At 71.8% G+C, this 114,140-nt stretch carries 98 protein-coding genes, 3 tRNA genes and 1 pseudogene (2 of these 102 cut by a window edge); 52 read left to right on the top strand and 50 right to left on the bottom strand.

Going from position 1 to position 114,140, the window contains the following annotated elements; translation table 11 throughout:
- Positions 1 to 940: the 3' portion of an MATE family efflux transporter gene (locus tag BMX65_RS06040; RefSeq protein ID WP_074999079.1), read on the top strand. It extends 404 nt beyond the left edge of the window; only the last 940 of its 1,344 coding nucleotides appear in the window; the start codon falls outside the window, past its left edge; it ends in the stop codon at positions 938 to 940.
- 176 nt (positions 941 to 1,116) lie between these two features.
- Here BMX65_RS06040 and rplI read toward each other — a convergent pair whose 3' ends face one another.
- The 4 genes from rplI to rpsF all read right to left on the bottom strand — a co-directional run bounded on the left by rplI (position 1,117) and on the right by rpsF (position 2,815).
- Positions 1,117 to 1,563 (bottom strand): 50S ribosomal protein L9, encoded by a 447-nt coding sequence (gene rplI / locus BMX65_RS06035; protein ID WP_074999078.1) that lies wholly within the window; start codon positions 1,561 to 1,563, stop codon positions 1,117 to 1,119.
- A gap of 18 nt (positions 1,564 to 1,581) precedes the next feature.
- Positions 1,582 to 1,818, bottom strand: a complete 237-nt coding sequence (gene rpsR, locus BMX65_RS06030; RefSeq protein ID WP_003978893.1) for a 30S ribosomal protein S18 — start codon at positions 1,816 to 1,818, stop codon at positions 1,582 to 1,584.
- 23 nt (positions 1,819 to 1,841) lie between these two features.
- Positions 1,842 to 2,435 carry a single-stranded DNA-binding protein gene (locus BMX65_RS06025; protein ID WP_074999077.1) on the bottom strand — a complete coding sequence of 198 codons (594 nt, stop codon included), beginning with the start codon at positions 2,433 to 2,435 and terminating at the stop codon, positions 1,842 to 1,844.
- Positions 2,436 to 2,524: 89 nt separating this feature from the next.
- Positions 2,525 to 2,815 (bottom strand): 30S ribosomal protein S6, encoded by a 291-nt coding sequence (gene rpsF, locus BMX65_RS06020; protein WP_019356728.1) that lies wholly within the window; start codon positions 2,813 to 2,815, stop codon positions 2,525 to 2,527.
- Positions 2,816 to 3,095: 280 nt separating this feature from the next.
- Between rpsF and BMX65_RS06015 the strand changes: the two genes are divergently transcribed.
- The 3 genes from BMX65_RS06015 (at position 3,096) to BMX65_RS06005 (ending at position 5,882) form a co-directional block, all read left to right on the top strand.
- Complete coding sequence (locus tag BMX65_RS06015) at positions 3,096 to 3,398, top strand: hypothetical protein (protein WP_019356729.1); 303 nt, start codon at positions 3,096 to 3,098, stop codon at positions 3,396 to 3,398.
- A 214-nt stretch (positions 3,399 to 3,612) separates the two neighbouring features.
- Positions 3,613 to 4,743 carry a lipid II:glycine glycyltransferase FemX gene (locus tag BMX65_RS06010; protein WP_019356730.1) on the top strand — a complete coding sequence of 377 codons (1,131 nt, stop codon included), beginning with the start codon at positions 3,613 to 3,615 and terminating at the stop codon, positions 4,741 to 4,743.
- A 107-nt stretch (positions 4,744 to 4,850) separates the two neighbouring features.
- Complete coding sequence (locus tag BMX65_RS06005) at positions 4,851 to 5,882, top strand: alanine racemase (protein ID WP_019356731.1); 1,032 nt, start codon at positions 4,851 to 4,853, stop codon at positions 5,880 to 5,882.
- A gap of 215 nt (positions 5,883 to 6,097) precedes the next feature.
- Here the strand turns inward: BMX65_RS06005 and BMX65_RS06000 are convergent, their stop codons facing one another.
- A complete protein-coding gene (locus BMX65_RS06000) occupies positions 6,098 to 7,180 on the bottom strand; it encodes an inositol-3-phosphate synthase (RefSeq protein WP_074999076.1) in 1,083 nt (360 codons plus the stop codon).
- Positions 7,181 to 7,230: 50 nt separating this feature from the next.
- Complete coding sequence (locus BMX65_RS05995; protein WP_074999075.1) at positions 7,231 to 7,869, bottom strand: PadR family transcriptional regulator; 639 nt, start codon at positions 7,867 to 7,869, stop codon at positions 7,231 to 7,233.
- 380 nt (positions 7,870 to 8,249) lie between these two features.
- On the opposite strand from BMX65_RS05995, the gene BMX65_RS05990 reads away from it, so the two are divergent.
- The 3 genes from BMX65_RS05990 to BMX65_RS05980 all read left to right on the top strand — a co-directional run bounded on the left by BMX65_RS05990 (position 8,250) and on the right by BMX65_RS05980 (position 14,212).
- Complete coding sequence (locus BMX65_RS05990; RefSeq protein ID WP_074999074.1) at positions 8,250 to 10,952, top strand: transglycosylase domain-containing protein; 2,703 nt, start codon at positions 8,250 to 8,252, stop codon at positions 10,950 to 10,952.
- A gap of 132 nt (positions 10,953 to 11,084) precedes the next feature.
- Positions 11,085 to 12,608 carry a glycosyltransferase family 87 protein gene (locus BMX65_RS05985; protein WP_074999073.1) on the top strand — a complete coding sequence of 508 codons (1,524 nt, stop codon included), beginning with the start codon at positions 11,085 to 11,087 and terminating at the stop codon, positions 12,606 to 12,608.
- Positions 12,609 to 12,880: 272 nt separating this feature from the next.
- A complete protein-coding gene (locus tag BMX65_RS05980; protein WP_074999072.1) occupies positions 12,881 to 14,212 on the top strand; it encodes an MFS transporter in 1,332 nt (443 codons plus the stop codon).
- Here the strand turns inward: BMX65_RS05980 and BMX65_RS05975 are convergent.
- Positions 14,181 to 15,677 (bottom strand): CCA tRNA nucleotidyltransferase, encoded by a 1,497-nt coding sequence (locus BMX65_RS05975; protein WP_420856817.1) that lies wholly within the window; start codon positions 15,675 to 15,677, stop codon positions 14,181 to 14,183. The genes BMX65_RS05980 and BMX65_RS05975 overlap by 32 nt on opposite strands.
- A gap of 379 nt (positions 15,678 to 16,056) precedes the next feature.
- Between BMX65_RS05975 and BMX65_RS05970 the strand changes: the two genes are divergently transcribed.
- From BMX65_RS05970 to trxA, 7 genes are all read left to right on the top strand, one after another.
- The gene (locus BMX65_RS05970) at positions 16,057 to 18,609 is read left to right on the top strand and encodes a DUF6049 family protein (protein WP_420856821.1); all 2,553 of its coding nucleotides are present in this window, start codon (positions 16,057 to 16,059) and stop codon (positions 18,607 to 18,609) included.
- A gap of 38 nt (positions 18,610 to 18,647) precedes the next feature.
- The gene (murJ, locus tag BMX65_RS05965; protein WP_074999070.1) at positions 18,648 to 21,131 is read left to right on the top strand and encodes a murein biosynthesis integral membrane protein MurJ; all 2,484 of its coding nucleotides are present in this window, start codon (positions 18,648 to 18,650) and stop codon (positions 21,129 to 21,131) included.
- 655 nt (positions 21,132 to 21,786) lie between these two features.
- Positions 21,787 to 23,493, top strand: coding sequence for a protein kinase family protein (locus BMX65_RS05960; protein ID WP_239502069.1), 1,707 nt, complete (start codon positions 21,787 to 21,789; stop codon positions 23,491 to 23,493).
- Positions 23,494 to 23,547: 54 nt separating this feature from the next.
- On the top strand, positions 23,548 to 24,375 hold the full coding sequence (gene sigM / locus BMX65_RS05955; RefSeq protein ID WP_074999068.1) for an RNA polymerase sigma factor SigM: 828 nt from the start codon (positions 23,548 to 23,550) through the stop codon (positions 24,373 to 24,375).
- Complete coding sequence (locus BMX65_RS05950; protein WP_074999067.1) at positions 24,372 to 25,664, top strand: hypothetical protein; 1,293 nt, start codon at positions 24,372 to 24,374, stop codon at positions 25,662 to 25,664. Before sigM ends, BMX65_RS05950 begins: the two co-directional genes overlap by 4 nt.
- A 105-nt stretch (positions 25,665 to 25,769) precedes the next feature.
- Positions 25,770 to 26,756 carry a thioredoxin-disulfide reductase gene (gene trxB, locus BMX65_RS05945; protein ID WP_074999066.1) on the top strand — a complete coding sequence of 329 codons (987 nt, stop codon included), beginning with the start codon at positions 25,770 to 25,772 and terminating at the stop codon, positions 26,754 to 26,756.
- A gap of 80 nt (positions 26,757 to 26,836) precedes the next feature.
- Complete coding sequence (gene trxA, locus BMX65_RS05940) at positions 26,837 to 27,166, top strand: thioredoxin (RefSeq protein WP_074999065.1); 330 nt, start codon at positions 26,837 to 26,839, stop codon at positions 27,164 to 27,166.
- A gap of 250 nt (positions 27,167 to 27,416) precedes the next feature.
- On the opposite strand, the gene BMX65_RS05935 is transcribed toward trxA, so the two are convergent.
- The 9 genes and pseudogenes from BMX65_RS05935 to rpmH form a co-directional block, all read right to left on the bottom strand.
- Positions 27,417 to 28,037, bottom strand: coding sequence for a GNAT family N-acetyltransferase (locus BMX65_RS05935; RefSeq protein WP_074999283.1), 621 nt, complete (start codon positions 28,035 to 28,037; stop codon positions 27,417 to 27,419).
- Between the two features lie 142 nt (positions 28,038 to 28,179).
- The gene (locus BMX65_RS05930) at positions 28,180 to 29,340 is read right to left on the bottom strand and encodes a ParB/RepB/Spo0J family partition protein (protein ID WP_074999064.1); all 1,161 of its coding nucleotides are present in this window, start codon (positions 29,338 to 29,340) and stop codon (positions 28,180 to 28,182) included.
- Positions 29,337 to 30,446: a ParA family protein gene (locus BMX65_RS05925; protein ID WP_074999063.1), complete on the bottom strand. Its 1,110-nt coding sequence runs from the start codon at positions 30,444 to 30,446 to the stop codon at positions 29,337 to 29,339. Before BMX65_RS05925 ends, BMX65_RS05930 begins: the two co-directional genes overlap by 4 nt.
- A 307-nt stretch (positions 30,447 to 30,753) precedes the next feature.
- Positions 30,754 to 31,518, bottom strand: coding sequence for a 16S rRNA (guanine(527)-N(7))-methyltransferase RsmG (gene rsmG / locus BMX65_RS05920; RefSeq protein ID WP_177214199.1), 765 nt, complete (start codon positions 31,516 to 31,518; stop codon positions 30,754 to 30,756).
- The gene (locus BMX65_RS05915; RefSeq protein WP_074999061.1) at positions 31,515 to 32,027 is read right to left on the bottom strand and encodes a Jag family protein; all 513 of its coding nucleotides are present in this window, start codon (positions 32,025 to 32,027) and stop codon (positions 31,515 to 31,517) included. The genes rsmG and BMX65_RS05915 overlap by 4 nt, the downstream gene beginning before the upstream one ends.
- 20 nt (positions 32,028 to 32,047) lie before the next feature.
- A complete protein-coding gene (yidC, locus tag BMX65_RS05910) occupies positions 32,048 to 33,208 on the bottom strand; it encodes a membrane protein insertase YidC (protein WP_074999060.1) in 1,161 nt (386 codons plus the stop codon).
- Between the two features lie 3 nt (positions 33,209 to 33,211).
- Complete coding sequence (gene yidD / locus BMX65_RS05905; RefSeq protein ID WP_019356751.1) at positions 33,212 to 33,502, bottom strand: membrane protein insertion efficiency factor YidD; 291 nt, start codon at positions 33,500 to 33,502, stop codon at positions 33,212 to 33,214.
- A gap of 71 nt (positions 33,503 to 33,573) precedes the next feature.
- Positions 33,574 to 33,930, bottom strand: a pseudogene (gene rnpA / locus BMX65_RS05900) (ribonuclease P protein component); the annotation flags it as partial.
- 24 nt (positions 33,931 to 33,954) lie between these two features.
- A complete protein-coding gene (rpmH, locus tag BMX65_RS05895; protein ID WP_016906158.1) occupies positions 33,955 to 34,092 on the bottom strand; it encodes a 50S ribosomal protein L34 in 138 nt (45 codons plus the stop codon).
- A gap of 464 nt (positions 34,093 to 34,556) precedes the next feature.
- Here rpmH and dnaA point away from each other — a divergent pair, with 464 nt between their 5' ends.
- From dnaA to BMX65_RS05830, 13 genes are all read left to right on the top strand, one after another.
- Positions 34,557 to 36,644, top strand: a complete 2,088-nt coding sequence (gene dnaA / locus BMX65_RS05890; RefSeq protein ID WP_074999058.1) for a chromosomal replication initiator protein DnaA — start codon at positions 34,557 to 34,559, stop codon at positions 36,642 to 36,644.
- 1,371 nt (positions 36,645 to 38,015) lie between these two features.
- Positions 38,016 to 39,146 carry a DNA polymerase III subunit beta gene (gene dnaN, locus BMX65_RS05885; RefSeq protein WP_019356754.1) on the top strand — a complete coding sequence of 377 codons (1,131 nt, stop codon included), beginning with the start codon at positions 38,016 to 38,018 and terminating at the stop codon, positions 39,144 to 39,146.
- 291 nt (positions 39,147 to 39,437) lie between these two features.
- The gene (gene gnd, locus BMX65_RS05880; RefSeq protein WP_074999057.1) at positions 39,438 to 40,376 is read left to right on the top strand and encodes a phosphogluconate dehydrogenase (NAD(+)-dependent, decarboxylating); all 939 of its coding nucleotides are present in this window, start codon (positions 39,438 to 39,440) and stop codon (positions 40,374 to 40,376) included.
- A 9-nt stretch (positions 40,377 to 40,385) separates the two neighbouring features.
- The gene (recF, locus tag BMX65_RS05875) at positions 40,386 to 41,501 is read left to right on the top strand and encodes a DNA replication/repair protein RecF (RefSeq protein ID WP_074999056.1); all 1,116 of its coding nucleotides are present in this window, start codon (positions 40,386 to 40,388) and stop codon (positions 41,499 to 41,501) included.
- Complete coding sequence (locus BMX65_RS05870; protein ID WP_074999055.1) at positions 41,498 to 42,085, top strand: DciA family protein; 588 nt, start codon at positions 41,498 to 41,500, stop codon at positions 42,083 to 42,085. The genes recF and BMX65_RS05870 overlap by 4 nt, the downstream gene beginning before the upstream one ends.
- 262 nt (positions 42,086 to 42,347) lie before the next feature.
- Positions 42,348 to 44,453 (top strand): DNA topoisomerase (ATP-hydrolyzing) subunit B, encoded by a 2,106-nt coding sequence (gyrB, locus tag BMX65_RS05865; protein WP_074999054.1) that lies wholly within the window; start codon positions 42,348 to 42,350, stop codon positions 44,451 to 44,453.
- 67 nt (positions 44,454 to 44,520) lie between these two features.
- On the top strand, positions 44,521 to 47,133 hold the full coding sequence (gene gyrA, locus BMX65_RS05860; protein ID WP_074999053.1) for a DNA gyrase subunit A: 2,613 nt from the start codon (positions 44,521 to 44,523) through the stop codon (positions 47,131 to 47,133).
- Positions 47,134 to 47,151: 18 nt separating this feature from the next.
- A complete protein-coding gene (locus tag BMX65_RS05855) occupies positions 47,152 to 47,739 on the top strand; it encodes a DUF3566 domain-containing protein (protein WP_074999052.1) in 588 nt (195 codons plus the stop codon).
- 81 nt (positions 47,740 to 47,820) lie between these two features.
- Positions 47,821 to 47,894: transfer RNA gene (locus BMX65_RS05850), tRNA-Ile, on the top strand.
- Between the two features lie 277 nt (positions 47,895 to 48,171).
- Positions 48,172 to 49,428, top strand: coding sequence for a YhjD/YihY/BrkB family envelope integrity protein (locus BMX65_RS05845; protein ID WP_074999051.1), 1,257 nt, complete (start codon positions 48,172 to 48,174; stop codon positions 49,426 to 49,428).
- A 103-nt stretch (positions 49,429 to 49,531) separates the two neighbouring features.
- On the top strand, positions 49,532 to 49,666 hold the full coding sequence (locus BMX65_RS33150) for a DLW-39 family protein (protein WP_019356762.1): 135 nt from the start codon (positions 49,532 to 49,534) through the stop codon (positions 49,664 to 49,666).
- Positions 49,667 to 49,972: 306 nt separating this feature from the next.
- The gene (locus BMX65_RS05835) at positions 49,973 to 51,916 is read left to right on the top strand and encodes a vWA domain-containing protein (RefSeq protein ID WP_079171711.1); all 1,944 of its coding nucleotides are present in this window, start codon (positions 49,973 to 49,975) and stop codon (positions 51,914 to 51,916) included.
- Positions 51,910 to 53,478: a hypothetical protein gene (locus BMX65_RS05830; RefSeq protein ID WP_177214198.1), complete on the top strand. Its 1,569-nt coding sequence runs from the start codon at positions 51,910 to 51,912 to the stop codon at positions 53,476 to 53,478. Before BMX65_RS05835 ends, BMX65_RS05830 begins: the two co-directional genes overlap by 7 nt.
- 51 nt (positions 53,479 to 53,529) lie before the next feature.
- Here the strand turns inward: BMX65_RS05830 and BMX65_RS05825 are convergent, their stop codons facing one another.
- The gene (locus tag BMX65_RS05825) at positions 53,530 to 54,174 is read right to left on the bottom strand and encodes a TetR/AcrR family transcriptional regulator (protein ID WP_074999050.1); all 645 of its coding nucleotides are present in this window, start codon (positions 54,172 to 54,174) and stop codon (positions 53,530 to 53,532) included.
- A 159-nt stretch (positions 54,175 to 54,333) separates the two neighbouring features.
- On the opposite strand from BMX65_RS05825, the gene BMX65_RS05820 reads away from it, so the two are divergent.
- Both BMX65_RS05820 and BMX65_RS05815 read left to right on the top strand, forming a co-directional pair.
- Positions 54,334 to 54,900 carry a dihydrofolate reductase family protein gene (locus BMX65_RS05820; RefSeq protein WP_074999049.1) on the top strand — a complete coding sequence of 189 codons (567 nt, stop codon included), beginning with the start codon at positions 54,334 to 54,336 and terminating at the stop codon, positions 54,898 to 54,900.
- A 28-nt stretch (positions 54,901 to 54,928) separates the two neighbouring features.
- Positions 54,929 to 55,141 (top strand): DUF4287 domain-containing protein, encoded by a 213-nt coding sequence (locus BMX65_RS05815; RefSeq protein WP_074999048.1) that lies wholly within the window; start codon positions 54,929 to 54,931, stop codon positions 55,139 to 55,141.
- A gap of 40 nt (positions 55,142 to 55,181) precedes the next feature.
- On the opposite strand, the gene BMX65_RS05810 is transcribed toward BMX65_RS05815, so the two are convergent.
- Together BMX65_RS05810 and BMX65_RS05805 are read right to left on the bottom strand one after the other, a co-directional pair.
- Positions 55,182 to 56,621 (bottom strand): serine/threonine-protein kinase, encoded by a 1,440-nt coding sequence (locus BMX65_RS05810; RefSeq protein ID WP_074999047.1) that lies wholly within the window; start codon positions 56,619 to 56,621, stop codon positions 55,182 to 55,184.
- 71 nt (positions 56,622 to 56,692) lie between these two features.
- On the bottom strand, positions 56,693 to 57,244 hold the full coding sequence (locus BMX65_RS05805) for a helix-turn-helix domain-containing protein (protein ID WP_074999046.1): 552 nt from the start codon (positions 57,242 to 57,244) through the stop codon (positions 56,693 to 56,695).
- A gap of 130 nt (positions 57,245 to 57,374) precedes the next feature.
- On the opposite strand from BMX65_RS05805, the gene BMX65_RS05800 reads away from it, so the two are divergent.
- Positions 57,375 to 57,447: transfer RNA gene (locus BMX65_RS05800), tRNA-Ala, on the top strand.
- Between the two features lie 103 nt (positions 57,448 to 57,550).
- The gene (locus BMX65_RS32725) at positions 57,551 to 57,688 is read left to right on the top strand and encodes a hypothetical protein (protein ID WP_162637665.1); all 138 of its coding nucleotides are present in this window, start codon (positions 57,551 to 57,553) and stop codon (positions 57,686 to 57,688) included.
- A gap of 174 nt (positions 57,689 to 57,862) precedes the next feature.
- Here the strand turns inward: BMX65_RS32725 and BMX65_RS32415 are convergent, their stop codons facing one another.
- From BMX65_RS32415 to pdxR, 3 genes are all read right to left on the bottom strand, one after another.
- The gene (locus BMX65_RS32415; RefSeq protein ID WP_143081808.1) at positions 57,863 to 58,318 is read right to left on the bottom strand and encodes a hypothetical protein; all 456 of its coding nucleotides are present in this window, start codon (positions 58,316 to 58,318) and stop codon (positions 57,863 to 57,865) included.
- Positions 58,319 to 58,349: 31 nt separating this feature from the next.
- Positions 58,350 to 60,032 carry a restriction endonuclease fold toxin-2 domain-containing protein gene (locus BMX65_RS05795; RefSeq protein ID WP_074999045.1) on the bottom strand — a complete coding sequence of 561 codons (1,683 nt, stop codon included), beginning with the start codon at positions 60,030 to 60,032 and terminating at the stop codon, positions 58,350 to 58,352.
- A gap of 259 nt (positions 60,033 to 60,291) precedes the next feature.
- On the bottom strand, positions 60,292 to 61,827 hold the full coding sequence (pdxR, locus tag BMX65_RS05790; protein ID WP_239502037.1) for a MocR-like pyridoxine biosynthesis transcription factor PdxR: 1,536 nt from the start codon (positions 61,825 to 61,827) through the stop codon (positions 60,292 to 60,294).
- Positions 61,828 to 61,873: 46 nt separating this feature from the next.
- Here pdxR and BMX65_RS05785 point away from each other — a divergent pair, with 46 nt between their 5' ends.
- Positions 61,874 to 62,362 carry a carboxymuconolactone decarboxylase family protein gene (locus BMX65_RS05785; RefSeq protein ID WP_074999044.1) on the top strand — a complete coding sequence of 163 codons (489 nt, stop codon included), beginning with the start codon at positions 61,874 to 61,876 and terminating at the stop codon, positions 62,360 to 62,362.
- On the top strand, positions 62,359 to 63,939 hold the full coding sequence (locus BMX65_RS05780; RefSeq protein WP_239502036.1) for an MFS transporter: 1,581 nt from the start codon (positions 62,359 to 62,361) through the stop codon (positions 63,937 to 63,939). Before BMX65_RS05785 ends, BMX65_RS05780 begins: the two co-directional genes overlap by 4 nt.
- A gap of 229 nt (positions 63,940 to 64,168) precedes the next feature.
- Here BMX65_RS05780 and BMX65_RS05775 read toward each other — a convergent pair whose 3' ends face one another.
- A complete protein-coding gene (locus BMX65_RS05775; RefSeq protein WP_177214197.1) occupies positions 64,169 to 66,442 on the bottom strand; it encodes an ATP-binding protein in 2,274 nt (757 codons plus the stop codon).
- A gap of 227 nt (positions 66,443 to 66,669) precedes the next feature.
- On the opposite strand from BMX65_RS05775, the gene BMX65_RS05770 reads away from it, so the two are divergent.
- On the top strand, positions 66,670 to 67,254 hold the full coding sequence (locus tag BMX65_RS05770) for an STAS domain-containing protein (protein WP_074999042.1): 585 nt from the start codon (positions 66,670 to 66,672) through the stop codon (positions 67,252 to 67,254).
- Positions 67,255 to 67,456: 202 nt separating this feature from the next.
- Here BMX65_RS05770 and BMX65_RS05765 read toward each other — a convergent pair whose 3' ends face one another.
- Positions 67,457 to 68,200, bottom strand: a complete 744-nt coding sequence (locus tag BMX65_RS05765) for a DUF5324 family protein (protein ID WP_074999041.1) — start codon at positions 68,198 to 68,200, stop codon at positions 67,457 to 67,459.
- A 203-nt stretch (positions 68,201 to 68,403) separates the two neighbouring features.
- Here BMX65_RS05765 and BMX65_RS05760 point away from each other — a divergent pair, with 203 nt between their 5' ends.
- Together BMX65_RS05760 and BMX65_RS05755 are read left to right on the top strand one after the other, a co-directional pair.
- Complete coding sequence (locus BMX65_RS05760) at positions 68,404 to 68,931, top strand: peptidylprolyl isomerase (protein ID WP_074999040.1); 528 nt, start codon at positions 68,404 to 68,406, stop codon at positions 68,929 to 68,931.
- Between the two features lie 138 nt (positions 68,932 to 69,069).
- Positions 69,070 to 69,963 carry a rhomboid family intramembrane serine protease gene (locus tag BMX65_RS05755; protein WP_420856820.1) on the top strand — a complete coding sequence of 298 codons (894 nt, stop codon included), beginning with the start codon at positions 69,070 to 69,072 and terminating at the stop codon, positions 69,961 to 69,963.
- A gap of 442 nt (positions 69,964 to 70,405) precedes the next feature.
- On the opposite strand, the gene crgA is transcribed toward BMX65_RS05755, so the two are convergent.
- Entirely contained in the window at positions 70,406 to 70,666 is a 261-nt protein-coding gene (crgA, locus tag BMX65_RS05750) for a cell division protein CrgA (RefSeq protein ID WP_074999038.1), read from the bottom strand.
- 102 nt (positions 70,667 to 70,768) lie between these two features.
- Here crgA and BMX65_RS05745 point away from each other — a divergent pair, with 102 nt between their 5' ends.
- From BMX65_RS05745 to BMX65_RS31250, 6 genes are all read left to right on the top strand, one after another.
- Complete coding sequence (locus tag BMX65_RS05745) at positions 70,769 to 71,506, top strand: DUF881 domain-containing protein (protein WP_074999037.1); 738 nt, start codon at positions 70,769 to 70,771, stop codon at positions 71,504 to 71,506.
- A 109-nt stretch (positions 71,507 to 71,615) separates the two neighbouring features.
- Positions 71,616 to 72,422 (top strand): class E sortase, encoded by an 807-nt coding sequence (locus BMX65_RS05740; protein WP_074999036.1) that lies wholly within the window; start codon positions 71,616 to 71,618, stop codon positions 72,420 to 72,422.
- 86 nt (positions 72,423 to 72,508) lie between these two features.
- Positions 72,509 to 72,724: a hypothetical protein gene (locus tag BMX65_RS05735; protein ID WP_074999035.1), complete on the top strand. Its 216-nt coding sequence runs from the start codon at positions 72,509 to 72,511 to the stop codon at positions 72,722 to 72,724.
- Positions 72,721 to 73,422: an aminodeoxychorismate/anthranilate synthase component II gene (locus BMX65_RS05730; RefSeq protein ID WP_074999034.1), complete on the top strand. Its 702-nt coding sequence runs from the start codon at positions 72,721 to 72,723 to the stop codon at positions 73,420 to 73,422. Before BMX65_RS05735 ends, BMX65_RS05730 begins: the two co-directional genes overlap by 4 nt.
- A gap of 743 nt (positions 73,423 to 74,165) precedes the next feature.
- The gene (locus tag BMX65_RS33300; protein WP_239502034.1) at positions 74,166 to 74,969 is read left to right on the top strand and encodes a class E sortase; all 804 of its coding nucleotides are present in this window, start codon (positions 74,166 to 74,168) and stop codon (positions 74,967 to 74,969) included.
- A gap of 566 nt (positions 74,970 to 75,535) precedes the next feature.
- The gene (locus tag BMX65_RS31250) at positions 75,536 to 76,195 is read left to right on the top strand and encodes a class E sortase (protein ID WP_079171737.1); all 660 of its coding nucleotides are present in this window, start codon (positions 75,536 to 75,538) and stop codon (positions 76,193 to 76,195) included.
- Between the two features lie 292 nt (positions 76,196 to 76,487).
- On the opposite strand, the gene pknB is transcribed toward BMX65_RS31250, so the two are convergent.
- The 6 genes from pknB to BMX65_RS05690 form a co-directional block, all read right to left on the bottom strand.
- The gene (pknB, locus tag BMX65_RS05715) at positions 76,488 to 78,449 is read right to left on the bottom strand and encodes a Stk1 family PASTA domain-containing Ser/Thr kinase (RefSeq protein ID WP_074999032.1); all 1,962 of its coding nucleotides are present in this window, start codon (positions 78,447 to 78,449) and stop codon (positions 76,488 to 76,490) included.
- Between the two features lie 179 nt (positions 78,450 to 78,628).
- Positions 78,629 to 80,113, bottom strand: a complete 1,485-nt coding sequence (locus BMX65_RS05710) for a peptidoglycan D,D-transpeptidase FtsI family protein (protein ID WP_074999031.1) — start codon at positions 80,111 to 80,113, stop codon at positions 78,629 to 78,631.
- On the bottom strand, positions 80,110 to 81,534 hold the full coding sequence (locus BMX65_RS05705; protein WP_074999279.1) for an FtsW/RodA/SpoVE family cell cycle protein: 1,425 nt from the start codon (positions 81,532 to 81,534) through the stop codon (positions 80,110 to 80,112). The genes BMX65_RS05710 and BMX65_RS05705 overlap by 4 nt, the downstream gene beginning before the upstream one ends.
- Before the next feature lie 14 nt (positions 81,535 to 81,548).
- On the bottom strand, positions 81,549 to 83,255 hold the full coding sequence (locus BMX65_RS05700; RefSeq protein WP_074999030.1) for a Stp1/IreP family PP2C-type Ser/Thr phosphatase: 1,707 nt from the start codon (positions 83,253 to 83,255) through the stop codon (positions 81,549 to 81,551).
- 21 nt (positions 83,256 to 83,276) lie between these two features.
- Positions 83,277 to 83,786, bottom strand: a complete 510-nt coding sequence (locus tag BMX65_RS05695; RefSeq protein WP_019356785.1) for an FHA domain-containing protein FhaB/FipA — start codon at positions 83,784 to 83,786, stop codon at positions 83,277 to 83,279.
- A 10-nt stretch (positions 83,787 to 83,796) separates the two neighbouring features.
- Positions 83,797 to 84,612 carry an FHA domain-containing protein gene (locus BMX65_RS05690; RefSeq protein WP_074999029.1) on the bottom strand — a complete coding sequence of 272 codons (816 nt, stop codon included), beginning with the start codon at positions 84,610 to 84,612 and terminating at the stop codon, positions 83,797 to 83,799.
- A gap of 434 nt (positions 84,613 to 85,046) precedes the next feature.
- Here BMX65_RS05690 and BMX65_RS05685 point away from each other — a divergent pair.
- A tRNA-Leu gene (locus BMX65_RS05685) sits at positions 85,047 to 85,130 on the top strand.
- A gap of 239 nt (positions 85,131 to 85,369) precedes the next feature.
- Here the strand turns inward: BMX65_RS05685 and BMX65_RS05680 are convergent.
- Entirely contained in the window at positions 85,370 to 86,026 is a 657-nt protein-coding gene (locus BMX65_RS05680; protein WP_074999028.1) for an FMN-dependent NADH-azoreductase, read from the bottom strand.
- Between the two features lie 108 nt (positions 86,027 to 86,134).
- On the opposite strand from BMX65_RS05680, the gene BMX65_RS05675 reads away from it, so the two are divergent.
- From BMX65_RS05675 to BMX65_RS05665, 3 genes are all read left to right on the top strand, one after another.
- Complete coding sequence (locus BMX65_RS05675; protein ID WP_074999027.1) at positions 86,135 to 86,533, top strand: winged helix-turn-helix transcriptional regulator; 399 nt, start codon at positions 86,135 to 86,137, stop codon at positions 86,531 to 86,533.
- 237 nt (positions 86,534 to 86,770) lie between these two features.
- Positions 86,771 to 87,676 carry a J domain-containing protein gene (locus BMX65_RS05670; protein ID WP_074999026.1) on the top strand — a complete coding sequence of 302 codons (906 nt, stop codon included), beginning with the start codon at positions 86,771 to 86,773 and terminating at the stop codon, positions 87,674 to 87,676.
- The gene (locus BMX65_RS05665; RefSeq protein WP_019356790.1) at positions 87,673 to 88,020 is read left to right on the top strand and encodes a rhodanese-like domain-containing protein; all 348 of its coding nucleotides are present in this window, start codon (positions 87,673 to 87,675) and stop codon (positions 88,018 to 88,020) included. Before BMX65_RS05670 ends, BMX65_RS05665 begins: the two co-directional genes overlap by 4 nt.
- A gap of 174 nt (positions 88,021 to 88,194) precedes the next feature.
- Here the strand turns inward: BMX65_RS05665 and BMX65_RS05660 are convergent, their stop codons facing one another.
- The 6 genes from BMX65_RS05660 to paaA all read right to left on the bottom strand — a co-directional run bounded on the left by BMX65_RS05660 (position 88,195) and on the right by paaA (position 93,247).
- A complete protein-coding gene (locus tag BMX65_RS05660) occupies positions 88,195 to 89,301 on the bottom strand; it encodes an acyl-CoA dehydrogenase family protein (protein WP_074999025.1) in 1,107 nt (368 codons plus the stop codon).
- Between the two features lie 143 nt (positions 89,302 to 89,444).
- Entirely contained in the window at positions 89,445 to 90,554 is a 1,110-nt protein-coding gene (locus BMX65_RS05655) for a 2Fe-2S iron-sulfur cluster-binding protein (RefSeq protein WP_074999024.1), read from the bottom strand.
- The gene (gene paaD, locus BMX65_RS05650) at positions 90,518 to 91,069 is read right to left on the bottom strand and encodes a 1,2-phenylacetyl-CoA epoxidase subunit PaaD (RefSeq protein WP_074999023.1); all 552 of its coding nucleotides are present in this window, start codon (positions 91,067 to 91,069) and stop codon (positions 90,518 to 90,520) included. Before paaD ends, BMX65_RS05655 begins: the two co-directional genes overlap by 37 nt.
- The gene (paaC, locus tag BMX65_RS05645; RefSeq protein ID WP_074999022.1) at positions 91,063 to 91,785 is read right to left on the bottom strand and encodes a 1,2-phenylacetyl-CoA epoxidase subunit PaaC; all 723 of its coding nucleotides are present in this window, start codon (positions 91,783 to 91,785) and stop codon (positions 91,063 to 91,065) included. Before paaC ends, paaD begins: the two co-directional genes overlap by 7 nt.
- Positions 91,782 to 92,066: a 1,2-phenylacetyl-CoA epoxidase subunit PaaB gene (gene paaB / locus BMX65_RS05640; RefSeq protein ID WP_074999021.1), complete on the bottom strand. Its 285-nt coding sequence runs from the start codon at positions 92,064 to 92,066 to the stop codon at positions 91,782 to 91,784. The genes paaC and paaB overlap by 4 nt, the downstream gene beginning before the upstream one ends.
- On the bottom strand, positions 92,063 to 93,247 hold the full coding sequence (gene paaA, locus BMX65_RS05635) for a 1,2-phenylacetyl-CoA epoxidase subunit PaaA (protein ID WP_074999020.1): 1,185 nt from the start codon (positions 93,245 to 93,247) through the stop codon (positions 92,063 to 92,065). The genes paaB and paaA overlap by 4 nt, the downstream gene beginning before the upstream one ends.
- A 235-nt stretch (positions 93,248 to 93,482) precedes the next feature.
- Here paaA and BMX65_RS05630 point away from each other — a divergent pair, with 235 nt between their 5' ends.
- The 3 genes from BMX65_RS05630 to BMX65_RS05620 all read left to right on the top strand — a co-directional run bounded on the left by BMX65_RS05630 (position 93,483) and on the right by BMX65_RS05620 (position 96,488).
- On the top strand, positions 93,483 to 94,118 hold the full coding sequence (locus BMX65_RS05630) for a DUF5819 family protein (RefSeq protein WP_239502033.1): 636 nt from the start codon (positions 93,483 to 93,485) through the stop codon (positions 94,116 to 94,118).
- Positions 94,115 to 95,644 carry an HTTM domain-containing protein gene (locus tag BMX65_RS05625; RefSeq protein ID WP_074999018.1) on the top strand — a complete coding sequence of 510 codons (1,530 nt, stop codon included), beginning with the start codon at positions 94,115 to 94,117 and terminating at the stop codon, positions 95,642 to 95,644. The genes BMX65_RS05630 and BMX65_RS05625 overlap by 4 nt, the downstream gene beginning before the upstream one ends.
- 100 nt (positions 95,645 to 95,744) lie before the next feature.
- Entirely contained in the window at positions 95,745 to 96,488 is a 744-nt protein-coding gene (locus BMX65_RS05620; RefSeq protein ID WP_074999278.1) for a TrmH family RNA methyltransferase, read from the top strand.
- A 247-nt stretch (positions 96,489 to 96,735) separates the two neighbouring features.
- Here BMX65_RS05620 and BMX65_RS05615 read toward each other — a convergent pair whose 3' ends face one another.
- The 10 genes from BMX65_RS05615 to pdhA form a co-directional block, all read right to left on the bottom strand.
- Positions 96,736 to 97,302, bottom strand: coding sequence for a bacterial proteasome activator family protein (locus tag BMX65_RS05615; RefSeq protein ID WP_074999017.1), 567 nt, complete (start codon positions 97,300 to 97,302; stop codon positions 96,736 to 96,738).
- Between the two features lie 72 nt (positions 97,303 to 97,374).
- Positions 97,375 to 98,514: a hypothetical protein gene (locus tag BMX65_RS33910; protein ID WP_074999016.1), complete on the bottom strand. Its 1,140-nt coding sequence runs from the start codon at positions 98,512 to 98,514 to the stop codon at positions 97,375 to 97,377.
- A 408-nt stretch (positions 98,515 to 98,922) separates the two neighbouring features.
- Positions 98,923 to 99,906, bottom strand: coding sequence for an NAD(P)H-quinone oxidoreductase (locus tag BMX65_RS05605; RefSeq protein ID WP_074999015.1), 984 nt, complete (start codon positions 99,904 to 99,906; stop codon positions 98,923 to 98,925).
- A gap of 239 nt (positions 99,907 to 100,145) precedes the next feature.
- Positions 100,146 to 100,313, bottom strand: coding sequence for a hypothetical protein (locus tag BMX65_RS32720; protein ID WP_019356801.1), 168 nt, complete (start codon positions 100,311 to 100,313; stop codon positions 100,146 to 100,148).
- Positions 100,314 to 100,396: 83 nt separating this feature from the next.
- Positions 100,397 to 101,479 carry a potassium channel family protein gene (locus BMX65_RS05600; RefSeq protein ID WP_074999014.1) on the bottom strand — a complete coding sequence of 361 codons (1,083 nt, stop codon included), beginning with the start codon at positions 101,477 to 101,479 and terminating at the stop codon, positions 100,397 to 100,399.
- A complete protein-coding gene (locus BMX65_RS05595) occupies positions 101,473 to 103,203 on the bottom strand; it encodes a molybdopterin molybdotransferase MoeA (protein ID WP_074999013.1) in 1,731 nt (576 codons plus the stop codon). Before BMX65_RS05595 ends, BMX65_RS05600 begins: the two co-directional genes overlap by 7 nt.
- Positions 103,200 to 104,408, bottom strand: a complete 1,209-nt coding sequence (locus tag BMX65_RS05590) for a DUF6457 domain-containing protein (RefSeq protein WP_074999012.1) — start codon at positions 104,406 to 104,408, stop codon at positions 103,200 to 103,202. Before BMX65_RS05590 ends, BMX65_RS05595 begins: the two co-directional genes overlap by 4 nt.
- 3 nt (positions 104,409 to 104,411) lie before the next feature.
- On the bottom strand, positions 104,412 to 105,926 hold the full coding sequence (locus BMX65_RS05585; RefSeq protein WP_074999011.1) for a dihydrolipoamide acetyltransferase family protein: 1,515 nt from the start codon (positions 105,924 to 105,926) through the stop codon (positions 104,412 to 104,414).
- On the bottom strand, positions 105,926 to 107,014 hold the full coding sequence (locus BMX65_RS05580; RefSeq protein WP_074999010.1) for an alpha-ketoacid dehydrogenase subunit beta: 1,089 nt from the start codon (positions 107,012 to 107,014) through the stop codon (positions 105,926 to 105,928). Before BMX65_RS05580 ends, BMX65_RS05585 begins: the two co-directional genes overlap by 1 nt.
- Positions 107,011 to 108,210 (bottom strand): pyruvate dehydrogenase (acetyl-transferring) E1 component subunit alpha, encoded by a 1,200-nt coding sequence (gene pdhA, locus BMX65_RS05575; RefSeq protein WP_074999009.1) that lies wholly within the window; start codon positions 108,208 to 108,210, stop codon positions 107,011 to 107,013. The genes BMX65_RS05580 and pdhA overlap by 4 nt, the downstream gene beginning before the upstream one ends.
- Positions 108,211 to 108,479: 269 nt before the next feature.
- Here pdhA and BMX65_RS05570 point away from each other — a divergent pair, with 269 nt between their 5' ends.
- Entirely contained in the window at positions 108,480 to 108,977 is a 498-nt protein-coding gene (locus tag BMX65_RS05570) for an Lrp/AsnC family transcriptional regulator (protein ID WP_079171707.1), read from the top strand.
- A gap of 25 nt (positions 108,978 to 109,002) precedes the next feature.
- Here BMX65_RS05570 and BMX65_RS05565 read toward each other — a convergent pair whose 3' ends face one another.
- A complete protein-coding gene (locus BMX65_RS05565; RefSeq protein ID WP_074999007.1) occupies positions 109,003 to 109,638 on the bottom strand; it encodes a TetR/AcrR family transcriptional regulator in 636 nt (211 codons plus the stop codon).
- Positions 109,639 to 109,866: 228 nt separating this feature from the next.
- On the opposite strand from BMX65_RS05565, the gene paaN reads away from it, so the two are divergent.
- Positions 109,867 to 111,573 carry a phenylacetic acid degradation protein PaaN gene (gene paaN / locus BMX65_RS05560; protein WP_177214196.1) on the top strand — a complete coding sequence of 569 codons (1,707 nt, stop codon included), beginning with the start codon at positions 109,867 to 109,869 and terminating at the stop codon, positions 111,571 to 111,573.
- A gap of 131 nt (positions 111,574 to 111,704) precedes the next feature.
- On the opposite strand, the gene BMX65_RS05555 is transcribed toward paaN, so the two are convergent.
- Complete coding sequence (locus BMX65_RS05555) at positions 111,705 to 113,432, bottom strand: protein kinase domain-containing protein (RefSeq protein ID WP_074999006.1); 1,728 nt, start codon at positions 113,430 to 113,432, stop codon at positions 111,705 to 111,707.
- Positions 113,433 to 113,824: 392 nt separating this feature from the next.
- Between BMX65_RS05555 and BMX65_RS05550 the strand changes: the two genes are divergently transcribed.
- Positions 113,825 to 114,140, top strand: partial view of a protein kinase domain-containing protein gene (locus tag BMX65_RS05550; RefSeq protein WP_074999005.1) — the 5' portion only. The gene runs 1,304 nt beyond the window's last position; 316 of the gene's 1,620 nt are visible here — the first part of the coding sequence; it begins with the start codon at positions 113,825 to 113,827; its stop codon lies beyond the right edge, outside the window.

The raw sequence follows: 114,140 nt of genomic DNA, 5'->3' as shown, positions 1-114,140 counted from the left end.
CACCACCTACCTGCGCATCAGCGCACTCGGCATCCCGGCCATGCTCGTCGTCCTCGCCGCGACCGGAGTACTGCGGGGCCTCCAGGACACCCGGACCCCGCTGTACGTGGCCGTCGGCGGGTTCAGCGCGAACGCGGCGCTCAACGCGCTGCTCGTCTACGGCGCCGGACTCGGCATCGCCGGCTCCGCCTGGGGAACGGTGCTCGCGCAGTGGGGGATGGCCGCGGTCTATCTGACCGTGGTGGTGCGGGCCGCGCTGCGGCACCGCGCCTCGCTGCGCCCCGACCTCGCCGGGATCCGGGCCAGCGGGCGGGCCGGAGCCCCGCTGCTGATCCGGACGCTCTCGCTGCGCGCCGTTCTGCTGATCGCCACGGTGGTGGCGGCGCGCATGGGCGACGCGGACATCGCGGCCCACCAGATCACCCTCACCCTCTGGTCGCTGCTCGCCTTCGCGCTGGACGCCATCGCCATCGCCGGCCAGGCCATCATCGGGCGCTACCTCGGGGCCTCGGACGTCGAGGGCGCCACGGCGGCCTGTCGGCGGATGGTGCTGTGGGGCGTGGTCTCCGGGGTGGTGCTGGGGGCGCTGGTCGCACTGGTGCGGCCGCTGTTCATGCCGCTCTTCACGACGGACCAGGGCGTGATCGACCAGCTCACCCCGGTGCTGCTGGTGGTGGCCGTCACCCAGCCGATCGCGGGCGTGGTGTTCGTGCTCGACGGAGTCCTCATGGGCGCCGGGGACGGCCCCTATCTGGCGGGCGCCATGCTGGTCACCCTGGCGGTCTTCGCGCCGGTCGCGCTGGCGGTACCGGCGCTCGGCGGCGGGCTCACCTCGCTGTGGTGGACCGTCGCCGGGCTGATGATGGCCACCCGGCTGGTCACCCTGGCCCTGCGGGCCCGCTCAGGACGCTGGGCCGTCACCGGCGCGGTCCGCGCCTGACGGAGGTGCCGGGCGGGGCGCCACTGCGCCGGGCAGGCCCCCGGTACGACGGCCCCGGTACGACACGCAGCAGGGCGCACCCCCGGAAGGGAGTGCGCCCTGCTGTCGGTGTCAACCGGCCTCGGCCGACTCAGGCCGACCGCGGCCGACCCGGCCGAGCTGCGTCGCGCGCGGCGTCAGGCCGCTGCGACGTCGACGCCGACCGTGGCGGTCACGTCGGCGTGCAGCCGCACGGCGACCTGGTGGGCGCCCAGCGACTTGATGGGCGAGCCCACCTCGATGCGGCGCTTGTCCACGTCGGGGCCACCGGACGCCTTGATGGCGTCGGCGATGTCCGCCTGGGTGACGGAGCCGAACAGCCGGCCCTGCTCCCCGGCGCGCACCGTGAGGCCCACGCGCAGGTTCTCGAGCTGGGCCTTGATCTCGTCGGCCTGCTCGATCGTCGCGATCTCGCGGATCTTGCGGGCGCGGCGGATCTGCTCGACGTCCTTCTCGCCGCCCTTGGTCCAGCGGATCGCGAAACCGCGCGGGACCAGGTAGTTGCGGGCGTAGCCGTCCTTCACCTCGACGACGTCGCCTGCGGCACCGAGGCCGGAGACCTCGTTGGTCAGGATGATCTTCATGGTGTGGTCACCCTTCCCTTATCGCGCGGTCGAGGTGTAGGGCAGCAGCGCCATCTCACGGCTGTTCTTGACGGCCGTGGCGACGTCGCGCTGGTGCTGGGTGCAGTTGCCGGTGACCCGGCGGGCACGGATCTTGCCGCGGTCGGAGATGAACTTCCGCAGCAGGTTCGTGTCCTTGTAGTCGACGTAGGAGATCTTCTCCTTGCAGAACACGCAAACCTTCTTCTTCGGCTTGCGAGCAGGCGGCTTCGCCATGTCTCTACTCCTATGAGTTTCGCTCAGAAGGGTGGCTCGTCCGAGTAGCCGCCACCGTTGCCGCCGGGGGCACCGCCCCAGTTGCCGCCGCCGCCCTGGCCGCCGCCCTGGCCGCCTCCGGCCGGGCCGGTGGCCCACGGGTCGTTCGCGGGACCGCCGCCCTGGCCGCCTTGGCCACCGGGGCCGCCGCCCCAGTTGCCGCCGCCGCCCTGGCCGCCGCCACCGCCGAAGCCGCCGCCCTGGCCACCGCGGCCGGTGGTCTTGGTGACCTTGGCCGTGGCGTTGCGGAGGCTGGCGCCGACCTCGTCGACGTCCAGCTCGTAGACCGTGCGCTTGATCCCCTCACGGTCCTCGTACGAGCGCTGCTTGAGGCGGCCCTGCACGATGACGCGGGTGCCCTTGGTGAGGGACTCGGCGACGTTCTCCGCCGCCTGCCGCCAGACCGAGCAGGTCAGGAACAGGCTCTCGCCGTCCTTCCACTCGTTGGTCTGCCGGTCGAAGGTGCGGGGAGTGGACGCGACACGGAACTTCGCGACCGCCGCACCGGAGGGGGTGAAGCGCAGCTCGGGGTCGTCGACGAGATTGCCGACGACCGTGATGACGGTCTCGCCTGCCATGGGTGAACCTCTCGGCGTGCTGCTGGCTGCTGTGGTGCCTGGTGGTGCTCGGTGGAGCTGTGGTGCTCGGTGCTACTCGGGAGTCGGCCTCAGTGGGTCGACGGGCGCAGGACCTTGGTCCGCAGGACGGACTCGTTCAGGTTCATCTGCCGGTCGAGCTCCTTGACCACAGCGGGCTCGGCCTGCATGTCGATGACCGAGTAGATGCCCTCGGGCTTCTTGTTGATCTCGTAGGAGAGACGACGACGGCCCCAGGTGTCGACCTTCTCGACCTTGCCGTTGCCCTCGCGGACGACGGAAAGGAAGCTCTCGATCAGGGGGGAGACAGCGCGCTCCTCCAGATCGGGGTCGAGGATGACCATCACCTCGTAGTGACGCATGTGGAACCCACCTCCTCTGGACTCAGCGGCCACGGTCGTTCCGTGGCAGGAGGGTCGTGATGCGTTTCCGCACCCGCGGGAGTCGTTTCCGCACCCGCGGGGTGCAGACGAGCCAGCCTACCCGGCCACGGCCTTCCGGTTGAAATCCAGGGGTAACCCGGAGCAATCTGGACACCTCAGCTGTGAGCGGCGTTACAGTCGGCGCCGCGCTTCCCCCCGGGAGCCGCGTCCCCGCCCGGAGCCGCGTCACACTGTCCGGAGCTGCGTCGGGAGGTGCCACATGGCACAGGCAGTGCGCTGGAACCATCCTTTCTCCTATCTGAACTCCGACGGCAAGCGGCATCCCGTGGAGAACTCCTTCGCGAGCGTGACGCTTCTGCTGGGCCTGGTGGCCGTGATCACCGCGTGGTGGCCGGGGCTGCACATGATCGGCTCGTGGGCGGGACTGATCGGGATCCTCACCGGGGCCTGGGGCCAGTTCATCTCCGCGACGACAGGTGAGCGGTTCGTGACGATCATCGGGCTCGGCGCCGCGGCGGTCGGGTTCTACCTGGGCGTGGCGCACGGCGGCCTGGTGCCGTAGCCGGTGCCGTAGGCGGGCGCACCGCGCGGGAGCCGGAGGGCGGCCCGCGCGGGAGCCGGAGGGCGCACCGCGCGGGAGCCGGGGAGCGGCCCGCGCGGGAGCCGGCAGGGGCGGGAAACCGCCTCTCCGGCCCGGCCCTGGGCCGAACAGGGCGTTGCGGGGCACAGTAGGCTTCCCGGCGAGCATCGTCAGTTCGCCGGAGGAGCGTCCCGCCATGAGCCTGACCCTGAGGACCGTCAGCCGAGAGCAGCATCTGGCGTATATCCAGAGCCTGCCGTCGGCAAGCCACTGTCAGGTGCCCGCGTGGGCGGACGTCAAGAACGAGTGGCGTTCGGAGAGCCTGGGCTGGTTCGACGAGCGTACGGGCGAGATGGTGGGGGCCGGTCTGGTGCTCTACCGGCAGCTTCCGAAGGTCAAGCGCTACCTCGCGTATCTGCCCGAGGGCCCGGTGATCAACTGGTACGCGCCCAATCTGGACGAGTGGCTGCGCCCGATGCTCGACCACCTCAAGCAGCACGGCGCCTTCTCCGTGAAGATGGGCCCGCCCGTGGTGATCCGGCGCTGGGACGCGGCGGCCATCAAGAAGGGCATCCAGGACCAGGACGTCAAGCGGCTGCGGGACATCGAGGCCACGCACATCGAGCCGCGCGCCTTCGAGGTGGCCGACAAGCTGCGCAGGATGGGCTGGCAGCAGGGCGAGGACGGCGGCGCGGGCTTCGGCGACGTGCAGCCGCGCTACGTCTTCCAGGTCCCGCTGGAGGGGCGCTCGCTGGAGGACGTGCACAAGAGCTTCAACCAGCTCTGGCGCCGCAACATCAAGAAGGCCGACAAGGCCGGGGTGCAGGTGGTCCAGGGCGACATGGCCAACCCGTACGACCTGGACGAGTGGCAGCGGCTGTACGAGATCACCGCCGAGCGCGACCGGTTCCGGCCCCGGCCCAAGGCGTACTTCCAGCGCATGTGGAACGTGCTGAACGCCGAGGACCCGCAGCGGATGCGGCTCTACTTCGCGGAGCACGAGGGCGAGCGCATCTCGGCCGCCACCATGCTGGTCGTCGGCGGCCACGTCTGGTACTCCTACGGCGCCTCCGCCAACCACAAGCGCGAGGTGCGGCCCTCCAACGCGATGCAGTGGCGGATGCTGCAGGACGCCTACGCACTGGGTGCGAGCGTCTACGACCTGCGCGGAATCAGCGATTCGCTGGACGAGAACGACCACCTGTTCGGCCTGATCCAGTTCAAGGTCGGTACCGGTGGGCAGGCGGCCGAGTACCTCGGCGAGTGGGACTTTCCGCTCAACAAGCTGCTGCACAAGGCGCTCGACATGTACATGTCGCGCCGCTGACGCGCTCCCCGCGCCCGTCCCGCTGTCCGCCTGTCTCCTGTCCGCCTGTCTCCGTCTGACAGCACGACCCCACCAGACGACCCCACCAGAAAGGTTCCGTACCGGCCATGGCGCTCTCCCTCTACGTCGACAACGATCGCTGGCGGGCGCACCAGCAGACCGTGATCCAGCAGTTCCCGGGCATCGTGCCGGTCTGCAAGGGCAACGGCTACGGCTTCGGCCACGAGCGCCTGGCCGACGAGGCCACCGCGTTCGGTGCCGACATCCTGGCCGTCGGCACCACCTACGAGGCGGCCCGTACGAAGGACCTGTTCGGCGGCGATCTGCTGGTGCTCACCCCGTTCCGCAAGGACGAGGAACCGGTGCCGCTGCCCGACCGCGCCATCCGCTCGGTCTCCTCGGTGGAGGGCGTGGGCCTCATGCGCGGGGCCCGGGTCGTCATCGAGGTGATGAGCAGCATGAAGCGGCACGGAGTCACCGAGCAGGACCTGCCGCGGCTGCACGCCGCCATCGACGAGGTCCGTCTGGAAGGTTTCGCCATCCACCTGCCACTGGACCGGGCCGACGGCTCGGACGCGGTGGAGGAGGTCATCGGCTGGATGGACCGGCTGCGCGCCGCGAGGCTGCCGCTGGACACCATGTTCGTCAGCCACCTGCTGCCGGAGGAGTTCGCCGTCCTCCAGCAGCAGTTCCCGCAGACCCGCTTCCGCGCCCGGATCGGCACCCGGCTGTGGCTGGGCGACCATGCCGCCACCGAGTACCGGGGCGCGATCCTGGACGTCAGCCGGGTGGCCAAGGGCGAGCGGTTCGGCTACCGGCAGGCCAAGGCGTCCGGCGACGGCTGGCTGGTCGTCGTCGCGGGCGGCACCTCGCACGGGGTGGGCCTGGAGTCCCCCAAGGCGCTGCACGGCATCACACCGCGCGCCAAGGGCGTGGCCCGCGCGGGCCTGGCGACCGTCAACCGGAACCTCTCCCCGTTCGTCTGGGCGGGCAAGCAGCGCTGGTTCGCCGAGCCGCCGCACATGCAGGTCTCCATCCTGTTCGTCCCCGCGGACGCCCCGGAGCCGCACGTGGGCGAGGAGCTCGTCGCGATCCTCCGCCACACCACCACGGCGGTGGACCGGACGGTGGACCGCTGACGGCGGCCCTGCCGCGGTTGCTGACGGCAACGGGCTGACCAGCGCTCTGACGGCGAGCCGCGGACCACGGCTGCGGCCGCGCGGGCCGTCCGCCCCGGCTGCGCGCGAGCGCATACAGCGGACACAGCACGTACAGCACGTAAGCGCATACGAGGAGGGGCCCGGGGAAAACGTCCCCGGGCCCCTCCTCGCGGTGTGCTGTCAGCGGCCGGCGGTCAGCGCTCGGCCTTGCCGTCGATGAAGTCCTGCACGTTCTGCCGGGCCACGTCGTCGAAGTACTGCACGGGCGGCGACTTCATGAAGTACGAGGAGGCCGAGAGGATCGGGCCGCCGATACCGCGGTCCTTGGCGATCTTCGCAGCGCGCAGCGCATCGATGATCACACCGGCGGAGTTGGGCGAGTCCCACACCTCGAGCTTGTACTCCAGGTTCAGCGGCACGTCGCCGAAGGCACGGCCCTCCAGCCGGACGTAGGCCCACTTGCGGTCGTCCAGCCAGGCGACGAAGTCCGAGGGGCCGATGTGCACGTTGTCGGCGCCCAGGTCGCGGTCGGGGATCTGGGAGGTGACGGCCTGCGTCTTGGAGATCTTCTTGGACTCCAGCCGCTCCCGCTCCAGCATGTTCTTGAAGTCCATGTTGCCGCCGACGTTGAGCTGCATCGTGCGGTCCAGGACGACCCCGCGGTCCTCGAACAGCTTCGCCATCACCCGGTGTGTGATGGTGGCGCCGACCTGCGACTTGATGTCGTCACCGACGATCGGCACGCCCGCGGCGGTGAACTTGTCCGCCCACTCCTTGGTGCCGGCGATGAAGACCGGGAGCGCGTTGACGAAGGCCACCCCGGCGTCCAGGGCGCACTGCGCGTAGAACTCGACGGCCGACTGCGAACCCACGGGCAGGTAGCAGACCAGCACGTCCGCCTGCGCGTCCTTCAGCGCCCGGACGACGTCGACGGGGGCGGCGTCGGACTCCTCGATGGTCTCGCGGTAGTACTTGCCCAGACCGTCGTGGGTGTGGCCGCGCTGCACGGAGACGCCGGTGGGCGGCACGTCGCAGATCTTGATGGTGTTGTTCTCGCTGGCGCCGATGGCGTCGGCCAGGTCGAGGCCCACCTTCTTGCCGTCGACGTCGAAGGCGGCGACGAACTCGATGTCGCGCACGTGGTAGTCGCCGAACTGGACGTGCATCAGACCCGGCACCTTGCCGTCCGGGTCGGCGTCCTTGTAGTACTCGACGCCCTGGACCAGCGATGCGGCGCAGTTGCCCACGCCGGCGATGGCTACGCGAACCGAACCCATTCCGGTTGCTCCCTGTGTGTTCTCGCTGAGGCTCGCGACGGAGCACGGCCTCATCTGTCGGTGTTGTCGGACGGACCCGGTGCGGGACGGTCCGGACGGGTCTCCCGCGCCGGGCGCCCCGCACGCTCGCTCTCGATGAGTTCGCTGAGCCAGCGGACCTCGCGCTCCACGGATTCCATGCCGTGGCGCTGGAGTTCGAGCGTGTAGTCGTCGAGGCGCTCCCGGGTACGGGCGAGGGAGGCGCGCATCTTCGCGAGCCTCTCCTCCAGTCGGCTGCGGCGTCCCTCCAGCACGCGCATGCGGACATCGCGCGAGGTCTGGCCGAAGAACGCGAAGCGGACGCCGAAGTGCTCGTCCTCCCAGGTGTCGGGACCCGTCTGGGAGAGCAGTTCCTCGAAGTGCTCCTTGCCGTCGGCCGTCAGCCGGTACACGATCTTCGCCCGGCGCCCGGCCAGCGGGGTTGTCTGGGCCCGCGCGGACTGCTGCTCCTCCGGCTGCTCGCTCGGCTCCTCCACCAGCCAGCCGCGCTGCACCAGCGCTTTGAGGCAGGGGTAGAGCGAGCCGTAGCTGAAGGCGCGGAAGACGCCGAGCGAGGTGTTGAGCCGCTTGCGCAGCTCGTACCCGTGCATCGGGGACTCGCGCAGCAGACCGAGTACGGCGAACTCGAGAACGCCGGAGCGCCTGCTCACTGTCCGCCCACCTCCGTCCACAACCGCTTGTCCCGCGCTTATCTCGCGCTTATCTCGCTCTGATGTATCGACTCGATACATCCCGACGATAGAACGCGGTGACGGGAGCGACAAGAGGGGGGTCGGTGAAGGCCCTCACATCGCCGATTCGCCGGAGTACCTTTGCGTCCTTTGTGGCGAATACCGGCTAAGGATGGTTTTGGAGCTGCGTAGTCTGTCCGCGTGCAGACCACCGGGAACCGTGCGACGCGAGTGCGCGTCCTCGTCTCCGGTGAAGTGCGTCCGGGTCCGGTTCTCCCGTCCCGGCGCACCCGGGGGGACCAGAAGCAAACTGCCACCTTCAGGCGCACGGGCCGCCTGCCCGAGGAGTAGCTGTTCCAATGAGCGGAAACCGTCGAAAGCCGCCGCAGGGGCGCGGCCGTCGTGCGGCGCAGCCGCCACCGTCCTCCGGTCGCCGGTCGGCCTCCCGCGGTGGCGGGCAGCAGCCGCCCTCCGAGCCGGGTCCTGAAGCACAGGGCCACCGGTCGGCACCCGGCGGGTCCGGCCACGGCGGGCGCGCGGAGGCCAGGAGAGCCGCCCAGGGCGGCGGACGGCGCCGCGCCTCGGCAGCCGCCGCGAACGCCCAGGGCGGACGGCGCGGAGCCGGTCGCGGCCGCGAGACGCCGGAGCGCAAGCGCTTCATCGACTACCCGCGGGCCGGGAAGCACGGCGTGCGGCGCTGGCTGCCGTCCTGGAAGCTGGTGTCCGCCACCTGCTTCGGCTTCGTCGGGCTGCTGATCGTCGCCTTCGCGATCGGCCTGTGGATGGTGGAGGTCCCCGACCAGGCCAAGGCGGACGCGCGCTCGCAGACGAACGTCTACTACTGGAAGGGCGGCGACCGGCTCGCGGTGGCGGGCGCCGAAGGGGAGAAGAACCGGCAGAACGTCTCGCTGAGCCAGATGCCCAAGTCGCTCCAGCACGCGGTCGTCGCCTCGGAGAACGCCTCGTTCTGGGACGACTCCGGCGTCGACCCGATGGGTATCGCACGGGCCGGCTTCAACATGGCGACCGGCGGTGAGACCCAGGGCGGTTCGACGATCACCCAGCAGTTCGTCAAGAACAACTACCTCACCCAGGACCAGACCATCAAGCGCAAGGTCACGGAGCTGTTCATCTCCATCAAGGCCGGCGCCACGATGAAGAAGTCGGAGATCCTGGAGGGGTACCTCAACACCGCATACTTCGGCCGCGGCGCCTTCGGTGTCCAGGCGGCCTCGCAGGCGTACTTCGACAAGGACGTCGCCGACATCACCCCGTCCGAGGGCGCGTACCTGACGACGCTGCTGAACGGCTCCGCGCTCTACGACCCCTACGAGGGCGACCGGAAGGCCAACGAGGAGCGTTCGCAGAAGAAGTGGGCGTCCGTCCTCAACCGCGAGGTCGAGGTCCACAAGATGTCCCGCGCCAAGGCGGACGAGTGGATCGACAAGGGTCTGCCGAACATCAAGCCGCCGAAGAAGGCGATGGACAAGCGGGGGCAGAAGGGCTACCTGATCGACCTGGCCAACCGCTACCTGGTCAACAACGACGTCCTCACCCGCGAGCAGCTCAACCGCGGCGGCTACCAGATCACCACGACCTTCGAGAAGAAGAAGACGTTCGCACTCCGGGACGCGGTCAACAAGGTCTACGACGAGAACATCGACCCGAAGAAACGACCCGATCTGGACACCCACGTGCAGTTCGGCGGCGCCTCGGTCGACCCGAGCGACGGCAGAATCGTGGCCCTGTACGGCGGCAAGGACTACGTCAAGCACTTCACCAACAACGCGGACGAGACCGGTGTGCCCGTCGGCTCCACCTTCAAGCCGTTCGTGCTGAGCGCCGCCATGCGCGACGGGGTGCGCGACCGCAGCGGGGGCGAGCAGCAATCCGCCGCCGAGCGCACCCTCGCCAACCCGGACACCAGCTACTACAGCGGCAAGAACAAGATGCTCGTCCGCAACTACAACGGCGAGATCTGGAAGAACAAGGAAGGCGAGTCCTGGCGGCAGGTCAACGACGGCAACCAGGACTACGGCGACAAGTCGCACAACTACCGGATCAACCTGCGTGAGGCCATGGTGCACTCGGTGAACACGCCGTACGTGCAGCTCGGCATGGACGTGGGGATCCCGACGGTACGCAAGAACGCCGAGGACGCCGGACTGCTGCCCTCCAGCCTCAACAAGTCGAACGGCCCCTCCTTCTCGCTGGGTATCTCCACCCCGAGCGCGATCCGGATGGCCGGCGGCTACGGCACGTTCGCCGCAGAGGGCAAGCAGCACGACCTGTACTCGGTGACCAAGGTCGTCGACCAGGACAGCAAGCGCCTCACCCTGCCCGAGCACCAGGTCAAGCAGTCCTTCAGCCCGCAGGTGGCCAACAACGTCACCGACGTGCTGACGGACGTCGTCGAGCGGGGCACCGGCACCGTCGCCAAGGCGCTGGGCCGCCCGGCGGCCGGCAAGACGGGTACGACGGACGGCAACAAGTCGGCCTGGTTCGCCGGATACACCCCGCAGTTGTCGACCGCGATCGGCATGTGGCGGATGAACGACGACGCCTCCGCCAAGGACCGCAAGTTCCTGGAGATGTTCGGCACCGGTGGCCAGGAGAAGATCCACGGCGCTTCGTTCCCGGCGCAGATCTGGACCTCCTACATGAAGGCCGCCCTCAAGGGCACGAGCGTCAAGCCGTTCCCCAAGGCCCAGCCCATCGGGGAGAAGGTCTACGGGCCCGGTGAGAGCCCCGAGCCGACACCGACCGAGACCTCGGCGCCGCCGACCCCCTCGGAGACGCCGAGTGAGACGCCGTCCGAGGAGCCCTCGGAGTCCGAGTCCAGCGACCCCTCCCCGTCCGACACGAGCTGCCCGCCGCTCGACCCGCGGTGCCAGGACAACGGCGGAAACGACAACGGCGGAAACGGCGGCGGCGGCAACGGCGGCGGCGGAAACGGCGGCGGAACATCCGGCCCGGGCGGCGACGGGGGCGGTACCGGCGATCCCGGCGGCAACGACAGCGGCCAGATCTTCGGCGGTCCTGTCGGCTCCCGGAGGGAGTGAGCGCGCGCCTCGTCCGAGCGCCGCTCCCGTCCTGAACACCGCTCCGCGGACGGCCCCCGGCCCGGCTCCTGGAACCACGGGAGTCCGAACCGGGGGCCGTTCCCGTATCCGGGGTGCGGCAGGATGACCCCCATGACGAGCGCCCCCACCGCACGGAACCCCGCTCCGCGATCCGGCCGACCCTCCGCCGCGCCGCCCGTCGTACGCCCCACGGACCACGACGAGGTGGCGACCGCCGCGAGCGAAGTGGCCGGCGGTCCCGCCGGGCGACGCGCCGTGAGCGGGACCGGCTGGTGGACGCCGATCCGCACCGTGGTGGCCCTCGCCCTGGCCATGTACACGCTCGGCATGCTGCAGAAGCTCCCGTGCCTGGACGGGGGCTGGTTCTCCGGGCAGACCGCGCAGTACGTGCACGCCTGCTACTCCGACATCCCGCACCTCTACCACGGCCGGGGCTTCGCGGACGGCCTCGTGCCCTATCTCGACCGCATCCCGGACCGGATCTCCGGCGGCATGGACTACCTGGAGTACCCCGTGCTCACCGGGGCGTTCATGTACCTCGCGGCCACGCTCACGGTGGGCGGGGACTCGCTCCAGCAGGACGAGCAGCTCTACTGGGTGGTCAACGCCGGGATGCTGCTGGTCTGCGCCGCGGTGCTGATCGTCTGTGTGGCCCGCACGCACCGCAATCGCCCCTGGGACGGCATGCTCGTCGCACTCGCCCCCGCGCTGGCGCTGACGGCGACCATCAACTGGGATCTGCTGGCGGTGTCGATGACGGCCGCCGGGATGCTGCTGTGGTCCCGCTCGCGCCCCCTGGCGGCAGGCGTGCTGATCGGGCTGGCCACCGCGGCGAAGCTCTACCCCGCGCTGCTCCTCGGCCCGCTGCTGCTGCTGTGCTGGCGAGCCGGACGCTGGGGCGCCTTCGGCAGGGCGGCGGGCGGTGCCGCCGCCTCGTGGGCGGTGGTGAACGTGCCGGTGATGCTGCTCTCCTGGGAGGGCTGGTCGAAGTTCTACCGCTTCAGCCAGGAGCGTCCGGTGGACTTCGGCTCGCTGTGGCTGATCCTGCAGCAGCGGACCGGACGCACGTTCGACGACGCCAACATCTACGCCACCCTCCTGATGGCCCTGGGATGCGCGGGCATCGCCGCCCTCGCGCTGTGCGCGCCCCGCCGCCCCCGATTCGCCCAACTCGCCTTCCTGGTAGTCGCGTTGTTCGTGCTCACCAACAAGGTCTACTCACCGCAGTACGTGCTGTGGCTGATCCCGCTGGCCGCCCTCGCCCGGCCCAAGTGGCGGGACTTCCTCATCTGGCAGAGCTGCGAGACGCTCTACTTCCTGGGCATCTGGATGTACCTCGCCTACAACGGCTCCGACAAGCACCAGGGCCTGCCCGAGGACGGCTACCAACTGGTCATCGCCGCGCATCTGCTCGGCACCGCCTATCTGTGCGCGATGGTGGTCCGCGATGCGCTGCGCCCCGAGCACGACCCGGTCCGCCGGGACGACGGCTCCGACGACCCGGGCGGCGGGGTCCTGGACCGGGCGCCCGATGCGTTCTCCCTGACCTCGCTCACCCGCCCGCCCGTGCTCCAGCGCTCCGCGGCACCCGTGGCCCGGGCGGCGGTGCACTGGGGCACGACGCTGCGGGAGTGAGCCGGCCGGGCCGGGAGAGATCCCGGTACGAGGCAGGGGCAGGCGCAGGCGCAGGCGCGCAGGGGGCAGGGTCCGGAGCGGAGCGCCCGCAGAGGCGGGTGCGGGGGCGGCCACAGGGGCCTGGGCGGGAGCGGCGGGGGCGGGGCGGGGCGGGGGCCACGCTCCGCGCCCGGAGGCCCTGGCGAGGGGAGCCGCAGGGCCGGCCGTGCGGCCGACGACGTCGTTTCACGTGAAACCGTCGTGGCCGGTCCGGACTGTGTGAGGCTGTCCCCATGTCCGTCGCCCGCGATCTCCGCACCCTGCTCCGTTTTCCGGACTTCCGGAAGCTGCTGGCGGTCCGGCTGCTCTCCCAGTCGGCCGACGGCATCTACCAGATCGCTCTGGCGGCCTATGTCGTCTTCTCTCCCGAGAAGGAGACCTCCCCCGCCGCCATCGCCTCCGCGATGGCGGTACTGCTGCTGCCGTACTCATTGCTCGGGCCGTTCGCGGGAGTGCTGCTGGACCGATGGCAGCGCAGGCAGGTGCTCTTCTTCGGCAACCTTCTCCGCACCGTGCTGGCGACCGCCACCGCGGCGCTGGTGTTCGGTGCCGTTCCCGAGTGGCTCGTCTTTCTGTCCGCGCTCACCGTCACGGCCGTCAACCGGTTCGTCCTCGCCGGGCTGTCCGCCGCACTGCCCCGCGTCGTGGACGGAGAGCGCCTCGTGGTGGCCAACTCCCTCTCCCCGACCGCGGGGACGCTCGCCGCGACACTGGGCGGCGGTATCGCCTTCGCGGTGCGCTTCCTCGCCCCCGGCGCCGGACGGGCCGCGGATGCCCTGGTCCTGCTGACGGCGGCCGCGGTGTATCTGCTGGCCGGGCTCGCCTCGCTGCGGATGACCAAGGGCTTGCTCGGTCCCGATCCCGCCGAGGTGCAGCCCCGCATCCTCGCTGCCGTCGCCAGCACCGCACGGGGACTGCTCGCGGGACTGGTCCACCTCGGCGGGCGCCCCGCCGCCGTGTACGCGCTGACGGCCTCGGCGGTGATGCGCTTCTGCTACGGCGCGCTGACCGTCACGGTGCTGATGCTGGCCCGGTACGCATGGAACGGAAGCGGCGACACCGACGGTGGGCTCCCGCTGCTGGGGATCGCACTTGGTCTCTCCGGGCTGGGGTTCTTCATCGCTGCCGTCATCACACCCTCGGCGGTGCCCCGGGTGGGCATCTTCGGCTGGATGGCGCTGTGCGCGGGTGCTGCGGCGGTGCTGGAACCCGCCCTGGGGCTGTCCTTCCGTCCCGTGCCGATACTGCTGGCCGCCTTCGTGCTGGGGCTGGTGACCCAAGCCGGGAAGATCGCCACGGACACCGCCGTCCAGACCTCCGTGGACGACGCATTCCGCGGCCGGGTCTTCTCTCTCTACGACATGCTCTACAACGTTTCCTATGTCGGCGCGGCCGGAGTCGCCGCGGCGATGCTTCCGCCGGACGGCCGGTCCGCGGTCATCGTCATCGGAGTGGCCGTGCTCTACGCGCTCCTCGCCGCCGCGCTCTTCCGCGTTTCACGTGAAACAACGCTGCGCGGCGGAGCGAACCGGGTCAGCCCCCCTGCTGGGCCCACCACTTCCTGAGCTCCGCGACAGCGGCGTCGTACCCCAGCGGACCGTGCTCCAGCCGCAGCTCCAGCAGATGCTTGTACGCCCGCCCCACCACAGGCCCCGGGGGCACATCCAGCTCCCGCATGATCTCGTTGCCGTCGAGATCGGGCCGGATGGCGTCCAGCTCCTCCTGCTCCTGGAGCCGGGCGATCCGCTCCTCCAGACCGTCGTAGGCGCGGGAGAGCGCCTGCGCCTTCCGCTTGTTGCGCGTCGTGCAGTCGGAGCGGGTCAGCTTGTGCAGTCGGCTCAGCAGCGGTCCGGCGTCCCGTACATAGCGACGGACCGCGGAGTCCGTCCACTCGCCCGTGCCGTACCCGTGGAAGCGCAGATGGAGCTCGACCAGTCGCGAGACGTCTTTGATCATCTCGCTCGGGTACTTGAGCGCGGCCATGCGCTTCTTCGTCATCTTGGCGCCCACCACCTCGTGGTGGTGGAAGGAGACCCGTCCGTCCTTCTCGAACCGCCGCGTCCTCGGCTTGCCGATGTCGTGCAGCAGCGCCGCCAGCCGCAGCGTCAGATCGGGGCCGTCCTCCTCCAGGTCGATCGCCTGGGCCAGCACCGTCAGCGAGTGCTCGTAGACGTCCTTGTGCCGGTGGTGCTCATCGCGCTCCAGCCGCAGTGCGGGCAGCTCCGGCAGCACCCGGTCGGCCAGCCCGGTCTCCACCAGCAGCCGCAGCCCCTTGCGCGGCTGCGGCGAGAGCAGCAGCTTGTTCAGCTCGTCCCGGACCCGCTCCGCGGAGACGATCCCGATCCGGTCGGCCATCTCCTTCATGGCGGCCACGACCTCCGGGGCGATCTCGAAATCGAGCTGCGCGGCGAACCGGGCGGCACGCATCATCCGCAGCGGATCGTCCGAGAAGGACGCCTCCGGGGTGCCCGGAGTGCGCAGCCGCCGGGTGGCCAGATCCTCCAGACCGCCGTGCGGGTCGATGAAGTGCTTCTCCGGCAGCGCGACCGCCATCGCGTTCACGGTGAAGTCACGCCGGACCAGGTCCTCCTCGATGGTCTCGCCGTAGGAGACCTCGGGCTTGCGGGAGGTGCGGTCGTAGACCTCCGACCGATACGTCGTCACTTCCAGGACAAAGTCGGATTTCTTGATCCCTACGGTGCCGAAGGCGATGCCCACGTCCCACACCGCGTCCGCCCACGGCCGCACAAGCGCGAGCACGTCCTCGGGCCGGGCATCGGTGGTGAAGTCGAGATCGTTACCGAGCCGCCCCAGCAGCGCGTCCCGTACCGAGCCGCCGACCAGAGCGAGCCGGAAGCCGGCCTCCTGGAAGCGGCGCGCTAGCTCGTCCGCCACCGGCGAGACCCGCAGCAGCTCGCTCACGGCGCGCCGCTGCACCGCACTGAGCTGCTCGGCCGCCGGACGGTCCGCTGCGGACATCGCGGGCACGACGGTGGGCTGGTCCTGGCTGTCACTCTTGGCGTTCGGCACAACAGCACAGGTTACGTTGCCGCCCTGACCCGAGGCGCCCCCGTTCCCGGCAACCACCCGCGCCCCGCGGCACCGGCCTGGGTGATCATGTGGTGGACGGCGCGGCACTTCCACCCTGCGGGCATCGTTACCATCAGGGATCCGGAACGGGACGTCGGTGCCCCGGAACGGGACGCCGGCGACCCCGCCGTACCCTCCGCAGCCGGAACACCGGCACCCGGACCGGCGGCGCCCCCAGGCACCAGGCACCAGACAGCAGGCACCAGGCACCAGGCACCAGGCACCAGGCACCAGGCACCAGGCACCACAACGACACAGCACATTCGACACACACGTCGACGCAGCAACCGAGACGACAGACGACGGGATGGACGAGCGCGTGGCCGAGGCGGCTGAGAGTCAGGCTCCCCCTGGCCCGGAGGGGACGAACCGCTGGAGGCGCCGTGCTGCGGCGCTCCTCATGGCCGCACTCCCCGTGCTGGCCGGAGTACTCCCCGCAACCGCTCCGACGGCCGCCGCGGCGCCCGCCGCCTCCTCCGGGAGCGCAGCGGCGGCGGCGCCCTCGGCCCGTACCGGCACCGGCTCCCGCAGCGCACAGATCTCTCTCGACGAGGTCACCCCCGCCATCCCCGGGAAGGGCGACACGCTCACGCTGAGCGGCACCGTCACCAACACCAGCAAGACGACGCTGACCGATCTGCGGCTCGCCCCCCGGATCGGCCCCAGGCTCACCTCACGCAGCGCCATCCAGCAGGCCGCACGGCGCAAGGGCTACCTCTCGGGGGCGGACGGCACCGAGGTCCCCGGCGACCACGGAGCGCGGCTCAGCGGTCTCGCCTCCGGCATCACCCGGGCCTTCACCCTCAAGGTGCCGGTCAGCGACCTCCATCTCGGCAGCAACGGTGTCCACCAGCTCGCCGTCTCCCTCACCGGGCAGACCCGCAACCGGCCCTATGCCCAGATCCTCGGCATCGGCCGCACCTTCCTGCCCTGGCAGGGGGAGGCCCCCGAGAACCGGACCCGGCTCACCTACCTCTGGCCGCTGATCTCCACCCCGCACGTCACGGCACGCACCCAGTCCGACGAGCAGCAGACCCCGGTCTTCCAGGACGACTCGCTCGCCGAGGAGCTGGCGCCCGGCGGCCGCCTCCAGCAGATGCTGGAGCTCGGCAAGGACCTCGACGTCACCTGGGTCATCGACCCCGACCTGCTGGCGAGCGTCGACATGATGGCCGGGCGCTACCGGGTGCAGAAGCCCGGCGGCGAGCCGGACGAGACCGTCGCGGGGAAGAACCAGGCGTACGCCAAGCGCTGGCTGGCCGAGCTGCAGCAGGCGGTCGAGGACAAGGAGGTCGTCGCGCTCCCGTTCGCCGACCCGGACCTGGCCTCGCTCGCCCACCGCGGCACCAGGGTCCGCGGTGCTCTCAGCTCCCTGGGCCAGGCCACCGCGCTGGCCAGGAGGACCGTGCAGGTGGTGCTCCACGTGAAACCGAGCACGGACTTCGCCTGGCCCTACCAGGGCGCCGTCGACTCCTCCATCGTGGACGTCGCCACCTCGGCGGGCGCGCACAACGTCATCGCCCGCAGCGACAGCGTCCGCGAGACCGAGCTCTCCTACAGCCCCACAGCGGCCCGCCCGATCGGCAGCGGCAACACCGCGCTGGTCGCCGACACGCTGCTCTCCACGGCGTTCGAGGGCGACATGTCGCGGGCGGGGAACTCCTCGCTCGCCGTCCAGCGGTTCGCCGCGCAGTCCCTCGCGCTGGCCCGGCAGATGCCCTCCCGCAGCCGCAGCGTCGTCGTCGCTCCGCAGCGCAGGCCCAGCGTGTCCCAGGCGCAGGCGATGGCGGACGGCATCAGGGCGCTCGAGCACAGCAGCTGGACGGAGACCAGCAGCCTGGCGGACGCCGCCGAGGCCAAGCCCGACCCGAACGCGCGGCGCCGGATGCCCGCGCCGTCCTCCTACCCCTCCTCGTTGCGGAAGAGCGAGCTGCCCACCGCCGCCTTCGAGCAGGTGCGGAAGACCAAGGACGGGCTGGAGGACTTCAAGCGGATCCTCAGCCAGGCCGACCGCGTCATGCCGCCGTTCACCACCGCGATAGACCGCGAGGTCTCCAACGCCTGGCGCGGCGAGGCCCGCGCCGGACAGCGCTACCGCGACACCGTGGAGAAGTACCTGCTGGAGCTGCGCGGCGCGGTCAGGCTCATCAAGAAGTCGGACATCACCCTCTCCGGACGCGAGGCCACCATCCCGGTGACGGTCCAGAACAACCTCGCGCAGGGGGTCGACGGGCTCGTCCTCGAACTGCGCTCCAGCCGGGTGGGGCTGGACGTGGGCGACGCCAAGCGGGTCAAGGTCGACGGGGAGCACACCCAGTCCCTCAAGTTCGACACCAGCGCCAAGAACAACGGCCGTGCCTACGTCTACGCACAGCTCTACACCGAGGACGGCGAGCGCTACGGCAAGCCGATGAAGTTCCAGGTCAATGTGACCTCCATCACCTCGACCGTGCTGCTGGTGATCGCGGGCGGTGTGCTGCTGATCGTGCTCGCGGGCATCCGGATGTACACCCAGCGCAAGCGCTCCGGCCCGGCCCCCGACCCGGACGCCCCGCTGGAGCAGCCGGACGACGGCGGCGGCGACGACGCCGCCGCCGCCGACAATGACGACGCAGACGGCCGCGGCGACGATGACGCAGACGGCGGCGACGGTCCCCGCAACGGCGAGCACAGCGCCGACGGTGCGAAGACCACCGACGACGCGCGTGCCTCGGAGTCCGGAGCCGCAGACGGCACAGACGGCACTGCCGATGGCGAGGGGACCGACACCGCAGCGCGCGCCGGCAGTGACGGCAGTGACGGCAGTGACGGAGACGACACCGAACGGGAAAGCGACAACCCCCCGGCGACGGGTGAGAAAGTGGACCGTTGACTCATCCGGGCGAGCAGGGGCAGGGGTAGGTAGCGACGATGAACGCGCCGTATGGCGGTGACCGGGGCCGGAACCCCGGTGACGGCTCTGGCCGGCCGGAAGACGCGTACGCACAGGACTCGTACGGGCCCGACCCGCACGACGAGCGCGACCCCTCGGTCCACGATCCGCACGCGTGGCCCTCCCCCGGCCCGCAGCCCGAAGGTCCGCACTCAGCGCCGGACCAGCCGCGCTCCCCCCAAAGCCAGCCGTACCAGGGGCAGCAGCCGTACCCGGGCCAGGCCCAGCAAGGTCCGGCACACCCGGGCCAGGGACATCCGGGCCGGACACGTCCGGGCCAGGCACAGCAGAACCGGCCGCAGCAGGGCCAGACGTACCCGGGGACGTACCCGGGCCAGGGGCAGGGGCAGGGGCAGGGGCAGGGGCAGGCCCAGCATCCGCTCCAGGCCCCGGGCACGGCCTACCAGCCACCGCCCCTGCCGTCGCCGTCTGCGTCGCAGTCGCCGTCGCAGTCGCCGTCCGCACAGTCGAACGACGCCTTCGCGCACCTCTACCGCGACCAGGGGCAGGCCCCGCCGCAGCAGGCCGCACCGCCCGCAGGGCCGCCGCCCCCAGGTCACGTCCCGCCCGCCGACCGGAGGCAGCCGCCCGGCTCCGCTCCGTGGCAGAACCGCCCGCCGGAGCACGACCCGGGCCGGGGCCAGGCGCAGTCCTCCGGGTTCCACCCGGAACCCACGCAGCCGCCGCAGCCCTATCCACCCGAGCCGGGGGCTCCCGGTGCCGCCGAGGAGCCGTCCGCGCAGACGGTGAATCTCGGCACCGTCGCACCCAAGGGCGCTCCACCCGGCGAGGAAGGCGGGGCTCCCGCCGCACCGCCTGCCTCCGGCGGCGGGGGAGGGCTCCTCAAGTCCAGCGCCATCATGGCCGCGGGCACGATGGTCTCCCGGCTCACCGGCTTCGTCCGCTCCGCGATGATCGTGGCCGCACTCGGCGCCTCGGCGCTCGGGGACAGCTATCAGCTCGCCATCACGCTGCCGACCATGATCTATGTGCTGACCGTCGGCGGGGGCCTCAACTCCGTCTTCGTGCCACAGCTCGTCCGCGCCATGAAGGAGGACGGCGACGGCGGCGAGGCGTACGCGAACCGGCTCCTGACGCTGGTCGCGGTCATCCTGGGCACGCTGGCCGTGGCCTCGGTGTTCGCAGCGCCCGTCCTGGTGCGGCTGATGTCGGTGAAGCTCGCCGACAACCCCGCGGCCAACGAGGTCACCATCACCTTCGTGCGCTACTGCCTGCCCTCGATCTTCTTCATGGGCATCCATGTGGTGATGGGGCAGATCCTCAACGCACGGGGCCGCTTCGGCGCCATGATGTGGACCCCGGTCCTGAACAACGTCGTCATCATCGCCACCATCAGCATGTTCCTGTGGGTGTACGGCACCGCCGACACCTCCGATCTGACAGTCAGCACCATCCCGCCCGAGGGCGCCCGGCTGCTCGGGGTCGGCACCCTGCTGGGCCTGGTCGTGCAGGCGCTGGCGATGATCCCGTACCTCCGGGCCGCGGGGTTCCGGATCCGCCCCCGCTTCGACTGGCGCGGCCACGGCCTGGGCAAGGCCGCCAAGCTGGCCAAGTGGACGATCCTGTTCGTACTCGCCAACCAGGCCGGCGTCCTGGTCGTCTCGCAGCTCTCCACCTGGGCGGGCACGACTGCGGCGCAGAGCGGCCACTCCGGCACCGGCTACATCGCCTACTCCAACGCGCAGCTGATCTGGAACATGCCGCAGGCGATCATCACCGTCTCCGTGATGGCCGCGCTGCTGCCCCGCCTCTCGCGCTCGGCCGCCGACGGCGACAGCGGCGCCGTGCGGGACGACATCTCGCAGGGCCTGCGCAACTCCGCCGTCGCCATCGTCCCGATCGCCTTCGGCTTCGTGGCACTCGGCATCCCGATGTGCACGATGATCTACGGCTCGGCCGGCGTGGACGCGGCCCGTTCCATGGGGTACATGCTGATGGCCTTCGGCCTCGGTCTGATCCCCTTCTCGGTGCAGTACGTCGTCCTGCGTGCCTTCTACGCCTACGAGGACACCCGCACCCCGTTCTTCAACACGGTGATAGTGGCTGCCGTCAACGCCGCCGCCTCCGCACTCTGCTTCCTGCTGCTGCCCTCGCGCTGGGCGGTCGTGGGCATGGCGGCCTCCTACGGCCTCGCCTACATCATCGGTGTCGGTATCGCCTGGCGCCGGCTCAGCCGCCGGCTGGGCGGTGACCTCGACGGGCGGCACGTGGTCCGCACGTACACCCGGCTCGCCGGGGCAAGCGTCCCGGCCACGCTCGCCGCCGGAGCCGCGGCCTGGGGCATCACCCACGCGCTGGGCAGCGGCACACTCGGCTCGATCGCCGCCCTGCTGGGCGGAGGGATCGTATTGGGCGCGGTTTTCGTCCTAGCGGCGAAGCGTATGCGCATCGAGGAGATGACAGCGATGCTCGGGATGGTGCGCGCCAGAATCGGCCGATGAAAAGCGGGTGGGAAACCGACGTATACAACCATCATTCGCCCCCGCGTGTCGTGCATAGCGGCGAGGTGTAGGCACAATGTTTTTGGCCGTTTCCAGAAAAACGGCCACCACGGATGGGGAGGCAGGAACGACGGTGGCGGAACGGAGCACAGCCGCTGTCGGCGTGGCCGAGACCAGTGGTGCGCATGACGCACCGCTGACCGCCCAGCAGGACGGGGCCACGGGCGACGGTGCGACGGACGCGACGAACGGATACAGCCGCAACACCGGGACCTCGGACCACGACGAGTCCCCGGCCCACTCCACCGACACCGCACCACTGACGGGCCCGCCCGGTGCCACTCGCCCCGGCGCCTCCCCCGAAGGGAGCAGTGGGAGCCTGCCGGACTCCGCCGGGGAGGAACCGGCCCGCAGCAGCGGCCCCGCCGACCCCGCCGAAGCACGTGGTGACGACGCCCGCGCGGCCGCTCCTGAGCGCCACACCGACGCCGGCTCCGACGCCGACACCGGCTCCCGCCCCGGCACCGGTCCCGACGCCGACGCGGCCTCCGGCACCGACGGCGACAGCGCTGTCGAGGACGGGGCTGCCGAGGACGAGGTTGCCGAGGACGAGGCCGCAGACGGGGCCGCCACGGACGCCGGGAGCGCCGAGGAGATGGGCGCGGGCCGGAACGCGGAGCCGCAGAAGCCCCGGAAGAAGGCCAAGGACCGCGAGAAGCCCAGAACCGACCGACAGCAGCCCGAGGCGGCCGCGGAGCCGGCCGGGGCGGCCTCCGGACCGTCCGACGGTTCCTCGAAGCGCGCGCCCGCCGAGATGCGGGTCCCCGAGCTGCACAGCGGCCACAAGCTGGCCCGGCGGTACCGGCTGGAGGAGTGCGTCACCCGGCTCGACGGTTTCAGTAGCTGGCGCGCGGTCGACGAGAAGCTCCGCCGTGCCGTCGGCGTGCATGTCCTGCCCGTCGGCCACTCCCGGGCCCGCCAGGTCCTCGCCGCGGCCCGCTCGGCGGCTCTGCTCGGCGACCCCCGGTTCGTGCAGGTCCTCGACGCGGTCGAGGAGGGCGAACTGGTCTACGTCGTCCACGAGTGGCTGCCCGACGCGGTCCCGCTCAGCGAACTGCTCGCCGGCGGCCCCCTGGAACCCCACGAGGCGTACCAGCTCGTCAACCAGCTCGCCCAGGCCCTGGCCGCGGCCCACCGCGAGGGTCTCGCACATCTGCGTCTGACCCCCTCCTGCGTGCTCCGCACCGGCATGGGCCAGTACCGCATCCGCGGGCTCGCGGTGAACGCGGCCCTGCGCGGTGTCACGAGCGAGCACCCGCAGCGCGACGACACGGAGGCGATCGGCGCACTCCTGTACGCGGCGCTCACCCAGCGCTGGCCGTACGAGGAGGGGGCGCACGGACTGCCGGGCACCGGTTCGCTGGACATCGGGGCGCTCGTGGCCCCCGAGCAGCTCCGGGCCGGTGTCCACCGCGGTCTCTCCACCTTGGCCATGCGTGCGCTGGTGAACGACGGCGCGACAGCCTCCCGGCAGGAACAGCCCTGCACCACCCCGGACGAACTCTGCAAGGCCGTCGCCTCGCTGCCCCGCATCCGCCCGCCGGAGCAGGCGTTCACCACCCCGCCCCCGTACCAGCGCACTGCCTACCAGCAGGGCAGCTTCGCGGCGCCCGGCGTTCCCGGCGGCGCCGCGCCCGGCAGCCCGGCAGCGGTGCCGGGTGCCGAGCCCCCGGCACCGCCCGCGCTGCCCGGACGGACTGGTAAGGCCCTCAAGTGGGGGGTCTCCGCGCTTCTCATCGCCGCCCTCGGCCTGGGGAGCTGGCAGATCGCCGACGCCCTGCTCAAGGGCGAACCGGTCAAGGAGAAGCCCACCAAGCCGGTGGAAGGCGAGGACAAGCCGGTGCAGACCGGCAAGCCCATCAAGATCCAAGAGGTCCAGGACTTCGACCCGGAGAGCTCGGACGGGCGCGAGAAGCCCGAGCGGGCCGGTGACGCCGTGGACGGCGACCCCGGCACCTACTGGCTCACGGACAAGTACCTGGGCCACCCCACCTTCGGCAACCTGAAGTCCGGCGCCGGCCTCATCCTCGATCTCGGGAGCACCCGGCAGGTCAGCCAGCTGAAGGTGGACTTCATCGGGAAGACCTCGGCGAGCTTCCTGGCCGCGCCCAAGAGCGTCACCAACACACCCTCCTCACTGGGCAGTTTCAGCAAGGTCACCAACGGCTCCGGGGAACACCTCACCCTGAAGGCCAAGAAGCCCATCAAGACCCGCTACGTACTGCTGTGGCTCACCAAGCTCCCGGCCACCGACGGAGGCGACTACCGTGGTCGCGTCACGGAGGTCCAGGTCCTCAGCTGAGGCCGCGGGCGCCGCTTCCGACACGAGGGCGGCAGGGTTGAGGGGAGGGTCTGCATGGCGAGCGAGGAGGCTCCCGGCGGGACGGCCGCGCCGGACGACAAGGAGCTGCTCGCCCGTCATGTCGCGGGGGATCCCGAGGCGTTCGGCGAACTCGTCCGGCGCCACCGGGACCGTCTGTGGGCCGTGGCCCTGCGCACGCTCGGAGACCGCGAGGAGGCCGCGGACGCCGTGCAGGACGCGCTCATCTCCGCCTATCGCGCCGCACACAACTTCCGGGGGCAGTCCGCCGTCACCACGTGGCTGCACCGCATCACGGTCAACGCCTGCCTGGACCGCGTCCGCAAAGCAGCCTCCCGCCGGGCCACACTCACCGACGACACCGAGCGGATGGAACAGCTCCTGGAGCCCCAGGAATCCGCCGCCGCACCCGTGGAACGCCAGGAGACACATCGCCAGATCGTCTCGGCGCTGTCCGAGCTTCCGGTCGACCAGCGGGCGGCGCTGGTACTGGTGGACATGCAGGGTTACCCCGTCGCCGAGGCCGCAGAGGTGCTCGATGTGGCGGTGGGCACCGTCAAGAGCCGGTGCGCCCGCGGCCGGGCCCGGCTGCTCCCCCTCGTCTCGCATCTGCGCAAGGACGGCAGCGACGGAGGCAGAAGCGGGGACACCGGCAGGGACAGCCGGGGAGAGAGCGGCGGTTCCGAGGACGAAGCCGGTACCGGACGGAACCCTCCGCCGGGAGCATCCGTCCCAGCACCGAGAGCGGCGCCGCGGAAGGCGTCACGGAAGGCGGCCCAGCAGCCGCCACCGCGGAAGGCTCCGCACACCACCCAGCAGGACACCACAGGCTCCGGGGCCGGGAAAGGAGGGGGACAGGCATGACATCCACTCCTTCTCCGCACGACGAGCACCCGGAGATCGACGAGATCTCCGCGCTCGACGAGGGAATCGTGCCCGTGGCACGCCGGGCGGAACTCCGCGCGCATCTGCTCACCTGCGAGCTCTGCGCGGAGGTGTCCGCCTCGCTGGAGGAGATCCGGGAGACGCTCGGCACCCTGCCGCGGCCCGAGCGGATGCCCGAGGATGTGGCGAGCCGGATCGACAGGGCACTGGCGGCGGAGGCGACTCTGGCGGCGAGCGCACCGGGCAAGGCGGAGTCCACACCGGGCAAGGCGGAGTCCACCACGGGCACGGAGTCCACCACGGGCACGGATGCCACCGCCGATCGCACCACTGACCGCGTTCCCACTGTCGACGGTTCCGGTGCCGCTATCCATGCTCGTACCGACAGCGACAGCGCCGGCCACGCCGACAGCGACAGCGACAGCGGTGACGCCACGGCACAGGAGCGTCCCGTTTCACGTGAAACGGCCACGGAGCCTCTCGGGTCTGCTGCGGGAACGGATGCGTGCCCGGTTTCACGTGAAACCCAGCCCGGCCGCCGCTCCGGGGACGCGGCGGCAGGTCGCTCTCCCGGCCGTGCCGCGGGGTCCACCGGCCCCGGAGGGGCGGACCGCGGAGCCCCCGCGCCCGGGCCGGGCAGGCGGAGCGATGCCCGAGGCGCCCGACATCGGCGGCGTACGGTCGTGCTGGTTGCGGCGGCGTCCATGGCCGTCCTCACACTGGGCGGCATCACCCTCCGCGCGCTCTCCGACCCGGCTCCCACCGAGGTGACCTCGAATACGGCGAAGTCGGCGACGGACGAAGGAGCACCCCGGGTGTCGTCCAGCCCGACGGTCTCCGCCGACACCGATGCCGGAGGCAGCAGTGACGATCAGCGGCTGCGCAAGCGCGTCCAAGGGCTGCTCTCCGACGAGAGCTCACCCCCGCCCTCCCGAGAGGTGACGGACAGCCCCACGCCGAGTGACACTCCCACAGTCGATGTCGAGCAGAGTCCCAGCAGCGACCGGAACACACTTCGCGACGACACGCTCGGTGACGGGCCGACCATGCCGTCCTGCATCCGCGACAGTCTCCACCGCACAGAGAGCCCGCTGGCCGTCGACTCCGAGGCCACTTTTCAGAACCACTCCGGGTATCTGGTCGTCCTGCCCCACCAGGGCGGCGATCCGAAGCTGGTCGATGCCTACGTCGTCGACCCTTCCTGTGTGAGCGCCGACCCGTCCCGCCCGGGCAAGATCCTCTTCAAGGGCACCTACCCGCGCGGGTGACCCGCGGACGAGGGCAGGGGAATGTCTGCCCCTTAGGATCCGTTGGACGGGGTGCAAGCCCCGGCAGAAGTACCCGGAAGCAGTCGGCAGACAAGGAAGACTCCCGTGAGCGACGTCCGCAACGTCATCATCATCGGCTCGGGCCCGGCCGGATACACGGCAGCGCTCTACACCGCCCGCGCGTCGCTGAAGCCGTTGGTGTTCGAAGGCTCCGTCACCGCAGGCGGAGCGCTGATGAACACCACCGATGTCGAGAACTTCCCCGGGTTCCAGGAGGGCATCATGGGCCCGGAACTCATGGACAACATGCGGGCCCAGGCCGAGCGCTTCGGGGCTGAACTGGTGCCGGATGACATCTCCGCGGTCGACCTCTCCGGCCCGGTGAAGACCGTCACGGACTCCAACGGCACCGTGCACCGCGGCCGGACCGTGATCGTGGCCACCGGCTCGCAGCACCGCACGCTGGGCCTGCCGCTGGAGGAAGAGCTCTCCGGCCGTGGCGTCTCCTACTGCGCCACCTGCGACGGCTTCTTCTTCCGCGAGCAGCACATCGCCGTGGTGGGTGGCGGCGACACTGCCTTGGAGGAGGCCACGTTCCTCTCCCGCTTCGCAGCATCCGTCACCGTGGTGCACCGCCGGGACACGCTGCGCGCCTCCAAGGCCATGCAGGAGCGAGCCTTCGCCGACCCGAAGATCTCCTTCGCCTGGGACAGCGAGGTCGCCGAGATCCACAGCAAGGACGGAAAGCTGTCCGGCCTCACCCTGCGCGACACACAGAACGGCGAGACCCGCGAACTGGACACGACCGGACTGTTCGTCGCCATCGGCCACGACCCGCGCGTGGAGCTGTTCAAGGACAGCCTCACCCTGGACGAGGACGGCTACCTCAAGGTGGACGCTCCTTCCACCCGCACCAACCTCCCCGGGGTCTTCGCGGCCGGCGACGTGGTGGACCACACCTACCGCCAGGCGATCACTGCCGCCGGCACCGGCTGCTCCGCGGCGCTGGATGCCGAGCGCTATCTGGCGGCGCTCACGGACGTGGACGCCGAGGACACCCCCGAGCCGGAGAAGACTGCGGCAACCGTCTGACTCCCACAGCCTGCCGGGGACGGCTCGCTGTCCCCGCTCAGCTCCCCACCCCACATCAACAGAGAATGAGGAGAAGCACCATGGCCGGTGCCACCGTGACCGCGACCGACGCCGACTTCGAGGACGTCGTCCTGAAGAGCGACAAGCCTGTGCTGGTCGACTTCTGGGCGGCGTGGTGCGGACCGTGCCGTCAGATCGCCCCTTCGCTGGAGGCCATCGCCTCCGAGAACGCCGACAAGCTGACGGTCGTCAAGCTCAACATCGATGAGAACCCGGGCGTCGCCGCCAAGTACGGCATCATGTCGATCCCGACCATGAACGTCTACCAGGGTGGCGAGGTCGTGAAGACCATCGTCGGTGCCAAGCCGAAGGGTGCCATCGAGAAGGACCTCGCCGAGTTCATCGGCTGAGCATCTGTACGTCATTGAGGGCGCCGTTTCACGTGAAACGGCGCCCTCAATGCTGTCGGACCGCTGTCGCCTCGTACTGCCAGCCGCAGTTGCACGGAACGGACCGCCCTACAGCGCTACCGCACGACGTGACCGCGCCCTCGGGGCTGCGCACCGCAGGGATCCGCCCTCCCCCGGGACCGCACCGCAGGAGCACGACATCGACAGCGCCGCACCGCGCCCGCGAGGCAGCGATGTCCGCAGCGAGGTCTCAGAGCGGCCGCAGTGCCGGCTCCTTGCTGTGCACTTTCCCCAGCAATTGGTCCAGTGCCCGCTCCATGTCATGCCGCCAGGAGACCGTGGAGCGCAACTCCAGCCGCAGTCGGGGATAGCGGGGGTGCGGGCGGACCGTCTTGAAGCCGACCGAGAGCAGATGCTCCGCAGGGAACATGCAGGCCGGTTCCGTCCACTGCGCGTCACCGAACGCCTCTATCGCCTTGAACCCCCGCCGCAGCAGATCCTTCGCCACCGTCTGCACGATCACCCGGCCGATGCCCTGCCCCCGGAACTCCGGCAGCAGATAGGCGGTCATCAACTGCACCGCGTCCGGGGCGACGGGGCTGGTGGGGAAGGCGAAAGAGCGGGGGACATACGCGGGCGGCGCATAGAGCACGTAGCCCACAGCGGCCTCGTCCACATAGACGACCCGACCGCAGGAACCCCATTCCAGCAGAACCGAGGAGATCCAGGCTTCCTTCTCCAGATCGGGCCGCCCCGACCTCTGTGCCTCCTCTCCGCTGACCGGATCCAGCTCCCAGAAGACACAACCGCGGCAGCGGTTGGGCAGATCCGGGAGGTTGTCCAGCGTGAGGGGAACGAGCTGTCGTCCCATGCAGACATCGTATCCGGAGGGCAGCGCCACGACCGCTGGTTTCCGCCCCGCCCCCGTCGGACAGGCGCACCGGGGCTACGGCGGCAGTGGAAAGGCCCGAGCGGCAGCGCCCGGGCCTTTCCACTGCGAGATATGCGGTTGCCTACGAAGAGACAGCGTCCTCGTCGCTGTCGTCCTCGGCCAGCTTCTGCTCCAGCACCCGGCCTTCGCCCGGAGCAAGCTGACCCAGAATCCGCTCCAGGTCGTCCATGGAGGCGAACTCGACGACGATCTTGCCTTTCTTCTGGCCCAGATCGACCTTCACCCGGGTCTCGAAGCGGTCCGAAAGCCGACCTGCCAGATGGTCCAGTGCAGGGGAGACCCGGGCGCCGGCCCGGGGCCCCTTGGGCTTGGCGCTCTTGGGCTTGCCGCCCATCAGCGTGACGATCTCCTCCACCGCACGCACCGAGAGCCCCTCGGCCACGATCCGGTGAGCGAGCTTGTCCTGCTCCTCTCCGTCCTCCACAGACAGCAGCGCCCGTGCATGCCCGGCGGACAGCACTCCGGCTGCCACCCGACGCTGCACCCCGGGCGAGAGCCGCAGCAGCCGCAGAGTGTTGGACACCTGCGGCCGGGAGCGACCGATCCGGTCGGCCAGTTCGTCATGGGTGCAGTTGAAGTCCCGCAGAAGCTGGTCGTAGGCGGCTGCCTCTTCCAGCGGATTGAGCTGTGCCCGGTGCAGGTTCTCCAGCAGCGCGTCGAGGAGGAGCTTCTCGTCCTCGGTGGCGCGGACGATCGCCGGAATTCGCTCCAGCCCCGCCTCGCGGCAGGCCCGCCAGCGGCGCTCACCCATGATGAGCTCGAAGCTGCCGGGTGTGAGCTCCCGGACGACGACAGGCTGGAGGAGACCGACTTCCTTGATGGAGGTGACGAGTTCAGAGAGTGCGTCCTCGTCGAAGACCTCACGAGGCTGGCGCGGATTCGGGGTGATGGCGTCGAGCGGCACCTCCGCGAAGAACGCGCCTCCCGCGTCCTCGGAGCCGGCGCCCTGCGCGGGGACGGCGGAGCCAGTTTCACGTGAAACGGCGTCGTCCGCCGCTTCCTCCTCCTGGTCCCGCTGCGAGAGTTCTGCGACCTTGGCCGCCGCCACGCCCCGCACCCCCTGCTCCGGGGCCAGCACGGGAACGGCGGTGGGGGAGGTGGACCCTCCGCTCATGTTCGGACGCTGCTGCTCACCCTCCGCATCAGCAGCGTCCGGCCCGGTCGGAGCCGCCGGGATCAGTGCACCGAGCCCCCGCCCCAGACCCCTACGTCGCTCGCTCACTGAGTCCCCTCCGCCATGCTGCCGTGCTGCTGCGCCTGTAGTTGCTGTGCTTGAAGCTGCTGAGCCTGCTGCGCCTGCTCAACATGCGGATCCCGCAGCGCGATTTCCCGCGCCGCCTCCAGATAGGAGAGCGACCCGCTGGAACCCGGATCGTATGTCAGAACCGTCTGGCCGTAGCTGGGGGCCTCCGAAATGCGCACCGACCGCGGAATGTTGGTCCGCAGCACCTCCTTGCCGAAGTGGCCGCGCACCTCCTCCGCCACCTGGGACGCCAGCCGGGTCCGGCCGTCGTACATGGTGAGGATGATGGTCGACACATGCAGCTTCGGGTTGAGATGGCCCTTCACCAGCTCCACGTTCCGCAGCAGTTGGCCGAGGCCCTCCAGCGCGTAGTACTCGCACTGAATGGGGATCAGCACCTCGGCACCGGCCACGAGCGCGTTCACCGTCAGCAGCCCGAGGGAGGGCGGGCAGTCGATCAGGATGTAGTCCAACGGCTGTTCGTACGCCTCGATGGCGCGCTGAAGGCGACTCTCCCGCGCCACCAGCGACACGAGTTCGATCTCCGCACCGGCGAGATCGATGGTCGCTGGCGCGCAGAAGAGTCCCTCCACGTCCGGCACCGGCTGGACGACTTCCGAGAGCGGCTTGCTCTCCACCAGAACGTCGTAGATCGACGGCACCTCGGCGTGGTGGTCGACCCCCAGCGCCGTCGAGGCATTGCCCTGCGGGTCGAGGTCGACCACGAGGACGCGGCCCCCGTGCAGGGCCAGCGAGGCCGCGAGGTTCACGGTCGTGGTGGTCTTGCCGACGCCGCCCTTCTGGTTGGCGACGACCATGATCCGCGTCTGCGCGGGGCGGGGCAGGCCCTCCCCGGCACGGTTCATCGCCTCGACCGCCTGCTGTGCCGCGCGGCCGATCGGGGTGTCGTCCATGGGCGGTGGCGTCTCACGTGCCGCATCACCGCGGGGTGCGACCGCGCTGGTATCCCCTGGCTCTGTACGGGGACCGGGGACCGGGTCGGCCATCGGTCCCGCGATGTTGGCGTCGGACCGCAACGGTTCACTCTCCTCAACATCAGGCTCGCTATGAGCAGAGCCTCCCATGCTTTCGGTCTTGTGAACCAGCGAGCCCCACTCAGTTGTGGATGAATCCACTTCCGAGCGGGGCTCAGGGGCGGTCTGGCTGCGCCCGCCGGCGGCGGCGCGGCCTCGGTTGATGATTCCGTGCAACAGAGAGCGGCGTTTCACGTGAAACACGATGCACAGGCACCGCACGGTGTCCGCCGCGACACTCCGCTCCGCGGGGTCTTAAGCGTTTTTATGGAGTAACCGAATCAGCGTTTCAGCGCCCGACCGGACGACCAGCCGGCCCGACCAACAGATCGGCGGGACCGGCCTGCCTGCGTCCGGTTCAGCGCCGCCGCCGACCGCCCCGGGCGGAGCGGCCGTTCGCTCGGGCCGCCTTCTCGGCCTTGACCCGCCGTGCGGCGAAGCGCACTCCGCCGGGGCTCTCCCCGACTCTGGCGCGTACCACCGTCGAAGGAGGATCGATCAACCCCTCGCCGATGTGCTCCACAGTCGTCTCCACGACACCCAGCTTGTGCAGCGCGTCCCGCGCGGTCCGGACCTCGTCCTCGGCGGTGTCGCCCTTGAGCGCGACCATCTCGCCGTACGGCCGCAGCAGCGGGACGCCCCAACCGGCCAGCCGGTCCAGCGGCGCCACCGCGCGGGCCGTCACCACGTGCACCGGCGTCAGGGTGCCCAGCATCTCCTCGGCCCGCCCGCGCAGCACCGTCACATGGTCGAGCCCGAGCAGCTCGACGACCTCCTGGAGAAACGTCGTGCGGCGCAGCAGCGGCTCCAGCAGCGTGATCTCCAGATCCGGCCGCACCAGCGCCAGCGGAATACCGGGCAGCCCCGCACCCGAGCCGACATCGCACACCGTGACGCCCTCGGGCACCACCTCGGAGAGCACCACGCAGTTCAGCAGGTGCCGCTCCCACAGCCGCGGCACCTCGCGCGGGCCGAGCAGTCCGCGCCGCACTCCGGCATCCGCCAGCAGTTCCGCGTACCGCTCCACGGTGGGGAGACTGTCGCCGAACGCCTTGCGCGCCGCCTCGGGGGCGGGTGGCAGGCCCGGCCGCTCCTCCGGGGACTCCCCCGACTGCTGCGTCACGGGAGTACGACCACGCAGCGCTGTGGCTCCTCGCCCTCGGACTCGCTGCGCAGTCCGGCCGCCTTCACCGCGTCGTGCACGACCTTGCGCTCGAACGGCGTCATCGGCCGGAGCTTCACGGCCTCACCGCTGCTCTGTGCCTCCTGCGCCGCCTTCGCGCCCAGCTCCGCGAGCTCCTCGCGCTTCTGGGCCCGGAAGCCGGCGATGTCCAGCATCAGCCGGCTGCGGTCGCCGGTCTCGCGATGCACGGCGAGCCGGGTGAGCTCCTGGAGGGCCTCCAGGACCTCACCGTCCCGGCCCACCAGCTTCTGCAGATCGCGGGCCGATCCCTCGCTGATCACCGACACCGCGGCGCGGTCGGCCTCGACGTCCATGTCGATGTCGCCGTCCAGGTCGGCGATGTCGAGCAGCCCCTCGAGGTAGTCCGCCGCGATCTCACCCTCCTGTTCCAGCCGGGTCAGGGTGTCGCTGTCGGCCTCGGTGCCTTCTGGCGCGGTCGTATCCGTCACGGCGGGGACTCCTTCGGTGCTCACTTCTTGGAGGGGTGCTTGGGGCGCTGCGGGCCCTTGCGCTGGCCGGACTTCTTCTGGCCCGACTTCTGCTGCTGGCCTGCCGCCTTCGACCCGCCGCCCTGCTTCTGGCCGGACTTCTGCTGACCGGACTGGCCGGACTGCTTCTCGTTCGTCTTCGGTCCGGTCTTCTGCATGGACGTGGCGGCCGAGGTGGACTCGTCCTTGTCCGTGCTCGTGGCGACCGCGCCGCCGCCCTGGCGCTGCGACTTGCTCTGGCGCTTCGGCTGCTGCCGCCGGACCCGGGCGGCCTCGGCGGCCTCGCGCGCCTCGACCTCCTTGGGGTCCTCCTTGAGCTTGCCCTGGGCCCGCAGCTTCTCCTGACGCTCGTTGAAGGCGCGGGAGCCGGGGGTCGGGTTGCGCTTGATCACGAACATCTGCTGGCCCATCGTCCACACGTTGGTGGTCAGCCAGTAGATGAGGACACCGACGGGGAAGTTGATGCCGAAGACGGCGAACATGATGGGGAAGACGTACATCAGCATCTTCTGCTGCTGCATGAACGGCGTCTTCACCGTCAGGTCGACGTTCTTGGTCATGAGCTGGCGCTGCGTGTAGAACTGCGACGCCGACATCAGGACGATCATGATGACCGTGACCACGCGGACGTCGGTCAGGCTGGCACCGAGCTGGCTCACCTTGTCCGCGCTGTCCATGAACTTCGCGGCGATCGGGGCGCCGAAGATCTTCGCGTTCCGGGCGCTGTCCACCTGCTCGGCGTTGAGGACGCCCACCGGCTTGTTGTCGGCGATGTGCTGGAGGACCCGGAAGAGGGCGATGAAGAAGGGCGACTGCGCGAGGATCGGCAGGCAACTGGAGAGCGGGTTGGTGCCCGTCTCCTTGTAGAGCTTCATCATCTCTTCGCTCTGGCGCTGCTTGTCGCTCTTGTAGCGCTCCTGGATCGCCTTCATCTTCGGCTGGAGCGCCTGCATGTTCCGCGTCGACTTGATCTGCTTGACGAAGAGCGGGATCAGGCAGATCCGGATCAGCACCACCAGGAAGAAGATGGACAGACCCCAGGCCCAGCCGCCGTCCGGGTCGAAGACCAGGCTGAACAGCGAATGGAACTGGACAATGATCCAGGAGACGGCTTTGTAGAGAGGACTCAGGATCGTGTCCACGAATCAGGCTCCTTGGGCGTTGGACTGGGTCCGGTGCTGCTGCCAGCGGGAGCGGATCCGCTGGTGCCATACCGGGTGCTTCCGGGCGGGGACATGGTCGACGCCACCGGGCGACCACGGATTGCAGCGCAGGATGCGCCAAGCCGTCAGGCCCGTTCCCTTCACGGCGCCATGACGGGCGATGGCCGTGTACCCGTAGTGGGAGCACGACGGGTAGTACCGGCACACCGGACCGAGCATCGGACTGATGGTCCACTGGTACAGCTTGATCAACCACAGCAGCGGGTACTTCACTGAGCTCTCCCTCCCGGTTCGCGTCCGGGATTCCGGGGGCTGTCCCCCGAGGCGGCAGAGCGGTGAGGGGGCCCGTTGAGCAGCTTCCGCAGCGCGGCATCCAGATCGCGGGCCAGTTCCACGTGGTCCGCGTCCGCCGCACCGGGTTGCGCCCGTACGACAACCAGGCTACCGGGGGGCAGCAGAGACAGCCGGTCCCGCAGCAGATGCCGCAGCCGTCGCTTCACACGGTTACGGATCACCGCGTTGCCGACGGCCTTGCTCACGACGAAACCCGCACGCGGCGGGGGGACCTCTCCCCCCGGCGCGTGCGGGTCCGTTCGACTGCGTAGATGGACGACGAGAAGCGGGCGACCGGCCCTGCGTCCTCGGCGTACCGCGGCCGCGAAGTCCTCGCGCCGCCTCAGCCGGTTCTCGGTAGGCAGCACGTCATGGACCTGTGGTCAGGCTGCTCAGGCCGACAGGCGGGCGCGACCCTTGCTGCGGCGGTTCGCGACGATCGCGCGGCCGGCGCGGGTCCGCATGCGCAGCCGGAAGCCGTGGGTCTTCGCGCGGCGACGGTTGTTCGGCTGGAAGGTGCGCTTGCTCACTCGGGGGCTCCAGAGATGCTTGGTGTCCCGCGCTCGCCGCAGGACTGGGTGCGGGGAGTCGACCGGCTGTCACCGTGCGCCCACGAGTAGCTCGCAACGCCCGAGTGTGCACCGCTTCATGATCGACCGGGAATCCCGTTTGATCTTGCCCATCGGAGGCAGGCGGCAGCAGCCGTCGACACTCGACCTGGTTACGGTACGCGTGCCCACACCACCCGGTCAAACCGGGCCCGACGGGGCCCGGCCACCCACCGGACAGCCACCGGGTGGCGACTCGACTACTGCAGTCGTGCACAGCCTGTGGACAACGACTTGAACGGGGCAGGTCTGCGTGACTACCGTGGCCGAACTTCCTTTCCTTCCCGACCGTCCCGAGAAACATGCATTCGTGGGACCGGGTCGGTCACCGGACGACCGTCACCCACCGAGTGACCCGTCACCCAGCGAGTGAGAGAGCGTGCCCCGTGGCTGACCTACCTGCCGATCTTGCCGCAGTGTGGCCACGGGTGCTGGAGCAGCTCCTGCGCGAGGGGCAGGGCGTCGAGGCGAAGGACCAGCGCTGGCTGCGGGACTGCCAGCCGCTCGTCCTGGTCTCCGGTACGGCACTGCTCGGCGTACCGAACGAGTATGCGAAAGGCGTGCTGGAGGGCCGGCTCGCCCCGCTGATCACCGAGGCTCTCGGCCGTGAGTGCCAGCAGCCCATCCGGCTGGCGATCACGGTGACGGGCCCGGCACCCGAGGCCACCCCGCCCGCTCCCGCCATCCCCTCACCCACGCCGCCCCCGGAGCAGCAGACTCCGCTCCCGCAGGGACAGCCACCCCAGCAGCACCAGCAGGCACCCCAGCAGCAGGGACAGAGCCAGCCCCAGGGACCGGCGCAGCCACAGGGGCAGGGACAGCCACAGGCCCATGCGCAGCAGGAGCGGTACGGCCAGGAGCACTACACCGACGAGCGGTACCCCGACGACCGCTACGACCAGTACGACCAGTACGACGGCCGGGACGTCCCCGGCGCCCGCTCCGCTTATCCCGCGGACTACGCGCGCAGCGCCCTCCCCTCCAGCGGCCCCGGATCGCCCGCCGCCCCGCCCGCGTCCTGGCCGCAGCCGCGCGAGCCGTACCCTCCGCAGCAGCACCGGTCCTACGACCCGCAGCAGGGCTACGACCAGCAGTCGTACGAGCAGCAGCCCTACGAGCAGCAGGGCTCCGGCTACGACTCCCCGCAGGGCTACGAGCGCGGCGGCGGTCAGAGCTATGAGCGCGGCGGCCAGGGCTACGACAGTGGACCCGGCGGGCCCGGCTACCAGGGCGGCCCGGCCGGGCAACGGAACCAGGGCTACGACCAGCAGTCGTTCGAGGCGTACGAGCCGCAGCACCAGCAGCGCCCCCGTCCCCAGGTGCCGCCCCAGGGCCGGCCCCCCGCGCCGCACTACGACAGCCCCGCACAGCTACCGGCGCCCAGCGGAGCGCCCGGGCCGCTGGCCGCGCAGCCCGCCCCCGCCACCGGGCCGGGGGAGCCGACGGCGCGGCTGAACCCGAAGTACCTCTTCGACACCTTCGTGATCGGCGCCTCGAACCGGTTCGCGCACGCGGCGGCCGTCGCCGTGGCGGAGGCGCCGGCCAAGGCGTACAACCCGCTGTTCATCTACGGCGAGTCCGGGCTCGGCAAGACGCACCTGCTGCACGCGATCGGCCACTACGCGCGCAGCCTCTACCCGGGCACGCGGGTGCGCTACGTCAGCTCGGAGGAGTTCACCAACGAGTTCATCAACTCCATCCGGGACGGCAAGGCGGACGCCTTCCGCAAGCGCTACCGCGACATGGACATCCTGCTCGTCGACGACGTCCAGTTCCTGGCGGACAAGGAGTCGACGCAGGAGGAGTTCTTCCACACCTTCAACACCCTGCACAACGCCAACAAGCAGATCGTGCTCTCCAGCGACCGGCCGCCAAAGGCGCTGGAGACGCTCGAGGACCGGTTGCGCAACCGCTTCGAGTGGGGCCTGATCACCGACGTCCAGCCCCCAGAGCTGGAGACGCGGATCGCGATCCTCCGCAAGAAGGCGGTACAGGAGCAGCTCAACGCGCCGCCCGAGGTGCTGGAGTTCATCGCGTCGCGCATCTCGCGCAACATCCGGGAACTGGAGGGCGCCCTGATCCGGGTGACGGCCTTCGCCAGCCTCAACCGGCAGCCGGTCGACCTCGGGCTGACCGAGATCGTGCTGAAGGACCTGATCCCCGGTGGCGAGGACGCGACCCCGGAGATCACCGCACCCGCCATCATGGCCGCGACGGCGGACTATTTCGGGCTGACGGTGGACGACCTGTGCGGCTCTTCGCGCAGCCGGGTCCTGGTCACAGCACGGCAGATCGCGATGTATCTGTGCCGGGAGCTGACCGATCTGTCGCTGCCGAAGATCGGTGGGCAGTTCGGCGGCCGCGACCACACCACCGTGATGCACGCCGATCGCAAGATCCGCGCCCTGATGGCCGAGCGGCGCTCCATCTACAACCAGGTCACGGAGCTGACCAACCGCATCAAGAACGGCTGACCGAGGGCTGCCCGGAGCCGCCCCGGCCCGACGGGGCGGCTGTCCGCCGGTGCCGTCCCGCCCGGTGCCGTCCCGCCCGGTGCCGTCCCGCCCGGTGCCGTCCCGCCAGTGCCGTCCCGCCAGTGCCGTCCCGCCAGTGCCGTCCCGCCAGTGCCGACAGCGGCGCTCCCGGACACCCACCGCCGTCCGGCTCCGCCACCCCGCCCGCGGCATGCCGGGCCCGTCGGCATGCGCCTGTCCGCACTGCTCACGCTCCCTCTGACCGGACTCCCGGCAGCAGCAGCGCGTCCGGGCCGATCACCGGCGGACGGCAACGCCCGGTCGGGCACCGAGGCACCGAGGCACCGAGGCACCGAGGCACCGGCAGAGAGCACATCGCTCCCTGCGCCGACCGCCCAGTCGCCGCGCACATGCCACGCACAGGCGCCCGACCGCTACCAGCCGCCTCGCCCCTACCCGTCGCTCCCCAGTCGCTCCAGTACCGCTCCGGCACCGCACCCCCGAAGCCGGACACCGGGCAACTGGCGGCTCCCGGCCTCCCGCGGACGGCTCACGGCCCCCGGCGACGGCTCGGCGAACGGCTCCGCGAACGACCGTGCGGCCGGCCCACAACTGAGGACAACTCTCCGAAGGCTGCTCGCTGTTCGAATCGTGGCGTGCGAGGTACTGGAATCCACAGCAGTGAGCGGTTTACCGCTTCCACACCCTGGGGACTCTTCTCGTTGTCCCAAGGGCGTCCACAACCACCCTGCCGTGGAAGAGGTTTGCCGAGGTCATTCGGCTGTGGACTTGTGGGTGCACGTTGTCCACATGGTGTGGAGGGGGATGCGCCCCGGGGACGGAGCCCCCGGGTTGTCCACCGGCTGCCCACAAGATGCGGCGTCTTATCCCCAGTGAGCGGCCGCTTCTCCACAGATCTGTCCACTGTTCGGCAACTCAACGCGCCCCCTCACCGGTCCGAGTGAAAGCCGTCACATCCAGGGCGAGGTTTGGGCTGTGGGAAAGCCGGGGAAAGCTGTGGGCGGAGCTGTGGGGAAACCCCCTCGCCCTGTGGGCGGGGTGTGCAGAACTTTTCGCCATCCACAGCGAGCCCCGCTTCCTCCACCGGTCCGCCCACAGGCGCGGTGGACAAAATTTCCCGGCTGAGCTGCGGAAACGTGCTTTTCCACCGTTTCCACAAGCCCTACTACTACGACCACACAGAGAGAGCCCGGGATTCGCTTCGAAGTGGGGGCTGTGCACAACTCGGCGCCGCGCGCTCCGGACCGCACCGCACCGACTTGACCCGCACCCGCGCCCGCTGTCAGTCGGGTACGTCAGACTGGTGCCCGGCAAAGCACGAGCAGAGGCAGCAGCAGGAGGCGGCTGAACGTGAAGATCCGGGTTGAACGCGATGTGCTCGCGGAGGCGGTGGCCTGGACGGCCAAGAGCCTCCCCGCCCGCCCGCCGGTGCCCGTGCTCGCGGGCCTGCTGTTGAAGGCGGACGACGGCACACTGAGCCTCTCCGGCTTCGACTACGAGGTCTCGGCGCGGGTCTCGGTGGAGGCGGAGGTCGAGGAGGACGGCACGGTGCTGGTCTCCGGCCGACTGCTGGCCGACATCTGCCGCGCCCTCCCCAACCGTCCGGTGGAGATCTCCACAGACGGTGTACGGGCGACCGTCGTCTGCGGCTCCTCGCGGTTCACCCTGCACACCCTCCCTGTGGAGGAGTACCCGGCGCTGCCCGAGATGCCGTCCGCGACCGGCACCGTCCCGGGCGAGGTCTTCGCCGCGGCGGCCCAGCAGGTCGCCATCGCGGCCGGGCGGGACGACACCCTGCCGGTGCTCACCGGTGTGCGCATCGAGATCGAGGGCGACACCGTCACGCTGGCCTCCACCGACCGGTACCGCTTCGCGGTGCGCGAGTTCCTGTGGAAGCCCGAGACGCCGGACGCCTCGGCGGTGGCCCTGGTGCCCGCCAAGACGCTGCTGGACACGGCGAAGTCCCTGAACGGGGGCGACAGTGTCACGCTGGCGCTCTCCGGCTCCGGCTCCGGTGAGGGCCTGATCGGTTTCGAGGGCGCCGGGCGGCGGACGACGACCCGGCTGCTGGAGGGCGACCTGCCCAAGTACCGCACGCTCTTCCCGACGGAGTTCAACTCCGTCGCGGTGATCGAGACGGCACCGTTCGTGGAGGCCGTCAAGCGCGTGGCGCTCGTCGCCGAGCGGAACACCCCGGTGCGGCTGAGCTTCGAGCAGGGCGTGCTCACCCTGGAGGCCGGTTCCAGCGACGATGCACAGGCTGTGGAGCGGGTCGACGCGGACCTGGACGGCGACGACATCTCGATCGCCTTCAACCCGGGCTTCCTGCTGGAGGGGCTGAGCGCCATCGACTCGCCGGTGGCCCAGCTCTCGTTCACGACCTCGACCAAGCCCGCCCTGCTGAGCGGCCGGCCGGCCAAGGACGCCGAGGCGGACGAGGCGTACAAGTACCTGATCATGCCGGTCCGCCTCTCCGGCTGAGGACCGCCCGCCCGAGGCCGCACCTCGCGGCGGCGGTCGGAAGCGGCCCCGGCCCGTGCCTCTGTCCGTGCCTCTGTCCGTGTCCCGATCTGTGTCTCAGCCCGGGGCCGGACCACAGTCCGAGGCCGAGCCCGCGGCCCGGCGCCGCGGCCGCGCAGGGCCCGGGGTCCGGTCCCGCGCCCCGCGCGGGCGGCGTGCCCCGGACCGCCGTACCGCCGCGCCGAACAGGGGTGCGGCAAGGCGTAGGGTCGAATGCGTACGAAACTGCGGAAACTCAGCTAAGGGGCAGTGATGGAGCTCGGTCTGGTCGGTCTCGGGAAGATGGGCGGGAACATGCGCGAGCGCATCCGCCGCGGGGGCCACACGGTCATCGGGTACGACCGGAATCCGGACATCTCCGATGTGGACAGCATCGAGGAGCTGGTGGGCTCGCTCAGCGCACCCCGCGTCGTGTGGGTGATGGTGCCGGCGGGCGCGGCGACCCAGTCGACCGTCGACCAGCTCGGCGAGCTGCTCTCGCCCGGTGACCTGGTCGTGGACGGCGGCAACTCGCGCTGGACCGACGACGAGAAGCATGCCGAGGAGCTGCGGGCCCGGCAGATCGGGTTCGTGGACTGCGGCGTCTCCGGCGGCGTGTGGGGCCTGGAGAACGGCTACGCGCTGATGTACGGCGGCTCCGACGAGGACGTGGCGAAGGTGCAGCCGGTCTTCGACGCGCTCAAGCCCGCGGGCCGGTTCGGCTCGGTGCACGCGGGGAAGGTCGGTGCGGGCCACTTCGCGAAGATGGTCCACAACGGCATCGAGTACGCGATGATGCAGTCCTTCGCGGAGGGCTGGGAGCTGCTGGAGGCCGCGGACTCGGTCACCGACGTGCGCGAGGTCTTCCGCTCCTGGCAGGAGGGCACCGTCATCCGCTCCTGGCTGCTGGACCTGGCCGTCAAGGCGCTGGACAGCGACGAGCACCTGGACGCGCTGCGCGGCTACGCGGCGGACTCCGGCGAGGGCCGCTGGACGGTGGAGGCCGCGATCGACAAGGCGGTGCCGCTGCCGGCGATCACCGCGTCGCTGTTCGCGCGGTTCTCCTCCCGGCAGGAGGACTCCCCGCAGATGAAGATGATCGCCGCACTGCGCAACCAGTTCGGCGGGCACGCGGTCACGGCCGCGGACAAGGCCGGTGAGAAGGGCGCGGACGCACCGGGTGCCGACGTCACGCCGCCCGCGGGAGGCTGACGCCGGCCGATGCACGTCACGCATCTCTCGCTCGCCGACTTCCGCTCGTACACCCGGGCCGAGGTGCCGCTGGCACCGGGTGTGACGGCGTTCCTCGGGCCGAACGGCCAGGGCAAGACGAATCTGGTGGAGGCCGTCGGCTATCTCGCCACGCTGGGCAGCCACCGGGTCTCGGCGGACGCGCCGCTGGTGCGGCAGGGTGCCGAGCGCGCCGTGGTCCGTGCCGTGGTGCGGCAGGACGAACGTGAGCAGCGGATCGAGCTGGAGCTGAATCCGGGCCGGGCCAACCGGGCGCGGATCAACCGCTCGTCGCAGGTGCGGCCCCGGGATGTGCTGGGCATCCTGCGCACGGTGCTGTTCGCGCCGGAGGACCTGACGCTGGTCAAGGGCGATCCGGGCGAGCGCCGCCGCTTCGTGGACGAGTTGGTGACGGCCCGCGCGCCGCGGATGGCGGGGGTGCGGTCGGACTACGAGCGGGTGCTCAAGCAGCGCAACAGCCTGCTGAAGTCGGCCGCGATGGCCCGGCGGCACGGCGGACGCGGGGTGGATCTGTCCACGTTGGACGTGTGGGACCAGCATCTGGCGCGGGTCGGCGCGGAGTTGCTGGCGCAGCGGCTGGATCTGCTGGCGGTGCTGGGGCCGCTGGCCGACAAGGCGTACGAGCGGCTGGCGCCGGGCGGCGGCCCGGTGGCGCTGGCGTACCGGGGGCCGGTGACGGGCGCCTCCCGGGAGGAGCTGTACGCGGGTCTGGTGGCGGCGCTGGGCGAGGCGCGCAAGCAGGAGATCGAGCGCGGGGTGACGCTGGTCGGCCCGCACCGCGACGATGTGCTCCTGCGGCTGGGCGAGTTGCCCGCGAAGGGGTACGCCAGTCACGGCGAGTCCTGGTCGTTCGCGCTGGCGCTGCGGCTGGCCGCCTACGAACTGCTCAAGAGCGAGGGGCACGAGCCGGTGCTGGTACTGGACGACGTCTTCGCCGAGCTGGACGCCAGGCGCCGGGCCCGGCTGGCGGAGCTGGTGGCTCCGGCCGAGCAGGTGCTGGTGACCGCGGCGGTGCCGGAGGATGTGCCTCAGGTGCTGTCGGGCGCCCGGTTCGCGGTGGCCGACGGGGAGGTGGCGCCGCTGTGAGCGAGCAGCCGGAGGCGGCGGGCGGTACCCCCGAGCCGGGCGGTACGGGCGAACGGGGCGAGCCGGGCGGCGGCACGCCGCCCGCACCGAGCGGGGTGGATCTGGCGCGGGTCGCGCTGCGTGCGGCCAAGGAGCAGGCGCGGGCGCGGGGTGCCGAGGCGCAGCAGCGCCGGCAGGCCCGCCGGGGCGGCGGACTGCGCTCGGGCGCGCGGCGCGACGGCCGGGATCCGCTGCCGCTGGGTGCTGCCGTCAGCAGGCTGATCGCGGAGCGCGGCTGGGAGACCCCGGCGGCGGTCGGCGGGGTGATGGGGCGCTGGCCGCAGCTTGTGGGGCAGGAGGTGGCGCAGCACTGCGAGCCGCAGCGGTACGACGAGGAGGAGCGCACGCTGCTGGTGCGCTGCGACTCGACGGCCTGGGCGACGCAGTTGCGGCTGCTGGCGCCGCGGCTGGTGGCACGGCTGAACGAGGACCTCGGCCAGGGCACCGTGCGGATGATCAAAGTGCGGGGTCCGGAGGCCCCGCGCAAGGGGTACGGCCCGCTGCGGGCGCCCGGCAGCAGGGGTCCGGGCGACACGTACGGGTGAGCTCGTGAGCGGCCCGGTCGCGGTGTGTGTACGGACTGGAACAGCCGGATACGGATCGAAGCGCTCAGTGCCACTGTGAGGCTCCTGGCCCCCCGGTCCAGATATGGGGAGTCGATGGACGCCAGTTCAGGGCGCCACATGTGGACTCAGGCACCGGCAAACCCCCATTCACGTTGCGGCCACCGGTACACTGGGGGACTACCGCACCGTTGCGGAACATGTCGAACGACGCAGCCGCTCCGCCTTGCCTTGGAGACGGCCTGTGCTGTGCCAGAAAGGGCGCTTCGTGGCCGATTCCGGCGATCTCAACGAGAACGACAACACGACTCCGCCGCAGTCCGCGGAGGAACCCCCGAACCACGGCGAGGGCGCCGGTCCGGACCCCGCGGGCGGCGGCGCTGCTGCGGCGTCGTCCGGCGCCGAGGGGTCGTCGTACGACGCGAGCGCGATCACCGTCCTGGAGGGGCTGGACGCGGTCCGCAAGCGTCCCGGTATGTACATCGGGTCGACCGGTGAGCGTGGCCTTCATCACCTGGTGTACGAGGTGGTCGACAACTCGGTCGACGAGGCGCTCGCCGGGCACGCGGACACCATCGACGTGGCGCTGCTCGCCGACGGCGGGGTGCGGGTGACCGACAACGGGCGCGGCATCCCGGTGGGCATCATCCCCTCCGAGGGGAAGCCGGCCGTCGAGGTCGTGCTGACGGTGCTGCACGCGGGCGGCAAGTTCGGCGGCGGCGGCTACGCGGTCTCCGGCGGTCTGCACGGCGTGGGCGTCTCCGTGGTGAATGCGCTGTCCAGCAAGGTCGCCGTCGAGGTCAGGACCGACGGCTACCGCTGGACCCAGGACTACAAGCTGGGCGCGCCGACGGCTCCGCTGTCGCAGAACGAGGCCACGGACGAGACCGGCACCGTGGTCACCTTCTGGGCCGACGGGGACATCTTCGAGACGACGGACTACTCCTTCGAGACGCTCTCGCGGCGGTTCCAGGAGATGGCGTTCCTCAACAAGGGGCTGACCATCTCGCTGACCGACGAGCGCGAGGGCCACGTCGACGAGGAGGGCCGGCCCAACACGGTCCGGTACCACTACGAGGGCGGTATCGCGGACTTCGTCCGCTACCTCAACTCGCGCAAGGGCGAACTGGTCCACGACACGGTGATCGACTTCGAGGCCGAGGACACCGAGCGGATGCTCTCGGTCGAGATCGCGATGCAGTGGAACAGCCAGTACAGCGAGGGGGTGTACTCCTTCGCGAACACCATCCACACCCACGAGGGCGGCACCCACGAGGAGGGCTTCCGGGCCGCGCTGACCGGGCTGATCAACCGCTATGCGCGGGACCGCAGGCTGCTGCGCGAGAAGGACGACAACCTCACCGGTGAGGACATCCGCGAGGGCCTGACGGCGATCATCTCCGTCAAGCTGGGTGAGCCGCAGTTCGAGGGCCAGACGAAGACGAAGCTGGGCAACACCGAGGCCAAGACCTTCGTCCAGAAGATCGTCCACGAGTATCTGACCGACTGGCTGGACCGGAACCCGAACGAGGCCGCGGACATCATCCGCAAGGGCATCCAGGCGGCCACGGCGCGGGTCGCCGCGCGCAAGGCGCGGGACCTGACCCGGCGCAAGGGGCTGCTGGAGACGGCGTCGCTGCCGGGCAAGCTCTCGGACTGCCAGTCCAACGACCCGGTGAAGTGCGAGATCTTCATCGTGGAGGGCGACTCGGCGGGCGGTTCGGCCAAGTCGGGCCGCGACCCGGAGTACCAGGCCATCCTGCCGATCCGCGGCAAGATCCTGAACGTGGAGAAGGCGCGGATCGACAAGGTCCTGCAGAACGCCGAGGTGCAGGCGCTGATCTCGGCGTTCGGCACGGGTGTGCACGAGGACTTCGACATCGAGAAGCTCCGCTACCACAAGATCATTCTGATGGCGGACGCCGATGTCGACGGCCAGCACATCAACACGCTGCTGCTGACGCTGCTCTTCCGCTTCATGCGGCCGCTGGTGGAGGCCGGGCACGTCTTCCTGTCCCAGCCGCCGCTCTACAAGATCAAGTGGAGTCGGGACGAGTACCAGTACGCGTACTCCGACCCGGAGCGCGACAGCCTCATCCAGCTCGGCCGCGAGCAGGGCAAGCGCATCAAGGACGACTCGGTGCAGCGCTTCAAGGGCCTGGGCGAGATGAACGCGGACGAGCTGCGTGTCACCACCATGGACATCGAGCACCGCGTCCTGCGCCAGGTGACGCTGGACGACGCGGCCGCGGCCGACGACCTGTTCTCCATCCTCATGGGGGAGGACGTCGAAGCCCGCCGCTCGTTCATCCAGCGCAACGCCAAGGACGTCCGCTTCCTCGACATCTGACGTCGGCCCCTGGCCGCCGTGCCGGGACCCGAAGCGCCGCACACAGACAAGGACTTGATCTTTCACCATGGCCGACGAGACCCCCACCACACCCGAGCCGACGCCCGAGAACGCCCCCGCGCCCGACAGCGCGCTGGTGGACACCGAGGCGGGTGCCCGCGTCGAGCCCGTCAGCCTCGAGACGGAGATGCAGCGCTCCTACCTCGACTACGCGATGAGCGTGATCGTGAGCCGCGCGCTGCCCGACATCCGGGACGGCCTCAAGCCGGTGCACCGGCGCGTGCTGTACGCGATGTACGACGGCGGGTACCGCCCCGAGAAGGGCTACTACAAGTGCGCCCGCGTCGTCGGCGACGTCATGGGCACCTACCACCCGCACGGTGACACCTCGATCTACGACGCGCTGGTGCGGCTGGCGCAGCCCTGGTCGATGCGGATGCCGCTGGTCGACTCCAACGGCAACTTCGGCTCGCCGGGCAACGACCCGGCCGCCGCCATGCGGTACACCGAGTGCAAGATGGCGCCGCTGGCCATGGAGATGCTCCGGGACATCGACGAGGAGACCGTCGACTTCCAGGACAACTACGACGGCCGCAACCAGGAGCCGACGGTCCTGCCGGCGCGTTTCCCCAACCTGCTGATCAACGGCTCCGCCGGGATCGCCGTCGGGATGGCCACCAACATCCCGCCGCACAACCTGCGGGAGGTGGCCGCGGGCGCCCAGTGGTTCCTCGACCACCCCGAGGCGTCCAACGAGGAGTTGCTGGAAGCCCTCATCGAGCGGATCAAGGGCCCGGACTTCCCCAGCGGCGCCCTGGTGGTGGGCCGCAAGGGGATCGAGGAGGCGTACCGCACCGGGCGCGGCTCGATCACCATGCGGGCCGTGGTGGAGGTCGAGGAGATCCAGGGCCGCCAGTGCCTGGTCGTCACGGAGCTGCCCTACCAGGTCAACCCGGACAACCTCGCGCTGAAGATCGCCGACCTGGTCAAGGACGGCCGGATCGGCGGGATCGCCGACGTCCGCGACGAGACCTCGTCGCGGACCGGGCAGCGGCTGGTCATCGTCCTGAAGCGGGACGCGGTCGCCAAGGTCGTCCTCAACAACCTCTACAAGCACACCGATCTGCAGACCAACTTCGGTGCGAACATGCTGGCACTGGTCGAGGGCGTGCCGCGCACCCTGTCGCTGGACGCCTTCATCCGGCACTGGGTCGCGCACCAGATCGACGTCATCGTGCGCCGCACCCGCTTCCGGCTGCGCAAGGCCGAGGAGCGCGCCCACATCCTGCGCGGTCTGCTCAAGGCGCTGGACGCGATCGACGAGGTCATCGCGCTGATCCGGCGCAGCCAGACCGTCGAGGAGGCCCGCGGGGGCCTGATGGGCCTGCTGGACATCGACGAGATCCAGGCCAACGCGATCCTGGAGATGCAGCTCCGCCGGCTGGCCGCGCTGGAGCGGCAGAAGATCACCGCCGAGCACGACGAACTCCAGCTCAAGATCGACGAGTACAACGCGATCCTCGCCTCGCCCGAGCGGCAGCGGCAGATCATCGGCCAGGAGATGGGCCAGATCGTCGAGAAGTACGGCGACGACCGGCGCACCAAGCTGATCCCCTTCGAGGGCGACATGTCCATCGAGGACCTGATCGCCGAGGAGGACATCGTCGTCACGATCACCCGTGGCGGCTACGTCAAGCGCACCAAGACCGACGACTACCGGGCGCAGAAGCGCGGCGGGAAGGGGGTGCGCGGGACGAAGCTGAAGGAGGACGACATCGTCGACCACTTCTTCGTCTCGACCACCCACCACTGGGTGCTGTTCTTCACCAACAAGGGCCGCGTCTACCGGGCCAAGGCGTACGAGCTGCCGGACGCCGGCCGCGAGGCGCGCGGCCAGCACGTGGCCAACCTGCTGGCCTTCCAGCCCGACGAGCAGATCGCGGAGATCCTCGCCATCCGGGACTACGACGCCACCCCCTACCTGGTGCTGGCCACCAAGTCGGGGCTGGTCAAGAAGACCCCGCTCAAGGACTACGACTCGCCCCGCTCGGGCGGCGTCATCGCGATCAACCTCCGTGAGATGGAGGACGGCCGCGACGACGAGCTGATCGGCGCCGAACTGGTCTCGTCCGACGACGATCTGCTGCTGGTGAGCAGGAAGGCGCAGTCGATCCGCTTCACCGCGACCGACGAGGCGCTGCGCCCGATGGGCCGAGCCACCTCCGGTGTCAAGGGGATGAGTTTCCGCGAGGACGACGAACTCCTCTCGATGAATGTCGTGCGGGCGGGTACGTTCGTCTTCACGGCCACTGACGGCGGGTACGCGAAGCGGACGGATGTGGACGACTACCGGGTCCAGGGCCGCGGCGGGCTCGGCATCAAGGCCGCCAAGATCGTGGAGGACCGGGGATCGCTGGTCGGCGCGCTGGTGGTCGAGGAGACGGACGAGATCCTCGCCATCACGCTCGGCGGCGGGGTGATCCGCACGCGGGTCAACGAGGTGAGGGAGACCGGCCGTGACACCATGGGCGTTCAACTGATCAACCTGGGCAAGAAGGACGCGGTGGTCGGCGTCGCACGCAACGCCGAGGCCGGTCGCGAGGCCGAGGAAGTGGAGGCCGCGGCGGGTACCCCCGACGAGGGGGAGCAGCAGGACGCGCCCGACCCGGATGACGACTAGGACAACTAGGAGCAGGGCGTGAGTGGTGCTCAGCCGCAGCCGAAGGCGCAGCAGCAGGCAAAGCCCCCGTCCCCGGCCCAGCCGCAGACCGAGCAGCAGCCGCACCGGCCGCCGCAGGCGTATCCGTCTCCGGACCCGGGCCGGGCCGGCCCGGCGGACCGGCCGGAGCACTCCGGCCGGTCCGGGGGCTCCGACACCGTGCGCAAGCCCCGTACCGGGGCGCGCACGGTGCCGCGGACGCGCAAGGCCCGGCTGCGGGTGGCCAAGGCCGACCCGTGGTCGGTGATGAAGGTCAGCTTCCTGCTGGCGGTGGCGCTGGGCGTCTGCACCATCGTGGCGATCGCGGTGCTGTGGATGGTGATGGACGCGATGGGTGTCTTCTCCAGCATCGGCGGCACGGTCAGCGAGGCCACCAGCGCGGAGGGCAGCAGTGGTTTCGACCTGGAGACGTTCCTCTCGCTGCCCCGCGTCCTGCTCTTCACCTCCCTGATCGCCGTGATCAACGTCGTCCTGGCCACCGCGCTGGCCACGCTGGCGGCGTTCGTCTACAACCTCTCGGCCGGCTTCGTCGGCGGTGTCGAGCTCACCCTCGCGGAGGACGAGTAGGCCCCGCCGCGGTCCCGCTCCGGCTGCCCGGGAACCGATTTGGGACCACGGCTGAAGTGCGCTAACCTTTCTGTGCAGCGCGCGGCTATAGCTCAGACGGTTAGAGCGCTTCCCTGATAAGGAAGAGGCCCCAGGTTCAAGTCCTGGTAGCCGCACAGCGACGGAAGGCCCGGCCCCTCGGAAGAGGCGCCGGGCCTTCCGCTTTTCGACTGCGTCCTCGGCACGTCCTCGGCACGTCCACGGCGCCCTCGGTCCGGTTGCCCTCTCGTCCGGCTGTCCCGCCGGGTTCGCGCGGCCGGTACCCCTCCGGGGGCGGACGGCGCGTGAGCGGGACCGCACACTGCGACGTTTGGTCCCGTCCCTGGTCTGGTACCGGTAGCCCCGTCCTGCTGTCGGCGCCGCTGGGCGCCTCCTGGCGAGCGGAGCGCTGCGATGACCGGACCCGATCCGGAGACCGGCCCGGAGCCCGACCGGCCCGAGTCCGAAGCGGAGGCGGATGCGGAGGCCGGACGTGGAGCCGAACCCGGGCTCGACGGCGGCCCCGAGCCCGACGGCGGCCCCGCGCACGTCCCTGAGCCCGACGGCGGCCCCCCGCGCGGCCCCGCGCACGACAACGGCCCCGGCGACGCCCCTGCAAACGGTACCGAGCCGGGGCCCGAGGCCGGACGTGGAGCCGGGACCGCGGGCGCCGAGGCCACCGGCGCCGAGGCCGCGGATGCGGAGGCCGCAGCCGGACGGCTGCCCACCGGGCCGCCGCACCCGCGCAGCGGGACGCTCGGCCAGACGCTCAAGCGCACCGCGGCCGAGTTCAAGGAGGACGGCCTCACCGACGTGGCCGCCGCGCTCACCTACTACGCGGTGCTGTCGGTCTTCCCCGCACTGATCGCGCTGGTCTCGCTGATCAGTCTGGTGATGAGCCGCGAGAAGATCGTCGACACCCTGAACGACCTGGTCGACACGATCGGTCCGGCGTCCGCCGCCGAGACGTTCAAGAAGCCGATCGAGTCCATGGCCTCCTCCGGCTCCGGCACCCCGTCGGTGCTGCTGGCCGTCGGTGTCCTGGGGGCGCTGTGGACGGCCTCGGGGTACGTCGGCGCCTTCGTCCGGGCCTCGAACGTCATCTACGAGGTGCAGGAGGGTCGCCCCTTCCGCACGCTGCGCCCCGTGCAGCTCCTGGTGACCGCCGCCGCGGTGCTGCTCATGGCGGTGGTGCTGGTCGGATTGGTGGTCAGCGGCCCGGTGGCGGAGCGGACCGGGAAGGCGCTGGGCGTCGGGCACGCGGCGGTGACCGCCTGGGAGTGGGCCAAGTGGCCGGTGCTGGTACTGGTCGTCGTGGTGATCGTCGCCGGGCTGTACTACGCCGCGCCCAACGTGCGGCTGCCCGGGCCCTCCGCGGTGCTGCCGGGGGCCGTGCTGGCGCTGGGGGTCTGGCTGGTCGCCTCCGCCGGCTTCGCCTTCTACGCGGCGAACTTCGGCTCGTACAACGAGACGTACGGGACGCTCGGCGGGGTCGTGGTCTTCCTGGTGTGGCTGTGGCTGACCAATCTGGCCGTCGTGCTCGGTGCCGAGTTCAACGCCGAGCGGGAGCGCGGCCGGCAACTGGCGGCCGGGGTGCCGGGCGCCGAGCGGCGGATCCAGTTGGCGGAGCGTTCCGCCGCCGCGCGGAAGAAGCGTGCGCGGACGGTCTGAGCGCGCGTCGGGGTGGGCGGGCCGACCCGGCTGTCGGAAGAGGTGGTTGGGTATCATCGGCCGCCTAAGAGGTCCCAATGTCTAAGAAGGACGAGGTAGCGCGGTGAAGAAGCTTTTCCTGGTCGCACTGGCCGCCATCGGCGGTCTCCTCGTGTACCGCCAGATCCAGGCGGATCGCGCCGAGCAGGATCTGTGGACGGAGGCGACCGACTCCGTGCCCGCAGGTTCGGGCGTGTAGCCCCAGCGAACAGCAACGAGAGGCCCTGGCCGCCGACGGCGGCCAGGGCCTCCGTCATGTGCCGGCTGCCCGGAAGGGGTGTCCGTCCAGTCGGCTGACCCGGCAATGAGCGTGTGGAATGCGGTTCTTGGGCGCTGAGCGTGCCGGGAGGCGCAGGGTCGGCAGCAGGGCCTCCGCTGTTGCTGTACCGTGACACCTCTCCTCTTGATGCTTGCTCTTGCAAAGCAATACCGTGCTTGAGCAAAGCTGTCCGGGGTGAAGGGGGAGAAGAGCATGCGCACTGCGCGGAGGCGCCGGACCGGAGGCATGCCCAGACGGGTGCCCGGAGGGCTGCTGCTCGCCCTCCTCGCCGGGCTGTCGGCGGCACCCACCGCCGCCGCGGCCCCGGCCGCTCCGGCCGCCCGGGACGCCCCCGGGAGCGGCACCCGTGCGCTGCAGATCGTGCTGGACTCCTCGGGCTCCATGGCCCGGGAGGACGGCTCCGGCGGGACCCGGATGGACTCCGCCCGGGACGCGGTGGGCACGCTCGTCGACAGCCTCCCCGACGGCTACCCCACCGGATTGCGCGTCTACGGCGCCGACCGGGCCGCGAGCTGCACCGACACCCGGCTCGTCGAACCGGTCGGTGCACTGGACCGGGCGGGGATCAAGAAGGCCGTCTCCGCGGTGCGGCCCAAGGGGGAGACCCCGATCGGCCCGGCGCTCCGGAAGGCCGCCGACGACCTGCCCGACCCGCCGCGCGACACCCTGGGCCGCCGCACGATCGTGCTGGTCTCGGACGGCGAGGACACCTGCGGGGACCCGGAGCCGTGCGAGGTCGCCGAGGAGCTCGCCCGGGACGGCCTGGACCTGCGGATCGACGCCATCGGCTTCCAGGTGCGCGGCGAGGCACGCAGGGAGCTGGAGTGCATCGCCGAGGCCGGGCACGGGACGTACTACGACGCGCCGGAGGCCGAGGACCTGGCCCGCGAACTGGAGCGTGCCGGACGGCAGTCGGCGGCCGGCTACCGGTTCGAGGGCCGGCGGGTCACCGGAGCCCGCTCCGCGGCCGATGCCCCGGCGCTGCGTGCCCCCGGCCAGTACCTGGACACCATCGGGCCCGGGGAGACCCGCTGGTACAGCACCGAACTCGGCCCCGGTTCCGGCGCGCGGGCCGTGGACCTCGCCGCCACCGGAGTGCCCGCGCCCGGCGCCCGCGTCGGCAGCTCGGACGGCCTGGAGCTGACGATGCGCAGCTCCGACGGCAGCCGGTGCGGCGACGACCGCTCCTGGTTCGCGCAGGACGAGGGCGGCGTCCCCGTCACCGCGGCCGTCAGCCGGATTCCCGACGGGGACGGCGACCGCTCCTGCGACCGGCCCGGACGCTTCACCTTCGAGCTGACCCGCACCACCGCCGCGGACTCCGACCGGGCGCGCTGGCCCGTGGAGCTGCGGCTCGGCACCGAGCGGGCGCTGCCCCGCGGGGCAGCGCCCGCCCGCGCCGAGACCGGCTACGGGCAGGGCGGCGCGGACGCGGCCCTGCCGACGGGCGCGCCCCGGGACATCGAGGGCGGCACCGGATTCAACGACGCGAAGAAGCTGCGCGCCGGCGTGTGGCGGGACACCCTGGTCCCGGCCCAGACCCGCTGGTACCGGGTTCCGGTGGGCTGGAACCAGCAGCTCCGCTACGACGTGGAGTTCGCCAACGAGCCCGAGCGCCCGCGGAGCGGCAGCGTCCCCTCGTCGTCCGTGTGGACGGAGCTGTACGCGCCCGGACGGCTCCCGGTCCCGGGCGGTACGGAGTTCACCACCCGCCGCCCCTACCGGGGCGAGCCGGTGAAGGTCTCGCACGGTACCGTGCCGGTCTCGTGGCGGAACCGCACGGAGCCCGCCGGTTCCGTACGCCCGGTGCGGCGCGGCGGCGACTACTACGTCGCGGTCACGCTGGGCGCCGGGACCGACCGCATCGCCGCGCACGCCGCGGTCCGGGTGGTCCTGCGCGTCGACGTCAAGGGCCGCCGGAAGCAGGGCCCCGAGCACGACGCCCCGTACGCCGGTGCCGGAGGAGCGGCGGACGGGCACGGCGGGGAGACGTCCGCCGGAAGCGGGACGGCGGGCAGCGTGCAGCGCGCGGCGGGAGGACCGCATCCGGCGGTCGCGGCCGCCGGTGGCGCCGCGGCCGTGCTGCTCGCGGCGGGCGGGTTGGGGTACGCGCTGCGGCGCCGTGCCAGGGTTCGGAGCGCGACGGCGACGAGGGGCGGAACGTGGTGACGTGGCACGACGGGTGTGACGAGAGTGACGGTTGTGACGGGCGTGGCCGGGACGGTGGGGACGGGCGCGCAGCCGCGCCCGGAGCCAGGCCCGGAGCCGCGCCCGGAGCCGGGCCCCGACAGGGCGACGGACACCAGCGCGGACGCGGACGCGGACGCGGGCACGGGCACGGGAGCGGCCGTGCGGCCCGCGCCGCCACGTCGGCCGCCGTACTGTGCCTGGCCGCCGGAGTCCTGGGCGGCCTGACCGCACCGCCGGCGTGGGCGGCGGGCACCCCGCGGGCCTACGAACCGGCCGCCGACGCACAGCGGATCACCGGCGCGGCGAGCAGCGCGGACGCGCCCGAGGTGGCGCCCGGCCTGTTCACCGACCGGATCCGGCCGGGTCAGGAGAAGTACTACGCGCTCGACCTGGACGCGAAGGCCGACTTCCATGTGACCGCGACCGCCGTACCGGAACCGGGGTCCAGGGTCACCTTCCAGGACGGCCTCAAGGTGACGCTGCAGAACACCGACGGGGACTCCTGCTCCGAGGGGTCGGCCGCCGGGAACGGCGACACCGCCTTCCCGCTGGCCGCCACCGCCTCCCGGCTGATGGGCGACCCCGCGGACGAGGACTGCCGCGCCGCGGGGCCCTACCTGGTCCATGTCGTCCGCGAGGAGGGCGACAACTCCGATCCGAGCTCCTGGCCGCTGGAGCTGTCGGTCATGGCGGAGCCCGGCCTCAAGGGCGGCATTCCCGCGCCCCGGCCGGGCGCCGAGAAGGAGACCGACGCCCACAACACCCGCCCCGCACCGCCCTCGGGTCCGGCGGAGAACCGCACCGGCGGTACCGGCTTCAACGACGCCCGGGCACTCGGGGACGGGGTGTGGAAGGACCGCGTCCGCGCCGGGGAGACCCGCTGGTTCCGGGTGCCCGTCGACTGGGGCCAGCGGCTGTACGCACGCACGGAACTGCCCAACTCCGCGCGGCGGTCCGGGTCCGGGACCGGGAGCCGGTATGTGCCGCACGGCTTCCGGATGAACGTCTACAACCCGGCGCGCACCCCGCTCTACGACGAGGACTTCCAGGGCTGGGACGGCGACGGAGCCAAGTTCGACCGCTACAGCAACCCGGTCCGCTACGAGAACCGCTTCCTCGACGCCGCCTCCGGGACCCGCTTCGCGGGCTGGTACTACGTGGCCGTCACCGTCGGCCCGGACATGGCCACGCCGTTCCCCGACGGCACCCCGGTCACCCTGCGGATCGACGTCAGAGGCAGGGCGCAGCAGGGCCCGGAGTACGACGGGGACGTCGCCGCGGCCGGGTTCGGGGTCTCCGGACGGGACCGCGAGATGGCCGAGAAGGGGCTGACCGAGGCCCAGGCCGAGCACAGTGCGACCCTGCGCACCGTGGGCTGGGCCGGTATCGGTGCGGGCGTGGCGCTGCTCCTCGTCCTCGCCCTCTGGCTGCTGCTGGCCCGCCGCCGGGCCCGCACGGCCGGGTACCCGGTGCCCGGCCCCTACGGCCCGGCCGGCTCGCTCCCGCACTACGCTCCGCACGGGGGCCCTCCGCAGGGCTAGAGCCCGTCCGGCGGGTCGAGGATGCCGAGGGCTGCGCCGTGCCCGGTGCCGTCAGATGCCGCGTTCGATCATGTCGATGACGTGCTGGCCCGCGTCGTGCGTCTGGGTGGGGTGGAGGCCGCGCAGGGGGCCGTCGATGAGGAGGACGGCGAGCCCGTGGACGGCCGACCAGGCGAGGAACTCGGCGCCGGGGCGCCGGTCCTCGGCCAGGAGTCCGGCGTCCACGAGTCCGTCGAGGGCCTCGCCGAGCAGCTCGAAGGGGGTCTTTCCGGTGGCGCCCGCGGCGGTGCCGGCCGCGGCGTGGGTCATGTCGCCGGGGACGTGGAAGGCCGTGCGGAACAGGCCGGGTTCCTCCTGTGCGAAGCGCAGATAGCCGGTGCCGACGGCACGGAAGCGGGCCCGGGCGGCGGCCGCCGGGTCCTCGGCCGGCGGCACGGCTGCCTGTTCGGCCTCCATGGTGCGGGCGACCCGGGCCATGGCCGCCTGGGAGACGGCGTGCAGCAGCGCGTCCCGGTCGGCGAAGTGGCGGTAGGCGGCGTTGGGGACGACCCCGGCCTGCCGGGTGGCGGCGCGCAGCACGACGGCCTCCGGGCCGCCTTGGCGGGCGAGTTCGAGGGCGGCCTCGAGCAGGGCGTTGCGCAGGTCGCCGTGCCGGTAGGTGTCCCGTTTGGGCTTCTCGCCACCGGTTGCCGCCATGGCCGCCACCTCCAATGTGGACAGCATCCACTTAGGTCGTCTAGGATCTCTTCCGGGTGCCGAAGTGATGCGGATCACTCCACCCTCTGAATGTGGACATCGTACACAAGGGCGGTCGGTGGCCGTCCGGACACCGTCGCCGAGGGAGATCCGGTACTCATGGGCAAGATCACGCACTTCGTGCACCAGTCACTGGACGGCTTCATCGAGGGCCCGAACGGCGAGTTCGACTGGCCCCGCATGGACGGCGAACTGTCCGCCTACTCCCAGGCCCTCACCGACAGCGCCGACATCTTCCTGTACGGCCGCGTGGTGTGGGACATGATGTCCGGCTACTGGCCCCGCGCCGAGGAGTTCTCCACCCACGAGCACGACCTCGCGTTCGCGCCCGTCTGGCGCAAGGCGTCCAAGGTGGTCGTCTCCTCGACGCTGACCGAGGCCGACTGGAACACCCGCGTCGTCACCACCGACGTCGTCGGGCAGTTGACCGCTCTCAAGGAGAGCGGAGCACACCTGCTGCTGTTCGGCGGCTCCACGCTGGCCGGCTTCCTCACCGAGCACCAACTGATCGACGAGTACCAGATCTTCGTGCACCCCGTCCTGCTCGGCGGCGGCAAGCCCGTCTTCACTCCTCAGCAGCGCATCGACCTGACCCTGGCCGGGACCAGGACCTTCGACTCCCAAGTGGTCCTGCTGCGCCACGAGCGCACCACCCCGTCCGCCTGACTCCACCACCACACAGAACGGAACCGCCATGACCACACCCGCGAAGGGCCCCGCGAGCTACTTCCCCGCCATCGAGAAGAAGTACGGCCGGCCGGTCGCCGAATGGAAGGAGCTCATCCGTACCTCGCCGCTGACCAAGCACATGGAACTCGTGACCTGGCTCAAGACCGAACACGGCCTGGGCCACGGCCACGCCAACGCCCTGGTCGCCCACACCCTCGCCGAGGCGAGCGGCAAGTGACCCTCTCCCCGGAGAGCCCGGGGAGAGGGAGGGCCGCGGGTCACGCCGCAGCGGAGAGCGCCCAGACGCCTGTGGCCAGGCAGAGGAGCGCGACGAGCAGCATCGGCACCGCCACCTTGAGCGGCGGGCCGGGCCTGCGCGCGGGGGCCGGTGCCTGCACGGGCACCACCTGTCCTGGCTGTCCTGGCTGCCCCGGCTGCCCCGGCTGCCCCGGCGGATACCCGTACGCCGGATAGGCGCGGGTGCCCTGGTCCGCGGCGGGGTACGGACCGGGCCGCGGGGGCGCCGTCGGTGGCGTATTCGGCTGCTGCGGCGCAGGCTGCCCGGCGGTGGCGGCCGCGGCGGGTACCGGCGCGGGCGGCTGCAGGGGAAAGCTCCCGGTGTCCGACGGCTGCGGAGCGGGCGCGGTCTCCGGTGCCGGGGCGGCCGCAGCTTCCGTACCGGTGGCGGTCTCCTCGGTGGCCGTCCCGGTCGTGCCGCTCCCGGCGGCCGTCCCGGCAGCAGTCCCCGTGGTGCTCCCGGCAGTCCCGGTCGTGCTCCCGGCGGCCGTCCGGGCCGTTGCGCTCCCGGCGGCGGTGTCCGGGCCCGGGGAGGCGGAGTCCAGCGGTCCGTCGGGGCCGAACCCCTCCGGCAGCGGGCCGATGTGGTCGAAGACCTCGACGGCCTCCTGCTCCACCGTCGCGTCCCCGTCCAGCAGCTCGGCGGCTGCGGCCAGGGCCTTGCGGGCGCCTGTCGCGGTGCGGAAGCGCACCGCTGGATCGGGCTGCAGCAACTGGCCCAGCACCTGCCACAGCGGCTCGGCCACCCCCTCGGGTGCCGCGGGCATCCCGTGCTCGTACTCCTCGAACAGCGCCTGCGCGTCGGGCTTCCGGCCGGTGACCAGATAGAGCCCCACCAGCCCCACCGCGTACAGGTCCGAGGCGAAGTCCGCCTCCGCCTCCAGCATCTGCTCGGGCGCGAAGTAGCCCGGCGTGCCGACGACGTAGTTGGTCTCGGTCAGGCGGGGCTCGCCCTTGCGCATGGAGATGCCGAAGTCGGACAGCCGCAGGTGCGGACGGCCCGTGCCGGTGCAGTCCAGCAGGATGTTCGCCGGTTTGATGTCCCGGTGCACCACGTCCTCGGCGTGCACGGCGGCCAGGCCGGAGAGGAGCTGATCGAGCAGGGTGCACACGAACGTGGGGGGCAGTGCGCCGTAGTCGCCGACGAGATGGGCCAGCGATCCGCCCCTGACCAGGTCCATCGTGAACAGGACCTGCTCGTCGTCGGCCGCCCAGCTCGCCGGGGCCAGCACGTGCGGGTGGTCGATGCGCAGGGACTGTTCGCGGACGAAGCGCAGCAGGGTGTGGGCGTCGGACTGCTGGAGCACCTTGGCGGCCACGTACCGCCTGCGCCGGTGGTCCCAGGCGCGCCAGACCAGGCCGGCGCCGCCGCGTCCGATCGGATCGACCAGCTCGTACCTGCCGGCGAAGATCTCACCCATGGTGCTCGCGCCCGCCCCTTGCTTCCGCGCTCTCCCGCGGTCCTGCTGTCCCGCGGTACGGCTCGTGGTGATCAGCTCTGGTGCGCCTCGTAGTGCTTGACCGCGTCGGAGGTGCGGCCCGCGCCGTAGACCCGGAGGAACTCTGCCAGTTCCGGGTGGGAGGCGGCGAGTGCGTCGGACGCCTCGATGATGTCGGCGGCGTCCGACACCGACCGCAGCAGGGCCTGGATCTCCCGTACGACCCGCTTGACCGGAGTCTGGGAGGCGCCGGAGGAGGCGGTCTGCGAGGTGTTGTTGAGCACACTGCCGCCCGCGGTCCGGCGGATCTCGTCCATCCGGTTGGTCGCGTCGGCGGCGCTGATGTCACCGCGCGCCACCTCGGCGGCCAGCTCCTGGAGGGCCTGGACGCGCTGGACGACGGCCGGGTTCCCGATCTTTGCCCGCTGCCCGCTCATGAGCTGCGAAAGCATAGGCGCGGACAGTCCGAGCACCGTCGCGAGGCGGGCCTGGTTGAGCCCCAGGTCCTCGATCAGACGGCGGAAGAGAGTACCCAACGGCTCGCCGTACCACTGACTCTGGAGCTCGCGCGCCTTCGCCGTCGGGTCCTGTGCTGCTGCGTCCATGGCGTCTCCCCTGGGCTGCCCTGTGGTGCTTCGCTCGCGCGAACTTGCCGTGCATCCTACGGACGGCGGCAGGGGCGGGGCGATACCCGGTCGGAATTCGTCTCCGGGAGCCGGTACCCTGGTGCGCGAAGGGGCCATAGCTCAGTTGGTAGAGCGCTGTCTTTGCATGGCAGATGTCAGGGGTTCGACTCCCCTTGGCTCCACCCGGGAAAGCCCTCCTGATCTGCGGAAACGCGGTTCAGGAGGGCTTCTTCGTGCTCGAATCCGTGCACCGTGTGTGCAGGCCCCACGGCTGCCGTGCGCCTCATGTCTCACAGCCAGGGCCGCGGGTGCGACGGCGGAGGGATCTCGCACATCGTCCGATGGCGGGCCGACGGTGCCCGCAACGGCAAGCACGAGTCCAAGATCTTTGCCGAGGAGCGGGCTGCCGAGTGGTTTCTGTGAGCTGGTGAATGGCCACAGAGGTGGGCCAACGCTTGGTGTCCGGGGCAGAGGCGCTCACCAGTGCTCCCAATAGCGTGACTGATCGCAGTGCCCCGGAAGGGGACTCGACTGTGTTTCCGGATCCGAGTGGAGACTTCCACTGTCGGCCTGACGGGAACTGGAGTGTACGGGTGGCTATTCGTCGGCTGCCACGACTACTTCCCGCAGATGTTCCTCGAACAGGCGGATGGAATCAGAAGGGGAGGTGTGGGAAAGACCTTGATCAGGAATGTGCTCCTCCAGGCCCCACTCGGTATTGAAGGTAAGAGATGCCTCCGTCGGTACGACGCGACCACGAAGCCATCCAAGGAAGGCGGCCGCATCCGCTGACGTCGCTTCTTTGATCGCCACGCCCGGAGGCGAGGGCCGCGCATTACATTCGAAAACTTCTTCTTCTAGAGTGAACCCAAACGTCATCCACGTTCCGAGCGGACCCGGCCCTGAATCGTGCCGATCAACGCGTACGAACTCCCCGGATCTCCGTTCCTGAAGTGCCTCCGGAAGATACTCGAAAAATCCATCCCACTCTTCACTGCGTTCGGGTCCGAAAACGTACATGGTGCGGATCTGGGTGACATCGACCTCTGACACAAGAACACCTCATTGTTCGCCACATCTCTGCTCAAGGCACGTAGCGCGCGTACCCTTTGACGCCATAGGCGGCCATCATCACGCGCCAGTAGGGGACAGAATCTCTGTTGTTGGTCACCGTCTCAACTCCCCTCATCTCCTTGTTGCGCGGGTCTCCCAGCGCCGCAGCATATTTTCGTAGTTCTCCGCGGTCCTTTTCGTAGAGGAAATCTTTCTTCCCGTCGTTGTGGCTCTTTCTCAGGTCTTCCAGTCTCCGGTAGCACTGCTCATCAGGTCTGTTCACGAACTTGGCCTCGACAGCCATACCGTCCGTCGCCCGGAAGCCGTCCACCATGAGAGTGCTCCGAGGACTGATCCCCTTCGGGATCGGCACTTCATACTCGGGGTATCCGGCGATCCTCTTCTGGTAGGCGACCTCCGCAGGCTTCCCACCCGAGATGTGGCCCTCGTTCAGCGACTGCAACCAGGTGCGGAAGTTCTTCTGCTCTCCTGGTGAAAGCCGGGGGAAGCGGGGATCGGGCGGATGGGGCGGACCTATCGGTGGGCGGCGGGGCTCCCCGGGCTTCGGAGCACCGAAAGCGGCGGCCGGCACCAGGGTGGGGACGCGGACCAGGGGGAGGGGGAAGCCGGGGAGTCCGGGCAGCGACGGCCCTGGATCGGGGCGCGGAATGACCACCCGTTTCTGGGAGTGGTCCAAGGCGGGTGCCACGTGTGCGAGGCGGGTGATTGCCGCGTCGCCCGAGACCTTGTCGTGGAGACCGCCGTCCTCTCCGTTGCCGCCCCAGCGAGGGTTGTCCATGGGGTTCCACGAACCTCCGCCGAGGAGTGGGTCACGGTCCAGCGCTTCCTGTCGGCGGCAGCTTTCGATGTGGTCGGCGTAGGCGTCGCAGGCTTTTGCGAGAGTGGCGCACGCTGCCGGAAGATTGGCCATCAGCTCCGTATCCTCCGAGACTGTGTCGGGGGGTTCGCTCTCCTGACCGATGAACCTCTTGAAGAACTTTTCGACAGCGTCGGCGGTGAGACCCTCCTGCCCGAGATGGGCTCCGTACCAGCACCCCTGCGCCTCATGAAAAGCGTCGACGAGCAGCCGTTGCGCCGCACGCCAGGTTCCGGCAACTTTACGGAGCTTGTCCGGGCCTCCGCGGAACTTCTCGTTTTCCACCCAGCGGTCCCATTGGCCTGTCTCGCCTTCGATCTCGGGCAGCTCCTCTCCGCTGCGGCTGGGGCGAGGGCTGCAATCCACGGGCGGCGGCTGTGGCGCCACCCCTGCGGAAGGGCTGTCCGTGGCCTGGAGCAGCCGCCTGGCGGTGTCGTCCTCGTTCTTGAGGAATTCCACAGCAGTATCGAGCAGGGCCCCGGCACCGCCACTCATCACCAAGGAGACGAAGCTGAGCTTGTCCACCACGGTACGCGCCGCCTTGTTGTAGCCGGTCGCGAATGCGTGACCCGCATCGTCGTCGCCGGCCATACCGCGCTGTTCCGACAACTCCGTCACAAGCGCGTCCAGCCCGTTGTACGTCAGGTCCCGCAGCTGAAGCATCCCCCAGGAGGAGTCGATCAGCTGACCTGTCGTCATCCTCAGCTGCTCTTTCCGTCCCGGCGGCTCGTGCCTTCCGGGACGGTAGTCACCGTCAGGTGTCTGATTGAGCCGCATCCGAACGGCCCGTTGTGCCCCCGCCTCCTTGTGCTGCGCCCACTCGTCCTCGAACGACACGCACCGCCCCCTGCTCGCAACTCACCCCGGTTCGCAAGAACTTCCGAGTGTAGCGAGGTGGCTACAGCGTGGCAGCTGGATTGGTGGCGGTTCGGCATGGAGTGCATGACTCCGTACGGTCCAGTCGCGAACCCGGCCTGCCCGCAACCGCGGAGCCACAAGGTCCGGGGTGCCGCGCCATCGGTGTCCGGCGTCCGGTCTCCGGTGCTCGGTGTCCGTTCCTCGGCGTAGGCCGCGGTGCGGTGTCGCCCGTGATCGGTCACCCGTGTACGTCCGGCTCGGCGTCGGTCCCGGTGGCCGCGGACTCCGGGCCGGACGGTTCGAGCGGCGGCGGCAGGGCGCGTACGAGTGCGTCGAGGGCCGGGGTCCAGGCGTGGTCGGAGGGGGTGGCGTAGCCGACTACCAGGCCGTCCGGTGCGGGCATGGTCGCCGCCGGGTGGCGGAAGGAGGCCAGCCCGTCCAGCGCGATGCCCTGCCAGGCCGCCGCCTTGACCGCCGAGCGCTCGGTGCCCGGGGGGAGCCGCAGCACGGCGTGCAGGCCCGCCGAGATGCCGGTCGCGTGGACGTGCGGGGCATGCCGCTCCAGTGCGGTGAGGAGCTGGTCGCGGCGGCGCCGGTAGCGCTGGCGCATGCGGCGGATATGGCGGTCGTAGCCCCCGGAGGCGATCAGATCGGCCAGGGTCAGTTGGTCCAGGACGCCGGTCCAGCCCTCCCGTTCGCCCTTGACGGCGAGCACGTCGTCGACGAGGTGGTCGGGCAGCACCATCCAGCCCAGTCGCACGGCGGGGGACAGGCTCTTGCTGGCCGAGCCGAGATAGAGCACCCGGTCGGGGTCGAGCCCCTGCACGGCGCCCACCGGCTTGCGGTCGTAGCGGAACTCCCCGTCGTAGTCGTCCTCCAGGAGGAGCCCGCCCACGCCGCGGGCCCAGTCGACGACCGCCGTGCGCCGCTCCGGCTCCAGCGGCCCCCCGGTGGGGAACTGGTGTGCCGGGGTGAGCAACGCGGTCCGCACCTGCGGGAGAGCCGCCAACTCCGCGACGCGGGCGCCGCTTTCGTCGAGCGACAGGGGCGTCGTGGCCACCGGCGCGGTGGCCAGCAGCGCGCGGTGGAAGGGCAGGCCGTAGGACTCGACGGCGATCGGGCCCGGCAGCACCGCGCCGGCGAGCAGCCGCAGCGCATGGGCGAACCCGGAGCAGATGACGATGCGTTCGGGGCTCGTGCGCACGCCGCGGGCGCGGGCCAGGTAGTCGGTCAGGGCGCGGCGCAACTCGATGCGGCCCTGCGGGTCGCCCGGCCCGAACGCCTCGTTGGGTGCGGCGCTCACCGCCCGCCGCGCCGAGGCCAGCCAGGAGCCGCGCGGGAAGGAGGCGTCCTCCGGTTGGCCCTGCCGGAGGTTGTGGGTGGGACGGGCGGGCGTTCTTGCCGGTCCCGGTGGCTGCCGGCGGGTGCGGCGGGGTGCGAGCGGCTCCGCCCGGCGGGCCACCCGGGTACCGGACCCCTGCCGGGCGGTGAGCCAGCCCTCGGCGACCAGTTCGCCGTACGCCTCGGCCACGGTGTTGCGCGCGATGCCGAGGTCGGCGGCGAGGGAGCGGTAGGGCGGCAGCCGGGTACCGGGGGCGAGCCGACCGGACCGCACCGCCTCCCGCAGGGCGTTCATGAGCACGGTGCGGCGCCCGCCCGCGGCCGCCAGTTCCACGTGCAGGTCCTGCCCGAGCACCTCCGCCGCCCCGGACGCCGTCGGCTCCGGGTCCGGGGCCGCGCCCGGGCCGGTGGAATTGACCCGTGTTTCTTCCATGGAATTGCACCATACAGCCGGTCATTCGGACTTCTAGGTTCGAGGCATGACAACGAACGAGAACACCGGTCCCACCGCCCCGCGGCTGAACTTCGCCAAGAGCGCTCCGAAGGCGTTCAAGGCCCTGATCGGCCTCGACGCCGCCGCTCGGGAGCACCTCGACCCGGCGCTGGTCGAACTGGTCCAGATCCGCGCCTCGCAGCTCAACGGCTGCGCGTACTGCCTCCACATGCACACCTCGGACGCCCGCAAGGCAGGGGAGAGCGAGGAGCGGCTGCACATGGTCGCCGTGTGGCGGGAGGCCGCGCACTTCTTCACCGAGCGGGAGCAGGCGGCCCTGGCCCTCACCGAGGCGGTCACCCGGGTCTCCGACGCCGGGGTGCCGGACGCGGCCTACGGCGGGGCGGCCCGCCACTTCGACGAGTCGGAACTGGCCGCGCTGCTGGCGCTCACCTTCGCCATCAACACCTGGAACCGGGTCGCGCTGGCCACCGCCAAGGTCGCCGGCACGGACGAGCGGGCGGCGCGCCGATGAACCCCGCCGCGGCGCGGGCGGGCCGGCAGGGCCGCATCCTGGCTCTGCTGGCCCTCGCCCAGCTCATCATCGCCCTCGACTACAACATCGTGTACATGGCGCTGCCGCGGATCGGCACCGGTCTGGGGTTCACGTCCGGCGGCCTGCAATGGGTGGTGAGCGCCTACGCCGTCGCCTTCGGCGGATTCCTGCTGCTCGGCGGCCGGGCCTGCGATCTGTTCGGCCCCCGGCGGATGTTCGCCCTCGGCCTCGTGCTCTACGGTGCCGCGTCCCTGGCCGGGGGGCTGGCAGGCGGCCCGGCCCTGCTGCTCGCGGCCCGCGCGGGGCAGGGGGTCGGGGGCGCGTTCCTCTTCCCCGCGACCCTCACCCTGGTCGGCACGCTCTTCGCCGAGGGCAGGGAACGCAACCGGGCGTTCTCCATATGGGGAGCGGCGGGCGGCAGCGGTCTGATCGTGGGCGCCCTGCTGGGCGGCCTGCTGACCGAGGTGCTCGGCTGGCGGGCGGTGTTCTACGTCAACGTCCCGCTCGCCGCAGCGGCGCTGGTCGCCGCGTACCGGCTCATCGCGCCGGACCCGGCGGGTGCCGGGCGCGGCGGCCGGCTGGACGTGCCCGGCGCCCTCACCTCGACCCTCGGCGTCACCGCGGTGGTGCTCGCCCTGGTGCAGGGCCCGGAGACGGGCTGGTCCGCGCCACCGGTGCCGGCCGCCGCCGCCCTGGGAGCCGTCCTGCTCGCCGGGTTCCTCCTCCTGCAGCGGCGCGGCCGCGCCCCGCTGATGCCGCTGCACCTGCTGCGCGACCGCGATCTGAGCACCGGTGTGGCCGTCACCTTCCTCTTCATGGGGACGATCGGCAGCCTGGTCTACTTCCTGACCGTCTACTTCCAGGAGGTGCACGGCTACGGTCCGCTGGTGACGGCGCTGGCCTACCTCGTGCCGATGGCGGCCGTCGCGGCCGGGTCGCTGCTGGCCGGCCGGATCGCCACCCGGTTCGGGATGCGGGCCGCGATGGTGGGAGGGCTGGCGGTGGCGGCCGCCGGGGCGGCCGCGGTCGGGCTGACGATGGCGGAGGACGCCTCGTACGCGGCGATGGTCCCCGGCCTGGTGGTGCTGGGCCTCGGGCAGGGCGCGAGCTACACCCTGATGTTCGGCGCCGCGGCCGCCGGGGTGGACGGGCGGAACGTGGGCGTCGCCTCCGGGATGGCGTCCACCACCCAGCAGGTGGGTGCCGCCGTCGGGCTGGCCCTGCTGGTCGCGGTGGCGGCGGGCTCGGAGGTGTCCCGGGTCGACGGACTGCGCCACGCCGTGCTGCTGGCCGCGCTGGGAGCCGCGGTCACCGCCCTCATCGCCCTGCGCTTCCGCCGCCCCGGTGCGGCCGGTGCGGCCGGCGCGGCCGGTGCGGCCGGTGCGGCGGCTGCCGCCGAGGCCGGTGCGGAGGTCGCGGGGAGTGCCGGGGCCGCGGCGGGTGCCGGGGCCGCGGGGAGTGTCGCGGAGAGCACGGCGGGCGCGGGGGCCGCGGGGTCCGTGGACGCCGGTGGGTCCGTCCGCGGGCGGCCCCAGACGGAACCGGCGGGTGGGTGAGCCGACTGTCGGCCGGCCCGGCTCACTCCGCCGCCCCCGCTCACTCCGCCGGTTGCGGTCCGGCCGGTCGTACGGATGCGGTCGGCCGCTCGGCGATGATCGCTCGGGTGGGTGGGGCCGGTGGTGCGGCGGCCGGTGGTCTGGTGGCGGCGGGCCCCGGCGGCGGGAATCGTCACCACCGTCCCGCCGTCACCGTCGTCCCGCCGTCACCGTCGTCCCGCGCCGTCCCTCATCGGCTGCTCTCCGGGGCCGGGCGGGTCGCCCTGGCCAGCACCTCGTCGCGGTCGGCGTGCAGGGCCTCGCGGAACAGCGCTTCGTACTCCGCGTCGCCGAGCCGGGCCCGGGCCGCGGCTTGCCCCTCGTCCCGCAGCGGGGCCACCTCGGGGGTGCCGCGCTGCGGGTGGCCCACGATCTCCCAGTGCTGCGCGGCGGCACCGTAGGCGAGCGCTGCCCGCTCCGGTTCGCCCTCCCGCGCCTGGGCGGCGGCCAGCAGTTCCAGCCCGAGGGCGATGCCGAAGCGGTCCCCGATGCGGCGCTTCGCATCGAGCATGGCCCGCGCGTGGGCGCCCGCCGGGCCCGGCCGGTCCTCGAAGAGCGCGATCAGCGCCAACTGGTAGTCCGTGTAGGAGCGGGTCCAGTACTCCCCGAGCCGGACACACTCCCGGCGCAGCGCCTCGGCTTCGCGGCGGGCCTCCTTGAGCCGGCCGGCGCCGGTGAGCGCGAACAGCCGGGCCAGGCGGACCAGGGTGCTGCCGGAGGCGGGCTCCGGCGCCCGGCCGGTGTCGCGGAGCGCCGCGTCGGCCGTCGCCAGGGCCGCCAGCGGGCGTCCGGCCAGCAGCGCGGCGAGCGCCTCCAGATAGGCGGCCCCGCGCAGCCCTTCCTCGTTCCGCGCGAGGGCGGCCTCCTGCCGGGTCTGCTCGGCGAGGGCGCGGCCCGACTCGTGGTCCCCTTGGAGCACGCGGGCCAGGCCCAGCGACCACAGGCCGCGCGTCCGGGCCTCGCTCGATCCCTCGGTGCAGGCCAGTGCCAGTTCGAGGTAGTGGTGGGTCTCGTAGAGGTGGCCGCAGCACACCCAGAAGAAGGCCACGTTCCCGGCCAGTTCCAGGGCCGCTTCCGGGTCGGTGCCCAGCAGGAACCGCAGCGCCTCGCGCACGTCGTGGTACAGCTCCTCGATCCGCTCGTACCACGCCTGCTGGCGCGCCCCGGGCCACTCGGTGCGGGCCTGCCGCGACAGCTCCACGACCGCGGCGGCGTGCCGGGCGGCCAACTGCTCGGTCTCGCCCAGTTCCCGCAGCCACATCCGGCCGTACTCGCGGATGCTGTCCAGCAGCCGGTAGCGGCCCCCCTCGACGGTGACGACCGACTTGTTCACCAGACCGGCCAGGCAGGAGCGCAGTTCCCCGGCGGTCAAGGGGCCGCCGCTGCAGACCTGCTCGGCGAGTCCGCCGTCGAATCCGGCGGGGAAGACGGTCAGCCGGGCCCACAGCAGGCGTTCGGTCGGGCGGCACAGCTCGTGGCTCCAGCCCACGGCCGTCCGCACGGCGCTGTGCCGTGCGGGCCGCCGGAGTTCCTCGCCGATGCCCGACGGCCCGGGCCCGGACCGTCCGGCATCGGCGCCGCTCGACGGAGCGTCGCCCGGCGGGCTGCCGCCCGACGACCCGGAACCGGTGCGTGACGGCCCGGAGGCGGACGGCCGGGAATCTGACCGGCCGGAGTCGGACCGGCCGGGGCTGGGCCCGCCCGGGCTGGGCCCGTCCGGGGCGGGCCCGTCCGGGGCGGATCGGCCCGAGGTGGATCGGTCCGGGGCGGATCGGTCCGGGTCGTCGAGCAGATCCAGCCCGGAGCGGATCCGGTCCGAGGTCTCGGCCAGCGTGTGGTGGCGCAACTGCGCCGCCGCCAGCTCCAGAGCGAGCGGCACGCCGTCCAGCCGGGCGCACAGCCCCGCGGCCAGCCGCTGCTCGGCGAGCCCGCGCAGCGGTCTGCCGACACCCTCGGCACGCTGCTGGAAGAGGGCGAGGGCCTCGGTGGCGGGCGCGAGCGGCGGTACGGGCAGCACGGTCTCGCGGATGGCGCCCAGCGGCTCCCTGCTGGTGGTCAGCACGGTCAGATTCGGGCAGGCGGTCAGCAGTTCGCCGACCAGGTGGCGGCAGGACGGGACGAGGTGCTCGCACGAGTCGAGGGCGAGCAGCACCGCGCGGTCCGCCACCCAGCCGCACAGGGCGTCCAGCGGTATCCGGGGAGTGTGGTCGGAGAGGCCGAGGGCGTCGGCCACGGTGGCGGCGAGGAGTTCGTCGCTCCGCAGCGGCCACAGATCGGCCCAGTAGATGCTCCCGATTCCGGAAGGGGCAGTGCCCAGCGCATGCAGGGCGAGCCGGGACTTGCCCACTCCGGCGCCGCCGACGAGGGTCACCAGTCGCTGCTCCCTGAGCGCTTCGGCCAGCCGCGCCAGTTCGGCGGCTCTGCCGACGAAGGACGTGGTCTCCTCGGGGATGTTCTGCTGCACGGGGCCAGTCTTCCTGCCGACCGGCCGGTAGTCCGCCACTTCGGACTTTCTCCCGGATGCGGAGGACTCGTGAGGGTGAAGCGTCAACTCGCAAGCAGAATTGGGTTTTTACACTCGTTCGAGTGACGATGCAGGGGTGGCGCAGCGCCACCCCCAGAGGCCCTGCCTATGCTTACGGGCCGATTTCCTGGACTCCTACGGTCACAAGGTCATACGTGAGGGCACCGATGGCACCGCACCTGGACGCGAGCGGCAGCAGGCTGTCCTCCACCGTACGAGAACAGTCCTGGGCCACCGCCGAACAGCCCTGGGCGGGCGGAGCCGACACTCCGGGCGAGGGCGAGGAGGCTCCGGCAGGCACGGTGCTGACCCGCGCCGAGCAGGGCCGTAGCGTGGTGGAGCTGCACGGGGAGATCGACCTGGCCGTGGTGCTGGCCACCACGCCGCGGCTCTACGCCCTCACCGCTGCTCCCGCTCCGGAACTCGTCGCCGATCTGCGACCGGTCACCTTCATCGACTGCAGCGGACTGGCACTCCTCGTGGACATCCGTGCCCGGGTGCTGGCGAGCGGCGGAGCCTTCACGCTGGTGTGCGCCGACCCGCGGGTCCTGCGGCTGCTGCGGATCACCGGCCTGGAGAACGTCCTGGTCCCCGTGCCGGCACCGGAGGCGCTGCCGGAGCAGTCCGACCGGAACGCCGCGAACATCATGAACGCCGCGAGCACGGCGGACGCGGACGACGGCACGCTGGAAGCGGTGGACGGTACAGACGGCACAGACGGTGCGGAGGCGGCCGGCGGACGGGAGAGCTGACTCCCCCCGCCACTCACCCGACCGGAGTACCCGGGTGCCCGACGCGGCGCGAAGCGGCGACGGCCCGCGCCGCCGCGGTGCCGCAGGTGCCGCGCCGCCAACGGCTCGCGCCGCCAACGGCCCGCGCCGTCGAACGACGGTTCGCACAGCCGAGGGCCGGTGCCACCGACGGTCGCGGCGCCGGCCCTCGGGGGCGGGGGAGCTACTGCTTGTCGCGGCCCCCGGACTCCGCGTCGTCCTGCTTGGCCCGGACCTCCGGGTCCAGTTCGCTCCCGTCGCTCCCGCTGCTCTCGGCGGGAGAGCCGTTCACGCTGGAGAGCGAGGTGCGGTCGCCGACCTCGGTCGCGGCCGGCGGCTCCACCAGCCAGTCCGGGTTCGCCTGCCGGTCCCACCAGCGCCAGGCGGCGTAGGCGCCGCCCGCCAGCAGCCCGATCAGACCGGCGCGCCGGACGAAGCGGCCGGCGCGTGAGCGCCTGCGGCGGCGACGGGTGAGCTTCTCGATCTCCTCGACCGTCACCTGGCCGCGCAGCGCGGCCACCGCAGCGGCCCCGCGCTGCGCCGCTTCCTCGCGGGCCGGTCCGGCGGCGGCGCGGGCCTCCGTCATCGCCGTCTCCAGGCGCGGGCCCGCGTAGGCGGCCGCCCGGCGGGCCGCCTCCCGGGTGTGCTCGGCCGCGCGGCCCGCGGTCCTGTCGACCTCGGGCGGGAGGGCGTCCAGCGCCTGTGCGACCCGGGGTCCGACGTAGTGCTCGTATCCTTCGCGGGCGGAGTGGCGAGCCTGCTCGGCGGCCTTGGAGACCTTCGGCCCGAGCCGCGCACTCGCCTCATGGGCATAGCGTGCCGCGGTGTCCTTGGCTTGGCCCGCGTGGGGCTTCACCACTTCCGCGGCGTGGCGCACGCTCTCCTTGGCCGTGCCGGTCGCAGCGCGCACGCTCTTCTTGGCGGTCACGGTTCCTCCTCCTCGGTGGCTCATGACTCACGTGGCAGTCTCTCCGACAACGGAGGACAGGAAGTCGTTTTCCACCTGTTTCGAAGATCATGCCTGCCGGTGCGCCGCCCCGCTCTCCCGGTCGGGCATCCGGGTCAGCCACCGTTCCCCCGCGTCCGTGGGAGGATCGGGGCGAGACAATGCAGGCAGATGGAAGGTAGACCGTGGCCGAGCAACTCCACGCCACCCTGAAGACCAACCACGGCGACATCCGCGTTCAGCTCTTCCCGAACCATGCGCCCAAGACGGTCAAGAACTTCGTCGAGCTCGCCGAGGGCTCCCGCGAATGGACGCACCCGGAGACGGGTGAGAAGACCACAGCGAAGCTGTACGACGGCACCGTCTTCCACCGTGTGATCAGCGGCTTCATGATCCAGGGCGGGGACCCGCTGGGCAACGGCACCGGCGGCCCCGGATACGAGTTCGGCGACGAGATCCACCCCGACCTCGCCTTCACCAAGCCGTACCTGCTGGCCATGGCCAACGCGGGCCCGGGCACCAACGGCTCGCAGTTCTTCGTCACCGTCGGTGCCACGACCTGGCTGACGGGCAAGCACACCATCTTCGGCGAGGTCGCGGACCAGGCAAGCCGGGAGGTCGTGGACAAGATCAGCGGTACGCAGACCAACCCCCGCACCGACCGTCCGCTGCAGGACGTCGTGCTGGAGGCCGTCGTCATCGAGCGGCAGTAACCGCGCCAGGCGGCAGCAGTCGGCAGTCGGCATCCGTCGGCGGTCGGCGGCCCGCGCGGCAGCGGGAACCACACGCCCCACCCGTCCGTATGTCAGGGCGGGTGGGGCTGGTGCGTACGGGACACTGGAGGGGTGAGCGTGGAGCAGGACGGACAACCCGGGGGCGGAGCCGCACAGCCGGCGCCGAAGTACTGCTACCGGCATCCCGACCGGGAGACGGGCATCTCGTGTACGCGGTGCGAGCGACCCATCTGCCCGGAATGCATGGTGGCGGCCTCCGTCGGATTCCAGTGCCCCGAGTGCGTGCGGTCGGGCTCCGGGACCGGACACCGGCCGGGCGCCGATCGGCCCAGGACAGTGGCCGGCGGGCGCGTCACGGGTGACCCGCGGCTGGTCACCAAGGTGCTGCTGGGCATCAACGTGGCCGTCTTCATCGCGGTGCTCGCGGGCGGCGACCGGCTGCTGGACGAGATGCTGCTGTTCGGGCGGGCGGTCACCGAGCCGTACGGCCCGGTGGAGGGCGTCGCGGAGGGGCAGTGGTATCGGCTGCTGACCTCGATGTTCCTGCACCAGGAGATCTGGCACATCGCGATGAACATGCTCGGCCTGTGGTTCCTGGGCCCGCCGCTGGAGGCGGCGCTGGGCCGGTTGCGCTTCGTGGGGCTGTATCTGCTCTCCGGGCTGGGCGGCGGCGCGCTCACCTTTCTGCTGGCCGTGCCGCAGCAGGCGTCGCTGGGCGCCTCCGGTGCGATCTTCGGCCTGTTCGGCGCGATGGCCGTGCTGATGCGGCGGATGCGCTACGACATGCGGCCGATCCTGATCCTGCTGGCCATCAACCTGGTCTTCACCTTCACCTGGAAGAACATCGCCTGGGAGGCGCACGTCGGCGGCCTGGTCACCGGTGTGCTGCTGGCCTACGCGATGGTGCACGCGCCGCGCGAACGGCGGACCCTGGTGCAGGTCGGCGCCTTCGTGCTGCTGCTGGCCGTGGTCGTGGTGCTGCTGGTGGTGCGGACACTCGAGCTGACCTGACCTGACTCGAGTCGGGTCGGGTCGGGTCGGGCTGGGTCGGGCTGGGCGTCCGTGGCGGGGCGTATGAGTACCGCCCCCCCCACGTCGTGCCCGTGAGATCGGTCACCACCAGGGGCCACGGCAGTCCGCCCGGCGGGGGCCGGGCCGGGTCGGCCGCGGTTCGCCGGCCGCCCTGGACTCCGGTGGACAACCGGGTGCCGAGACCTTCGTGCGGTGCTCGAAAGCGGGCTCGATCCTCGGTTGTCCACAGCGGGTGCGGAATCTTGTGCACGGTGTGGTCCACCCGAGGGCGCCTTCGCTCAGGTGTGCCCATCCCTTGCTATTGCAGGGCCGACCTGAGCCCTTCCGGCCGCTCGCGCAGTCACATCGGCGTCAACACCCAGAAAGTTATCCACAGATCTTGTGAGTTATCCAAGGCTGTGGATCAGCCTGTGGATAACTCTTATTTCCACTGGGTGGAGACGACGAAGCCCGTCGCGATGAAGCCGAAGCCGACCACGATGTTCCAGTTGCCCAGCGACTCGACCGGAAGCGAGTTGTTGGTGACGTAGAACACCACGATCCAGGCGAGGCCGATGCCGAACATCGCCAGCATCAGCGGTGCCACCCAGCGGCGTCCGCCACCACGCAGGTCGATGTTGGTGGCCTTCTTCTCCGGCGGGGGCGTGAAGTCCGCTTTCTTTCGGGTACGTGACTTCGGCACGAGAGACTCTCCTGTCGATGCTCTGCTGACCGCCGTACGGCCCATAGGGACGGTGGTCCGTTAGCGTAGTGCTTTCCCAGGGCGGAGGGAGACAAGGGTACGGTGACCAGATCGTTCATCCGGCCTGCACGGCTGGCTGCCATAGGTGTCTTCGCCCTCGCGGGCCTCATCTTCTGGGTCAGCTTCAACACGGCGCAAGGGACGAACATCCGCAGCGACAGCTCGATGCTGCGGCTCTCCGACCTCATCCAGGAGCGCAGCAGGCAGAACGCGGAGCTGGACCGCCAGGCGGCCGGACTCCGCCGCCAGGTCGACAAGCTCGCCCGCCGCGACGACGGCAGCACCCGCGACCAGGACCGCAGGCTCGACGACCTGGAGAAGCGCGCGGGACTCAAGAAGCTCTCCGGCCAGGGGCTGACCGTCACCTTGGACGACGCCCCCAGCAACGCCACGGCCAAGGTCCCCGGACTTCCCGACCCCGAGCCCAACGACCTGGTCATCCACCAGCAGGACCTGCAGGCGGTGGTCAACGCCCTGTGGCGGGGCGGCGCCGAGGGCATCGAGGTGATGGACCAGCGGCTCATCTCCACCAGCGCCGTGCGCTGCGTCGGCAACACCCTCATCCTGCAGGGCCGCGTCTACTCCCCGCCCTACAAGGTCAGCGCCGTCGGGGACCGGGAGAAGCTGCGCACCGCGCTGGACGAGGCTCCCGCGATCCGCAACTACCTCGAGTACGTGGACGCCTACGGCCTCGGCTGGAAAGTCGAGGAGCACAAGGCGATGACTCTTCCCGGCTACTCCGGCACAGTGGATCTCCAGCAGGCCGAGCCCGTGCGGTGAGCGTGCCCGCACCGGGCCCGTCCAGGTCGAGCACGTCCATGCCGAACAGGTCCGCGGCGCCAGGCGTCCGCGGCGCAGATGTCCGCGGCGGACGGGAAGTGGGGCAGCGGTGCGGGACGGAGCGGCGTTACGGGCGGTCGTCCGCGGGCTGAGTGAGCTGTGCATCACCGTCGGGGTGCTGATCGTGCTCTTCGTCGTCCACCTCCTGTACTGGACGGGGATGCGCGCCGACCGGGCCGCGGACGACGAGATCGCCAGGCTCCGGAAGCAGTGGTCGGCCCAGCCCGCGCCCGGCGACTCCCGCGGCCCCGGTGCCGAGCCCGGCAGCCCGCAGGATCCGGCCCCCGGTGGCGGCGGCGAGGAGCAGCCGCAGGACGGCGAGAGCCCGGCTGCGGGCACCCCCGGCGGCGGCCCGGCACACACCGGTCACGAGGACGGCGAGGGGTTCGCCGTGATGTACGTCCCGCGGTTCGGCCGCGACTGGTCGCGGCCCGTCCTGGAGAACACCCGCCCGGGCACGCTGCGCAAGGGACTCGGCCACTACACCCGCACCGCGGACCTCGGTGAGCGGGGCAACTTCGCCGTCGCCGGGCACCGCCGCACCTACGGGGACCCGTTCAAGGACTTCCCCGAGCTGCGCCCCGGCGACCACGTGTTCGTCACGAACGGTGACACCTGGTACACCTACACGCTCACCCGGCGCCCCTACCGCACGCTTCCCGGTGACACCGGAGTGCTCGATCCGGTGCCCGCTCCCGTCGACCCGGCGGCCGCCCCCTTCGACCGCCCCGGCCGCTATCTCACCCTCACCACCTGCGATCCGGAGTGGGGCAGCAGCCACCGGCTGATCGCCTGGGCGCGGCTGGACGCCACCCGGCCGGCGAGCGCGGGGAAGCCGGACGCGCTCACGCGCTGAGGCCGTACTCTGACGCCGTACTCTTGGGTGGGCCGAACGGCATGCGTGCCCGACGGGCGCGGGAGGAGAGAGGACGGCATCGCGGGATGTACGGCTGGATCTGGCGACATCTGCCGGGCAACGTGTATGTACGCGCACTGATTTCGGCGGTGCTGGTGACCGGGGTCGTCTTTCTGCTGTTCCAGTACGTCTTCCCGTGGGCGGAGCCGCTGCTGCCCTTCAACGACGTGACGGTGGACGACGCCGCCGGCCGGGGCGCCGGGGTGGCGGGCGCGGGCGCGGTCGCGGGAGGTACGGCGTGAGCGCCCGGATCCTGGTCGTGGACAACTACGACAGCTTCGTCTTCAACCTCGTCCAGTACCTCTACCAGCTCGGTGCCACCTGCGAGGTGGTCCGCAACGACGAGGTCGAGCCGGGGCACGCAGAGGCGGGCTTCGACGGCGTACTCCTCTCCCCCGGTCCGGGTGCACCCGAGGAGGCCGGAGTCTGCATCAGCATGGTGCGGCACTGCGCGGACCGCGGGATCCCCGTCTTCGGCGTCTGCCTGGGCATGCAGTCGATGGCGGTCGCCTATGGCGGCGTCGTCGGCCGGGCCCCGGAGCTGCTGCACGGGAAGACCTCCGTCGTCTCGCACGAGGGCGCGGGCGTGTTCGCCGGACTGCCCTCGCCCTTCACCGCGACGCGCTACCACTCGCTGGCCGTCCGGGGCGCACTCCCGGACCCCCTGGAGATCACCGCCTGGACGGCGCCGGGTGGCGCGGATGCCGCCACCCCCGCTCCGGAGGAGGGCGGCGCCCGCGAGGCCGGTCTGGTGATGGGGCTGCGCCACCGCGAGCTGCCCGTCGAGGGGGTCCAGTTCCACCCCGAGTCGGTCCTCACCGAGTGCGGCCACCTGATGCTGGCCAACTGGCTGGTGCGCTGCGGGGACACCGGCGCCGTGGAGCGCTCCGCGGGGCTGGAGGTGCCGCGCGGCGCCGGTCTGGGGACGGTCACCGGGTGACGCCGGGCCATCGCGGTGGCGAGGAGGCGGACAGCCACCGGTACGGGTCCGGGAACGACCCCGAGTACGACCGCTACCGCGCGGCCGTCGACGCCCTCGCGGACCCGCTCAACGACCCGCTCCCGGGCCAGCGTCCGCCGCAGCCGGAGCCGCCCCGTTCGCAGCCGGAGCCGTCCCGTTCGCAGCCGGGGCCGCCCCGTTCGCAGCCGGGGCCGGAGCGGCACCCGCACGCGCAGCCGGAGCCGCCGCCGTCCGGGCCGCAGGCCCACCGGGGGTCGGTGCAGCCGCCGCCGGGCCCGCAGGCGGCGGCTGGAGGCCCGTACGCGGCCGACGCGGGCCAGGAGGCCGCCTGGTACACGGCAGCACCGTACGAGCCGTACACGGGGTCCGCACAGCCGCCGCAGTCGCAGCCGGGACAGCAGGCACCGACGGCCGAGCCGGAGCCGCGGTTCGTCCGGGGGCCCGTTCCTCCTGCGGAGCCGGAGAGCGGCCCGAGCGGCCGCCGACCGCCGGGGACCGCCCCGTTCGAGCCCGAACGGGGACCGGTCCAGGGGTACCAGGGACAGGGGCACCAGAACACCCAGAGACACCAGGGAGCCCAGAGACACCAGGGAGCCCAGAGACATCAGGGAGCCCAGGGACACCAGGGACAGAGACCTCAGGAGCGGGCGCGCCGAGGTGGTCGGCCTCAGGAGGGTCGGTACGCGGACGGAGGGCAGCAGGACCAGGACGACCGCAGCACCGTGGGGCTGCGGCAACCGCGCGCCGAGGAGTTCCCTCCCCGGTCGCGCACGGAGCGCCTGCCCGGACCGACCCGGTTGGAGGCCCGCAGGGCCGCCCGCGCGCTGCGGCCGGGCCCCGGCATCATCGCCAGCCGGGCCATCGGCGAGGTGTTCATCACATGCGGTGTGCTGATGCTGCTGTTCGTCGCCTACCAGCTCTGGTGGACCAACGTCCGCGCCGACCAGCAGGCGAACGGCGCCACCGACCAGCTCCAGAAGCAATGGGACGACAGCGACCCCGAGGACGGTGTCGACCCCGAACGCAAGGCCGGTGCCTTCAAACCCGGCGAAGGCTTCGCGATCATCCACATCCCGAAGATCGACATCACCCGGCCCGTCGCCCAAGGCGTCTCCAAGGAGAAGGTGCTGGACAAGGGCATGGTCGGCCACTACGACAAGAAGCCCCTCAAGACCGGCATGCCCTGGGACGAGAAGGGCAACTTCGCCCTCGCAGGGCACCGCAACACCCACGGTGAACCATTCCGCTACATCAACAAGTTGCGGACGGGCGACGAGGTCGTGGTCGAGACCCGGTCGAAGTACTACACGTACAAGGTGACGCGCCAGCTTCCGTCCACCCCTCCGTCCGATACGGGGGTGATCGACCCGGTTCCGCCCAAGTCGGGTTTCTCGGAGCCCGGTCGTTACATCACACTCACCACCTGCACACCGGAATTCACATCCAAGTACCGTCTGATCGTCTGGGGCAAAATGGTGGACGAACGTCCGCGCAGCAAGGGCAAGCCGGACGCGCTCGTCGACTGACACCCGGCGGGCGGAGCCCGGTGTGGTGACCAGCGAGACGGCGGCGGAGGCGGCAGCAGGTGAGCAAGGGCAAGCGGGAGACCGCCCGAACGACGGAAACCCCGGACCCGGCTGACGAGACCGCCGCCGCGGAGAGCGAGAAGTCCGCGGGGTCCGGGAACTCCGCGGAGGGTGCGAAGCCCGCGGAGTCCGACGACCCCGCGGAGAGCGAGAAGTCCGCGGAGAGCGAGGAGTCCGCCGAGTCCGACGACCCCGCGGGGTCCGAGAACCCCGCGGATCCCGAGAGCTCCGCGGAGGGTGCGAAGCCCGCGGAAAGTGGTGATTCCGCGGGGTCCAACGACTCCGCGGGGTCCAGGAACTCCGCGGGGTCCGGGAACTCCGCGGGGTCCGGGAACTCCGCGGAGTCCGACGACCCCGCGGACAGCAAGAAGTCCGCGGAGCCCAGCGACCCCGCGGAGCCCAGCGATTCCGCCGAGCCCAGCGACCCCGCCGAGCCCAACGACTCCGCGGAGCCCGATGCCCCCGCCGAGCCCAGCAACTCCGCGGGGTCTCCGGGGCGGGGGGCGATGGCGATGGCCGTGGCGGTGTTCGGCGAACTCCTCATCACCGCAGGGCTGGTCCTCGCGCTGTTCGTCGTCTACTCGCTGTGGTGGACGAACGTGCTCGCCGACCGGCAGGCCGCGAAGGAGAGCAATCGCGTGCGCGAGCACTGGGCGGCCGACCGCGGCCCCGGTGATCTCGACACCCGGGACGGCATCGGCTTCCTGCACGTGCCGTCGATGTCCTCGGACGACATCCTGGTCAAGAAGGGGACCGATCCCGAAGAGTTGAACCAGGGCATCGCGGGTTACTACACCAAGCCCGTCAAGTCCGGGCTGCCGCAGGACCAGTCGGGCAACTTCGCGCTCGCCGCGCACCGCGACGGGCACGGGGCCAAGTTCCACAACATCGACAAGATGGCCAAGGGCGACGCGGTCGTCTTCGAGACCAAGAACACCTGGTTCGTGTACAAGGTGTTCGCGACGCTGCCGCAGACCTCGAAGTACAACATCGACGTGGTGGACCCGATCCCGAAGGAGTCGGGCAAGAAGGAGCGTGGACGCTACATCACGCTCACCACCTGCACGCCGGTCTACACGTCGAAGTACCGCTACGTCGTCTGGGGCGAACTCGTGCGCACGGAGGACGTCGACGAGGACCGCACACCCCCGGCCGAACTCCGCTGAGCCCAGCCCGGGGCGCCGACACCCTTCCGGTATCCGGCACACCCTGCGGCATCCGGCAGCCACGCGGCATGCGACAACCCTGCGGCAGCGGCAGCGGCATCCGGCAGCCACGCGGCATCCGGGCATCCCCCGCACCCCGCAACCCCGAGACGCCCGCCGCACCCCGCGCATGCGCGAACGGCGGGCGCCGTCCGGAGCCGGTACTACCGGCTCGTGGTCGTCGCCCGCCGTCGATGCGGGTGCGTGCAGCCCGGCGGGTTGTCATCCAGCCCCGTCCGGTGCGGACGGTGGATCAGTCGGAGCCCCATCCGCCGCCGAAGAAGCCGCCGTCGTCCCCGCCGCCGTTGCCGTCGCCCGGACCGCCGGGCCGCGTGACGATGTCGACCTTGTCACCCTTCTTGCCCTGGGTGTTGGGCGGCGGGTTGGTGGTCATGACGATGGACTTGCCCTCCTGGGGGCCCTGGACGTTGCCGATCGTGAAGCCGGCCTCCTGGAGCGACTTCTTGGCGTCCTTGAGCTTCTGGTTGGTGACGTCCGGCACGATGGCGGGCTGGTCGGCGGGAGCCTTGGCGACGGTCAGCGTGATGGTGCTGCCCTCCGGCTGCTTCCCGGGCCCCGGGTCCTGCTTCAGCACGGTGCCGGCCGCCTTGCCCCCGTTCTCCTGCTCGGACTTGGAGACCTTGAAGCCGAGCGCCTCGAGCTGGCTCTTGGCCTGGTCGAAGGGCTTGTCGACGACGTTGGGCACGGTCGGCCGGGACTCGGTGGCCACGGTGAGCGTGACCTTGGAGCCCTTCTTGGCCTTCTGGCCGACGCCGGGGTCCTGGCTGAGCACGGTCCCGGCCTGCTGGTCCTCGGACTCCTGCTGCTTCTTGACGACCTTGAAGCCCGCCTCGTTGAGCTTCTGCTTGGCGTCCGCGTAGACGTCGCCGGTGACGTCGGGCACGCTGCGGGGTGCCTCGTCCCGCGGTCCCTTGGACATGATCAGGCTGACGGTGCTGTCGGGTTCGACGCTCTCGCCGATGCCCGGGTCCGTCTTGCAGACGGTGTCCTTCTTCTCGTCGCAGTAGACACTGTCGCCCTTGGCCGCCTTCAGCCCGGAGTTGCCGAGCTGCTCCTCGGCATCGGACGCGGACAGCCCGGTGACGTTGGGGACGTCGACATCGTTGCTGGGCGAGTCGAGCAGCGCCTTGCCGACGAAGATCGCGCCGACCAGTACCAGGATCACGGCGAGTGCCAGCAGGATCGTCGAGAGCGGGTTCTTGCCCTTGCGGCGGCTGCGCTGCTCGTCGTAGAAGCCGCCGTCGTCCGACCGCATCGGCGGCAGCATGGAGGTCTGCGGCTCCTGGGCGCGCAGCGCCGCGGTGGGCTGGTCCTCGGGGTAGCCGGCCGCGCCCATCGCCGCGGCGGCGACGGGCTGGCCGTCCAGGCACGCCTCGATGTCGGCGCGCATCTCGTCCGCGCTCTGGTACCGGTAGTCCGGGTCCTTGACGAGTGCCTTCATCACGATCGCGTCCATGGCGGGCGCGATCTCGGGGTCGAAGGCGCTGGGCGGCTGCGGCTCCTCGCGGACGTGCTGGTAGGCGACGGCGACCGGGGAGTCGCCGACGAACGGCGGCCGGACGGTCAGCAGCTCGTACAGCAGGCAGCCGGTGGAGTACAGGTCGGAGCGGGAGTCGACGGTCTCGCCCTTGGCCTGCTCGGGGGAGAGGTACTGCGCCGTGCCGATCACGGCGGCCGTCTGCGTCATGGTCATGCCGGAGTCGCCCATCGCGCGCGCGATGCCGAAGTCCATGACCTTCACCTGGCCGGTGCGGGTCAGCATGACGTTGGCGGGCTTGATGTCGCGGTGGACGATGCCGTTGCGGTGGCTGTACTCCAGGGCCTGGAGGATGCCGACGCACATCTCCATGGACCGCTCGGGCAGCAGCTTGCGCCCGGAGTGCAGCAGCTCACGCAGGGTGGAGCCGTCCACGTACTCCATGACGATGTACGGGATGGAGACCCCGTCGACGTAGTCCTCGCCCGTGTCGTAGACCGCGACGATCGCCGGGTGGTTGAGCGAGGCGGCCGACTGGGCTTCGCGGCGGAAGCGGGCCTGGAACGACGGATCGCGGGCGAGGTCGACGCGGAGCGTCTTGACCGCGACCGTGCGGCCCAGCCGGGTGTCCTGGGCGACGTAGACCTCGGCCATGCCGCCGCGGCCGAGCACCGAGCCCAGCTCGTACCGGCCGCCTAGGCGACGCGGCTCTTCCATAGTCTCCAGCCCTCTCCGGTCTTCCGTGCCGCGGCGCGTGGACCTCCCCCAGCCTCCGGCTGGGAGGTACCCCCACGCTTGCGACCCGGCGGTGTGCTGCTCGGCATACGGTACCCGCCACAGGGTGCGTGCCCGGTGCGGCCGTGGTGACCGGCCTCACCCGATGCTGCTGGTGTGCGTCAGTGCTTGCCGTCGAGGACGGCCTCCATCACGCCCTTGGCGATCGGGGCAGCCAGCTTGCCGCCCGCGATGTCGCTGCGGAGTGTGTCGGAACTCTCCACCACGACGGCGACCGCGACGGGAGATCCGTCACTGGTCTTCGCGTACGAGATGAACCATGCGTACGGATTGTCCTTGTTGTTCTCGCCGTGCTGTGCGGTACCGGTCTTGCCGCCCACCGTGACGCCGGGGATCTGGCCCGACTTTCCGGTGCCCTTCTCCACGACCGTCTCCATGGCCGACTGGAGCTTCTGCGCGTTCTCCGACGAGACCGGCCGGCTCAGCTCCTCCGGCTTGGTCTGCTCGACCACGTTGAGGTTCGGTGCGACGAGCTGGTCGACCATGTAGGGCTTCATCAGCTTGCCGTCGTTGGCGACGGCCGAGGCGACCATGGCCATCTGCAGCGGGGTGGCGCGGTTGGACGCCTGGCCGATGCCCGCCATCGCGTTCTGCGGACGGTTGTCCTTGGGGTAGATGCTCTTCGCGGGCCGCACCGGAGTGTCCAGGTCGGGGTCCAGTGTGCCGCCCTTGACGTCCTTCTCGAAGCCGAACTTCTCGGCTTCCTCGATCATCTTGTCGTTGCCCAACTGGTCACTCATCTTCGCGAAGACGGTGTTGCACGACCACTGGAGCGCGACCCGGATCGAGGCGTTCTTGCAGGCCGGGTTGTTGCCCTCGTTGCCCAGGTCGGTGGACGAGTTCGGCAGCCGGTACGGGTCCTCGGAGTCCGTCTTGGAGTCGAGGTCGTAGTCCCCGCTCTCCAGCCCCGCAGCCGCGGTGACGACCTTGAAGGTGGAGCCGGGCGGGTACGTCTGGCGCAGCGCCCGGTTGAGCATCGGCTGGTCCTCGTCGTCGTCCAGCTTCTTGAACTTCTCCCCGTCCTCGCCGCTGACGCCCGCGAAGGTGGACGGGTCGTAGGAGGGCTTGTTGGCCAGCGCGAGGATGGCGCCGGTCTTCGGGTTGATCGCCGCGACGGCGCCCTTCTTGTCGCCGAGCCCGTCGTAGGCCGCCTTCTGCGCCTTGGCGTTCAGCGTCGTGACGACGTTGCCGCCCTTCTGCGGCTTCCCGGTGATCATGTCGATCGTGCGGTTGAAGAACAGCCGGTCGTCGTCGCCCGTCAGGAACGAGTCGTAGAGCTTCTCCAACTGGTTGGCGCCGATCCGCTGGGAGGCGTACCCCGTGACCGGCGACCACAGCTTGCCGTTCTTGTAGGTGCGCTTGTACTTGAAGTCGGTGCCGTTGACGACCGTCGAGCCGGTGACCGCCTTGCCGTCCACGATGATGTTGCCGCGGGGCTGGGCGTAGCGCGCGATGTCCACGCGCCGGTTCTTCGGGTCGGTCTTGAGCTCGTCCGCCTGGACGAACTGCAGCCAGTTGGTCCGTACGAGCAGGGCCAGGACCAGCAGACCGCAGAAGATCGCGATGCGGCGCAGGGGCTTGTTCACGGTCGGACCACCTGGGTCATCTCGGCGTCGGGTGACGGTGCGGGTGCGGGCGCCGGGCGGCGGGCGGTGTCGCTGATCCTGATCAGAATGCCGATCAGCGCCCAGTTGGCGAGCACCGAGGAGCCGCCGGAGGCCAGGAACGGCATCGTCATACCGGTCAGCGGGATCAGGCCCATCACGCCGCCCGCGACGACGAAGACCTGGAGCCCGAAGGCGCCGGAGAGGCCGACGGCCAGCAGCTTGCCGAACGGGTCGCGGGCGGCGAGCGAGATGCGCACGCCGCGTTCGACGATCAGCCCGTAGATGATCAGGACGGCCATCATGCCGGTCAGCCCGAGTTCCTCGCCGACCGTGGCGAGGATGAAGTCGGAGTTGGCGGCGAAGCCGATCAGGTCCGAGTTGCCCTGGCCCCAGCCGGTGCCCAGCACCCCGCCCGAGCCGAACGCCCACAGCGACTGGGCGATCTGGTCGCTCCCGGTGCTCTCGATGGTCTCCTTGGCGAAGGGGTGCAGCCACGCCTGGACGCGGTCCTGCACGTGCGGCTCGAACGTGGCCACGACGGTGGCGCCGCCGGCCGACAGCAGCAGGCCGAAGACGATCCAACTGGTGCGCTCGGTGGCGACGTACAGCATGATCACGAAGAGGCCGAAGAAGAGCAGCGAGGTGCCCAGGTCGGTCTCGAAGACCAGGATCATCAGGCTCAGCGCCCAGATGACGAGGATCGGGCCGAGGTCCCGGCCGCGCGGCAGGTACAGCCCCATGAAGCGGCGGGACGCCAGGGCCAGCGCGTCGCGCTTGACCATCAGGTAGCCCGCGAAGAACACCGCGATGATGATCTTCACGAATTCACCCGGCTGCAGGTTGATGAAGCCCAGCTTCACCCAGATCCGGGCGCCGTTGACCGGCGGGAAGAACACCGGAAGCACCAGCAGCACCAGGCCGACGGCCATCGAGATGTAGGTGTAGCGCTGCAGGACGCGGTGGTCCTTCAGCAGCAGCAGGATCGCCACGAACAGCGCCAGCCCGATCGCGGAGTACATCAGCTGCTTGGGCGCGTCCGGACTGAAGCTGCCGAAGAGGCTCTCGGCGCGCTGGCGCAGCCGCTCGGACTGGTCCAGCCGCCAGATCAGCACCAGCCCGAGCCCGTTGAGCAGGGTGGCCAGCGGCAGCAGCAGCGGGTCCGCGTACGGCGCGTACCGGCGCACCACCAGGTGGCCGACCCCCGCCAGCAGCACCATGCCGAAGCCGTAGCCGAGCATGCCGGAGGGCAACTCGTCGTTGATCGCCAGTCCCACGTTGGCGTACGCGAAGACGGGGACGAGCACGGCGAAGACGAGCATCGCCAGCTCGGTGTTGCGGCGGCTGGGCAGTCCGCCCGAGGACACGGTGGTGTTGCTGCCCGTGTTGGTGAGGTTGCTCATGCCTGTGCCGCCCCCTACGGCCCGGTGCACTGCTTGGCCAGCTCCTGCTGCTTCTCCGAAAGCTCGGGGCTCGGTGAGGGAGTGCTGGAGGCGGCGTCAGTGGTGTCGTTGGTGGAGCCGGAGGTGAAGGCGGTGTGTGCGACGGTGCCCACACCGTTGCCGGCCTCGCCGACACCTGCGGTACCCGTGCCGGTGCCGCCGGTGGTCGCGTCGCCGGGCGCGTTCTGCTCGTCCTTGCGCTTCTTCTCGGAGTCGCCCGCCCCGTCGCCGGAGTCCTTGCTCTTGTCGCCCTTGTCCTTGTCCCCGGAGTCCCCGGAGTCCCCGGAGCCCCCGGAGTTCTTCTGCTCGGCGACGATCTTGCAGACTTCGGACTGGGCGCTCAGCTCGTCCAGTTTGGCGCGGGCCTCGTCGCGGCTGTTCATCGCGATCGTCTCGCGGAGTTCCTTGCGCTGGAAACCGGCGAGGTACTTGAGTTCGATCTCGGGGTGGTCCTGGTCGACCTTGTGCAGCTTGACGCCGGCCAGCTCCTGGTTGATGCCCCGGTAGAGGGCGACGTGGTCCTCGTTGGCGCCGACGTAGTACTGCGTCTGCGTCCACCGGTAACCGCCGTACAGGCCGCCCCCCGCGACGGCCAGCGCCAGCGCGATCCACAGCGAGCGCTTGAGCCAGCGGCCCTTGCGCTTGCCGGGCTTGGCGAAGTCCTCGTCGGTGTAGGGGCCGAACTCACCGGTCGGCGGGGCCGGGTCGGCGTTCGGCGGACCGAAGCCCTCGGAGGCCGCGGAGCCGCCCTGCGGGGGCACTCCCCCGCCGCGTCCGAGTTCCGCCGCCCGCGCCGCGGGGGTGCTGCGCGCCGTGCTGTCGCCGCCCGGTGCCTGCTGGCTCTCGGCGACCGCGCCGACGATGACGGGGGTGTCGTTGAGGCGGCCGTGCACGGTGTCCTCGGGGCTGAGGGCGTCCACGTCCAGCACGTCGGCGACGATGCAGGTGATGTTGTCGGGTCCGCCGCCGCGCAGTGCGAGCTGGATCAGCTCCTGCACGGTGTCCTGCGGGCCGTGGTACCCGGCCAGCGTCTCCTCGATGGTCTGGTGCGAGACCACTGCCGAGAGCCCGTCCGAGCACAGCAGATAGCGGTCACCGGCCCGCACCTCGCGGATCGAGAGGTCCGGCTCCACGTGGTCGCCGCTGCCCAGGGCGCGCATCAGGAGCGAGCGCTGCGGGTGGGTGGTGGCCTCCTCCTCGGTGATCCGGCCCTCGTCCACCAGCCGCTGCACCCAGGTGTGGTCCTGGGTGATCTGGGTGAGCTGGCCGTCCCGCAGCAGATAGGCACGGGAGTCGCCGACGTGCACCAGGCCGAGCCGGCGGCCCGTCCACAGCAGCGCGGTCAGCGTGGTGCCCATGCCCTCGAGCTGCGGGTCCTCCTCGACCATGACGCGCAACTGGTCGTTGGCGCGCTGCACGGTCGTCCCGAGGGAGGTGAGGATGTCCGAGCCGGGGATGTCCTCGTCGAGCTGGACCATGGCGGAGATCACCTCGGAGGAGGCGACCTCACCGGCGGCCTGGCCGCCCATGCCGTCGGCGACCGCGAGCAGCCGCGGACCGGCGTAGCCCGAGTCCTCGTTGTGCTCGCGGATCATGCCGTCGTGTGATCCGGCGGCGAAGTGCAGTGACAGGCTCATGCGCACCTCGCCCGTCGGCTCCGGGTACATCCGCACGGTGCCCACCCTCCGGTCGTCATGTCGGTACTACTTCCGCAGCTCGATGACCGTCTTGCCGATACGGATCGGCGCTTCGAGCGGGATCGGCGTCGGTGTGGTGAGCCGGGTCCGGTCGAGATACGTGCCGTTGGTCGACCCGAGGTCCTCGACGATCCACTTTCCGTCACGGTCCGGGTAGATCCTGGCATGCCGGCTGGACGCGTAGTCGTCGTCCAGCACGATCGTGGAGTCGTGTGCGCGGCCCAGGGTGATGGTCTGCCCCTGGAGGGCCACCGTGGTGCCGGTGAGCGACCCCTCGGTGACGACCAGTTTGCTGGGGGCGTTCCGGCCGCGCCCGCGCCTCCCGCCGCCGCCCTGCGGGGCCTGCTGCGGCTGGGGGCGCTGCGCGGGGCGCTGGGCCTCGGCCCGCCGGGCGGTGCGCTGCGTCACCCTGGTGCCGAACAGGTCGCTCCTGATGACCTGGATGGACACGATGACGAACAGCCACAGTACGGCGAGAAACCCCAACCGCATGACCGTGAGGGTCAGCTCTGACATTGCCCCCGCTTCACCCTTCGGCTTGCCGGTAAATGATCGTGGTACTGCCCACGACGACACGTGAGCCGTCGCGGAGCGTAGCGCGCGTGGTGTGCTGTCCGTCTACCACGATCCCGTTCGTGGAGCCCAGATCCTGGATCGAGGAGGGGTTTCCGGCCCGGATCTCGCAGTGCCGGCGGGAGACTCCGGGGTCGTCGATCCGTACGTCGGCCTCGGTGCTGCGGCCGAGGACCAGGGTCGGGCCGGAGATCTGGTGGCGGTTGCCGTTGATCTCGACCCAGCGCCGCGTCTCGGTGCCCGGCAGCGGCCCGGCCGACCCGGAGGGACCCGGCGCGTAGGACGGCGGGGAGCTGGGTGCGGGCGGCGCCGACGCGGGGCGCGGCGGGTATCCGCCGGCGCCGCCGCCTCCGGCCGGGGCCGCGCCGCCGTGCTGCGGGGCCTGCTGGGAGGTGCTGGAGGCGAGGGTGCGGCTGCGTACCCGGTAGAGGCCGGTGTCGAGATCGTCGGCCTTCTCCAGATGGACCTTGATCGGTCCCATGAACGTGTAGCGCTGCTGCTTGGCGTAATCCCGCACCATGCTGGCGAGTTCGTCCCCGAGTTGGCCCGAGTAGGGGCTGAGCCGCTCGTAGTCGGGCGGGCTGAGTTCGACGACGAAGTCGTTGGGGACGACCGTGCGCTCGCGATTCCAGATCGTTGCGTTGTTGTCGCACTCGCGCTGGAGAGCGCCCGCGATCTCCACAGGCTGCACCTCGGATTTGAACACCTTCGCGAAGGTGCCGTTCACGAGTCCTTCGAGCCGCTGCTCGAACCGCTTCAGTACTCCCACGACGCACCTCCTTCCCAGCTGCTCTCCGGCCTAGTGCCTGCTTCGTCCCTGGTGGCTGTCTCGATGTCTCCGTCCCAGTGTCCCCGGCTTTCGGGCACGACGCTTCCGCGGTACTGCTTACTGATCGTATCCACGCGCGGGGGGAACGACTGGTTCCCCACCGGGGCCCGGTGCTCAAGTGTTGCCCCTCACAGTGGTCCGCGCGTGCCCCCGCCCGCAGTCGCGTACCGCCCTACACCCTTGCATGGATAGTAGAGCGCCCGCGCTGGGTCCCGCACCGAGTGTCCGGCCTGGTGCGGTGACCCCGCGGGTGGTGGCCGGTGGAAGGCTCCGAGGTGGCGGGGCGGAATACGGATGTGAGTCCACCCCCGGCAGCGTGCTAATCTTCTGGATGTCGGCAGGCGCCCGCACCGGGCGAGCCGGCAACACCCAATGCGCGGGTGGCGGAATAGGCAGACGCGCTGGATTCAGGTTCCAGTGTCCGAAAGGACGTGGGGGTTCAACTCCCCCCTCGCGCACAGCGACGAAGGCCCTCACCGGATTCCGGTGGGGGCCTTCGTCATGTGCCGCGCGTCCTGCGTCGCGTCCTGTACTGCGTCCCGCGTCGCGTCCTGCACCGCGTCCTGCGGGGGGCGTGTGTCCGCGGCAGTCGCCGCTTCTCCGCGGTGTTCGCCGGTGTTCGCCGGTGTCCGCTTCGGCGGCGTCGCGGCCCCGGAGTCCTGCCGGGGTGCCGGGGGGCGGGTCCGGCGGTCGTCGGTCAGGCCGCGAGCCGGGCCGCCAGTTCCTTGCCGCGGCTTTCGGCGGCCTCATGGGCCCGGGCCCGGGAGGTCCTGGCCGGCTCGACGAGGTGCTCCATGCCCGGCGTCGACGCGGCCAGCGTGAGCTCCGGCACGATGAACTCGACATCCAGCCCGAAGCCCTCCGGGCCCAGCACCGTCTCCAGGTAGGGCAGGACGAACTCGAAGTTCTCGCGCGGGGTGCCGGGGCCGTAGCCGCCGCCCCTGCTGGCGACCACCGTGGCGGGCTTCCCGGCGGCTGTCCGGGCCTCGGCGGCGGTGGTGCGCCCCATGAGGATCACGTGGTCCAGCCATGCCTTGAGAGTCGAGGGGATCGCGTAGTTGTACATCGGGGCGCCGATCAGCACCGCGTCCGCCGCTTCCAGCTCCCCGATCAGCTGCTCGCGCAGCGCGAAGGCGGCGGCCTGTTCGGCGGTGCGGTCGGCGGGGGCCGTGAAGCCGGCGCCCGCGCCGAGGCTCTCCAGGTGCGGGACCGGGTCCGCGTTCAGGTCGCGGTAGATCACCTGTCCGTCCGGGTGCTGGGCCTGCCACGCCGCGCGGAAGGAGGCGGTGACGGAGCGGGAGACCGAGGCGCCGTCGGGGAAGACCGAGGTGTCGAGGTGCAGGAGAGTAGCCATGGGTAGCTCCTAGTGATTCGTAAGCTGTCGAACTTTCCGACGTAACTAGGTATAGCACAGGGGCTTACTTTTCTGCATCCACTTGCGGTGGCGCAGTATCCTGGAGCCATGTCAGAGCTTGGAGAGGTGCGCGATCAGTCGCAGGAGGGGGTCGCGGCCGCGGTCTGCACCCCGCCGGAGAGCGCCGTCACCCGCGTCTTCCATGTGCTCGGCAAGCGGTGGACGGGGCTGATCCTGGCCGCCCTGATGAGCGGCCCGGGCCACTTCACCGAGCTGCGCCGCGCCGTTCCGGGCATCAGCGAGCGGATGCTCTCCGACCGGCTGACCGAACTGGCGACGCTCGGCCTGGTCTTCCGCTCCGTCGAGGAGGGCCCGCCGCTGCGGGTCAGCTACCGCCTCACCGACTCCGGGCACGCGCTGAAGCCCGCCATGGTGGAGCTCACCCGCTGGGCAGACGGCCACCTCCCGGACTCCGCGGGGTCCTGTCCGGAAGCATTCCGGCGCTGAGCCCGGGAAGCTCTGTCCCGGGCTGATCCGTCCTGTCCCGGCCTGCTCCGTCCTGTCCTACCGGCCCCCGGGGCCCGGGGTTCCGTCTCCTGTCCCTCGTCCCTCCCCGTCCCCCGTCCCCCGTCCCCCCCCCGTCCCCCGTCCCTCGTCCCCCGTCCCCCGTCCCCGCCCCATCCCTCCCGGCCCACCGGACCGTCCGGATCCGGGGCGGCGCGCGGCGGTCGTAGGGTGGTCCCGATGAACTCCAACTCCCCCGCCCAGGCGAGCGAAGATCCCCCGGCGAGCGACACCCCGGAGTCCCCTGCTCCCGGGGCGGAGGCTCCGGAGGCGAGTCGGCCGCCGGAGGCGAGCGCGGAGCCCGGCACCGAGCGCCTGGAGAAGGCGGTACGGGCCGCGGAGGCCGCGCTGATCGAGTACGAGATCGCGGTCGAGACCTTCCGCGTCGAGGTGGAGAACTTCTCCCGGCTGCACCACCAGCGGCTGGGCCCCGTCTACGCGCGGCTCGACGAGCTGGAGGCGCAGATCGCGGAGGCCATCGCGGCCCGCACCGGCGACCCCGAGGACATCCGGAAGGCCGACGCGGCACGCGGCGCCGTCCTGCCCATGCCCCAGGTCGAGGAGCTCTTCTTCGGCTGGATCGACTCGACCGGCATGCTCCCCGAGGCCCAGGCGATGCTCAACGAGCAGCCCGTCAGTCCGCCGGGCCGGGTGCGGCCCAGCGAGGAGGCCCGCAAGGCGTACCGGGACCTGGTGCGCAAGGCCCACCCCGACCTCGCGCAGGACGACGCCGAGCGCGAGCGGCGGGAGGCGTTCCTCGTGCGGGTGAACAAGGCGTACGCGGACGGTGACGCGCCCGCGCTCGCCGCACTCGCCGAGGAGTGGGAGGCGGGCCCGCTGCCCGCTCCCATGGCCGAACTGTTGCGCAGCGAGGAGCTGTACGCCCGGCTGGAGTGGCTGGCGCGGCGCAAGGAGATGCTCGCCGACATGGCCGCGGAGCTGGAGGAAAGCGCGATCGGGGCCATGCTGAAGCTGGCGCCCGACGATCCCGACGCGCTGCTGGACGAGATCGCCGAGCAACTGCTCGGACAGGTGGCCGAGCGCGAGCGGGAGCTCGCCCGGCTGAGAGAGGGAGAGCAGGAATGAACCCCGTTCCCGGGCAGGTACGGCAGACCGACGCCGCCTCCGTGCCGGCCGACGCGCTGCTGCTGGACGTCCGCGAGGACGACGAATGGGCCGCCGGACGCGCTCCCGGCGCGCTGCACATCCCGATGAGCGAGTTCGTCGCCCGGCAGGGCGAGCTGACCGAACGCCTCGGTGACGGCGGTCCGGTGTACGTCGTCTGCCGGGTCGGCGGCCGCTCGGCGCAGGTCGCGGGCTACCTCTCCCAGCAGGGTGTGGACGCGGTCAACGTCGACGGCGGGATGCTGGCCTGGCAGAGCGCGGGCCGCCCGCTGGAGGGCGACGCGGACCCGGCGTTCGTACAGTGACGGCTCGCCGGTGACCGATCCGCCGGTGACCGATCAGCGGGTGACCGGCTCGCCGGTGACCGGTCCGTCCCCCCGCCTGACGGCGGTCCGCGGCGGTGCGGGACGATCCCGCCCGCGCGGGCCCGGCGGACGGCCGGGGCGGGCGTCCCGTACGGGCCGGGCCGGGCGCGGAACTCAGCGGACGGCGAGCTCGGCGAGGGCCGCCTCGTGCGCTGCTGCCGGGCCGTAGGAGAGCTCCCACTGCTTGGCCCAGGCGTGGAAGCGGTGCAGCGGATACTCGGTGTCGGCGCCCATGCCGCCGTGCAGATGCTGCGCCGTCTGCACCACCCTGCGCACACCGTCGGACGCCCACATCTTCGCCACGGCCACATCGGCCGGATCCAGCCGCCAGGCGGCCTGCCAGAGCGTCGCCTCCATGGCGCGCAGGTCGATGTACCGGTCGGCCGCCTGGACGGCCACCGCCTGGAACGTGGCGACGGGGAACCCGAACTGCTCGCGTCGGCTGACGTACTCGCTGGTCATCTCCAGCACCCGGTTTCCCAGACCGAGCGCCAGCGCGCAGGTGCCGGTGGTCAGCAGCCGGTGCAGCCGGTCCGTCGCACCGGGTGCGTCGAGGACGTCGCGGGCCGCCACCCGCGCCCCGTCCAGTCGCACCTCGGCGTAGCGCTCGCCGTTGGTGGACGCCTGCGCGGCGAGGGTGACCCCGGCACCGCCCTCGGGCGCGACGAGCGCCAGCAGCGTGCGGCCCTCGGCCGTGTGCGCCGGTACGACGACGAGGTCGGCCGTCTCCGCCCACGGCACGGCCGTCTGGACCCCGTCCAGGACCCAGCCGCCCTCGTCGTCCTCCGCCGGGTTCGCCCGCACGGCGCGTTCGGCAGGCTCATGGCCCGTGCGTCCCTGCCCCGCGACGGTGAGCGCCAGCTCGCCCGCCACGACCCGCGGCAGCAGCGCGGTCTGCTGCTCCGCGGACCCGTGGGCGGCCAGGATCCAGGCCGCGGCACTGGTCTCCAGCAGCGGCACCCGAGCCAGTACCCGGCCGGCCTCGCGCAGCACCAGGCACAGCGCCACTGGGTCCAGCCCCAGGCCGCCGTGCGCCTCGGGCACGGTGAGCCCGAGCAGGTCGGCCCGCGCCAGCCGCTGCCACAGCTCCCGGTCGAAGTCCTCGGCGACCGCGCCGGGTGACAGGGCGGGACTGCCCACGGAGTCCGGGGCGACCACCGAGAAGACGCCCCTGGCGGCTTCCTGGGCGGCCTGCTGCTCTTCGCTGAAGCTGAAGTCCATGGCGCTCTCCCCGGGTTGCCCTCCCAAACGAACTGACGATGCGTCAGATTAAAGGCCGGGGAGGAACTGCGCCAGAGGGCCGGAGCACCCGGAGCACCCGGAGGGCCGGAACCGGCCGCGCCGATCCCTCGGCGGCGGAGGCCCTACGCGTCGAAGTCCACCTCCACCTCCTCCGTGAGGGGGTGGGACTGGCAGGCCAGGACATAGCCGACCGACAACTCCTCCTCCTCCAAGGCGAAGTTGCGGTCCATATGCACCTCACCGCCCAGCAGCCGGGCGCGGCAGGTGCCGCAGACCCCGCCCTTGCAGGCGTACGGGGCATCGGTCCGGTTCCGCAGCACCGCCTCCAACAGGCTCTCCCCCTCCCGCACCGGCCAACTGCCGCTGCGCCCGGCCAGGGTGGCGCGCACCGTGGCGGATCCGGGCACCGTCCGGGCGGGCGGCGGAGGTGCCGCGGCGGCCGCCTCCGCGTGAAAGATCTCCTGGTGGACGCGGTTCGCGGGTACCTCCAGCGTCCGCAGCGCCTTGGCCGCGCCCTCCACCAGCCCCAGCGGGCCGCACAGGAACCAGCCGTCCGTCTCCCGCACCCCGGGCCCGGACAGCAGTGCGGGCAGCAACGCGGTCAACCGCTCCTCGTCCAGCCGCCCGGAGGGCAGTCCACTGTGCTGCTCCTCGCGGGAGAGCGCCGTCACCAGATGGAAGCGCCCTGGATAGCGGTCCTTGAGGTCGGCCACCTCTTCCAGGAACATCGTCGAGTCCGTGCTGCGATCGCTGCGTATCAGGCAGAAGCGGGCCTCCGGCTCGCGTGCCAGCAGCGTGCCCGCGATGGACAGCACCGGAGTGATGCCGCTGCCGCCCACCACGGCGGCGAACCGGCCCGCACGGGGCTCCAGCACGAACCGGCCCATCGGCGGCAGGGCCTCGACGGTGCCGCCCGCGGTCAGCTCCTTGAGCGCGTACGTCGAGAACTCGCCGCCCTCCACCAGCCGGATACCCACCCGGAGCGTCTCGGGCCGGGGCGTGGCCGGGTCGCACAGCGAGTAGGTGCGGCGGATCTCCTCGCCCCGCTCGTTCCTCCGCCGCAGGGTGAGGTGCTGGCCCGGGGTGTAGCCGAAGGTCTCCCGCAGTTCGGGCGGCACCTCGAGGGTGAGTGCGGCCGCGTCGTCGGTCAGCGGCTCGACCGAGCGGACGCGCAACGGATGGAAGGCGGGCACCCTCACACCTCCTTGAAGTGGTCGAACGGCTCCTGACATGCGGTGCAGCGCCGCAGCGCCTTGCAGGCCGTGGACGAGAACCGGCTGAGCAGCTCCGTGTCCGCCGCGCCGCAGTGCGGGCAGCGGACCGGCTCCGGAGCGGACGGCCGCGCGTGTTCCGTCGTGTGCCGGGTGGGGGAGAGGCCCAGCAGGACGGGGCCCGGGTCGGCGGTGCGGGCCCCGGGGCGCGGCGGGGCGACGCCGTGCTCGGCGAGCTTGCGGCGGCCCTCCGCGCTGATGTCGTCACTCGACCAGGGCGGCACCAGCACCGTGCGGACCTCGACCTGTGCGGCACCGGCGGACCGCAGCACCTGTTCGATGTCCGCGGCCATCGCCTCGACGGCCGGGCAGCCGGTGTAGGTCGGGGTCAGCTCGACCAGCACGTGCCCTGGCTCCGGTTCCTCCACCCGGCGCAGCACGCCCAGTTCGGCGAGGGTGATCACCGGCAGCTCCGGATCGGGCACCGCCCCGGCCAGCGCGGCGAAGGAGGCCGACCGGGACGACGCGGTCACCATGCCGCCCCCGGATGGCTGCGGTGCAGGTGCTGCATCTCGGCCAGCAGCAGTCCGAACGGCTCGGTGTGCAGCCCCTGGCGGCCCGCACCGGCCGACCAGGCACCCTCGCTCGGGCCCGCCGGGACGGTGAGTCCGGCGCGGGCGAAGACGTCGCCGATGGAGGCGTGCCACTCCTCCGCCAGCCCCGGCCAGTCCACCTCCAGCCCTTCGACGGGCTGGAAGAGTTCGCCCGTGTACCGCCACAGCGTGTCGGCGGCGCGCTGGGTACGGGTGTGGCTCTCCTCGGTGCCGTCGCCCAGCCGCAGGGTCCACTGCTCCGCGTGGTCGCGGTGGTAGGCCGTCTCGCGGACGGCCTTGGCCGCCAGCGGAAGCACCGGGGAGAGCTGGGCGAAGAGCGGCTGCTGGTAGGTGGAGAAGAAGAGCTGCCGGACGATGGTGTGGGCGAAGTCGCCGTTGGGCTGCTCGGTCAACTGGCAGTTGCGGAAAGCGCGTTCCTCCCGGAGGAAGGCGATCTCGTCCTCGCTGCCCAGGAGGTCGGAGAGTCCGGCGTACAGGGCGCGGGCCTGGCCCAGCAGGTCCAGCGCGATGTTGGCCAGCGCCACCTCCTCCTCCAGGACCGGGGCGTGCCCGGCCCACTCGCCGAGGCGGTGGGAGAGGATCAGCGCGTCGTCGCCGAGCGGGAGGGTCGCCGGCGCCGGGGGTGCGGGGCTGGTCACAGGTTCCGCACCCCCTCGGGCACCTCGTAGAAGGTCGGATGGCGGTAGGGCTTGTCGGCGGCGGGTGCGAAGAAGGGGTCCTTCTCGTCGGGCGAGGAGGCGGTGATCTCGTCGGAGGGGACCACCCACAGGGAGACGCCCTCGGAGCGGCGGGTGAACAGGTCCCGCGCGTTGCGGAGCGCCATCTGGGCGTCCGGGGCGTGCAGGCTGCCCGCGTGGGTGTGCGAGAGGCCGCGCCTGCTGCGGACGAAGACCTCCCACAGGGGCCATTCGGCGCTCATGCTCGACTCCTCGTGCTCCGGGAGGCGGACGGCGCACCCGCGCCGTCCGGTGCGGTGTCCGGTGCGGTGTCCGGTGCGGTGTTCGGCTGTGCCGGGCCGGCGGCTGCCGGCTCCACCCGGTCGTCCCGGTCCGCGGCGGTGCGGTCGGCAGCGTGGTCGGCGGTGTGGCCGGTGGCGTGCGTGGCGGTGTGCTTGGCGGCGTGCGCCGCTGCCGCCTCCCGGACCCAGGCGCCGTTCTCGTGCGCCGTGCGGCGGCGGTGCAGCCGCTGCTCGTTGCAGGGGCCGTTGCCCTTGAGCACCTCGCGGAACTCCTGCCAGTCGATGGCGCCGAAGTCCCAGTGGCCGCGCTCCTCGTTCCAGCGCAACTCGGGGTCGGGCAGAGTCACGCCCAGCGCCTCGGCCTGGGGCACGCAGATGTCCACGAAGCGCTGCCGCAACTCGTCGTTGGAGTGCCGTTTGATCTTCCAGGCCATGGACTGCGCACTGTGCGACGACTCGTCGTCCGGTGGGCCGAACATCATCAGCGAGGGCCACCACCAGCGGTCCACCGCGTCCTGTGCCATCGCACGCTGGGCCTCGGTGCCGCGGGTCAGGGCCAGCAGCAGTTCGTAGCCCTGGCGTTGGTGGAAGGACTCCTCCTTGCAGATGCGCACCATGGCACGGGCGTAGGGGCCGTACGAGCAGCGGCACAGCGGTACCTGGTTGGTGATGGCCGCGCCGTCCACCAGCCAGCCGATGGCGCCGACGTCCGCCCAGGTGAGCGTGGGGTAGTTGAAGATCGAGGAGTACTTCTGGCGGCCGGCGTGCAGCTTGTCGAGCAGTTCGTCGCGGCTCGTGCCCAGCGTCTCGGCGGCGCCGTAGAGGTACAGGCCGTGGCCCGCCTCGTCCTGCACCTTGGCCATCAGGATCGCCTTGCGGCGCAGCGAGGGGGCGCGGGTGATCCAGTTCGCCTCCGGCTGCATGCCGATGATCTCGGAGTGCGCGTGCTGGGCGATCTGGCGCACCAGGGTGGAGCGGTAGGTGTCCGGCATCCAGTCCCGCGGCTCGATGCGCTCGTCGGCGGCGACCGCGGCGTCGAAGGCGGCCTGTACGTCCTCGGCCTCCAGTCCGGGGCCGGAGCCGTCCGGCGGCCCGTCCGCTCCCGCCGCGCGGCCGCGCGGCGGCGATGTCACCGGTGTCATAGAGCCCCCTGATCCCTCGGTTTCCAGCCGACCGACCGATCGTTCGGTTCAAGGATGAGTGCGGGGTCCGGGGCTGTCAAGAGCGAATGCCGCCGACCGACGGGGCGGAGGGGCTCCGCCCCAGTACCCTCTGAGAGTCTCTGAGGCGGACCAGCCCGGTCATGGGCATGAAAAACATGGGGAGCAGGGGTAGGGCATGGAGCCAGCGGCGCACCAGGCGCCCGGGGGGGAAGGCATGCGCGGGATCGCCGCGCTCTCGCTGCCCGCGCGGATCTTCGTCGCGATAGCCGTGGCCGTCGTCACGGTCGGAATCGCGTTCCACGTGGCGATGGTCTTCCTGCAGACAGCCCCGGAAAACACGATCAGCAAGCGGCACGGGGAACTCGTCGACTCCTACGTCTACCCGGAGTTCGAGCGCAACTGGAAACTGTTCGCCCCCAATCCGCTGCAGCAGAACGTCGCCGTGCACGCTCGCGCCACGGTCGCCAAGGACGGCAGCACGGAGACCACCGGCTGGGTCGATCTGAGCGCCATGGACGGCGCGGCCATCCACGGCAACCCGGCTCCCAGCCACACCCAGCAGAACGAACTGCGCCGCGCCTGGGAGTTCTACGTCGACAACCACGACGAGAAGGGCAAGCCCGTCGGGCTCCGCGGCGCGCTCTCCGAGCAGTACATCAAGCGCATCGTGATGCTGCGCTTCGGCCCCGAACTCAACGGCGGCAGCGTCGAGCGCATCCAGGTGCGCTCCGCCGTCACTCCGGTCGCCCCGCCCGACTGGAGCGACGAGCGCACCGAGGTGAAGACCAGGTACACCGTGCAGCCCTGGTGGCACGTCACCAGCGCCGACCTGCCGGGAGGCGGCAAGTGACCGACCAGGGACGGTACATGGGGGTGCACGGCCTGCGCGTGCGGATCGAGCGGTGCGTCTCGCGCGGTCTGACCCGGGTCACCGCGCAGGCGCTCGGCCCCTACCAGACGGCGATCGTGCGGATCGGATTCGGCGCGGCGTGGTTCTTCTTCCTGCTGCGCGAGTGGCCGCACCGGCAGGAGCTCTACGGGCCCGACAGCCCGTGGTCGTGGGGGCTGGCGGAGCGGCTCATCGAGACCAACGACGCCTTCTCGGTCCTGATGTGGTCCAGCAGCGACAACTGGTTCCAACTCGTCTACGTCGTCGCGCTGGCGGCGGCCGCCGCCGTGCTGCTCGGCTGGCACACCCGGGCCGCCACCGTGCTGTTCATGGTCGGGGTGCTCTCGCTGCAGAACCGCAGCGTCTTCATGGGGGACGGCGGCGACAATGTCATCCATCTGATGTCGATGTACCTCGTCTTCACCCGCTGCGCGCAGGTGTGGTCCCTGGACGCCCGGCGCGCGGCGCGCGCCCTGCGGCGCCGGGAGGCCGCGGCGGACCACCCGGAGGAGCTCCGGGCCGCGCAGCCGGGAACGGACGCCGAGACGTCGGCCGGTGAGCGGTCAGTCGGTGAGCGGTCAGTCGGTGCCTCGTCGGTCGGTGCCTCGTCGAACGGTGAGCTGTCGAACGGTGACCTGCCGGCCGGAGAGGTCGCCGGAGCCGCGGCCCGGGCCGGGGGCAGCACCGGCGACGAGGCGGGTCCGCGCCCGGCGGGTGCGGCTTCGGGGTCCGGGCCGGCGCCCGGTGCCGGGGCGCGTCCGGCCGGGACCGACGCCGGGGTCGGCGGCGTGGTGCTGTGGACCGTGTTCGGCGCGGTACTGCTGGGCAGCACCGTCGCGGGCGGGTTCACCGTCGGCTGGGCCCTCTTCTACTGGGGGCTGTGGGCCGTGCACGGAATGTGGTGGTCCGTCCAGCGGGCCGCCGCGCGCGGCGGTGCGGCGGTACGCGAGCTGCGCGACGTGTGCGACATCCTCGCCAACCTGGTGCACAACGGCGTGCTGCTCGTCATCATGATCGAAGTCTGCCTGGTCTACTCGACGGCCGGTTGGTTCAAGATCCAGGGCACCCGCTGGCAGGACGGCACGGCCGTCTACTACCCGATGAACCTGGACTACTTCACACCCTGGCCCGACCTGAGCCACCTGCTGGCGGCCAACGGCGTCATGGTCTTCCTGGTCACCTACGGCACCGTCGCCACCCAGGTCGCCTTCCCCTTCACCCTCCTCAACCGGCGGGCGAAGAACGTCCTGCTGGCCTTCATGATCGCGGAGCACGTCAGTATCGCCGTGCTGCTCGGACTGCCGTTCTTCTCGCTGGCGATGATCGCGGCCGACGCCGTCTTCCTGCCGACCGTCTTCCTGATGTGGCTCGGCCGGAGCACCGCCGCACTGGGCGGCCGGGCGGGGGGCCTGCTGCCGGGCCGCGGCCGCCGGGTGCCCCTGCCGGAGCCGGAACCCGCGGCGGAGGTCCCGAAGGTGTCCGTCTGAGGCCGCCCCGCGGGTGCCGGTCCACGGGCCCGGGGGCGCCGCCTGCCGGAGTGCCGGAGGTCCGGACGCGTGGTCCGGAGCGCCGCGTAGGGTGGACCGGATGACGGCGGAGACGGCAGAGAGCCAGTGGGCGCGCCACGCGGCCGACGGCGTGCTGCTGGACGGGTTCCACGCGCTCAAGCACGCCCTGCGGTTCGGTGCGCGGGTACCGGTCGCGCTCGCCACCGACCGCCGCGCTGCGCTCGCCCTCGCCGAGGAGCTCGCTCCCGACCTGACCGGCACGCTCGGCGCACTCCTGCAGGAGGTGCCCGGTGCGACGCTGAGCGCTCTGGTGCCACGCGCGCACCCCACCGGTGTGGCGGCGCTCGCGCTCCGGGACCCCGCCGCCGACCCGGCAGCCGTCGGGCCGGGGGACCGGGTGGCGCCGCTCGTCGTCCTCGACAACCCGCGCAACCTCGGCAACGTGGGGGCGGTGGTCCGGCTGGCGGCGGGTGCGGGGGCCGGCGGTGTGCTCACCACCGGCGACCTCGACCCCTGGCACCCCGCCGCGGTGCGGGCGGGCGCCGGACTGCACTTCGCCACCCCGGTCGCGCGGTGCCAGGTGGCCGAACTCCCGGACGGCCCGCTGCTCGCCTTCGACCCGGAGGGCGCCGACCTGCGGTCCGTGGCCGTGCCCGACGGGGCGATGCTGGCCTTCGGCTCGGAGCGGCACGGCCTCTCGGCCGGGATGCGCGCCCGCGCCGACCGCCTGGTGGCGCTTCCGATGCGCCCGCAGGTCTCCAGCTACAACTTGGCCACCAGCGTGGCGATGGCGCTCTACCAGTGGATGGCCGCACCGCGCTGACGGACAACCGCACGGTGCCGGCGGACGATCGCACCGCGCCGGCGGACGACCGCACCGCGCTGACGGACAACCGCACGGTGCCGACGGACGATCGCACCGCGCCGGCGGACGACCGCACCGCGCCGGCGGCCGCACCGCTCCGACAGAACCGGCCCGCTCCGACGGACCGGCCCGCGAGGCGGAACCGGCCCTGTCGGCCTCGACTCCGTGAGCCGTGCGGGCCCGGTCGGCGCGCTTGCAGTCGTTTTTACAGGTACGGGCCGCCCGTGCGGTGCTGCGCCTCGCTGGGCTGTCCCGCGGCCTCCTCGGGCAGCACACCGGGCGGCAGTGCCCGGCGCATCTGCTCCAACTGCGCCCGCGCCGCCATCTGCTGGGCGAACAGCGCGGTCTGGATGCCGTGGAAGAGCCCTTCCAGCCAGCCCACCAACTGAGCCTGCGCGATGCGCAGCTCGGCGTCGGTGGGGGTGGACTCCTCCGTGAACGGGAGGGAGAGCCGCTCCAGCTCCTCGATCAGCTCGGGTGCGAGCCCGTCCTCCAGCTCCTTGATCGAGCTGGTGTGGATCTCCTTGAGCCGCGCCCTGCTGGCCTCGTCCAGCGGCGCCGCCTTCACCTCTTCCAGAAGCTGCTTGATCATGCTGCCGATCCGCATGACCTTCGCGGGCTGTTCCACCATCTCTGTCAGAGGGACCTCAGCCTGCTCATCGCCCTCGCCGTCGCCGCCCTTGGGGCTGGGACTGCCGAGAGCCATCCCGTCCGGGCCCACGACCAGAACCTGGGGGCTCTCCTGCGACTTCTCGTTGCTCGGCTGTGTCATGCCCCCATTCTGCATCCGTGGGGACACCGACGCCGAGCGAGGGCGGGAACGCCCCGCGTCCTACCGGGCCGGTCAGCGGCCACGGCGTACTCGCAGGGCCAGGAAGGCGAGTCCCAGCCCCATCAGCGTCAGACCGGTGCCGAGCGGCAGTACGGGCAGCACCTGCCCGGACGGCTGTGCGGCGAGCCGGTCGCGCCGCTCCTCGCCGCCCTGGGGGCTCGAGTTGTCCGCCGCGTACAGGTCGTGCTTGCCGATGGCCTGGCCGGACGGACGGGGAGCGGTGACGTTCCCGAAGGAGGCGGGAGGCCGCAGCGCGGCCCGGTGGTTCGGCGGGTTGATCAGGTGCTCCTGCTGCCGCCCCTGCCACCGGTCGCCCTCCCCGTGCGCGGGCGGCTCTTCCTTCCGGTGCTCCCTGGGGTCCCGCTCCCGGTGCGCCGTGCGCTGCCTGTCCGCGTCCCGCCGGCGCTGGTCCCGCTTCGCCGTGTGCTCTCCGCTGGGCTGCTCTTCCCGCGGCTGCGGCTTCTTCTCTTCCCGCGGCTGCGGCTTCTTCCGCTGCTCTCTGCCGTGCTGCCGGGCCTCGCGCTCGTCCTGCGTCCCCTGCCCGTCCTCTTCGGCGCGCTGCGGCTCGTCCCTTCCGTTCCCTTCGGCTCCGTCAGCTGAGACGTTCCCTTCGATGTTCCCTTCGACGCGCCTTTCGGCCTCGCCGTTGTCCCACCGCACCGGGTGCCCCCTCCTGTCGGCGGGCGTCCGGACGGACGGGCGGCCGGGGAGTCCGGGGAACCGGGACGCCGCGCCGGACAGCTCCGGGGGCTGTCCGGGGGCACCGGGCAGCGGGGCCGGGGGCTCCGCGCCGGGGAGGCGCGGGGGTTCGGGTGACTGCGGGAACCGGGGCAGCTTCGGCAGGTCCGGCAGCCGCGGCATCCGGGGAGCCTGGGGCCGGGGCGCCCAGGTGCGGGGTGGTGCGGCGGGCGGCAGCAGGCTGGGTGCCGCACCGGAGGCTGCCGCACCCGGAGCGCCACCGGGGGCGGTGGCATCGGAGGCGGTGGCATCGGGGGCGGGGCCGCTGGGCGTGCCCCCGGGCAAGGGAGCGGCGGGGGCCGAGGCGGCCCCGGGCGCGGTGCGGTCCTCGCCGGGCCCCGCGCCTGTCGCCTCCCCCGCGGCGGCGACAGGCGCGGGGAGCGCCAGGAATGCGCAGGTCACCAAGGTGACCATGGTGCTCCGTCGCTGAGTGTGCCGCACGACCGTGACCCTTCCGAACTGGATGGTCCGCAGACCGTCCCAGCGTCACATGAAGGGATGAGATCGGCATTTCGGACAGATGGAACGGGTGACGGCGCCCATCGCACCGCACCGGACCCGCACCGGACCCGCCCGCGCCCGGACCGGACCCGCACTCGCACCGGACCCCGACCGGACCCGGGGCGTACCGGATCGCGCCGTACCGGATCGCGCCGTACGAGGCGGGGAGCACGGTGACCGCGCGGGGCGATCCCGTGCCCCGCTCCACGCCTCACCGCCGGGCGCCCTGCCGCCGGGCGCCCCGCCGCCACGTACCGGGTCCGGGCCCCGCCCCACGCGCCCGTGCGCGTGGGGCGGGGCTCCGTCGGACGGGTGTGCTCCTCAGTCCGCCGTGACCAGCAGGATCTTGCCGACGTGGCCGCTCTCGTCCAGGAGCTGGTGGGCGCGGGCGGCCTCGCGCATCGGCACTGTGCTGTCCACGACGGGGCGCACCCGGCCGTCCGACAGCAGCGGCCACACATGTTCGCGTACGGCGGCCACGATGGCCGCCTTCTCGGCCGCCGGGCGGGCCCGCAGCGACGTGGCCGTCACGGCGCCGCGCTTGGCCAGCAGTGCGCCCAGATTCAGCTCTCCCTTGGTGCCGCCCTGCATGCCGATGACGGCCAGCCGGCCGTTCACCGCGAGGGCCTGCACATTGCGGTCGAGGTATTTGGCGCCCATGTTGTCCAGGATCACGTCGGCGCCCGCGCCGTCCGTGGCCGCGCGCAGTTCCTCGACGAAGTCCTGTTCGCGGTAGTTGATCAGGATGTCGGCGCCCAGCTCGGCGCACCGCCGCAGCTTCTCCGCCGTGCCCGCCGTCACGGCGACCCGGGCGCCCACCGACTTGGCGAGCTGGACGGCCATCGTGCCGATGCCGCTGGAGCCGCCGTGCACCAGCAGGGTCTCGCCCGGACGCAGGTGCGCCACCATGAAGACGTTCGACCAGACCGTGCAGGTGACCTCGGGCAGACCGGCCGCCGCCGTGACGTCGACTCCTTCGGGTACCGGCAGGAGCTGCCCGGACGGCACCACGACCCGCTCCGCGTAGCCGCCGCCACCGAGCAGTGCGCACACCTGGTCGCCGACCGACCAGCCGGACACCCCGGGGCCGAGGGCCGCGATGCGTCCCGCGCACTCCAGGCCGGGGTAGGGGCTGGCGCCGGGCGGCGGATCGTAGAAGCCCTTGCGCTGCAGGACGTCCGCGCGGTTGACGGCGCTCGCCGCGACATCGACGAGGACTTCGCCCTCCCCGGGCTCCGGGTCCGGGACCTCTGCCCAGACCAGAGCCTCGGGGCCGCCGGGTTCGGGAATCGTGATCGCATGCATACGGCCGACGCTACCCGTACCCTCCCGGCACCGGGACGGCCCCGGACAGTCCCGGTCCACGGCCGTCCACGGCCGTCCATGTCCCCGGCGGCCCCGGCGGCCCCGGCGGCCCAAGCGGCCCCGGCGTCCCGCAAGCCGCGCCCCCACCGGCCCCGCCGCGTACGGTCCGCCGGCCGACGTCCCCTACGGCCCGCGGGTTCACGTCCGCGCGCGGCCTGCACACCCGACCCACCCGCTGCTCAGGCTGCGTAGGTGAAGCGGAGCTTCTGGTCCGGGGTGGGCACGTACGCCTGATGGCAGCCGGTGCAGAACCAGAACCAGGAGTCCTCCTTGCCCGGCCCCGTCTCACGGGTGTCCTTCCACAGCAGGCGCTCCGGGCAGTTGGGACAGGTGGGTGGCGGGTCCATCGGCTCATCGTCACGCCTGCGCCCGGCGGCGGTCCGCCGGGCGCCGCACAGTCACCTGAAGGGATGAGGAGCGGGGTGTGCCGCTACCGCAGGCCGCCGCGCGGTATGTCCGCTTCCGGGCCCTTCCGGGAGGCGCGGTGGATGACGACCAACCGGTCGGTGAGCTGCAACTCCGCGGCCTCCGGGTCGTCGAAGGCGAGTATCCGGTGCCCCCGGACGATGGAGACGACCAGGTCCGGGCAGTCGCGCGGGGAGCGTCCCGCCTCCGCCTTGGTGACCGGGCGCTCCTTCAGATCGAGGCCGGTGCCCTGCTGGATGAGGTTCTCTATCACCGAGCTGGCGTTCGGGCTGAGCATCGCCAGGCCGAGCAGCCGGCCGGCCGCGCTGGCGCTGGTGATCACCTGGTCCGCGCCCGACTGCCGCAGCAGCGGGGCGTTCTCCTCCTCCCGCACCGCCGCGACGATGTTTATCCGCGGGTTGAGCTGCCGGGCCGTCAGCGTCACCAGCACCGAGGTGTCGTCCCGCTGCGGGGCGATCACGATCTGTTTGGCCCGCTGCACCTCGGCCCGGATCAGCACCTCGCTGCGGGTGGCGTCGCCCTCGACCCCCGCGAACCCCTCCGCGTTGGCGGTCTTGACGGCGTGCCCGTGCGGATCGATGACCACGATCTGATTGCGGCCCAGCCCCGTCGACAGCAGGGTCTGGACGGCGGAGCGGCCCTTGGTGCCGAATCCGACGACGACGGTGTGGTCGCGCAACGCGGACCTCCAGCGGTTCAGGCGCCACTGCTGCCGGGTGCGGTCCGTCAGGGCCTCGAGGGTGGTGCCGATGAGGATGATCAGGAACAGCACGCGGAGCGGCGTGATGACGAGAATGTTGACGAGCCGCGCGCTGTCGGACGCGGGGGTGATGTCGCCGTAGCCGGTCGTGGAGAGCGTGACGGTGGTGTAGTACAGGCAGTCCAGGAACGTCACGTCGCTGTCGGAGTTGTCCACGTAGCCGCCCCGGTCCAGGTAGACCAGCAGCACCGTCACCCACAGCACGGCGAGCGCGGCGAGCAGTCGGCGGGCGACCTGCCGCTGCGGACTGATGTCCGGACGCGGCAGCAGTACCGAACCCAGCCGCTCGGTGGTCTCGCCGGTCTCCTCCGGGGGCCGCCTCACCACGGCAGATCCAGAACGGGCACGTCCGTGCCGGGGGCGCCGCCGCCGGGCGGCACCACCGCCAGCGCGTCGCAGGAGGCCACGCCGCGGAGCATGGCCGGACCGGCGTAGCGCAGCGGCCGGATGCGCGCCCGGAGGCCCGACCCTTCGCAGCGCACGGGAACGAGTCGGGTGTCGTGCGGGTGTCCGGACACCTCGGCGCCCAAGGTGGCCTCCCGGGGTGCGGGTGCGGTGCGCCCGGCCAGCGCCCGCAGCAGCGGCGCGGCCAGGGTGACGAGGCCGGAGAGCGCGGCCAGCGGATTGCCGGGCAGTCCCACCAGGTACCGGTGGCGCGGCTGTCCGCCCGCGCGCTGCCGGTCCCCCGGTGCGAGCACGGCCAGCAGCATGGGATGCCCGGGGCGGACGCGCACCCCGTGCACCAGGAGCTGCGCTTCGAGGCGGAGCAGCGTCGGCCGGAGGTGGTCCAGCGGTCCGGCTGCCGTGCTGCCGGTGGTGACGAGCACATCGGCCGTCGAGCCGGCCAGCGCCTCGTGCAGGGCTTCCGCGTCGTCGCCCAGCAGCCGGGTGACGGTCACCTCGGCCCCCAGGGCCGTCAGCCAGGGCTCGACCATCGGCCCGAGCGCGTCCCGGATCCGGCCGTCCCGGGGCAGGCCGCGGTGCAGCAGTTCGTCGCCCAGGACGAGCACTTCGGCCCGCGGCCGGGGCACGGTCGCCAGGTCGTCGTACCCGGCTGCCGCGGCCAGGCCGAGTACGGCAGGGGTGACGGCCGTGCCCGTCGGCAGCAACTCGTCGCCCTTGCGGCACTCCTGGCCGCGCGGGCGGATGTCGGTACCGGGCTGCGGGGGAGTCGCCGTACGCACCCGTGCGCCCGTGTGCTCGGCCGCCTCCCGGCGCAGCACGGCACTGGTCCCGGACGGGACGCGGGCGCCGGTAGCGATCCGCACCGCCTCCCCGTCGGCGAGCTGCGGAGGCTCCGCGCGGGCGCCCGCCAGCAGCCCGGGGCGCTCGGTGCCGTCCGCCGCGCGGGCGGGCTCCCACGGGCCGGGGCCGGACACCGCCCAGCCGTCCATCGCCGACGTGTCGAACGGCGGCAGGTCGGTGAGGGCCCGCAGCGGCGCGGCGAGCGTGCGGCCCAGCGCGTGCGTCAGGGGGACGGTCTCGCGGGGGAGCGCGGTGACGGCCGAGGACGCCAGCGCCACGGCTTCGGACCAGGTGGCCGCCGGTGCCTGTGCCTCGGCACCGTCCTCGCTCCGCTTCTGCGGGTGCTGCCGCGGGCGCCCCCGGCCGTGCGGGTCCTGGCCGGTGCCTTCCGCGGTGCCGGTGCCTTCCGCGGTGCCGGTGCTTTCCGCGGTGCCCGTGCCGGTGCCGGTGCCCGTCGGCTGCCGGGTTCCGTCGGCCGGGGCGTTCCCGGAGTGCCCGGACGGTGCGGGGCCGGCGCGTCCGGGCACCCCGTCGCGGTCCGCGGCACCCTGGGGCGGGTGCGCGCCGCCGGGGACGGCTCCGCGGCCCGCTCCGCCCGCGGCATGCCGGGCCCCGCCGGGGTTCTCGGCGGAGCCGGAGGCGTCGCCGCCTTCGGTGCCGTCGACGCCGTCGGGGCCCTCGGTGCCGTCGGCGCTCCACTGGATTCGCCGGATGCGTTTGAGGCGCGGTGCGGGGGGCGGATCCTGGCGGATCCGGCCGCTGTTGGCGAGGGCGATGGCCTCGTCGAGTTCGTCGGCGTCGCTCATCGGCCGTCTGTCTGCTCGGAGGGGCTGTCGGGGCTGTCCGCTGCGGGTGTTCCCGGGGTGTTCCCGGGGCCGTCCCCCGCGGGTGCGTCGTCGTCCGACTCGTCGGCCCAGCGCCGGGCGAGCCGGGCGGCCGCCTCCGTCGCCCGCGCGACGTCCTGCGGTGAACTGCCCGCCTGCGCCGCTGCATAGCCCACCAGGAACGTGGTCAGCGGTGCTGCGGGGCGCGCGACGCCGTGCGCCGCGTCCCGGGCGAGAGCGAGCAGGGCTGAGGTGTCGATGTCGAGCTCGACGCCGAGCTCGGCCTTGACCGCGGAGATCCATTCATCCAGCACGGTTTCATGCTCCCTGATGCGGGCCCTCGCTGTGGCGATGTCGTCCCAGGTGTCGCAGTCGAGGGCGGCGGCGGTGACGGAGGGCGCGGTCACCCGGTGCAGCATCAGCCCTTGGAGCACCATCCGCAACGGCAGTCCCGTCAGGGAACCGTACTCGGTTCGCAACAGGGCCAGTTCGCGGCGCAGCGGGTCCACCCGGTAGGCGGCCAGCAGCGGTTGGTCGCGGCCGTCGTACGCGACGGCGGCCTCGGCCCGATCCGGAACGGACACCAGGGTGCGCACCGCACCCGGCGAGAGGAACGGCAGGTCGGCGGAGACGACCAGCACCGGATCCCCCTCACCGGATCCGCCGCCCCAGGGGAGGCCGCCGGGCCGTCCGCGTCCGGCCGCCCCGTTCTCCGGCCCGGTTCCCCTCGGCCCGGTGCCGGTGCCGGTGCCGGTGCCGGTGCGGGTGCGGGTGCCGGTGCCCGTGCCCGCGCCGGTGGCCGTCCCAGGGCGCGTCCGCAGCCCGTCCGGGCCCGCCCGCAGCGCGTCCAGACCGGCCTGCAGGGCCGCGAGCGGGCCGCCGCCGGGCGGCTCCTCGCGGGCCCACAGCACCGGTCGGCACGTCGGACGGCGCGGGCCGACCACCACGGTGGCCGCCGCGTCGCCGCACGCCGTGAGCACCCGGTCGAGCAGTGGGCGGCCGCCGACCGTGACGGCGGGTTTGTCGGCCCCGTCCAGCCGCCGCGCGCCGCCGCCCGCCAGGACGAGGGCCGTGTACGGGCGGTCGGCGGTGTCCGGCGCGCGGTGTTCGCGTCCGGCACCGCCCGCCGCGGGGTGCCGGCCGTCGGGCGGTTCGGCTGCGGAGGAGGGTTCTGGGGCCTGCGTCACGCCTCAGAGCGTACGGAGTAGCCTCGCCGGACGCTCCACGCAGTCCGCGACATGGCGCAGGAAGCCGCCCGCCGTTCCGCCGTCGCACACCCGGTGGTCGAAGGTGAGGGACAACTGCACGACGCTGCGGACGGCCAGCGCGTCGCCGACCACCCACGGCTTGCGGGCGATCCGGCCGACGCCGAGCATCGCCGCCTCCGGGTGGTTGATGATCGGGGTGGAGCCGTCCACACCGAACACGCCGTAGTTGTTCAGCGTGAACGTGCCGCCGGTCAGCTCGCCGGGGGTGAGGGTCCCGGCGCGGGCCGCCTCGGTCAGCCGGGCCAGCTCCGCGGTGAGCTGCTCGGCGCTCAGTGTGTGCGCGTCCCGCACCACCGGGACGACGAGACCCCGGTCCGTCTGCGCGGCGAACCCCAGATGCACCTCGGGCAGTACGACGATCTCGCGCGCCTCGGTGTCCACCGTCGAGTTCAGCTCCGGGAAGCGCGCCAGCGCCGCGGTGCACAGCCGGCCCAGCAGGGCCAGCAGCGAGATCGGCGGCGCGGCCGGGACGCTGTCGGCCGCGGCGTTCATCTCCTTGCGCGCGGCGAGCAGTTCGGTGGCGTCGGCGTCCACCCAGCAACTGGCGTCCGGGATCTCCGCACGGCTGCGCGCGAGCCGGTCGGCCGCCGTGCCGCGCCTGCCGCGCAGCGGAATGCGCCGCTCCCGCCGCGCAGCCGCGGCCCGGAGCCCGCCGGGCTGCCCGGTGCCGTCCGGTGCGGGCGTCTCCGGCGGAGGCACCTGCGGTGCGGCGTGCACCGCGCGTTCCACGTCCGCGCGCAGGATGAGCCCGTCCGGACCGCTGCCCGTCATCGCGCGCAGATCCAGGCCGTGTTCGCGGGCCAGGCGGCGGACGAGCGGAGAGATCACCGGGACCGGTCCGGCGGCGGCCGGTCCGCCCCCGGCGGGGTGTTCCGGCGCCGTGCGGTCCGCACCGCGGGCGGGGGCGCCCCGGTCGGCTCCGGACCGGGACTCCTCCCCTGCCCCCGCCCCGGGTCCGCCGGGATGCGCGTCGGGCGCTCCCGTACCCGCCGGTCCGGACAGCCCGGACAGTCGCAGGGCTGCCCGGGGCCGCCGGGCGGGCGCCTGCGCCGTCCCGTAGCCGACCAGCACATTGCCCGAGCCGCCGACGTGTTCCGCCTCGCCCGCCCGGTCCGCCCCACTGCCCGGTCCGCCCCGCTCGTCGGGCGCCCCCGCGGATCCGCCGCCGCCCGGGCGGGAGACACCGTCGTCCGGGCTCACCGCGACGGTGACCAGCGGCGCGCCCACGGCCACCTCGGCCCCCTCGTCGGCCGCGTGCGAGGTGACCACGCCCGCGAAGGGGCAGGGGACCTCCACGAGTGCCTTGGCCGTCTCGACCTCGACGACCGGCTCGTCCACCCGCACGGTGTCGCCCACCGGGACCAGCCAGCGGACGATCGTCGCCTCCGTCAGCCCCTCGCCCAGGTCCGGCAGCGCGAACTCGCGCACCTCACCCATCAGAGCGCACCCCCGCCCCGGCCCTCGGCGCCGCCCCGGCCGCCGCTGGTGAATCCGCTCTCCCACTGGAGCCGCGCGACGGCGTCCAGCACCCGGTCGACACCCGGCAGGTGGTGCCGCTCCAGCATCGGCGGCGGATAGGGGATGTCGAACCCGGCGACGCGCAGCACCGGCGCCTCCAGGTGGTGGAAGCAGCGCTCGGTGATCCGCGCCGCGATCTCACCGCCCGGGCCGGCGAAGCCGGGGGACTCGTGCACGACGACGGCCCGCCCGGTGCGCCGCACCGAGGCGGCGACGGTCTCCTCGTCGAACGGGGACAGCGTGCGCAGGTCGACCACCTCCAGGTCCCAGCCCTCCGCGCCGTCCTCGCGTGCCGCCTCGGCGGCCTCCAGGCAGACCGGTACGGACGGGCCGTAGGTGATCAGCGTCGCGGAGCTGCCCCGGCGGCGTACGACGGCCCTGCCGATGCCGGGCACCGCATCCGGCTCCTCCGGGTCCCAGTCGGCCTTCGACCAGTACAGCCGCTTCGGTTCGAGGAAGACCACCGGGTCGTCGGAGGCGATGGCGGCCCGCAGCAGCCCGTAGGAGTCGGCGACCGTGGCCGGGGTGACGACGTGCAGCCCTGGTGTGGCCAGGTAGTACGCCTCGGAGGAGTCGCTGTGGTGCTCCACCCCGCCGATCCCGCCGCCGTAGGGGATGCGCACCGTCATCGGCATGGGCAGCCTGCCGCGGGTGCGGTTGCGCATCCGGGAGACGTGCGAGACGAGCTGCTCGAACCCGGGGTAGGCGAACGCGTCGAACTGCATCTCCACCACCGGCCGCAGCCCGTACATCGCCATCCCGACCGCGGTGCCGAGGATGCCCGCCTCCGCCAGCGGGGTGTCGGCGCACCGGTCGGCGCCGAACTCCGCTGCCAGCCCGTCCGTCACCCGGAAGACGCCGCCGAGCGTGCCGACGTCCTCGCCGAGGACGTGCACCGCCGGGTCGTCGGCCAGCGCGTCGCGCAGGGCACGGCGCAGCGCCTGCCCCATGGTGGCGGGCTTGCGGTCGGTGCGTGCGGCGGTGGGCTGCCGTACCGCGGTGCTCATCGGGTCTCCTCCCCCGCGGCCGGGTTCCCGGCGGGTCGTGCGGCGGCGGCCGCCTCGTGCTCCGCGGCCAGTTCGGCCCGCAACTGCGCCGCCTGCTCGCGCAGTTGCGGTGTCGGTTCCGCGTAGACGTGCGCGAACAGCTCCATCGGGTCCGGCTGCGGATCCTGGTGCATCCGCTCGCGCAGCTCCGCCGCCTGCCGCTCGGCCGCCTCCTCGGCCTCCCGCACGGTCTCCTCGTCCAGCAGCCCGCGGTCGCGCAGCTCGCGCTCCAGGAGCGTCACCGGGTCGTGCGCCCGCCACGCCTCGACCTCGCCGTCGGCGCGGTAGCGGGTCGCGTCGTCGGCGTTGGTGTGCGCCTCCAGCCGGTAGGTGACCGCCTCGACGAGGGTGGGGCCGCCGCCCGACCGGGCGCGGTCCAGCGCCTCGGTCAGCACCTCGTGCACCGCGACCGCGTCGTTGCCGTCCACCAGCCGCCCCGGTACGCCGTAGCCGACCGCCTTGTGGGCCAGCGAGGGCGCCGCGGTCTGCTTGGCCAGCGGTACGGAGATCGCGAAGCCGTTGTTCTGCACCAGGAAGACGGCGGGTGCCTGCCAGACGGCGGCGAAGTTGAGCGCCTCGTGGAAGTCGCCCTCGCTGGTGCCGCCGTCGCCGACCAGCGCGAGCGCCGCCACCTGGTCCCCCTTCAGCCGGGCGGCGTGCGCCAGCCCGACCGCGTGCGGAAGCTGGGTGGCCAGCGGGGTGCACAGCGGAGCGACCCGGGTGCCGGGCGAGTCGTAGCCGTGGTGCCAGTCGCCGCGCAGCAGCGACAGCACCTCGACCGGGTCCAGACCGCGCGCCACCGCGGCGAGGGTGTCGCGGTAGCTGGGGAAGAGCCAGTCCTCCGCACGCAGCGCCAGCGCCGCGGCGACCTGGCACGCCTCCTGCCCCCGCGAGGAGGGATAGACCGCCAGTCTGCCCTGCCGGGTCAGCGCGGTGGCCTGCTCGTTGAACCGGCGCCCCTGCACGACGGCGGCGTACAGCCGACGCAGCAGGCCCGCGTCCGGACCGGTCTGCTCCCCGCCCTCACGTTCCGCCGTCCGGGTGCCCAGAACGCGGTACGGCTCGGCCTCCGGCAGGAGCGGCGCGGCCTCGGTGCGGGGGCGCCACGAGGGGGGAGGGGCGGGGGCGTAGGTTCCTGGCTGCTCTAGGACCGTCATGACGAGCACCTCCTCGTGGGGCGGGCTGCGGCGCGTGCGGGCTGCGGGTGTGCCCGGCGCGCGCCGGCCTTCTGGCGCGCCGGCCTGCCGATGGCCGTACCACCGGCAGGCCGGGCCGGTGACCGAGTGGGCCACCCCTACCGATTGTTCGGTCGACGGCACATTTTGGCTACGGGTGGCCTCTGCCTGTGGACAACTGGCCCGCAAAACCGTTCGATGTCCGCAGAGTGTCCATGCGGGGGAGGCGAAGGACCGTGCGGGGTGAACAGATGGCCAACGGCTCCGGGGAAACGGACCCGCCTGCCGGGCACCGGCTTCCCGCCCGGCCGCTGGACTCCGTCGACCGGGACATCCTGCGGCTGCTGCGCGCGGACGGCCGGGCGTCCGTGCGGTCGGTCGCCGAGCGGGTGCACGTCTCGCGCGCCAACGCGTACGCGCGCATCAACCGGCTGATCGACGACGGTGTGATCCGCGGCTTCAGTGCCCGGGTCGACCAGGAGCGCGCGGGCCACGGGGCCTCGGCCTACATCACCCTCAAGATCGTCCAGGACTCCTGGCGCAGCGTCCGCGAGAAGCTCCGGGAGCTGCCGGGCGCGGCCCACATTGCGCTGGTCAGCGGGGACTTCGACGTGCTGCTGCTGGTGCACACCCCGGACAACCGGGCCCTGCGGGACCTGGTGCTGACCCGTATCCAGTCCATGCCGGAGGTGCTGAGCACCCGCACGCTGCTGGTCTTCGAGGAGACCGACCTGGAGTCGGGCCCGTAGCCCGGGCCCGTAGCCCCGCGGGCTCTCAGCCGGTGCGCAGGCCGGCGAAGGCGGTGCGCACGACGGCCTCGGCCACCTCGGCACTGCTGGTGCCGGCGCCGCCTGCCTCGGGCGCCGGGCCGCCCGGTCCGCCGGGGTGCGCCGCGCGTTCCGGGCGGTACCACTCGGCAATCGAGTTGATCATGCCGAACAGCAGCCGGGTCGCGAGCCGGGCGTCGACGTCGGAGCGCAGATCCCCGTCCGCAGCCGCCTGCTTGACCAGCTCGGCCACCCGCTGGTCGAACTCGCGGCGCCGGGACATCGCCCAGACCTCCGTCTCGGTGTTCCCGCGCACCCGCAGCAGCAGCGTCACGTACGGCAGCTCGGCCAGCAGCACCTCGACCGTGCGGCGGGTGACGTGCTCCAGCCGCTCCACCGCCCGCCCCTCGCGTGCCCGGGGCTCCTCCAGGACCGCGAACAGCTCGTCGAGCGCCCGGCTTATCCCCCTGCGCAGCAGCTCTTCCTTGCCGCGTACGTGGTGGTAGATCGACGACTTGGAGATCCCGGCCGCCTGGGACAGGTGCTCCATCGAGGTGCCGTCGTAGCCCCGCTCGTTGAACACCCGCACGGCGACGGAGAGCAGCGAGTCGGGCGTGTAGGTGTCGCGCTTGACCGTGGGCATGCGGCCGATGCTAGCCGGGCCGTCCCCCGGTGCCGCCGGGCGCCGGGAGGCGGCCCGTGCGGACCGCGGCGCCGGGCCCCGCGCGTGGTGCCGAGCGGAGTTTTCCACAGCTTCCCGGGCCCCCTTGCACCGACCGATCGTTCGGTAGCAGTATCTACCAGGTGAGCGGCTCCGGCAACGCCGTGCCCACCCGCATTCCGTCCCAGCTCAGCGAGGAGTTGGTCCTGCGTGACCACCGGTATCGGAACGACCACTGCCCAGCTCGTCGACACCCACCGCCCCACCCTGGACCGCGCGCTGGAAGCCATCGCGGGCAGGGAGTTCTGGACCCCGCACCCCGAGCATCCGAAGGCGTACGGCGAGGGCGCGGCCGAGCAGGGCAAGGCGGCCTTCGACGCGCTGTGCGGCAGCCGCTTCGAGCTGCCCGGCCAGCCGGTCTCCGGCGAATGGGTGGCCACCGAGGTGTCGCCGTACGGGCCCGAGCTGGGTATCTCCTACCCGCGCATGGACGAGGGAGCCGTCGACGCCCTGCTGCCGGTCATGCGCGGCGGGCTGCCCGCCTGGCGGAAGGCCGGGGCCGAGGTGCGCGCCGCGGTGTGCCTGGAGATCCTGGCGCGGATCAGCGCCCGCACCCCCGAGTTCGCGCAGGCTGTGATGCACACCAGCGGCCAGGCGTTCATGATGGCCTTCCAGGCGGGCGGGCCGCACGCGCAGGACCGCGGTATGGAGGCGGTGGCCTACGCCTACGCGGAGCAGGTGCGCACCCCGGCGCGGGTCAGCTGGGAGAAGCCGCAGGGCAAGCGCGATCCGCTGCGGGTCACCAAGGAGTTCACCCCCGCCGGGCGCGGCGTCGCGCTGCTGATCGGCTGCAACACCTTCCCCACCTGGAACGGCTTCCCCGGGTTCTTCGCCTCGCTCGCCACCGGGAACGCCGTGCTGGTCAAGCCGCATCCGCGGGCCGTGCTCCCGCTCGCGTTGACGGTGCGGATCGCCCGCGAGGTCCTCGCGGAGGCGGGGTTCGACGCCGATCTGGTGGCGCTGGCGGCCGAGGCGGAGGGCGACGGCATCGCCAAGGACCTGGCCGTCCGGCCCGAGATCCGGGTGATCGACTACACCGGAGGCTCGGCCTTCGGCGAGTGGCTGGAGTCCCACGCCCGCCAGGCGCGGGTCCACACGGAGAAGGCCGGTGTCAACACGGTCGTCATCGACTCCACCGACGACTACCAGGGCATGCTCGCCAATCTCGCCTTCTCGCTGTCGCTCTACAGCGGCCAGATGTGCACCACGCCGCAGAATCTGCTGATCCCGGCGGCCGGCATCACCACCGAGTCCGGGCCCAGGGGCTATGACGAGGTGGTGGCCGATCTGGCCGCCGCGGTGGACAAGCTGCTCGGCGACGACGCGCGGGCCAACGCGCTGCTGGGCGCCCTGGTCAACGAGCAGGTGCGGGCGCGGCTGGAGGCGGCGCCTTCGCTGGGCGAGGTGGCCCTGGCCTCCCGTACGGTGCAGAACCCGGAGTTCCCCGACGCCACGGTGCGCACTCCCGCGATCGTCAAGCTGGACGCCACCGAGCCCGAGTCCGAGGGCGCGTACCAGGACGAGTGCTTCGGCCCGGTCTCCTTCGCGGTGGCGGTCGGCTCCACGGAGGACGCGCTGGAGCTACTGCGCAACACGCTCCGGTCCAAGGGCGCCATGACGGTCGCGGGATACACCACCTCCTCCGAGGTGGCGCGGCAGTTGGAGGAGGTGTGCTTCGACGAGCCCGCGCAGCTCTCGCTCAATCTCACGGGGGGCGTCTACGTCAACCAGACGGCCGCCTTCAGCGACTTCCACGGCTCCGGGGGCAATCCGGCGGCCAACTGCACACTGTGCGACGGAGACTTCGTCTCGGGCCGGTTCCGCGTGGTGGAGGTGCGGCGGATGGCGGAGGACTGACGAGCGTGCCCCCCGGGTGCGGGCACCCGGGGGGCACGGGGAGGCGGCGAGTCCGTGCGGACTGCGGCCCGGGGACCGTGAAGCGCAGCCGCCGTGCGGCCACGGCCCTTCGGACGGCTTTCGGACGGACCTCAGTCCGCGGGCTGGCCCGTGGAGACGGTCAGGTCGATCTTGTCCTTGTCCGGGTCGAAGTCGTCGAGGTAGTCCGGGGTCTGCTCCAGGACGGTGTTCTTGCCCCAGACGTTCTCGTCCTCGGTGGTCACCTCGCCGAGCTTCCACCCGGCGGCGCGCAGGCACGCCTTGACCGAGGTGAGGTCCTTGTAGGTCAGCTCGGGGACCATGACCTTGCTCTTGTCGCTGTAGGACTTCGTGGCGTCGGTGCACCGGGTGGAGTCGATGGTGCGGCTGGGGTCCGGCCCCTTGTAGCCGCCGGAGTCCGAGCCGCCGTCGTCGCCGCTGTCCCCGGAGCTGCCCGCGGGGTCGGCGCTCTGGGTGGACCTCGGCTTGGCGGTGGGCTTGGGATCGGGGTCGCCCCCGCCGCTGTCGGTGAGGGCGATGATCACGAAGACCAGGGCGACGATGACGGCGACGCCGGCCAGACCGTACCCGGCCATGGCGCCGGCCGACGGCTTCTTGCCCGAGCCGCCGTTGCCCGGGCCGGAGCCGGTGGCGTTGATCGTGTAGGGCGGAGGGGTGGCGGGGCCGCCGCTGCCGTAGGACGACTGCGGGTATCCGTAGCCGGGCGCGGGGGAGGTCTGGGTGGGGGGCGGGGGGGTGGAGGGCCCGAAGCCCCCGCTGTTGTACGGCCCCGGCTGCTGCCCCGGCTGTCCCTGCGGCTGGTAGGGCGTCTGCACGCCGCCCTGCTGGGGCTGGGAGCTCGCGTCGACCGGCGGGAAGACGGCCTGTCCGACCCCCGCACCGCTGTTGGCGGGCGGCCCGCCGCTGATGATGATCGGCGAGGCGCCGGAGGCGACCCCGGAGCCGCCGATCCGGTTGGCCTCGTCGTGCATGGCCTCGGCGGAGGGGAAGCGCTCGTTGGGGTTCTTCTTCAGGGTCCGGGCGACCAGCGCGTCCACGGCCGGGGGGATGGACTGGTTGATGGAGGAGGGCGTGGGCGGCTCCTCCTGGACGTGCGCGTAGGCGATGGCCAGCGGCGAGTCCGCGTCGAAGGGCAGCCGCCCGGTGAGCAGCTCGAAGAGCATGATGCCGACCGAGTACAGGTCGGAGCGGGCGTCCACCCCGCGGCCGAGGGCCTGCTCGGGGGAGAGGTACTGCGGGGTGCCGACGACCATGCCGGTCTGTGTCATGGACGTCACACCGGATTGCATGGCGCGGGCGATGCCGAAGTCCATGACCTTGACCACACCGCGCTTGGTGAGCATCACGTTGCCGGGCTTGATGTCCCGGTGCACGAGGCCCATCTCGTGGCTGACCTCGAGGGCCGCCAGCACATCGCCGGTGATCTTCAGCGCCTTCTCGGCGGGCATCGCGCCGTACTGCGCGATGTCCTCGTCCAGGACCGTGCGCAGCGGCTTGCCCTCGACGTACTCCATGACGATGTAGGGCACCAGCGCGCCGTCGATCTCGTCCTCGCCGGAGTCGAAGACCGAGACGATGTTGGTGTGCGTCAGTTTGGCGACCGACTGCGCCTCGCGGCGGAAGCGCTCGCGGAAGGACTGCTCCCGGCCGAGCTCGGTGTGCAGGGTCTTGACGGCGACCTGCCGGTCGAGCACGGAGTCGTAGGCGAGATATACGGAGGCCATCCCACCGGCGCCGAGCAGTGAACGGAGCTGGAAGCGCCCCCCGCCGACCATGCGGCCCAAGTAGTTGCCGGCCGCCTGTGCGCCGTCGTCGCTCATCTGACTGCTTCCCCCTCGGCGGCGCTGCCCCCGTGCAGGTACGTTGAGTGATCCTTGACCCTGATACTGGCCCAAGTTTGCCCGGGGGTTCGGTCACGTCAAGTTGGTTGCCCGTTCCGTGACCGAATGCGCATAAGCCCTTCGCGAGCGCCGCCCCGAACGGTTCCACGAGCCTAGAGGGTGCCTCTCAGCAGGCGCGGACAGGGTGTGTGCGGGGCGGTCCGAGGTGATTCCGAGACCGACTTGCGGGGGCGCTTCCGAGCTTGTTGGATGACCGCTCGTTGGCTTCGGTACTCCGTCCCACCCATTGCACCCCCCGCGTGCCTGTAGCCTCCTCGGGGGGAGTGTCCACCGCGTGAAAGTCCGCGGATTCCAATCTACGGCGAGGACTCATGGCACAGACGCAAGCCGCTGGGGGCCCTTCGGACCCCGACGCGACGGGCGGCGGCTCCCTGCCCGATTCGCCGGAGTTGTGGGGCAACAACGGTCTGGTGGGTGACGGCAGGTACCGCCTGACGCACCGCCTCGGCCGCGGCGGCATGGCCGAGGTGTTCGGCGCCGAGGACGTGCGGCTCGGCCGCACGGTCGCGGTCAAGCTGCTGCGCTCCGACCTCGCCGAGGACCCCGTCTCCAAGGCCCGCTTCACGCGCGAGGCCCAGTCGGTCGCGGGCCTCAACCACCACTCGGTCGTCGCCGTCTACGACTCCG

The sequence above is a fragment of the Streptomyces qinglanensis genome, from assembly GCF_900111245.1.
GTDB classification, from domain to species: Bacteria; Actinomycetota; Actinomycetes; order Streptomycetales; family Streptomycetaceae; genus Streptomyces; species Streptomyces qinglanensis.
Note: the sequence above shows the minus strand (reverse complement) of the source record. Positions and strands in the feature narration are given on the sequence as shown.

What these genes read in the sequence shown, in the direction of transcription:
- BMX65_RS05950 (WP_074999067.1), top strand. Translation starts at nt 24,372, where the DNA reads ATGACATCCACTCCTTCTCCGCACGACGAGCACCCGGAGATCGACGAG.
- BMX65_RS05680 (WP_074999028.1), bottom strand. Translation starts at nt 86,026, where the DNA reads ATGGCTACTCTCCTGCACCTCGACACCTCGGTCTTCCCCGACGGCGCC.
- BMX65_RS05960 (WP_239502069.1), top strand. Translation starts at nt 21,787, where the DNA reads ATGGGCGCGGGCCGGAACGCGGAGCCGCAGAAGCCCCGGAAGAAGGCC.
- paaA (WP_074999020.1), bottom strand. Translation starts at nt 93,247, where the DNA reads ATGACACCGGTGACATCGCCGCCGCGCGGCCGCGCGGCGGGAGCGGAC.
- BMX65_RS05615 (WP_074999017.1), bottom strand. Translation starts at nt 97,302, where the DNA reads ATGACACAGCCGAGCAACGAGAAGTCGCAGGAGAGCCCCCAGGTTCTG.
- pdhA (WP_074999009.1), bottom strand. Translation starts at nt 108,210, where the DNA reads ATGACGGTCCTAGAGCAGCCAGGAACCTACGCCCCCGCCCCTCCCCCC.
- sigM (WP_074999068.1), top strand. Translation starts at nt 23,548, where the DNA reads ATGGCGAGCGAGGAGGCTCCCGGCGGGACGGCCGCGCCGGACGACAAG.
- murJ (WP_074999070.1), top strand. Translation starts at nt 18,648, where the DNA reads ATGAACGCGCCGTATGGCGGTGACCGGGGCCGGAACCCCGGTGACGGC.
- BMX65_RS32720 (WP_019356801.1), bottom strand. Translation starts at nt 100,313, where the DNA reads ATGGACCCGCCACCCACCTGTCCCAACTGCCCGGAGCGCCTGCTGTGG.
- BMX65_RS06000 (WP_074999076.1), bottom strand. Translation starts at nt 7,180, where the DNA reads ATGGGTTCGGTTCGCGTAGCCATCGCCGGCGTGGGCAACTGCGCCGCA.
- paaD (WP_074999023.1), bottom strand. Translation starts at nt 91,069, where the DNA reads ATGGTGACCGCGTCGTCCCGGTCGGCCTCCTTCGCCGCGCTGGCCGGG.
- BMX65_RS05585 (WP_074999011.1), bottom strand. Translation starts at nt 105,926, where the DNA reads ATGGGTGAGGTGCGCGAGTTCGCGCTGCCGGACCTGGGCGAGGGGCTG.
- BMX65_RS05985 (WP_074999073.1), top strand. Translation starts at nt 11,085, where the DNA reads ATGACGAGCGCCCCCACCGCACGGAACCCCGCTCCGCGATCCGGCCGA.
- BMX65_RS05815 (WP_074999048.1), top strand. Translation starts at nt 54,929, where the DNA reads ATGACCACACCCGCGAAGGGCCCCGCGAGCTACTTCCCCGCCATCGAG.
- BMX65_RS05620 (WP_074999278.1), top strand. Translation starts at nt 95,745, where the DNA reads ATGACGGCGGAGACGGCAGAGAGCCAGTGGGCGCGCCACGCGGCCGAC.
- BMX65_RS05670 (WP_074999026.1), top strand. Translation starts at nt 86,771, where the DNA reads ATGAACTCCAACTCCCCCGCCCAGGCGAGCGAAGATCCCCCGGCGAGC.
- BMX65_RS06015 (WP_019356729.1), top strand. Translation starts at nt 3,096, where the DNA reads ATGGCACAGGCAGTGCGCTGGAACCATCCTTTCTCCTATCTGAACTCC.
- BMX65_RS05655 (WP_074999024.1), bottom strand. Translation starts at nt 90,554, where the DNA reads ATGTCAGGAGCCGTTCGACCACTTCAAGGAGGTGTGAGGGTGCCCGCC.
- BMX65_RS05845 (WP_074999051.1), top strand. Translation starts at nt 48,172, where the DNA reads ATGACCGGACCCGATCCGGAGACCGGCCCGGAGCCCGACCGGCCCGAG.
- BMX65_RS05580 (WP_074999010.1), bottom strand. Translation starts at nt 107,014, where the DNA reads ATGAGCACCGCGGTACGGCAGCCCACCGCCGCACGCACCGACCGCAAG.
- BMX65_RS05990 (WP_074999074.1), top strand. Translation starts at nt 8,250, where the DNA reads ATGAGCGGAAACCGTCGAAAGCCGCCGCAGGGGCGCGGCCGTCGTGCG.
- BMX65_RS06010 (WP_019356730.1), top strand. Translation starts at nt 3,613, where the DNA reads ATGAGCCTGACCCTGAGGACCGTCAGCCGAGAGCAGCATCTGGCGTAT.
- BMX65_RS05980 (WP_074999072.1), top strand. Translation starts at nt 12,881, where the DNA reads ATGTCCGTCGCCCGCGATCTCCGCACCCTGCTCCGTTTTCCGGACTTC.
- BMX65_RS06025 (WP_074999077.1), bottom strand. Translation starts at nt 2,435, where the DNA reads ATGGCAGGCGAGACCGTCATCACGGTCGTCGGCAATCTCGTCGACGAC.
- rpsF (WP_019356728.1), bottom strand. Translation starts at nt 2,815, where the DNA reads ATGCGTCACTACGAGGTGATGGTCATCCTCGACCCCGATCTGGAGGAG.
- BMX65_RS05705 (WP_074999279.1), bottom strand. Translation starts at nt 81,534, where the DNA reads ATGAGCAACCTCACCAACACGGGCAGCAACACCACCGTGTCCTCGGGC.
- BMX65_RS05785 (WP_074999044.1), top strand. Translation starts at nt 61,874, where the DNA reads ATGACAACGAACGAGAACACCGGTCCCACCGCCCCGCGGCTGAACTTC.
- BMX65_RS33910 (WP_074999016.1), bottom strand. Translation starts at nt 98,514, where the DNA reads ATGGTCACCTTGGTGACCTGCGCATTCCTGGCGCTCCCCGCGCCTGTC.
- BMX65_RS05555 (WP_074999006.1), bottom strand. Translation starts at nt 113,432, where the DNA reads ATGAGCGACGACGGCGCACAGGCGGCCGGCAACTACTTGGGCCGCATG.
- BMX65_RS05770 (WP_074999042.1), top strand. Translation starts at nt 66,670, where the DNA reads ATGGCACCGCACCTGGACGCGAGCGGCAGCAGGCTGTCCTCCACCGTA.
- trxA (WP_074999065.1), top strand. Translation starts at nt 26,837, where the DNA reads ATGGCCGGTGCCACCGTGACCGCGACCGACGCCGACTTCGAGGACGTC.
- BMX65_RS05630 (WP_239502033.1), top strand. Translation starts at nt 93,483, where the DNA reads ATGCGCGGGATCGCCGCGCTCTCGCTGCCCGCGCGGATCTTCGTCGCG.
- BMX65_RS05935 (WP_074999283.1), bottom strand. Translation starts at nt 28,037, where the DNA reads ATGGGACGACAGCTCGTTCCCCTCACGCTGGACAACCTCCCGGATCTG.
- BMX65_RS32725 (WP_162637665.1), top strand. Translation starts at nt 57,551, where the DNA reads ATGTCTCACAGCCAGGGCCGCGGGTGCGACGGCGGAGGGATCTCGCAC.
- rplI (WP_074999078.1), bottom strand. Translation starts at nt 1,563, where the DNA reads ATGAAGATCATCCTGACCAACGAGGTCTCCGGCCTCGGTGCCGCAGGC.
- BMX65_RS05565 (WP_074999007.1), bottom strand. Translation starts at nt 109,638, where the DNA reads ATGCCCACGGTCAAGCGCGACACCTACACGCCCGACTCGCTGCTCTCC.
- BMX65_RS05820 (WP_074999049.1), top strand. Translation starts at nt 54,334, where the DNA reads ATGGGCAAGATCACGCACTTCGTGCACCAGTCACTGGACGGCTTCATC.
- BMX65_RS06005 (WP_019356731.1), top strand. Translation starts at nt 4,851, where the DNA reads ATGGCGCTCTCCCTCTACGTCGACAACGATCGCTGGCGGGCGCACCAG.
- BMX65_RS05805 (WP_074999046.1), bottom strand. Translation starts at nt 57,244, where the DNA reads ATGGACGCAGCAGCACAGGACCCGACGGCGAAGGCGCGCGAGCTCCAG.
- BMX65_RS05675 (WP_074999027.1), top strand. Translation starts at nt 86,135, where the DNA reads ATGTCAGAGCTTGGAGAGGTGCGCGATCAGTCGCAGGAGGGGGTCGCG.
- BMX65_RS05925 (WP_074999063.1), bottom strand. Translation starts at nt 30,446, where the DNA reads ATGGGAGGCTCTGCTCATAGCGAGCCTGATGTTGAGGAGAGTGAACCG.
- gnd (WP_074999057.1), top strand. Translation starts at nt 39,438, where the DNA reads ATGGAGCTCGGTCTGGTCGGTCTCGGGAAGATGGGCGGGAACATGCGC.
- BMX65_RS05605 (WP_074999015.1), bottom strand. Translation starts at nt 99,906, where the DNA reads ATGCATGCGATCACGATTCCCGAACCCGGCGGCCCCGAGGCTCTGGTC.
- pdxR (WP_239502037.1), bottom strand. Translation starts at nt 61,827, where the DNA reads ATGGAAGAAACACGGGTCAATTCCACCGGCCCGGGCGCGGCCCCGGAC.
- BMX65_RS05665 (WP_019356790.1), top strand. Translation starts at nt 87,673, where the DNA reads ATGAACCCCGTTCCCGGGCAGGTACGGCAGACCGACGCCGCCTCCGTG.
- BMX65_RS05570 (WP_079171707.1), top strand. Translation starts at nt 108,480, where the DNA reads ATGGCCAACGGCTCCGGGGAAACGGACCCGCCTGCCGGGCACCGGCTT.
- paaB (WP_074999021.1), bottom strand. Translation starts at nt 92,066, where the DNA reads ATGAGCGCCGAATGGCCCCTGTGGGAGGTCTTCGTCCGCAGCAGGCGC.
- BMX65_RS05595 (WP_074999013.1), bottom strand. Translation starts at nt 103,203, where the DNA reads ATGAGCGACGCCGACGAACTCGACGAGGCCATCGCCCTCGCCAACAGC.
- BMX65_RS05695 (WP_019356785.1), bottom strand. Translation starts at nt 83,786, where the DNA reads ATGTCAGAGCTGACCCTCACGGTCATGCGGTTGGGGTTTCTCGCCGTA.
- gyrA (WP_074999053.1), top strand. Translation starts at nt 44,521, where the DNA reads ATGGCCGACGAGACCCCCACCACACCCGAGCCGACGCCCGAGAACGCC.
- BMX65_RS05780 (WP_239502036.1), top strand. Translation starts at nt 62,359, where the DNA reads ATGAACCCCGCCGCGGCGCGGGCGGGCCGGCAGGGCCGCATCCTGGCT.
- BMX65_RS05835 (WP_079171711.1), top strand. Translation starts at nt 49,973, where the DNA reads ATGCCCAGACGGGTGCCCGGAGGGCTGCTGCTCGCCCTCCTCGCCGGG.
- recF (WP_074999056.1), top strand. Translation starts at nt 40,386, where the DNA reads ATGCACGTCACGCATCTCTCGCTCGCCGACTTCCGCTCGTACACCCGG.
- pknB (WP_074999032.1), bottom strand. Translation starts at nt 78,449, where the DNA reads ATGGAAGAGCCGCGTCGCCTAGGCGGCCGGTACGAGCTGGGCTCGGTG.
- BMX65_RS05810 (WP_074999047.1), bottom strand. Translation starts at nt 56,621, where the DNA reads ATGGGTGAGATCTTCGCCGGCAGGTACGAGCTGGTCGATCCGATCGGA.
- BMX65_RS05660 (WP_074999025.1), bottom strand. Translation starts at nt 89,301, where the DNA reads ATGGACTTCAGCTTCAGCGAAGAGCAGCAGGCCGCCCAGGAAGCCGCC.
- BMX65_RS05735 (WP_074999035.1), top strand. Translation starts at nt 72,509, where the DNA reads ATGTACGGCTGGATCTGGCGACATCTGCCGGGCAACGTGTATGTACGC.
- BMX65_RS05825 (WP_074999050.1), bottom strand. Translation starts at nt 54,174, where the DNA reads ATGGCGGCAACCGGTGGCGAGAAGCCCAAACGGGACACCTACCGGCAC.
- BMX65_RS31250 (WP_079171737.1), top strand. Translation starts at nt 75,536, where the DNA reads ATGGCGATGGCCGTGGCGGTGTTCGGCGAACTCCTCATCACCGCAGGG.
- rpsR (WP_003978893.1), bottom strand. Translation starts at nt 1,818, where the DNA reads ATGGCGAAGCCGCCTGCTCGCAAGCCGAAGAAGAAGGTTTGCGTGTTC.